The following is a 111,535-nucleotide window of genomic DNA, read 5'->3' as shown; positions in this document are numbered from 1 at the left end:
GAGCAGAGTCCCAGTCCCAAGCCGAGGCTCAGGGCGATCGCGGTTGTGCGCATAAGTGTCCTGTGGTGGGCCCGAAGGCCGGATTAACTCTCTACCAGCCAGACCCTCAGTCCCTCCCGGTGAGCCTCGCTCAAAGGGATGGACTGCCGGGTCCGGTAGTCAAAATGGATCAGGGTCGTCTCGGCGGTCACCGCCAGCTCGCCGCCCTGCCAGGCTTCCTGCCAGAGCGTGAAGGAGCTGGTACCGATACGCCGCACGCCGGTCTTGATCGACACCATCTGGCCATAGAACAGCTCCCGTTTGAATTGCACCGTGTAGCCCGCGATGATCAGATGCCAGTCATGCACATCCAGCTCGGGCGAGAAGAGGCGAAACAGGGGATCACGGGCCGATTCAAACCAGACCGCCGGCACCGTGTTGTTGATGTGGCCGAGGGCGTCCGTCTCTTGAAAACGGGGTTGGATCTGCATTTCCAGCATGGATGTCGACTCCTTGTCGTAGGACCGCGCACAGGCTAGCGCGCCAACCCGTCCGACTCAAGCGTCCCTGCCTGGGGGTGAGAGCCACCACCGGTTTCCGGCTCCTGCGCCACCTGCTCGGGCTTTAACCAGGCGCTGCGAAAATCGAACCAGCCAAGGGCCGTCATGCGCACGCCGTGCACGCCGACCCGGCTCTCCAGCTCCAGCCAGTGGTGAAACAGCGGCACGAACCAGCTCTGGCGCTGCACCTCGGCCAGCAGGGCACGGGGGCCGGGCTCTTCACCATGGGCGCGCCACTGCGTCAATCCCTGCCACAGGGCCTGCTGGCCGCCCCACACCCGGCGCAGCAAGGGGGTGCCCTGAAGCCAGGCGTAAGGGGCGAAGGCGTGCTCATGCTCCAGGTTGAGGGTGCCGAACCAGAGATCCACATCTTCATCCTCCCCGCTCACCCAGCGCCCGTAGTCCAGGGTACGCACCTCGAGCTGGATCCCCTGCTCTGCCAGCAGGCTGCTCATGGCGCTGGCGCACTCGTTGAACTCCAGATGCTGGTTGAAGCAGGCCAGTACCAGCCGCGCTGGCAGGCTGACCGGGCCGGGCTCGGGAAGAGGCAGGCTCTCGCGCCAGTGGGGCAGGAGGCCCAGAGCGCTGGTCCAGCCCCGCTGCAGTTCGGGTGCCACCCGGGCCATCAGGGCGATGGGGTTGAGCAGCCGGGTCAGCCACTGGCGCAGGGCCGGGTCCTGCAGGGGGGCCGATCTGTCGTCCTGCAGCAGGAAGTAGCAACCGGATTCCAGTTCGGACTCCCCGCGCATGGAGCCAAGCTCCGGGGTGTCGCTGCCCAGCCTGACGTGGCTCTCCAGCCGTTCCGCCAGCTCCGGCAGCATCCAGATGTCGATCTCGTCGAGCAGGGCCCGCAGCCCGAAATAGTCGTCGAATGCTTCGAGGCACAGGTGCAGGGGATCGTTGGCACTCACCCGATAGGGGCCGGTGCCCACCGGCTGCAGGGCGAAATTCGCCTCCCCCTTGAGCTCCCGCGGCAGGATGGCCGCCACCGGCTCGGCCAGCAGGTGCGGCAGCAGAGGATCCGGGCTGTCGAGATGAAGATCCAGGGTGCGCGGCCAGTGGCTCTCCAACCGTGCCAGATGGGCGAACAGCGGGCGATCCCGCAAGGCCTGCAGGCTCTCCATCACATCTTCCACCACCAGTTCGCGGCCATGGTGAAAGCGCACCACGGGGCGCAGATAGAAGCGCCAGTGACAGGGGGCCAGACACTCCCAGTAGTGGGCGAGATCCCCCTCTATTTCCCCATTTTCCTCGTTTCGCCGGGTCAGACCGTTGAAGATCTGGCGGCTCAGGTGAATTTCGGAGCGGCGCAAGGGCGCGGTGGGCAGCAGACCGGGCAGGGGCCGGTAGTAGGGCACCCGCAGGATCTGGCGCCCCTCCCGGGTGGCCTGGCCGAGCTGCTCGATAAGCAGCGGAGTGAGCAGATCCAGGCGATCTTCGGCCAGCCGTACCGCCTGCGCCAGCTGGCCCTGGCTCAGCAGATCCCGCAATCGGCGCCGGGTCAGGCTCTCCTGGTTGTCGAGCAGGGTGAGGCGGGAGCGCCGCCCCCGCCCAGCCTCCGCCGTCCAGCACAGCCAGCCCTGCCCTTCCATGCGGCGCAGCAGCAGGCGGGCATTGCGGGGGGTGCAGCAGAGCAGATCCGCCACCTCGGCGAGGCTGATCTCCCGCTCGTCGCAGCCAAGCTGCTGGGCGAGCCGTTGAAATTGCTGATAAAGGCGGCTAGTAGGCATAAAAGAGGAAATCCATTGGCTGAAAGTCATCAGTTTTTACTTCCGTATTTTAGCTCAATACTGCTGGCGAACGTGAGAACCACAGCACAGGAGCACCATCATGAGCCATGCCACCCCCCTCAAACCGAACCGGATCCAGCAAACCCTCCGTCGCTACTTCCTGAGGATCCTGCCCCGCCCTCTGACGCTGGTCGAAGATCCCATGGTGCAGCTCAACCGCCTGATGCAGTGGGATATGCACCAGATAGACGACAGGGAGTATCGCCGCCGCCTCTGAGCCGGCCTCCCTCACGCCCCGACGAGATTGCTTTGCCGGATCTGATGGTTTACATCGGCCAAGGGCCTGATAGATTGGACGTCTATCCATCTATGACTGCTATCCAGCAACATCCAACAAGGAGTGTGTGATGAAAGATGCGACCCTGGCCCTGCACCACGGCTTTGCCAACGACCCCACCACCAAGGCCGTTGCCGTGCCCATCTACCAGACGGTGGCCTACGAGTTCGAGAGCGCCCAGCACGGGGCGGACTTGTTCAATCTGGCGGTGCCGGGGAACATCTACACCCGCATCATGAACCCCACCAACGATGTGCTGGAGCAGCGGATGGCCGCCCTTGAAGGGGGGATCGCCGGCTTGGTGGTCTCGGCAGGTTCCGCCGCCATCACCTACGCCATCCAGGCGCTGACCGCCGCCGGTGACAACATCGTCTCCACCCCCCAACTCTATGGCGGCACCTACACCCTGTTCGCCCACATGCTGCCGAGCTTCGGGGTCGAGGTACGCTTCGCCAAGGATGACAGCGCCGAGGCCATCGCCGCCCTCATCGATGACAAGACCAAGGCGGTCTATTGCGAGAGCATCGGCAACCCGGCGGGCAACATCGTCGACATCGCCGCCCTAGCCAAGGCCGCCCACGCCCGCGGCGTGCCGCTCATCGTCGACAACACGGTCGCCACTCCGGTCTTGTGCAAACCCATCGAGCACGGCGCCGACATCGTGGTGCACAGCCTGACCAAATATGTCGGCGGCCACGGCAACTCCCTGGGGGGCGTCATCGTCGACTCGGGCAAGTTCCCCTGGGCGGATCACGCCGAGCGCTTCCCCCAGCTGACCCAACCCGAGCCTTCTTATCACGGGGTGGTCTACACCGAGGCCTTCGGCCCGGCGGCCTTCATCGGCCGGGTGCGCACCGTGCCGCTGCGCAATACCGGCGCGGCGCTGGCGCCGATGAACGCCTTCCTGCTGCTGCAAGGGCTGGAAACCCTGAGCCTGCGCATGGAGCGCCACGTGGACAACGCTCTGCGGGTGGCCCACCACCTCAAGCACCACCCCAAGGTGGCCTGGGTCAGCTACGCCGGTCTGCCGGGTCACCCCCACTACCCGCTGGCGGAGAAGTACATGGCCGGTCGCCCCTCGGCCATCCTCTCCTTCGGCCTGAAGGACGGCTACGAGGCGGGCGTGCGCTTCTACGATGCCCTCAAGATCTTCAAGCGGCTGGTCAACATCGGCGACGCCAAGTCCCTGGCCTGCCACCCCGCCTCCACCACCCATCGCCAGTTGAGCGAAGAGGAGCAGGCCAAGGCTGGAGTGAAACCTGAGATGATCCGGCTGTCGGTGGGGATCGAAGCCATCGAGGACATACTGGCGGATCTGGATCAGGCGCTGGAGGCCTGAGTCAATCGACGAAGGAGCGGGCACCACGCCCGCTCTTTTTCATCCATAAGTGAACCTGCTGCCGGGGCGCTGCGTATCACCGCCTTCCGTCACTGCGTCGAGGTTTTCATGATAGTCCTGCACCACCTGAACAAATCCCGCTCCCAGCGCATCATCTGGCTGCTTGAAGAGCTGGGCCTGCCCTACCAGATCAAGGCCTACCAGCGCGATGCCGCCACCTTTCTGGCGCCGCCCGAGCTCAAGGCCGTCCACCCCCTCGGCAAGTCGCCGGTCATCGAGTTTGACGGGCGGGTGCTGGCGGAATCCGGTGCCGTCACAGAGTACCTGATCGCCCGCCACGCCCCGGACCGGCTGGCACCGGCCGCCGACAGCCCGGAGTATCCCGAATACCTGCAGTGGCTCCACTTCGCCGAGAGCTCCGGCATTCTGCCGCTGCTGCTCGACATGTTCGTGCGCAAGGATGGCAGCCCGATGCGCTTCCTGCCGGACTACGCCAAAGCCGAGTGCGCCAAGGTGCTGGGTTATCTCGATGAGGTGCTGGCAAACCGCCGTTACCTGGTGGCCGATCGCCTCACCGGCGCCGACATCCTGAACTCCTTCCTGGTGGATCTGCTGGCCCAGAGCGGCCAGCTGGCCCAGTTCCCCCACCTTGAGGCCTACTGGCAGCGACTCAACACTCATCCGGCACGCCAGAAGGCGGCGGCGCTGGAGCGCGAGCTGGACCGCAGCGCCGAATAAACGGCGGTGCCCCGGTGACACCCTGCAAAACGCCCCGATGATCGGGGCGTTCTCTTTTCCAGCCGTCAGCCAGATGATCAAAGCGCGTGGGACAGGATCCTGGACGCACTTATTGTCCGGATCGCCCCTTGGCCAAGGGCCTCAGGCCTAGAGGGCGTGAGAAAGGATCCGCGCCACTATGGTTGCCAGGATGACTTACAGCGCGTGGGAAAGGATCCTGGCTACCTTGTCGGGGTCGATGTCCTGCTGCTCCCCGAGGGCGGTCAGCCCGAAACGCTTGAGGTTGGAGCAGATACCGGGGATGCAGCCCTCGCTCAGGCCGTAGTCGGCAAGCCGGGTACCCACCCCCATCTGCTGGAAGAACTGCTCGGTGCGGATGATCGCCTCCTCGATGCGCAGCGCCTTGTCCTCCCGGCTGGAGTGCCACACCCGCTCGGCAAACTGGGCCAGCTTCTCCTGCTTCTGGGCCGCTTGCTCCCGCAGCAGGGAGGGCAGCACCACCGCCAGACTCTGGGCATGATCCAGCCCGTGCAGGGCGGTGAGCTGGTGACCGATGGCGTGGGTGGACCAGTCCTGGGGCACGCCGCGACCGATGAGGCCGTTGAGGGCCAGGCTGGCCGCCCACATCAGGTTGGCACGCACCTGGTAGTTGGTGGGCTCCGCCAGCGCCCGCGGACCGTTGTCCACCAGCACCTGCAGCAGCCCTTCCGCCAGCCGGTCCTGCACCTCGCCCCCCACCGGGAAGGTGAGGTACTGCTCGAGGATGTGGACGAAGGCATCCACCACGCCATTGCCCACCTGGCGCGGCGGCAGGCTGTAGGTGGTGGCGGGATCCAGCACCGCAAACACCGGTTGCACCAGCGGATTGTAGAAGGAGAGCTTGGCCTCCCCCCGGCTCACCACGGCGGCGGGGTTGCTCTCCGAACCGGTGGCCGGCAGGGTCAGCACACAGCCGAGCGGCAGCGCTGCCTTGATGGGGGCCTTGTCCCGCAGGATCTCCCAGGGATCGTCCCCCTCGAAGCAGGCCGCGGCGGCCACGAACTTGGTGCCATCCACCACGGAGCCGCCACCCACCGCCAGCAGGAAGTCGATGCGCTCGCGCTTGACCAGAGCCACCGCCTCCATCAGCTGATCGTACTGGGGGTTGGCGCCGATGCCGGGAAACTCCAGCCACTCCCGGCCCGCCAGCGCCTGGGTCAACTGCTCATAGACCCCGTTCTGCTTGATGCTGCCACCCCCGTAGAGCACCAGCAGACGGCTGCCGGCCGGGATCAGTTCGGGCAGAATGGCTATCTGGCCTTCACCAAAGCAGATGCGGGTGGGATTGGCATATTGGAAGTTGTACACGGCAGAGCCCTCGGTTGATTGCATGCCGGGGAATTGTGCGCCTGCCGTGCCATCAGGTCAAAAAACGGGATCCTGTCGTCAAAAATACGATGCCAGCTTGCCGATGCCGGGCGCTCCTGCCCGGCTTTGCTATGGTGATAGCGGGAAGACGCGCTCGTCGCCCCCTCAAGCCCCTCCCGGGGTCCCTTTCCCACTCACTGGGTCTCTATCATGAAACTGAAGCACGCCTGGATTGCGGGTGCCCTCACCCTCTGTGCCCCTCCCCTGCTCTATGCCGCCGAGGTCACCACCCATGTGGCCGTGGCCCCCGGACAAGCCAGTCTGGCCGAAGAACTGACGGCCAGGGCAACCGTCACCGCCATCGACCTGGCCACCCGCAAGGTCAGCCTGAAAAATGCTGAAGGGCAGACCCTGGATCTGATCGCCGGGGAGGAGGTGACCAACCTTCCCCAGCTCAAGGTGGGAGATGTCGTGGCCTTGAGATATCTGCAACTGCTGGACCTGACCCTGCTCAAGGGCACCGCCGGGGTGAGAAAACGGGTGGTGGAAGTGGAAGGGGGCAAGGCGGCCGCCGGGGAGAAACCCGCAGCCGGCGCCGGCATGCAGGTAACCATCTATGCCGACGTCATCGACGTGGACAAGGCGCACCAGACCATCCGGGTCAAGGGGGTCGACCACACCCTGACCCTCAAGGTGCAGGATCCGGCCCAGTTCGCCCTCATCGCCCAGGGGGACCAGATCAAGGCCGTGCAGACCACCGCCATCGCCATCGGCATCACCCCCCAGAGTCCCTGAGCCCTGACCACGGCCTGCCAGCCCCGTGGCAAGGGGGCAACCCCTTGCCTTTAACGCCAAAAGATTGCCGTTTGAATCACATCATGCCTGGGAGGCGGATTTGCCGGTGAGGCGATCCATGGCCTCCTTGAGCATGGCATCGCGCTGCGCGGCCAGGTCCTTGCTCTGCGTTTCGCGCTCCTCGGCAGAGAGCGTCTTGTCATCCGCTATCCCCTTGAGCTGACGCTCGAGATCGTCAAATTTTTTGCGATCAAAGCCCAGGGCCTTGTCCACCATCTGCTGCACCCGCGCATCCTTGACGCCACCGGTCAGGACTGTGTTCTTGCCGTTCCTGGCCAGATGCTCGTAGGTCAACGCCTGCTGCGCCTTGCCGGTCAGCACCTGACTGGAGAGGCTGACCTGCTGAGACCAGCCGCTCTGCTTGTCGTCGCTGTCGCTGAGGGTCGCCAGGGCACGGTTCTGGGACGCGCTCTGGGCGAGTTGATGACCATAGGGTTTGATATCCATGAAGGCTCCACGCTCACTGCCGGCCTCGCCGGCTCCGGGGATGGTTTCCCCGCCATGGGCCTAAGACAGCAAAATGCAGGCCAACTTGAGTACCGTTCGCCAGACTGACGACGGCACCCGACAGACGCGGGGAGGCCGCCGCCATCAAAAGAGGCGCCGAAGGGCGCCTCTTTTGGGTCGGTTGGTCACCAGGCAGGTTTTCAGCGACGGCTGATGTGGAGCGGACCGAAGGTCTGGGCCACCGGCATGATCTCGATGCTGTTGATGTTGACGTGGGCAGGCTGCTCGCTGATCCAGAGTACGGTATTGGCGATATCTTCCGGCAGGATGGCCTGCACCCCCTGATAGACGGTGGCCGCCTTGGCGTCGTCGCCGTGGAAGCGCACGTTGGAGAACTCGGTGCCGCCACACAGGCCGGGCTCCACGTTGGTGACACGTACCGCCGTGCCCGCCAGATCGGCACGCAGGTTGAGGCTGAACTGCTTCACGAACGCCTTGGTCGCGCCGTAGACGTTGCCGCCCGGATAGGGATAGGTCCCTGCGATGGAGCCGATGTTGATGACGTGGCCGCGGTTGCGCGTAACCATGCCCGGCAGCAGCAACCGGGTGATCAGAGCCAGGCCGCTGATGTTGGTGGCGATCATCTGCTCCCAGTCTTCCAGATCCGCCTTGTGGGCAGGCTCCAGCCCCAGTGCCAGACCAGCGTTGTTGACCAACAGGTCCACCTGTTGCCATTCGGTCGGCAGCCCCTCGATGGCGGCGCGGGTGGCAGCCTTGTCCTGGACGTCGAACACCAGAGGCAGGAACTGCTCGCCCAGCTCCTCGGCCAGGGCGGCCAGCCGTTCGGCGCGGCGCCCGGTGCCGATCACCCGGTGGCCAGCGCTCACCAGCAGGCGGCTGATGGCCTCACCAAAGCCGGACGAGGCGCCCGTTACCATTGCAATCATGTGAACCTCCATTGTTATTTGTCTTCTTGAAAAATCAGCACGTTATATGTCGCGTTTGCCCAGCTTTCGCCATGCGAACACCGCCAGATGCAGCAGGAAGAGACCCGAGCCCCCCAGCGCAAACAGCAGGCCGGTCAGGGCGTTGACCGAGGTATCGGCGCCGCACCACCACCAGACCAGCCAGCCGACGACCCCGATGAGAAAGGTCTGGGCGGCGCAGACCGGGCAGCGCCCGAGCTTGGCCCTGATGGCCGTGGCCAGGCAATCCTCGCAACTCATGATGGCTCCTGCCGCTCATCCCCCAGCGCCAGCACCAGGCGGTGGGCATGCTGGCCGGGCCCGTAAAAATCGGGCAGCCGTACCCCGGGGCGAAACCCCAGCCCCTGATAGAGGGTCCTGGCTTCTGGGTTGGCGTCGGCGACCTCGAGGCGAATAGCCCCCCAGCCGGCCTCGCGCCCTTCCCGGATCACCTGCTCCAGCAGGCGGCGTGCCCACCCCTGACGGCGGACGGTCCAGCGGATGGCGAGGGTCTGGATGATGAGACGATCCCAGCCTTTGTGCTCCAGCACGCTCACATAGCCCATCACCTGCGCCTTCTCGTCTTGCAGCAGCAGGGTGCGCCCCTTGGCCTGATTGAGCAGATAGTGCCAGCGGCTGCGGCCGAAGGCGACCTCGGGGGGAAAACAGTAGCGTTCCAGCTTCACGATGGCGCCCAAATCATCGGCTCGGGCGGCGCGCACGGTCAACACGGGGAGTCCTTGTTCGGTTATTTATCCTCAGCACCAGAAATGCGACTTGTATCACAAGTTACCAAGGCAGAATATTAGGCACTGTAACCTCTTGTTTCCCCTCGCGCCATTGTCGTGCTTGTCGGTGCATCGAAGCCCACTGGGGATCCTGCCGTTTCTGGCAGTCCTTTCTGTGGAGCCTGAAAATATGAGTACCTATGTCATCGTCGAGGAGCTGGGCGACTGGCCCTGCCATGCCGACTATCTGCTGACCGCCCGCACCTACCTGCAACACGGTCTGCCTACCACAGGGGGGCGTCCGCGCATCATCAACCTCTGCCGCAGCCTGGAACACCTGGGGGCCGGTTATTACTGCTCCCTGCTGGCCCAGGCCCGCGGCCACCACTGCCTGCCGGGATTGCAGGCCATCAGCCGGCTGCAACCCCAGCAGCCTCCCGCCAAGCTGTGGCGCAAATTGCAGGGCTGGCTGGCCCAGCAAAGCGAAGACAGGATCCGGGTGCGCGCCATCTTCGGCCAGTGCGAACAGAGCGAGCTGGCGGGGCTCGCCCGCTATTACTACGGCCTGAGCCAGTTGCCGCTGCAGGAGCTGACCCTCAAGCGCGGCCGCCACGGCTGGTCGGTGCGCCAGCAGGAGAGCCTGTCACCGCTGGCGCTGAGCCCGAGCGAGAAGGCGCTGATGGTGCAGCACGCCCAGGCGCTGGTGGGCACGGGGGACGAGGAGCAGACGGCACCACGCTACCAGCTCGCCATCCTGGTCGACCCCAACGACGGCCGCGCCAGCAGCGATGCCCTGGCGCTGGAGCGTTTCATCAAGGCGGCCGCTGCCCAGGGGATCCAGGCCGAGATCCTGCCTCCCTCGGCCATCGAACGGTTGCCGGAGTTCGACACCCTCTGGCTGCGCGCCGAGACCGCGGTCGGCCACTACACCTTCGAATTTGCCCGCCGTGCCGAGCAGCTCAAGATGCCGGTCATCGACAGCTCCCGTGCCATCCTCGCCTGCAGCAACAAGCTCTATCTCTACGAGCTGATGGTGCGCAGCGGCGTGCCCATGCCCCCCACCACCGTCGTGACCCGCCGCGGCCGCCAGCATGTGGACGAACTGGTGCAGCGCCTCGGTCTGCCGCTGATGGTGAAAATCCCCGACGGCGCCCAGGGGCGCGACCTCGCCATGGCCAGCGATGACATCCAGCTCGCCCGCCTGCTGGACGAGGGGCTGGCCCGCTCCGCCCTGCTGCTGGTCCAGAGCCGGATCCCTGCCGAGTTCGACTGGCGCATCGGCTTTCTCGACGGCTCGCCGCTGTTCGCCTGCCGCCGCTACCGACCCGAACCCGGCAACCGCATCCGTCGCCGCAAACACCCCCTCGACATGAGCCGCATCGAGGCGCTGCCCCTCAGCGACGTGCCGGAGCGGGTGCTGCAAACCGCCCGCCGCGCCGTGCACCAGCTCGGCAACGGCCTGTTCGGGGTGGATCTGCGCCAGCAGGGTCAGGGCTGCGTGTTGCTGGAAATCATCGACAACCCCTGGATACGTGGCGATATTGAAGACAGGGAGGCAAAGGACCTCTACGAGCGCCTCGCCCGGGCCTTCCGCCAGCGGCTGGAGAACCGGGGGCAGAGCGCGACAGGATAACAAGCATCGCGAGCAGAGGTGGATATGATGACAATGCAGTGGTGGGACATCGCGCCCCTTGGCTGGGAGAACATCCTGGTCTGTCTGGTGTGTGGCACCCTGGTGGGGCTGGAGCGGCAGCTTCGCGGCAAGCCGGTGGGGATCCGCACCTCTTCCCTCATCGTGCTCGGCACCTACTGTTTTCTCGCCATCGGCGCCGCCGTCAGCCCTCAGGGCGCCGATCAGGCGCGGGTGCTGGGTCAGCTCATCACCGGGGTCGGCTTTCTCGGGGCCGGGGTGATGATGACCCGGGATGGTCAGGTGCTGGGGGTGACCTCCGCCGCCGCCATCTGGATGCTGGCCGCCCTCGGCGCCCTCATCGGCATGGACATGCTGCATCAGGCGCTGCTGCTCACCGTCGTCACCCTCTCCATCCTGGTGGGGGTGGACTATCTGGAAGCCAGCTTCAAGAGCCTGCGCCGCGGGGTGCACAACAGGCTGGAACACTGGCGCCACGGGGCCGAGCCCTCGGTCTCTTCCCGCCGGGACGATCTGGGCAGCGGCATCGAGAAGTAAGCCGCCACCATGAAAAAGGGCTCCATACTGGAGCCCTTTTTGTTGCCTGCCTCCCTCAGCGCACCAGCAGGAAGCGGCCAGTGAGGGGTGGCAAGTCCACCGTCACGCTGCTGCCACCGATGGCCAGGTTTTCGCCGCTCTGCAGATCCACCAGGGCGCTGCCGCTGCGCAGCTTGCCGACCGGCACGGCGTAGCTCTGGGGCGTGGTGGAGACGTTGAGCAGGTAGACTACTTGCTCACCCGCCGTCTGCTTGATGTCGCCATAGACGCTCCCCTCGGCCACCAGCTTGACCCGCTCCCCCTGATAGAGGGCCGGGTGCCCGGCGCGCAAGGCCAGCAGATCGCTCAGCCACTGCTTGAGCTCGGCCTGCTCGCTGCTCGGCACGAAGCCGGTGACACCGGGAACCTTGCCATCGCTGCGGGCCACGTGATCATCGCAGAGCCCCTGGGCCGCACAGTCGCCCCCCACCTGACTGGCAAAGCCAGGCACCTCGTCGCCAAACTCCTCGCCATAGTAGAAGGTAATGGGACCGGAGCGGGCGGCCATGAAGCTAAAGGCCGCCTTGTGGCGCTGCCAGTAGTCCGCCCCATTGAAGTTGCCCCGCTCCAGCAGATCGCCGAAGCGCACCAGATCGTGGTTGCCCAGCATCAGGTTGGGCATGGCATGGTCCGGGTAGTTCTCCACCTTGTTCCAGCTGGCGTCGAGCACGCTGGCCCCCTGCCCGCCTTTGCCGGACTCTTCCACCGCCAGCGCCTGTACCAGGCCGTAGCGCAGGGGGAAGTCGAACGCCGAAGAGAGCGCCGGGTTGTCGCTCGGGCCATAGGCCTGGGCGCGGATCTCGTCGGCGCCCTTCCACACTTCCCCCACCATGTAGCCGAGGGTGCCCCACTGCTGGCCGGCGGCCTTGCGCGCCGCGCTGGCCTGGGTCACCTCGCTGCGAATGGCGCGCCAGTCATCCAGCCCCAACTGATAAGCCTGATCGAGGCGCCAGCCGTCGATGCCGTACTGCTCGACCCAGTAACGGGCCACCTCCTTGAAGTAGGCCAGACTCTCGGGCTGGCCGTAATCCACCAGTTGGCCCGGGTAGCCTGCGCCGCCGCTCTTGAGGGCAGGCAGCCGCCCCTCTGGTGAAGGCTTGCTCACCCCCACCTTGTTGACGTGGCCGAACACCCCGTCGAGGAAGACATAGAGCCCGCGCTGGTGCGCCCCGTCCACCAGTTTTTTAAGCTGGGCGTTGCTGCCGAAGTTGGGATCCACGTTGAAGAAGTCGCAGGCGAAGTAACCGGTGGCATCCAGCCGGTCGTCCCCGGCCTGGCCGGCGCAGGAGTCAAACACCGGCGTGAGCCAGATGGCGTTGACGTTGAGGCTCTTGATGTGGTCGAGGCTGTCGATGATCCCCTGCAGATCGCCGTTGTGCCGGGAGGGGCCGTAGCCGACGCCGTAGTTGGCGCTGCCGTCGCCGTCGACGAAGGACTCCACCATCACCTGGTAGGTGCGCAGGTTGCAGGCTGGCTGATCATTGCCGTAGCAGGCGCGGCTGGCCGACGCGGGGGGCGGATTGACTACCGGAGGCTGGGGGTCACTGCTGCCACCGCCTCCCCCGCTGCCGCAAGCCGTCAGTAACAGGGCGGCCCCGATGAGGCCGCCACGACGCAACGTTCCTTGTTTCATTGTTATGTTCCCGCTGTGGTGGATGGGCGCCCAAAGCGCCGCACTGGGGTCATGATAACGACCTGACCGACGCGGGTCTGTGACTGAAAACGTTACCTGACTCAACGAGTTAGCATGTCAGAAGTGATGCATGTTGCGATCGGGGAAGGCGGCGCGCTCGTCGATGGGCAGGATCAGGTGGTAGACCTCGTGGGCCGCCAGGGTGAAGCCCGAGGGCCATGCCAGTTGATGGCGATCATCGATGAAGACACGGGCGAAGCGACGCTCGGTCTCCATGGCCGCAAACAGCGGCTGGCCGCGCCAGGGGGTGAGATCCAGCACGCCTGTGGTGCCGTCGGAGAGCACCACGAACAGAGACCAGCCCTGCATATATTCCACATCGATGAAGACCGGCATCCCTTCGGCTCCGATTGAGAAATCCGGCGCCATTATAGGCACGACCATTGTCTCGATGTGCCAGCAGGATCACAGTTTCCCCAGCGTTTTATACTCTCTTCGAACCCTGCATCCCGTCACAAAAAAATCATAAAACGTGCCAACTTTTCCATGTATACCCCATGCCCATGCAACCTTTGCCAGGCGCCACTGTCATACTCCTGCACCATAACAACAATGCGCCCGGGGACTGGGCGCAAACAGGTTTGCAGGAACAATATGACCACCATCAAACAATGGCTGGGACCGGTTTGGCCCATCGCCGTCTTTTCATTGATCGCGCTCATCTCCCTGACTGTCAGCCGCCTTGGCCTGGGGCTCTGGCAACTGGAACGGGTGGATGCCGTCTCTGGCTGGCATGAGATGCTGCTGCAAGGCATTCGGGTCGACGTCGCCACCCTCTGCTGGGTCTGGGGCGTACCCGCCGTCTTGACCCAGTTGCTGGCCGGGCCCCACGCACCGGGGCGGCTCTGGATGCAGCTTATCCGGATGTGGCTCACCCTGGGGCTCTGGCTGATGCTCTTTCTCGAGATCTCCACTCCCGCCTTCGTCACCGAATACGGGGTGCGCCCCAACCGCCTCTATGTGGAGTACCTCATCTATCCGAAGGAGGTGCTCTCCATGCTGTGGGCTGGCCGCAAGGGCGAGCTGCTGCTGGCCGTGATCTTCAGCGGCGCCGTACTCGGCGGTGGCTGGTGGCTGAGCGGCCGCCTGGTACGTGACCTAAGCTTCCCCCGCTGGTACTGGCGCCCCGCCTTCGCCCTGCTGATCCTCGCCGTCGGCTTCCTCGGCGCCCGCTCCAGTCTCGGCCATCGCGCCCTGAACCCAGCCATGGTGGCCTTTGCCGACGATCCCCTGGTCAACGCCCTCACCGTCAACTCCGCCTACTCCCTCTTCTTTGCCATCAAGCAGATGGGGGCCGAGGAGGACGCCAGCCAGTTTTACGGCAAGATGGCTGACCATCAGGTACTCGACATAGTCCGCGAGGAGAGCGGCCGCCCTCTCGGCGATTTCACCTCTGCCGATCTGCCGAGCCAGACTTTCAACACGGCCAGCTACCAGGGCAAGCCCAAAAACCTGGTGATCCTGCTGCAAGAGAGCCTGGGGGCCCAGTTCGTCGGCTCCCTCGGCGGCCTGCCGCTCACCCCGAACATCGATGCCTTGTCGAAAGAGGGTTGGGCGTTCGAGCAGCTCTACGCCACCGGTACCCGTTCGGTACGCGGCATCGAGGCGGTGCTCACCGGCTTCACGCCGACCCCGGCCCAGGCCGTGGTCAAGCTCGGCAAGAGCCAGACCAACTTCTTCACCATCGCCGACCTGCTCAAGCAGCGAGGCTATGACACCAGCTTCATCTATGGCGGCGAGAGCCACTTCGACAACATGCGCAGCTTCTTCCTCGGCAACGGCTTCACCACCATCGTCGAGCAGAAGGACTTCAAGAACCCGGTGTTCGAGGGATCCTGGGGCGCCTCGGATGAAGATCTGATGGCCAAGGCCAACGAGACCTTCGCGGCGCTGCACAAGGAGGGCAAACCCTTCTTCAGCCTGGTGTTCAGCTCCAGCAACCACGATCCCTTCGAGTTCCCCGACAACCGCATCGCCCTGTACGAGCAGCCCAAGCAGACCCGCAACAACGCCGCCAAGTACGCGGACTACGCCGTCGGCGAGTTCTTCAAGAAGGCCAGGGCATCGGACTACTGGAAGGACACCCTGTTCCTGGTCATCGCCGATCACGACAGCCGGGTCGGGGGAGCCAGCCTGGTGCCCATCCCCCGCTTCCACATCCCGGGGGTCATTCTGGGGGACGGCATTGCACCGAGAAAGGATCCCCGCATCGTCAGCCAGATCGACATGGCCCCGACCCTGCTCTCCCTCATGGGCATAAGTGCCGACTACCCCATGCTGGGCAAGGATCTCACCCGCATGCCCGCCGACTGGCCGGGACGCGCCATCATGCAGTACGACAAGAACTTCGCCCTGATGCGTGGCAAGGATGTGGTGATCCTGCAGCCCGAGCGGGCGCCGGAAGGCTTCATCTACGAGGATGCGACCGAGACGCTCACCCCGGCGCAGCAGCCGGACACCATGAAGGATGCCGCCCTGGGGCTGGTCCTGTGGGGCAGCCTGGCCTATCAGCAGGGGCTCTACCGGACGGCGCAGGACAGCCGGCTGGCTCTCAACTGAGGAACCGCCCACAAAAAAACCGCCCTCGGGCGGTTTTTTCTTGCGGCTCACCCCATCAGGGGTGGGTGAAGCAGGGGAGCGAGCGGCTGAACCTGTGCTCGAACACCAGGGAGGTCTCGAGGTGCACCACTTCTTCCCGGGAGGTGAAGTGATCGAAGACGAAATTGCGCAGGTGTTCGGTATCGGAGACGCACAGGTGCACCAGGAAATCATCCTTGCCGCCCATGTGGAACAGGCTGATCACCTCGGGCAGGGCCAGGATGGCGTCGCGAAACGCATCGATGATCTGGCGGCTGTGACGGGCCAGTTGCAAGGAGACCATGGCCTGGATGTGACCGCCCAGGGCTTGGTAATCCACCTCGCAGTGCGCCCCCTTGAGCACGCCATCCTGCTGCAGCTTGCGCACCCGCTCCAGGCAGGTGGACGGCGCCACCCCGACTAGGGCCGCCAAATCCTTGTTGGTCATGCCCGCATCGCGAAACAGATGGGCCAGGATGTCCAAGTCCAGTTGATCCAGGTTTCTCATCTTTACTCCTTGCATCGCTCGATTTTTTTAGACTCTGCCCGTAAACCGGGCCGAACACAACGCAGATTGACATCGCCTCCGGCCCCTCTATGCTGTGCCGCACCCGCGGGATGCCGATCCCGTTGATCCCGACCACCACGAGGAACCCCATGCTCAGTGCCCATCCCTTCTGGAGCCTGGACGTTCCACGGCTCGACGGCCAGCTCCTGCTCACCCCCTGCCCCGGCAGCCAGCAAGTCCCCATGGCCCACGCCCTTGCCCAGTTGCAGCTGGCCGGTGCCGGCGGGGTGCTGACCCTGATGACGGAGGAGGAGCTGGCCCTGTGCGGGTCCCTCTCTCTCGGGCAGCTGGTGCAGGCCAGAGGCATGAGCTGGTTCCATCTGCCCATTGCGGATGACGAGGCACCGGATGCCGCCTTCGAACAGGCCTGGCCCGGGGTGCAACCCCGACTGCTCGCCCTGCTGCGCGAGGGACGGCACCTTGCCATTCACTGCCACGGCGGAAGCGGGCGTACCGGGCTGGCGGCCGCCCTGCTGCTGATGACCCAGGGGCTGCCCCAGCAGGAGGCCATGACCCTCATCCGGGCCAGACGGCCACGGGCCTTCACCCTGGCCTGCCACCGTCACTGGCTCGATACCCGTGGACGGCGGCTGGCCGGGGCGGACTGATGGGCTCTATCCCTTGGGCTGCTGGTAGGTAAACACCTTGCCGATGTCTTCCACCTTGTAGCTGGTCAACTGGTAGACGTAATAGTTGAGCCAGTTGGAAAACAGCAGGTGACCGTGGCTACGCCAGGTGGCGCGCGGGGTCTGGCTTGGGTCGTTGTTCGGGTAATAGTTGACCGGAATGACGGGGGTGAGCCCGGCCGCCAGATCCCGCCGGTATTCCCCATCCAGGGTCAGGGCGTCATATTCCGGATGGCCGGTGACGAACACCTGGCGACAATCCTTGGTGGCGGCCAGATAGACGCCCGCCTCTTCCGACTCGGCGAAGATCTGCAGATCGGTGTGGGCGCGGATGAGATCCCCGTCGAAGGCCGCATAGCGGGAGTGGGGCGCCACGAATTCGTCATCGAAGCCGCGCAGCAGCGCCTCGTGCTCGTCGAGGCGGTGGTGGCGATAGACCCCGGAGAGCTTCTCGCCGTGGGTCTGTTTCTCCATGCCGTACAAGGCTTTCAGCGCCGCCTGCACCGCCCAGCAGAGGAAGAGGGTGGAGGTGACATGCTGATGGGACCACTCGATGATCTCGACGATGCGGGGCCAATAGACCACCTCCTCGAACTCCACCAGCCCGAGCGGCGCCCCCGTGATGATCATGCCGTCGTAGTTGTTGCCTCTCACCTGCTCGAAGTCGTGATAGAAGTTCTCCAGGTGCGCCTGGGGCGTGTTTTTCGACTCCCGATCGTCGATACGCAACAGATCCACGTCCACCTGCAAGGGCGAGTTGGAGAGCATCCGCATCAGCTGGATCTCGGTTTCTATCTTCTTGGGCATCAGATTGAGGATGAGCACCCGCAGCGGGCGGATGTTCTGGGTGACGGCCCGGGATTCCGTCATCACGAAGATGTTCTCCTGCCCCAGCACTTCGGCGGCGGGCAACTGGTCCGGGATCTTGATCGGCATGCTGACTCCCTGTACTGCATCGGTAAATATGTCTGGACATCTAGAAGCCTATAATAAAGCGCTCCCGCTGTCATCAGATACCTTTTGTATTCACCCCGCCCTTTGACTAGCATACGGCTCAGTGTGTCCCTCGTGCCCAACCCCATGACAGGAATCAAGATCTCCGTAGAACGGCTGCAAGTCGGCAATTATGTCTCCCTGCCTTTGGGATGGCGCGAGCACCCGTTTCTGTTCTCCAGCTTCAAGCTCAAGAGCGAGGAGGAGATCGAGCTCATTCGTCGCCTTGGCCTCAAGCTGGTGACCATCATTCCCGACAAGAGCGACACGCCGCCCAAGCCCCTCGGCCAGACCCAGTCCCAGGCAGATGAGGTTGAGGGAGAAGGTCTTGTCGCCCGCCAGGAGGAGATGCAGCAGGAGAAACTGCGGCGCATCGAGCAGTTGCAGCGCTATCGCCGCGACCTGCAGCAGTGCGAGAAACAATTCCGCCAATCCCTGGCCCAGGTGCGCAACCTCATGGGCAAGATCCAGTCCCGCCCCCTCAACGCCATCAGCGAGGCCCAGGAGCTGATCAACGCCATGACGGAGCAGCTCCTCTCGGTGGACGAGATGGTGCTGCACCTGGTCTCTGACAGCGATGATGGCAACAGCCTGCAGTTTCACTCCCTCAACGTCAGCGTGCTCAGCATGCTGCTCGCCCGGGAGTGCAAGTTGCCGGCCGAGGCGATCCGCCAGGTCGGCATGGGGGCCCTGTTCCATGACATCGGCAAGCTGAGGATCCCGAGCCAGATCCTGCGCAAGACGGAGCCGCTGACCAAGCCGGAGCAGAACCTGATGGCCCAGCATCCCCGCTACGGCCTGGAACTGCTGGGGCTGGTCAGCGATTTTCCGGAAGCGGCCAAGCAGATAGTGCAGAACCACCACGAGTACCTGGACGGCACCGGCCCCCAGGGGCTCAAGGGGGATCAGCTCGATCCCCTCACCCAGATCGTCTCCCTCATCAACGAGTACGACAACCTCTGCCACCTGGAGGCCAAGGTGCCCTACGCGGCTCTCGGCAGCCTCTACAAGCAGCGCAAGTCCCAGTTCAACGCCGATCACCTCGGCATGCTGATCCGACTGATGGGGGTCTACCCCCCGGGCAGCGTGGTGCAGCTCTCCAACGGCCAGGTGGGGCTGGTGATGTCGGTCAACGCCTCCCGCCTGCTCTACCCCGCCGTGCTGGTATACGACCCCCGCATTCCGCGCCAGGAGGCGGCCATCATCGACCTCGACGCGGCCGGGCTGACCATCGCCAAGGTGATCCAGCCCAAACGCCTGCCCCCGGCGGTGTTCGAATACCTCAACCCCCGCACCCGGATCAGCTACTACTTCGAACACGGCAAGCCCTGAGAGGGCTGGCCCCACCCAAGGAGTCCCCATGCGCATCGAGATCATCAGCACAGGCGACGAGATAGTGACCGGCCTGGTGGTGGACACCAATGCCGCCTGGCTCAGCGCCCTCTTGCTGGAGCAGGGCTGGCAGGTGCGCCGCCGCGCCACCGTGGGGGACAACCTCGCGGATCTGACAGCCGTGCTGCAGGAGAGCGCCAACCGCGCCGAGGTGGTACTGGTGTGCGGGGGGCTCGGCCCCACGGCGGACGACCTCACCGCCCAGGCCGCGGCCGAGGCGTTTGACCAGCCCCTGACCCTGTTCCCGGACTGGCTCGCCACCATGGCCGAACGCTATGCCAGCCGGGGCCGCACCATGGCCCGGAGCAACACCAAGCAGGCCTGGCTGCCCCGGGACTGCGAGATCCTCGACAACCCGGTGGGCACCGCCTGCGGCTTTGTGGTCTGCCACCCGGCCAGCCACGGCCAGAGCCGGCTCTTCTTCACCCCGGGCGTGCCGTTCGAGTTCAAGCAGATGGTGCGCGAACAGATCATGCCCCGCCTCAAGTCGCTGGCCGGGGAAGAGACCGACACCGAGCTGCGCCGTTTCTACACCTTCGGCGTCTCGGAGTCCGCCCTCAGCGACATGCTGGATGCGGCCCCCTGGCCTGCCGGCATCGAGCTGGGCTACCGCTCCTCCATGCCCCTCATCGAGCTCAAGCTCATCGGCCACGGTGCCAGCACCGCCGACATGGACGCCGCCGAGGCGAGGCTGCTTGCGGCCATCGCCCCCTGGCTGGTAGGGCGTGGCAACGAGGCGCCTGCCAGCCAGATCCTGGCCCTGCTGGGGGAGCGGTCGCTGCACCTGCAAGAAGGGGAGAGCCGGGGCGCCCTGCTGGCCATGTGTCACGGGCACCCGGCCCTGACCGCCGGCTTCAGCCACACCCTGAGCGACGATCTGACTCAACTGGCGGTGCCCGCCGCCCCCCTGAGCCTCACCATAGGCCGTGCCGGGCCGGACGGCGTGCCGCTGCTGCTCTGCGCCGACGGGCAACTGCACGGCCAGACGCTCAGGGTCAGCCACCCGGATCCCGCGAGCGGTCGCCGGATCCTCGCCTTCGCCGCCCTCGACATGCTGCGCCGCCACCTGCTGGGGCTGCCGGTGCTCGCCGATTACCTCACCCTGACCCGAACGGCCAGATGCCAGGAAGGCGCCCGGGGCTAGAAGTGAGTCAAGCCTGCGCCGCCATGGACCCAGTACCCGGCGAGCGCCAGGGTCAGCAGGCAGAAGGCCCTCTCGTAGCCCCCGCCGCTCTTGAGGGGCAGGCCGGGCAGGCGAAAGCGCCGACGCCAGGGCCAGAGCAGGGGAATGCCCATGGGGGTGAGCCAGTCCCCCAGCAGATGGCTGAGATAGCCCACGATGAGAGCATCCTTCACCGCCCCCGACAGCAACCAGGGGGCTTCCACCTGGGCCAGCCCCCAGACCCCCATCCCCACCGCCAGCAGGCTGTGGGTGAAGCCGCGATGGCCGAACAGCCGGGAGAGCGGCCCCGAGATCCAGGGCAGTTGCCGCCCGAGCAGGGAGCGGGGGTGATCGAGATCCGGCAGCAGGGCGCTCGCCAGGGCCATGGGAACGATATGCCACAGGCTGGCATCGGCCAGGGCCGGAGTCAGTTCGACCTTGTGGGCAAGCAGGACGCAGGTGACGGAAAACAGCAGGTGGCCTTGGGCGGTCATGGGGCTCGTTCGGTTGGACAGAAAAAGGGGCTGATCGATGGCGACCAGGGTCCTCGCCCTGGGGCGGCGGCAGATTAAAATCCTTCTCTTCCTGCCTGGCAAGGTGATTTGCATCGCCACCTTCAACGTGGTTGACACTCTGGATAGCGAAAGCATAAAAAGTCAGCATATTGCGCTAAAAAACTGCAATGGAGCCCATGGCATGGCCGGCTCCACCCCTCTCCCGTCAGCCGATATTTCCTCAACCCGGCTCACCCATTTGCATTCAGATCGTTGACCCGGAAGGAAAAATACCCGAATACTGCGCGTTGGATCCGCCCCGGCGGCATTGGATGCCGGCAAGGAGAGGCCCCGGCATGGGGCAAACCGGACAGGGACAACGAAGGAGGGCCCGGTGTTAAGCAAAGCGTGGTTTCAGCTGTCGGCCGACATGAGCTATGTCTGCCTGCGCATCACCCCGGGCCTCACCGAGCCCATCCAGGAAAGCGACGTCCTGGCCCTGCTGCGACTCTCCAACTGCCGGCGCTACGAACCCCTCGGCGAGGGGATCCGCGAAGCCGTCACCCTGCTCAACGCCCTCATCGCAGAGCCGGATGCCCCCGCGCATCCGCCAGTCCCCATTGCCCGGCGCCAGGATGCCAGGCTGCTCATCCAGGTGGACAAGGACCAGATGAGCGCCAGGGCGCAGATCACCGCGGACTGGGGCGGCCAGCCCCTGACCCTGGCCCGGTTGCAGGAGGCCCTGGCGGCCAGCACGGTCAAGCAGGGGGTGAGCGAGCGGCTGCTTGCCGCCGCCATCCAGGCCGCGGGTGAAGCGGCACCCGGTGCCCAGCTCAATCCCGTCATCGCCCTCGGCAAGGCCGCCAGGCACGGCCTGGATACCCGCCTGGAGCGGCTGGTGGAGACCGCTGCCGAGCGGATCCTCAAACCCCAGGAGCGGGATCACGGCAAGGTGGACATGCGCGACCTCGGCACCCTGCTCACCGTCAAGGCCGGAGCGTTGCTGATGCGCAGGCACCCCGCCACCCAGGGCATCGACGGCTTCACCGTGACGGGCCAGACCCTGACCGCCCGCCACGGCAAGGAGAGCGCCATGACGCCGGGTGACGGCACCTGCCTCTCCCCCGAGGATCCGGACCTGCTGCTGGCGACACGCCCGGGGCTCCCCTGTCAGGAGCGTGCCGGGATGCGGGTCGACGAGGTGCTCAACGTCAAGCAGGTCGACATCCGCCACGGCCACGTCGAGTTCGAGGGATCGCTGCTGGTCACCGGGGACGTCATGCCCGGCATGCGCGTCAAGACCAGCGGGGACGTGGTGATCGGCGGCTTCGTCGAGGGCGGCTACATCGAATCCGGCGGCACCATCACGGTGCGCAACGGCATCATAGGGCGCAAGCTGGCGGACGACGAATACCTCTGCCACCTCAACGCCGGGGGAGAGATCCACGCCAGCTATGCCCAGTACGCCAGGCTGGAGGCCGATGGCGACATCCATATCCTGAGCCAGCTCAGTCACTGCTATTGCCGCAGCGGCCAGGATCTCAAGGTGGGGGACAGCGCCATGCGCAAGGGGCACCTCATCGGCGGCATCAACATAGCCAACCGGCTCATCATGGCACCGGTGCTCGGAGCCTCGGCGGCCAACCGGACCCGGTTGCAGATCCTCGGCGGCTATTTCAGCCAGAAGGAGCAGGAGCTGGCGCTGCGCCAGCGCAAACAGACCTGCGCCGAGCAGATAGACAAGCTGCAGGATCTCATCCTGCGTCTGCTGCAACTGCCCCGTGACAAGCGCAATCCCGAGACCCTGCAGAAGATCAAGGCGCTGCGCACCCGCCAGTTCGACGAGAGCAAGAGCCTGGACGAGCAGCTCGTCGAGGCGCAGCGGGAGCTGCAGGCGCTCATGGCCAACATGGACATCATCGCCACCCAGCGCCTCTTCCCCGGCGTCGAGGTGGAGATGGCCCATCACCACAACAGGGTCGACATCGAGCACGGCCCCATCCACTTCGCCATCCGGGAAGATCAGCTGCAACTGACCCCCTACCAGGGCCAGCGCTGAGGGGCAACGTGCCCCCGCGTCGGCAGGCGGCGTGATCCCGGCAGCGATTTTCGCTACACTCGGCCTCCCCATGGCCCCATCGGGCGGGCCGGCCAGACTCAGGTAGTGAGAAGATGTACAAGCTGATCGCATTGGATATGGATGGCACCCTGCTGACCCCAGAGGGCCGAATCTCCCCCCGCACCCAGGCCGCCATCGCGGCAGCCCGCGCCAAGGGCGTGACCGTGGTGCTGGCCTCCGGCCGCCCGCTGGAAGGCATGACCGCCGCCCTGACCGAGCTGGGCCTCACCGGCCAGGATGACTACGTCATCTGCTACAACGGCGCCCTGGTGCAGCAGGTGTCCGAGCAACGCATCATCCGCAGCCAGTTGCTGTCCGGCAGCGACGCCCGTGCCATCGCCCACCTGGCCTGTGAGCTGGGGGTGAACATCCACGGCTTCTCCGTCCGCCAGGGGCTCATCAGCCCCAGGATCAGCCCCTACACCGAGCACGAATCCCGCCTCATCGGTCAACCCATCAACCTGGTGGACTTCGCCACCCTGCCCGACGACGAGCAGATCATGAAGGTGATGATGATTGACCCCGAGCCCCTGCTCTCCCGTGCCATCGCCCAGCTGCCCGCCGAACTCCACGAGCGCTATACCGTGGTGCGCAGCGCCCCCTACTTCCTCGAGTTCATGAACAAGCGCAGCAACAAGGGCACCGGCGTCGCCGCCCTGGCCGAGCACCTGGGGCTGGATGCCTCCCAGGTGATCGCGGTGGGGGATGCGGGCAACGATCACCACATGATCGCCTACGCCGGACTCGGGGTCGCCATGGGCAACGCCACCGACGAGATCAAGGCGCTGGCACAGCACACCACGGGGCGCAACGATGAAGACGGGGTCGCCCAGGTGATCGAACGTTTCATCCTGAACGCCTGAGTCGACAAGGGGCCCTGCGGGCCCCTTCTGCTATCCGGCCGCCCGGCCAGATGTTTAATATATCCACCATCAAATCTCTCACCGCACCAGCACCTCCCCCTCAAGTCCCTTTAAATGGGACTCATAGCCGTATCCCGGCATCAATTGTTAACATAATTGCATCATTTTGTTTGACATATTGAACGGCCTTGGCAGACTGGAGGCAGGATCCAGGCTGTCGTTGCCAAGGCTGACCGACGATTCTGGCACGCTGGCGCGACCCTGATCCCACGACCATGCCTTGAGGCATGCCCTTGCGAGCCGAGGCGGCAAGGGCCTTCCCAAGGCGCAGGATGAGACCGCCAAGGATAGCCAAGGTGACCTATGCCCAACCCCAGTGCCCATAACAAACCCGTCGTGCTGATGACCATGGGGGCCCAGGCCCGCAGTGGCCACGCCTACCAGGTCATGACCCACAAATACATCAAGCCTCTGGTGGAGATCAGCGGCTGCGTGCCGCTGCTGGTGCCCACCTGCTGTGGCACCGAGGATCTGGAGCAGTATCTGGACCTCGCCGACGGGGTCTATCTGAGCGGTGCCGGATCCAACATCGATCCAGCCCTCTATGGCCAGGAGAACCTCACCCCGGAGAAGCCCCAGGACAGGGACAGGGATCTGTTCGATATTCCCCTGGTGCGCGCCGCCCTCGACCGTGGCCTGCCGATCCTCGGGATCTGCCGCGGCATGCAGGAGATCAACGTGGCCCTGGGGGGCGACATTCACCAGAAGGTCTATTGCGAGCCGGGTTATGACGATCATCGGGAGGACGCGGATGACCCGGTGGATGAGCAGTATGGCGAGAGCCATCAGGTCGAGCTGGTGCCCGGTACCTGGCTGGCCGAGCTGATGGGGCAGCCGTCGATTCCGGTCAACTCCCTCCATGGGCAGGGGATCAAGACGCTGGCCCAGGGGCTGGCACCCCTGGCCCATGCCGAAGACGGGCTGATCGAGGCGATCCACGCTCCCGCCCTCTCCCCCTTCCTGCTGGCGGTGCAGTGGCACCCGGAGTGGAAGGCCAGCGAGAACCCCCACTCCATCAAGCTCTTCACCGCCTTTGGCGACGCCTGCCGCCGGTTCAGGCAGCAGGTCGGCTAGTCGCCGACCCCTTGCCCTTGAGCCTGGGCAGGGCCTCGTACATCGGGGGCTGCCCAGAGGCATCCGACGTGACGGGCCTGTGACCCCCCACGCCATCAAGGTGTCCACTGCCTTCGTCGACGCCTGCCGCCCGCTCAGGCAGCAGACGGGCTAGTCGCCAAATCCCTTGCCCTTGAGCTTGGGCAGGGCCCCGCGATCAGGGCGCAGGGTTCGGCAGACATCCAGCCCCTTGAGGCCCCGCTGGATATGGTCCGGGGCCTGCCCGAGCACCATGCCGTTGCCGCGATAGAGACGGGCATCCTCCAGCTCGAACAGCTCGCCCCCGATGAGCAGTTGCTCCCGACCATTCACCACCTTGCCCCGTTTCAGGGGCAGGGTCATGTCCACCTGGATCTCTCCGGTGGCACACCCCTCGCGCCAGTGCGCCTCGTCGGAAAACGGGGAGATGGCGATCTCCCGCCAGGATCCGTCCCTGAACTCCATCCGGTAACGGTCTTGCACCAGATCGCATCCCGCCAGCACCATGGGGATCGCCAGCCAGATGACACCCTTCATTCCCTTCACGCCCTTGCTCCCTTGTTGTTATTGCCAGATATAGATCACGGAATCTGTCCCTCATCCCCAGCTCAGAGCAGCAGGGTGGCCAGATCCTGCAACTGCCCCAGCTCCACATCCGGCAGCAGCGACAACGACTGCCAGGACTGACCGCTCTCGTTGAGCCAGGCGGCCCGAAAGCCGTGCAGCCTGGCCCCCAGCACGTCGGTCACCGGGTGATCCCCCACATGAAGGATGCGGCCGGGGGCCAGCCCCAGGGCCTCTTGCACCTGCACGAACATGTCGGGCGCCGGTTTCATCCTGGCTCCCGCTCCCGCCTTGCAGACCAGGGTGAAGTAGCCAGCCAGGCCCGCCTGCTCCAGATCCAGGTTGCCGTTGGTGATCACCGCCAGCGGGTAGCGCGCCGCCAGACGAGCCAGCAGGGCGTGAGTCGCCTCGCTCACCTCTATCTTCGAGCGCTCGGTCATGAAGCCGGTGAACACCGCCCGTGCCTGCTGCTCCGCCAGCCCGGGCTCCATGCCCCCCTGCACCAGGGCCTCGCGAATGCCCCGCTGGCGCGCCAGGCTGACGTCGTGGCTAAGCGCCGGGTGGTCCAGCAGCAACTGGCGCTTGAGCGCGAGCCAGCGCGGCTTGTCCAGCATGGCGGTAGCCAGGTATTCGCTGCGCAGGTGGTCCAGCATCCACTGTTCCGCCCGCGCGATGGCGGGGCCGTTGTCATAGAGGGTGTCGTCCAGATCGAACGAGATGGCGGCCACCGGCTGCCAGCGACGGTAAAACTGCATGGCTGTTCCTCTTTACTCCTCATCCTCTGGCGTTGCGAGCTCCCGCCTGACCCAGGCGACGTGGAGATTGTCATCCCCGCAGATCGCACACCACATCACTCATCCTCCGGCGTTTCCGGATCCCGCTTCGCCCGCGGGTGGGCACTGTCATATACCTTGGCCAGATGCTGGAAGTCGAGGTGGGTATAGATCTGGGTGGTGGAGAGATCCGCATGCCCCAGCAGCTCCTGCACCGCCCGCAGATCGCCGGAGGATTCCAGCATGTGGGTGGCGAAGCTGTGGCGCAGCTTGTGGGGGTGCACGTGGGCATTGAGCGCCTGCTTGTTGCCCCAGCCGTCGAGCCGCTCCTGTACCGAGCGGGCCGAGAGCCGCTGCCTGCGCTTGGAGACGAACAATGCCTCCCCCTCGTCACCGGCCAGCAGGGGGCGTACCTTGAGCCATTTGTGCAACCACTCCACCGCCATCCGCCCGATGGGCAGCACCCGCTCCCGCGAGCCCTTGCCGATCACCCTGAGCTGGCGCTCGTCGAGCTTCACGTCCGCGAGGTTGAGCCCCACCAGCTCGGCAAGGCGCAGGCCGGAGGAGTACATCAGCTCCATGATGGCGCGATCCCGTACCGCCAGCGGATCCTGCTCGTCGGTGATGTTGAGCAGCTGATACATCTCGTCCACGTCCAGGTTCTTGGGCAGGGGCCGCCCCTGCTTGGGGGTGACGATGCCTCGCGCCGGGTTGGCGGTGAGCCGCCCCTGGCGCACCTGCCAGTCGCAGAAGCTGCGCAGGGCCGACACCTTGGTGGCAAGGGAACGGGGCGCCAGCCCCCCCTTGTGCATCCGGGTCACCAGACTGCGCACCTGGCTCGCCTCGAGCCGGGCCCAGTCGTCGACCCCGAGCTTCACCAGCTCGGCGGTCATCGCTTCTAAGTGGGCCTGATAGTTGCTGCGGGTATGGGGGCTGAGCTGGCGCTCGACCCTCAGGTATTCGATAAAGGCGTCCAGCTCCCCCACCAGTGCGACCGGCAGGGGGTCGGCGGCAGGGGGCGTCCTGGCAGGGGATCGGGTCGTTGCCTTAGCCACGGGCCAGCTCGGGCAGACGCAGTTGCAGCAGACGCCCCAGCTGACCCAGCAGCAGGGTGTCGTTGTGAGGGGTGAAGTGGCTGGGATCCGAGCTCGCGAAGGCCAGCACGCCGAGCTCCCCGAGCCGCATCAGGGCCACCGAGTTGACCAGCACATCATTGCCAAACAGCGCCTGCTTCTCGCTCTGGTTGAGGCGACCAAAATAGTAGTCCGTGCCGGGCAGGCGCTGGCCCAGCAGTTGTTCGAGCTGTTTGCCCTGCGCCAGGAAACGCTGCTCGGGGCCGCTCAGCTGGAAATGCCTGGGATTGAGCCAGAGCCGCAGGCCGGTGAGTCGCAGCCGCTGGACGAAGGCCTTGCCCATCACGGCGCTCAGCTCGAACAGGGTCTGGCAGCCGTAGATCTCCCCGTAGAGATCCGCATAAACCCGGAAGATCCGCTCGTTCTCGCTGGCGACCCCCATCAGTTCGGTGATCTCCTGCTCCAGCTGCTCGATGCGCTCCCGCTGTCTGTCCAGCTGGCGCTCCACCAGGGAGATGGTGCCCTTTTGCCCATGGGGAATGCGGATCTTGTCCAGCATGGCCCCGTGACGCAGGAAAAACTCGGGATAACGGGCCAGGTACTCCAGCACTGTGGCTTCATCCACCAGTGATTCCTGCCGTTTGAGTTCGCTCATAACTTGGTTGATCCATCCGAAAAAGGGGCCAAGGGCCCCGATATGATCCGTTGATGGAGCGGGATCACCCGCTCCTTGTCTACAACTCTATCTGGCCGTCAAAGACGTGCTCGGCCGGCCCCGTCATGTAGACGGGCTGACCCGGTCCCTTCCAGGCGATGGTCAGCTTGCCACCCGGCAGGGTGACGGTGACCCGCTCCTTGAGCTTGCCCTGGCTGATGCCTATCACCACGGCCGCACAGGCCCCGGTCCCACAGGCCAGGGTCTCCCCCACCCCGCGCTCGAAGACCCTCAGCTTGATCTCGCTGGCGTTGACCATCTCCATGAAGCCGACGTTGACCCGCTCGGGGAAGCGCTCGTGGCGCTCCATGATGGGTCCCAGGGTCTCCACCGGCGCATCGGCCACCGAGGGCACCTCAATGACGCAGTGAGGGTTGCCCATGGAGACGGCACCGCACATCACGGTGTGATCCTGGGCCCGCAGCAGATACGTCTTCTCCGCCTTCTGGGCACGGAACGGGATCTTGCCCGGCTCGAACTGGGGCACCCCCATGTTGACCGTGACCTGGTTCTCCCCTTCCAGCTGCAGAGTGATGCGGCCCCGGGCGGTGCTGACCGCGATGCGATCCCGGTTGACCAGCCCCTTGAGACGCACGAAACGGGCGAAGCAACGGGCCCCGTTGCCGCACTGTTCCACCTCGCTGCCGTCGGCATTGAAGATGCGGTAGTGGAAGTCGAGCTCGGGGTCATAGGGCGGCTCCACCAGCAACAGCTGGTCGAAGCCGATACCGAAGTGACGATCCGCCAGCTTCTTGATGATGTCGTTGCTGAAGAACACCTTCTGGGTGACGCCATCCACCACCATGAAGTCGTTACCGAGGCCGTGCATTTTGGAAAACTCAATCAACATCGCGCGTTCCTATCTCACCGTTAATCACGCTCTCACATGGAGGAACGCTGAAAATCCATCCATCACGGCAGCAGGTGCTCGCCACGCCAGAGATCCGCCAACTGCTCCCGCTCACGGATGAGGTGCGCCTGGTCACCGTCCACCAGCACCTCGGCCGCACGGGGTCGGGTGTTGTAGTTGGAGGACATGGTAAAGCCGTAGGCGCCGGCGGAGCGCACCGCCAGCAGGGAGCCCTCGGCAATCGCCAGGGTACGCTCCTTGCCGAGGAAGTCGCCGGTCTCGCACACCGGGCCCACCACGTCATAGAGTGCCTTCTCGTGGGTCGCCCGGCTGTCCACCTCAATGATGTTCATCCAGGCGCCGTAGAGGGAGGGGCGCAGCAGATCGTTCATGCCGGCGTCGATCAGGGCGAAGTTGCGGGTCTCGCCGGGTTTGAGGAACTCGACCCGGGTCAGCAGCACACCGGCGTTGGCGACGATGGCGCGGCCCGGTTCGAACAAGAGGGTCAGATCCCGGCCCGCCAGCTTCTGCTTGAGCGCCTCGGCATACTCGGTGGGGTGCGGCGGCTGCTCGGCGCCGTAGTTGACCCCCAGACCGCCGCCCACGTCCAGGTGATGGATGTGGATGCCTTCCGCCGCCAGCTCGTCGATGAGCTTGAGCAGCTTGTCCGCCGCCTCCATAAAGGGATTCAATTCAGTGAGTTGCGAGCCGATGTGGCAATCCACGCCCTTGATCTCGATGTGGGCCATGGCCGCCGCCTTGCGGTAGATGGCGGGCGCCTGTTCGATGGGGATGCCGAACTTGTTCTGCTTGAGGCCGGTGGAGATATAGGGGTGCGTGCCCGCGTCGATGTCCGGGTTGACCCGCACCGAGACCCGCGCCTTTTTGCCCATGCTGCCTGCGACCCGGTTCAGGCGCTCCAGCTCGGCTTCGGACTCCAGGTTGAAGCAGAGGATCTCTTTTTCCAGCGCAAGGCGCATCTCGGCTTCGCTCTTGGCGACACCGGAGAAGACCACCTTGGCCGGATCACCGCCCGCCGCCAGCACCCGGGACAGCTCGCCGCCGGAGACGATGTCAAAGCCCGAACCAAGGCGTGCCAGCAGATTGAGCAGGGCCAGGTTGGAGTTGGCCTTGACCGCGTAGCAGATCAGGTGGGGAATGTCGCCAGCCGCCTGGTCGAAGGCATGCCAGTGGCGTTCCAGGGTGGCGCGGGAGTAGACATAGAGCGGAGTGCCGTACTGGTCGGCAAGCTGTTGCAGGGGAAGCTGTTCGGCCTGAAGCTGACCGTCTGCGTCGTAGTTAAAGTGATCCAAGGGGGCGGTTCCTTCCTAGATTATTGCGGCGCGGCCTCTGAGGCCGGTGTAGCGGTCGCAGGCGAGGCGGCTTGCGGTGTACTCTCTGTCTTGGGCGGTGTCTGCTCTGCAGGTGCGGGCTGTTCGGCCGGCGGCATGTAGAGCGGCCCCGTCAGGCCACAGGCGGCCAACCCGAGCGACAGCGACGCGGCAAACAGGCACTTGGTGAACTGGGTAATCATAATGGTTCGCTGCGAAAAAATTTTTGGCCCTCTATAATCGCACTCACATTGTTAAAAGCAACAGGATAAACCGATGAAGGATCACGAGTATCACGCCCTGACCGACGCCTTTTTCCAGTATGTGGAAGACACCATCGACGAGGGGTATCCGGATATCGACTGCGAACGCGCAGGCGGGGTGCTGACCTTGAGCTTCGAGAACAAGACCAAGGTCATCATCAACAAGCAGGAGCCCCTGCACCAGATCTGGGTCGCCACCCGGGAGAACGGCTTCCACTTCGAGCTGCGCGGTGACAGCTGGATCGACAACCGCTTCGGCGACGAGCTCAAGGCCCTGCTGACTCGGGCCTGCACCACCCAGGCCGGCGAGCCCGTGGTCTTCTCATGACGGATCTGCATCCCGAAGGTGCCCGCCATGCGGTGATCTGGCTGCACGGGCTGGGGGACTCCGGCGCCGGTCTCGCCCCCCTGGTGGAGGCGCTGGCCCTGCCCGCCGACCTGCCCGTCCGCCATCTGCTGCCGGATGCTCCCGAGCGCCCCATCACCATCAACATGGGCTACAGGATGCGCGGCTGGTACGACATCAAGAGCTTCGAGGATCCGGCGGATCGCGCCGTGGAGTCCCATGTCAGGGAGTCAGCGGCCCGTATCGCCGCGCTGATCGAACAGTTGGTGGCCGAGGGTTTCGCCCCCGAGCGCATCGTGCTGGCCGGCTTCTCCCAGGGGGGCGTCATCGCCTCCTTCACCGCCCTGCGCCATCCGGTGCCACTGGCAGGCCTGCTCTGCATGTCCACCTATCTGGCGGTACCCGATGCCCTGCCCGGCGAAATGAGCGAGGCGGCCCGCACCCTGCCCATCTGCTACATGCACGGCATCTATGACGACGTGGTGAACCTCTCCATGGGCTGGGACGCCAAGAACCGGCTGGAAGCGGCGGGACTCAGCCCCGAGTGGCACGAATACCCCATGCGCCACGAGATCTGCCGCCCCCAGCTGGGCGACATTCGCAGCTGGTTGCTGGCCCGCCTCGGCGCCTGATTGTCGGATCACGGGTAAGACAACGGCCTGCATCAGCAGGCCGTTTGCTTTCATCCCTGACGGCGATGCTCGCCGACATCCGTCACTGGCTGCGCCCCCTCCACGCCAGATTCCCGTACCACGGATAGGACAACGGCCTGCATCAGCAGGCCGTTTGCTATCTTCCCGGCGATGTTCTCAGCACATCATCCCACTTCCCGGGCCGCTCCTGGGGTGTCCCGCTGCGGGCTCTGGCTGCGGTAGGGGATCACATCGAGTTTGTCACCCACCTGCACGATTTCGTAGTACTGGGGCAGGTTGAAGTTGCTGAACTGACCCGCATTGCTGAATCGCTCGTGACCCGAGGTGTAGAATCGGTTCACCCCCTGTACCAGTTCGTCCTTGTTGCCGGCGAAGTGCTGGTAGATCTCCACCCGGTTCGCCTCGTCCAGGATATAGATGTTGGTGCCTGCATCCCGGGTATCGAAGAAGAACTGCACCAGCCCTTCGCTGGCGTAGGCGTCGACGATGCCGGGCAGGTGCTGGCTGTGAGTCTTGTCCAGGCGCAGCGGCAGGTGATCCAGCTTGTTGTGGGAGATGTGACGGTAGAAGTCGATGGCGTTTTCCAGCTTCTTGACCGACACCCCGCGCCGCTCGAAGAAGATGCCGTACTTTTCCTTGCCGAGCGCCAGCGTCTTGACCAGCTGCTGCTTGTCCCGGGCCAGGCGCAGCTCGATGCATTCAGCCACAAGCTGCTGGAAGCGGGTGCGCACCAGGGAGCGGAAGTGCTGGCTGTAGCAGAACACCTCGATCATCTCGGGGGCCGCGGCATCCTGGTGCATCTTGCCGAGGATGGTGGTGAGGGCGTCCACCACGGCTTCCTCCCCCTCGAAGTGCAGGGTGCGGATCTCGCTCCAGGAGTTGCGATAGACGAGATCCACGGATCCCACCAGACACTCCTGGTTGCGACCGAACGAGAAGACATCGGCGGCGTTGGCATCGAACTCGATCACCTGCCCCACCCAGTGGCTGGACGGGTCCGTCTCCAGGTTCAGGAAGATGGAGAGCTGGCGGATCTCGCACGGCCGGCTCAGAGCCAGGTTGGTCGCGCGGGGATACTTGACCGGGAAGGTGCCGGAGAGATCGCGACAGAACTGATGCAGGTTGTCGATGTGCAGATCCGAGCCCTGGTTGAACAGATGCACCCGGGACTGGGGCGTCAGCAGGCCGTTGAAATAGGCCCAGGCCACCAGCTTGCTGATGTAGCCGTTATATTCGAGCGGCGCCCGGCCGATGATGTCGGCGGGTTCGAGGGAATGCTTGTAGAGATACCAGCCGGCGCGATTCAGGCGGCCGTGGGGTACCTGTACCAGGCTGAGATCCGGCTCGCCGAGATCCGGCGCAATCTTGAGGTTGATGCGCTGCACCTTGCCCGGCAGGCTCTCGAATGCGGCATAGAGCTTGCGCGACAGGATGCCGATGTCTTCCGGGTTGATGGACTCGCTGATGTTGTTGCGCCGGGCGAACTGGATGAGGTTGCGGTAGCTCTGCATCAGAGCCTCCAGCAACTCGGCGTAGGCCACCTTGACGTCCTCGACCTTCCACTCCTGGCGGTGATCAAGGTGGTAAAGGCGCTCCGGACTCCAGCCCCAGTAGGCCACCAGCTGGGCCATCTGCTCCCGGCGCCAGTCCGGGGAGTGATCCTCCTTGGGATGGCTCAGCCCGTCGCACACCTTCAGATAGAAGCAGCGACGCACCAGATCGAGGCGCTGCATGTCGCCGATGGACTTCAGGTAGTTGGTCACCTTGTCCAGCATCAGGCAGTAGTTGTCGAGGCGGTAGTGCATCCCCTCGTTGTGCTGGAACCAGTCGCGACTGGTCACCGACAGCAGCCGGGTGTTGGGATACTCGTGGGAGTAGGCCTCCATCAGCACCGACTTGAGCACCGCCTTGTAGGGGGAGTCGATCCCCTTGTAGAGCTGCCACAGGGCGGAGCCGAAATACTCCTCGGCAGGAATGCGATCAAAGCCCCCCAGATCGAGCCAGTCATCCTGGCTCAACTTGCCGTGGGCAAACAGGCCGTTGACGTAGTCGTCGTAGTGATCGTCATATTCGGCCGGCACCAGATACCAGAGCAGCCGCTTGCCGGCGATGTGCATGGCGCTGCGGTAGAACTCGTCGAGCAGCAGCAGGTGCTGGGCGCTGCCGCAGCTCTCCCCCTGCATCTGGGCATCGTTGCGCTGACGGAACTTGTCTTCGGGGATCAGGAAGAAGTTGAGATCGACCCCCCGCTGCTCCGCCCACATGGAGAGGTGCTGGCACTTCTGTTCCAGCAGGGCGAGGCGCTCGCTCGACAGACCGGCCACGTGACAGACCCAGATGTCGAGATCCGAGTGGCAGCACTGACCGATGGAGGAGGTGCTCCCCATGGAGTAGAGGCCCTGGATGGACTTATCGTGGGTACTGAGACCGCCCTGGCAGTTGGCGTTCTGGCAGAGATCCTGGATGAAGGCCTGCTGGGCCTCGTTGGCGACAAAACTCCAGATACCATGAGGCACATCCCCTGCCACATAACCGGGCAACAGGGGGTGATTGAAGTGCAGCATGACAGGCAGCAAGTGGAAAACCTGCTGCCCGTAGCGACTCATGAGATCCAGCGCTCGTTGCGTCTTGAGACGATTGAGTTCGTCGTAGCGCGCCACCAGCGTGTCGAGTTTAACCAGCAATGCCCTACCTATGGGGAAGAGAAATGACGCACCAAAACGGGGAGACGTCAAAAAAGTGTGATCATGTTAACAATGCAAACAGCGGTGGTAAACAAGCCCGCACACAATCACCGGATTATTTCTGACCCCGTTCGTAACGGTATCAGCAGAAAGCAATAAAATTGCTTATTTTCAATTACTTAAAATCAATTATTGGCTGAATGAAAATAATTTTCAGCCCCCGTTTTTGAGCTTGGCCCCGCTTTTGCGGGCTGCGCCATGAAAGCCCCTGCAAAGGGTGGTAAGATCGTTTTCCTCTCAAAAGATGAAACAACTGATTGATATGGCAGCCCGAACCCTGAGAATTGCCACTCGAAAGAGCCCACTGGCCCTGTGGCAGGCCAATTTTGTGAAAGATCGGCTGGAGGCACTCCATCCGGATCTGCAGGTCGAACTGGTGCCCATGAGCACCCAGGGTGACAAGATCCTCGACACCCCCCTCGCCAAGGTCGGCGGCAAGGGGTTGTTCGTCAAGGAACTGGAGACTGCCATGCTGGAAGGGCGTGCCGACATCGCTGTCCACTCCATGAAAGACGTACCTGTGGAGTTCCCCGACGGACTCGGCCTGCACACCATCTGTGAGCGCGAAGACCCGCGTGATGCCTTTGTTTCCAACCATTTCAACCAGATAGACGAGCTGCCTCAAGGGGCCGTGGTCGGCACCTCCAGCCTGCGCCGTCAGTGCCAGCTGCGCGCTGCGCGCCCTGATCTCGTGATCCGCGACCTGCGGGGCAACGTCAACACCCGCCTCGCCAAGCTGGATGCCGGTGAATATGACGCCATCATCCTGGCCGCCGCCGGCCTGAAACGACTGGAGATGGCCCATCGCATCGCCGCCTTCATCGAGCCCGAGCAGAGCCTGCCCGCCAACGGCCAGGGGGCGGTCGGCATCGAATGCCGCCTGGATGATGTTGAGCTGCACGCCCTGCTGGCGCCGCTCGAACACCCCGAGACCCGCATCCGGGTGCTGACCGAGCGCGCCATGAACCGCGCCCTGCAAGGGGGCTGTCAGGTGCCCATCGGGGCCTATGCCCTGGTACAGGGAGAAGAAGTATGGCTGCGTGGCCTGGTGGGCAGCCCGGACGGTGCCCGCGTCATTCGCGACGAGATCCGCGGCCCCCTGGCAGAGGGCGAGGCACTGGGCCACACCCTGGCCCAGCGCCTGCTGGCCGCCGGCGCCGACGTCATCCTGGCCGAGGTCTACCGGGCATGAGTGCAGTACGGACCGGTTCGCGGTCATCTGCCCGGAGCGCCCCCTGATGGTCCCCCTGGTGGTGCGCCCGGCCGCCCAGGCCAACCAGCTGGTGCAGATGCTGCACCAGCTGGGTCATGCACCGCTCTGCTGTCCGTTGCTGGAAACCCGGCCGGGATGCGACCTCCCTCACCTGGGTGACATGCTGCGGGAGGCGGACCTCGTTATCGCCGTCAGCATGCATGCCGTTCATTTTGCACATCATTTTCTGTTGCAAACTGGTCAGACCTGGCCACATATTGATTACTTTGCAGTCGGCCAGGCGAGTGCGGATGCCTTTGCCGAGGCGGGCATCCAGGCCCTGTGCCCGGCCGATTCCCGCAGTGAAGGGCTGCTGGCCCTGCCGGCGCTGCAAGGGGTGAGTGGCCGCCGGGTGCTGATCCTGCGCGGCAACGACGGGCGGGATCTCATCGCCCGGACGCTGGCCTCACGGGGCGCACTGGTGCACTATTGTGCCACCTACGAGCGCCACTACCCCGATCTTGACGGGGACGCATTGACCCGCCACTGGCAGGCAGCCGGGCTCGACAGCCTGCTCATCACCAGTGGCGAACTGTTGCAGCGGTTGCTGGCCCTGGTGCCCGGCCCGCAGCACCCCTGGCTTTATGACCGCCTGCTGGTGGTGCCCAGTCCCCGGGTGGCCGAGATGGCAGAAGGGGCTGGTTTTACCCGTATCGTGATTGCCCAAGGTGCATCCAACCAGGCTCTGGTGGCCGCCCTGGAACTGAGGAAGATGGAATGACTGAACAGCAAGAAGTCCAGCCGAGTGCCGCGGCCACCGTGGCCGACAACAACAAGCCCGCGCCCGGAACGACAGGGAGCAAGAGGGGCAGCTCTGGCACCGTGCTTGGCGGCATCGCCATCCTGCTGGCCCTGGGGCTGGCCGGTGGTCTCTATGTGCACGGACACCAGAACGCCGTTGCCCAGCAGGCCGAACTGGTAGCCCTCAAGCAGCAACTGGCCGACGCCATGACCAGGATTGATCAGGGCAGCAGCAAGGATGCCGAACAGATCGGTGCCCTCGGCAAGAGCCAGCAGCAGTTGCAGGAGGCGCTGGACGCCTTGCAGACCAAGGTGCTGGATCTGGACGACAAGCGCCCCAATGACTGGATGCTGGCCGAATCCGAATACCTGGTGCGCATGGCGGGCCGCAAGCTGTGGCTCGAACACGACATCGTCTCCGCCATCACATTGCTCGGCAACGCCGACGAGCGCATCAAGGCGCTAAACGACCCCAGCCTGATGCCCATTCGCAAGGCGCTGGCGGAAGACATCGCCAAGCTCAAGGGGATGCCACGGGTCGATCGCGAGGGGTTGACCCTGAAGCTGGCCGCCCTCTCGGACCAGATCGAGCTGCTGCCCCTCTCCACTGTCAGCATGCCGGAAGCCAAGAGCGAGCCCGACCAGACCGTCAGCACCAACCCGGACGAGTGGCAGAGCAATCTGAAGAAGAACTGGGTCAAGTTCACCGAAAACTTCATCACCATCCGTCGCCGCGATGGCGCCGTGGAAGCCCTGCTCTCCCCGCAGCAGGAGATCTTCCTGCGGGAGAACCTCAAGACCAAGCTGCTGCAGGCCCAGCTCGCCGTCTATCGCGAACAGCAGTCCCTCTATGTCGACAGCCTGGAGAAGGCCCAGCACTGGCTGACCCAGTATTTCGATGCCGACAACAGCGCCACCCAGTACATGCAGTCCGAGCTCGACAAGCTCAAAGGCGAGCAGATCCAGTTTGACTACCCGGATCAGTTCAAGACCCAGACCATGCTGGAACAGGTGCTGACCGAACGCCTGCAACGCATCCTGGCCGGCAACTGAGGAGGAGACCATGATTCGTCTGATCGTCATAGTCGCCGTGATGGTGGCGGGCCTCATCTTCGGTCCCGAAGCCTCCGGCAACAAGGGTTATGTGCTCATCTCGCTGGGCAACTACACGGTGGAATCCTCGGTCACCAGCGCGGTGATCCTGGCGGTGCTGTTCTACGGCGCCCTGCTCATCGTGGAATGGGTGCTGGCCCGCCTGTTCGGCCTGCGCCGCAAGACCCAGGGCTGGTTCGGCTCCCGCCGCCGCCGCAAGGCCAACCTGCAAACCGTCAATGCCACCCTGGCCATGGCAGAGGGGCACTACAACCAGGCCGAGAAGCTCCTCATCAAGGGCGCCGACAACAGCGACACCCCGCTACTCAACTACCTGAGCGCCGCCCGGGTGGCCCAGGCCCGGGGCGATGACGTGCGCCGGGATCACTACCTGCAGAAAGCTCAGGAAGAGAACCCCAAGGCAGAGCTGGCACTGACCCTGATCCAGACCCAGTTGCAGATTGAGCAGGGCCAGTACGACAGCGCCCTCGGTCGCCTCGAGTCCATCTATGCCCTCAACCCGCGCCACCCCATGGTGCTGGATCAGCTGCGTCAGGTGTATCTGGCCCGTGAAGACTGGGCGGCCCTCATCGATCTCGCCCCTGCCCTGCGCAAGGTGGGCAAGCTGACCGCTCAGCAGGAAGAGACCCTGCTGCACCAAGCGTGGTGCGGTCGTCTGGAGGCCGCCAGCGGCTCCCTCGACACCCTGCGCACGGTCTGGCAGGGTCTGCCCCGCAAACAGCGCCAGGATCCCGTGCTGCTGGCCAGTTACGGGGATCGCCTGCGCCGATTGGGGGCCGATGCCGAAGCCGCCGATCTCTGGCTGGAGGCCCTGCGCAAGGATCCCTCCCCCGAGCTGTTCGCCCGCCTGCCCAAGCTCAAACTGGACGACTACCAGCCCATGCTGACCCTGCTCAGAAAGATCCAGGATCAACCGGGCGCCGAAGCGGCGCTGGCCCGGGTCTGCCTGCTGGCCGGTCAACTGGACGAAGCCCAGCGGCTGCTGGAGCAGGAAGTGGCGAAGGCGCCGGATGCCGCCCTCTACCACGCCCTCGGCCAGGTGATGGACAAGCGCCGCCTGACCAACAAGGCCAACGAGTACTACCGCCAGGCATTGCAGCTGGCCGACATCTGACGCCCGTTCGTCGCGAAATAAAAAGAGGCCGCAATTGCGGCCTCTTTTTATTGGGATTGTTTATTGCCATTGTTCCGAATGGTGGCTCTCTTCTCCCCTTGCGGGAGAAGGGGGCGGGGATGAGGAGGACAAGCAGACACCCTTTCCCCGAGGGAGAGGGTCAAGGGCTCAGGCGGTCAGCCGCTCCAGCTCGCCGATAAGCCAGATGGCCTCCTGGCGATGGGAGCCGCACACGTCCGCCATGGGGCGAAAGCCGCCGCACACCGCCGGGCGCTCCGGCTGGCCGAAGATCTTGCACCCCAGGTGCGCATCGAGCTGCACACAGGGCACACCGGCGGGCTTGCCGTCCGGCATGCCGGGAATGGCACTGCTGATACTGGGGGCGATGCAGCAGGCACCGCATCCCTGACGACATTCCATGTGATTTTTCCTCTGTGGGGCACCGCAGTGTAGCAAGGAGTCCGGTTTCTCCTAAGCCTTATCCCTGCCCGGGCACCCTGGCGCCCTGCAGAGCGCAAAAAGCCCGGCAGTGCCGGGCTTTTTGCTGCGGGAGTCAGCACATCACAGGATGATGTCGCGTACCACGCTGTCCTTGCGATCCAGGAAGTGGATCGACTTGATACGACGGATGGTGCGCGATTTACCGCGGATCAGCAGGGTCTCGGTGGTGGCCATGACGCCGTCGCTGGTGATGCCGTCCAGCAGATCACCCTTGGTGATACCGGTGGCCGAGAAGATGACGTTGTCATTCTTGGCCAGATCTTCCAGCTTGAGCACCTTGGTCACGTCGATGCCCAGCTCCTCGCAGCGCGCGATCTCCTGTTCACCCAGGGCGCGAACCTCGGGGCTGTCACCCTTGACCTGGTGACGGGGCACCAGACGCGCCTGCATGTCGCCGTCCAGGGCGCGGATCACTGCCGCCGAGATGACCCCTTCCGGGGCGCCGCCGATGCCGTAGAGCATGTCCACTTCGCTGTCCGGCAGACAGGTGAGGATGGAGGCGGCCACGTCCCCGTCGGGGATGGCGAACACCCGCACTCCCAGCCCCTGCATCTCCTTGATCGCCTTGTCATGACGCGGCTTGGCCAGGGTGATGACGGTCAGACGGGAGAGGGGCTTGCCGAGCGCCTTGGCCACGGCCTTGAGGTTCAGCTCCAGGGCCTGATCGAGATCGATGGCGCCTCTCGCCTTGGGGCCCACGATCAGCTTTTCCATGTACATGTCGGGGGCCTTGAGGAAGGATCCCTTGTCGCCCACCGCCAGCACGGCCAGAGCATTGGCCTGACCCATGGCAGTCATGCGGGTCCCCTCGATGGGGTCGACCGCGATGTCCACGGCGTCGCCCTGACCCGTGCCCACCTTCTCGCCGATGTAGAGCATGGGGGCTTCGTCGATCTCCCCTTCGCCAATCACAATCTCGCCATCGATCTGGATCTGATTGAGGATGTGACGCATGGCCGCCACGGCCGCGCCATCGGCGATATTCTTGTCACCACGTCCGAGCCACTTGTAGCCAGCCAGTGCAGCCGCTTCCGTCACTCGGGAAAATTCGATTGCCAGTTCACGTCTCATCGCATATCCAACCTTAGGAGCTCGAAAACGGGCGGCATTCTACCACAAGGGCAAACCTTTGCGCGTAAAAGTGGCGACCAGCCACATAAATCCCGGTTTTCATCCCGCTGACATGGAACCGACACGGTTTGTTCATTGCACGGTCACCCGACTGTCATCTGTCACTTCTAGCATGGCCCCGTCTTTTAAAACAAAAGCTTGCAACACAAGGGATCATGATGAAAAAGCTGACAGTAGTAGCATTGGCTCTTACCGCCGCCTTCCAGGCTCAAGCCGTTGAAGTGTACAAAAACGAGAGCACCCTGCTCGACCTCTACGGCCGCATCTACGCCGGCCAGTTCTTCGGCGAGAAGAAAGAGCTGGACGCCAACGGTGACATCAAAAACGAATACAGCGACAAGCAGGGGGCCAACCAGTTTGTCCGTCTGGGCGCCAAGGTAGAGAGCGAGATCAACCCGGGTCTCAAGGCGCTGGCCCAGTACGAACTGCAGATGTACATCAACGACAGCGAGAAGACCGTCAGCGAGAACTCCGACAACCTGCGTACCCGTCTGGCGTTCGCCGGTGTCGGCGCCAACTGGGGAACCGTCACCTTCGGTCGCCAGAAGGGGGCTCCTGGCTTCCTGGCGGACTGGACTGATGTCTCCCTCTCCGATGGTTACGGCAACGAGGCACTGGGCGCCAAGACCGACACCTTCGCCACCAACCGCGCCGGCTCCGTGCTGAAGTACTCCGGCCTGTTCAACGGTTTCCAGGTAGATACCAGCTACAAGTTCGATGGCGGTGACACCGAAGAGACCTCCAGCAAGGACAGCGATGCCGCCTACGGTGCCGCCGTGGCCTACACCTTCCCGTTCAACCTCTCCCTGGGGACCGCCTACAACGTGGGCATCCGCGACAAGAGCGGTGAAGAGGATGCCAAGCTGTGGCTGCTCTCCGCCAAGTACGACAACAAGGCCCTCTACGCCGCCCTGAGCTATGCCGACGGCAGCGACTTCCTGGCCACCGGCAAGGATCACACCGGCTGGGAAGGGGCACTGGGTTACAACTTCGAGAGCGGCTTCGGCCTGATGGCCCTGTGGAACAAGCAGAAGGTGGAGCAGGCTGGCATGTCTGACTACGACTCCATCGACTACTACACCCTGGGTGCCCAGTACAAGTTCAACAAGAACCTGCGCGTCATCGGCGAGTACCGCATCAACAACCTCGACAGCCATGACAGCGGCAAGCTCAACACCAAGGATGACTTCCAGCTGGCGGCCCGCTACGACTTCTAAGTCGGCAACCACCTGACGACACGGCGCGCAGAGCACTCTGCGCGCCGTTTTTTATTGCGTCAGGCCAGGGGTTTGTACGCCGACACCAGCAACAGCATGGGGCGCTCCGCCTCCTCCGCCAGGGCCGGGTTGGCCGCAATCTGCGCCGCCGTCGGCCCCCACTCCTCCACGCGGCGGATCTGGAACCCGGCGGCGACAAGGGCATTGAGGTAGGTGCCCAGGGTGCGGTGATACTTGACTACCCCCTCCGCCAGCCAGTTGCTGACCCGCTTGCCCTCGGCCTGGTAGCCGTTGACGGGCCAGGAGCGGCGTCCCTCTGCATCCACCAGCCAGCCTTGCGGCTGCGGGCAGGTGAAGATGGGGTGCTCCACCGAGAACACCAGGCTGCCGCCAGCCACCAGCGCACGGTGGATCTCCGCAAACAGCGGCACCACCTCGGGCAGGTAGTGCAGCGCCAAGGAACTGTAGATGAGATCGAAAGGCTCATCGGACAGCGCAAGACCGTCCAGATCCCCCTGCCGATAGCGGATGGCCTCATCCTGGGTCAGCTCGGCGGCACGGGCCAGCATCTTCGCGGAGAGATCGATACCGACCACATCGGCAGCCCCGAGATCTCTGGCTGCCCGGCAGAACCAGCCATAGCCGCAGCCCAGATCCAGCACCCGCTTGCCGGCAAGCTCCGGCAGCATGGCTTGCAGCGCCGGCCACTCCGGCGCCCCCGCCAGCCCGTGAAGGGAGCGTGGCAGTTGGGCATAGCCCTCAAAAAACCCTGGTTCGTCATAGATATTTTGTGACATTGCACTGTTTCCTCTTGAAGATGGTCAGCCTCTCTGGCCAACGACCCGGCCCTTGCCAAGCATACCCGTCGGTCATGACAGACCATAAAAAAAGCAGAGACCCGGGCGGGCCTCTGCTCTGTCTCGCACCCGCAGCCTGGCTGCGGGGCAACAAAAAAGGCCATAGACGAGGCAACGTCTATGGCCTTGGTTCAGTCGTGCGGCAAGGTCACGGCTCCCGCGAGGTAGCGAGATCCGGTCGTCACTGCACGATGAATGGATGGGAGGTCTGGGCCTCCACCGGCTCCGGACAATGCTTCATCGTGCGCATCTGTACGGAGTTCATTCGGGTCACTCGCTGATCCGAAGCATAAAGGGTCATGTCACTCACCCGGCCGGGCCGGTTCCATCAACACATTGAAAAATCTGGTGCCACTCTAGGGGACAGGAGTCTCAGAGGCAAGCCCGGCAGATCATGTTGCCGACTCTCTCACCCCAGCTTCTTCTGCCAGAACATGGCCCGGCCCACCTCGGGATCGAGCTCATAACCCGCAAAGCCGCTGGCACGATAGGCAGCCTGGGCCACCTTGTTCCCCTCCAGCACCTCCAGGGTCAGCTTGCAGCAACCGAGCTCCCGGGCGAGCCGCTCCGCCTCCGCCAACAGCTGCTTGCCGATGCCCTGGCCGCGATGGGCAGGGTGCACCGCCACGTCGTGGATATTGAGCAGCGGCTGACAGGCGAAGGTCGAAAAACCCTCGAAGCAGGTGGCAACGCCAGCGGGCTCCCCATCGACCCAAGCCAGCAGCACATGGGCACCGGGTCGCGCGGCCAGGGCTTCGGCCAGATTCGCCTTCACCTCGTCCGCCAGTGCACTGCCGCCCCCCATCTCATCCCTGGCGTATTCGTCCAGCATCGCGATCAGCGCCTCGCCGTGGCGAGGGTTGTGCAGATCCGCCCTGATGATCTCGACCATGTTTCTCTCCCTGTGTGTGCCGGATGGTGCGCCAAGGCGCGAGGCTACCATGGTAGCGTCCCCTCCGAACCGAACCAAGGTTCCCCCGGCCTTTTCCCCGAGGTTCCAGCCCCCTCAGTGCCTGCCCGCCAATGATCTCTTTTTCTTGCATCTTCTCCTTGCAAGGCAAATGAAAATCAATATCATTAGCAACTTCTCGCGATGAGAGAAATCAATAATTACAAATAAATCAACAAGTTCAGGCCGATTGGTCGACAAAGAGTCACACCCAGATGAACCATTCCAACTCCCCGCGCGCCTTGCTGGGCGTCGCCTTGCTGGCGGTTTGCACCAGCCCCCGTGCCGAAGACGAAACCCTGACCGTGGTCGGCAAACGCAGCCAACATGAAGAGGTCGCCACCGCGACCCGTACCGCCACCCCGGCCAAGCTGGTGCCCCAGAGCATCGAGAGCGTCAAGGCAAGCGAGCTGACCGCCTTCGGCCAGCCCACCCTGAGTGAAGCCCTGACCGGCATCCCTGGCGTCAACGCCAGCGGCGACACCCGTTTTGACGGCGTCACCATCCGCGGTTTCAGCGCCAGCAACGACTTCTACCTCGACGGCCTGCGCGACGACATGCAATACACCCGCGACCTTGGCAACATCGAACGGGTCGAAGTGCTCAAGGGCCCCGCCGCCGTGCTCTACGGCCGTGGCAGCACGGGCGGCATCGTCAACCGGGTCAGCAAGGTTCCCCAGAAGGGGCAGGCCTCCAGCGTCAGCGCCCAGGTCGGCAGCTTCGACAGCCGACGCTTCGCCGCCGATCTCAACGGCGAGGCAGGAGAGCGGGTACAGGTGCGCCTGAACCTGGCCCAGGAAGACAAAGACAGCTTTCGCGACGACGTGACCAGCAAGCGCACCCTGCTGGCTCCCTCCGTCAACTGGGAGATCACCGACACCCTGAACTGGCTGGTGCAATACGAGCGCAACGAGCACGATCGCACCCCGGATCGCGGCATTCCCGGCGTCGATGGTCGCCCGGCGGATGTCCCCATCGAGAGCGTCTACAGCGACACACGCCGCGACTTCATCGACGATGTGGCCCAGTCCACCCGCTCCCGCTTCACCTGGGACATCAACGATCAGTGGCAACTGCGCCAGCAGCTCGGCTACACCACCCTCGACAGCCAGTTCGACAATACCTATGTCACCAGCGTCAAGGGTGACAAGGTGACCCGCGCCCGCTGGCAGCAGGATCTCAAGGCCAGCAGCCTCACCAGCAACACCGAGGCGGAAGGCCAGCTGCAAACCGGCCCCATCGCCCATCGTCTGCTGGTGGGTCTGGAGCAGGGCTGGCAGGATCGCACCCCCAAGCTCTACCAGAACGCCAACCCGATCCCGGCAGGCAACCTCTATGATCCGGGCTCCCTGCCCACCTACGACGGCGCCATGAAACTCTCCAGCGACGCCCATCACAGGGTGCGCGGTGTCGGCCTCTATGTGCAGGATCAGCTCAGCCTGGGCGACTGGCACCTGCTGGCAGGCCTGCGCCGCGACGACTTCACCGTCACCAGCCGCCGCAACGACCTCGACAAGGAAGAGACCCTCTCGGTCACCAGCCTGAGTCCGCGCCTGGGCCTGGTGTGGAACCCCATCGAGGAGCATGCCTTCTACACCTCCTACAGCAAGACCTTCACCCCGGTGGGCGGTGAGCTTATCGGCATCACCCCGGGGGACAAGAACAACAACCTGGATCCCCAGCACACCCGGCTCTATGAAGGGGGCGTGAAGAGCGACTGGCTGAACGGCCGCCTCGCCACCACCCTCTCCCTCTACCGGCTGGAGATGTACAACAAGCGCAGCAAGGATCCGCTGGATCCCACCCGGGTGATCCTCACCGGTCTGCAGCGCACCGACGGCATCGAGCTGAGCGCCCGTGCCCAGCTGACCGACGAGATCTATCTGCGCGGCGGCGTCGCCATCCAGGATGCCGAGCAGGTCAAGGCAGACGCGGACCTGCAAGGCAAGCGACCGATGAACGTCTCCCGTCAGAACGGCCAGCTGTTCGCCGGCTACCAGAGCGGCAAGCAGGGCTGGTTCGGCGAGACCGGGATGACGGCGGTGGGGGATCGCTTCGCCGACAACGCCAACACCACCACCTTGCCCGGTTACGCCCGCTTCGACGCCCGTGCCGGCTATCGCTGGCCCCAGTGGGAAGCCCAGCTGAGCGTGGAGAACCTGACCGATCACGACTACTTCGTCAGCGCCACCAGCGCGGCCCAGATCATGCCGGGCACGCCCCGTCAGCTGCACCTGACCGCCGCCTACCGCTTCTGATCCTCCCTGTTTACCGACCCCTCTGGCCAGCTTCCGCTGGCCAGATTTTTATGAAGCACCGAGCAATGAGACGCAGAATACTCCCCCTGCACAACAACAAGTGGGTGCGCCGCATCCACGCCTGGGCCGGCTTTGCCACCCTCACCCTGATGCTGCTCTACGGCCTCACCGGCCTCTGGCTGCAACACAGGGCCGTGCTGCCCCTGCCCGGTCCCCACACCGCCAAATCGAGCGAAGAGATAGTACTGAGCACGCCGCTGGCCAGCCCGGATGAACTGAAAGCCCTGCTGCAACAGCGTTATGCAGACATGTTCGAGGAGGGGCGACCCCAGATCACCCCGCCCCAGACCCTGCCCACACCATCCGGCTCTCTCACCCTGCCGGCCCGCTGGGAGCTGCGCGGTGTCACCCTCAGCCAGAGCGTGGCCGCCAGCTATGTGGAAGGCACTCTGCTGGTGCGCACCGAGCTGCAGCAGGCCAACTTCGCTGCCAGCCTCAACCGGCTGCACCGTGGCATGGGCACCGGCCTGCCCTGGCAACTGGTGGGAGATCTGGCGGCCCTGGCCATGCTGCTGCTGGCACTCACCAGCCTGCTGATGTGGAACAAGCTGCACGGCCCCGCCGGTCGCGGCATCACCCTGCTGCTGCTGGGCGCCCTGGTCACCGTGCTGGTGGCCCTGCTCTAGCCCTTTTACCGACACCAAAACGGGATCCTGCTCCCGGCGGCGGTAACCTTGCCCGCACCTCGGGTAACAAAGGGTAACCGGCCGCCGATGGGGGTCACAGTTGGCGACCAGGCGGCTGGATAGGGAACGCCTGCGGCTGATAGGGTGCGCCCAGCTCCCGAACGCCGCGAGGAATCATGCGCATCTCCAGCATCGAATGCGGGCGAGTGGTGGCCATCCTGGCCGTGATGACCATCCATCTCTCCCCCTTCAGCAACCCCTTCGACCCCGCCCTGTGGGACGGCACGCCCTACCCTCTGGTCGGGGCCGTCATCAACCAGCTCTGCCGCTTCGCGGTGCCGCTGTTCTTCCTGTGCGCCGGCTACTTTCTGCAACCTGCTCTCGCCGCGGGCCACCCGCTGACGGTCGCACTGCGCTACTGCCGACCCCTGCTGGGGCTCTGGCTGGCGTGGAGCCTGCTCTACCTGCTGATCCCCTTCAACCCGCTCGCGGCGGTGAGCGAGGGCTACCTGCCCGCCATGGCAGGCCAGTGGCAGATGCAGCTGGGGGATCCGCTCAACGTCTGGTGGGTGGGCGGCATGATCCACCTCTGGTTCCTGCCCGCCCTGATGCTGGCGGTGCTGATCCTGGCGCTCTGCCAGCAGGCCCGTCTACCCCGGCTGGCCCTGCTGCTGGGGGCCCTGCTCTACGGGCTGGCCCTGATAGGCGGCTCCTATGGCCCGCTGCTGCCGGGGGGCGAGTGGGCCCTGCTGACCCGCAACGGCCCCTTCTTCTCCCTGCTGTTCGTGGCGCTCGGCGCCGAGCTGCGCCTGCGTGCCTGGCAGCCGGACGCCAGGCGCTGCGCCCTGATGATGGCGGCGGGGATGGGGCTCTACGCCCTGGAGGCCGCAGGGCTGCTGCGCGCTGCCGCCGTCCCCCTCGCTCGTCACGATTTCCTGCTGGGTTCACTCCCCTGGGCGCTGGGGCTGTTCGGCCTGCTGCTGGCCAACCCCGCATGGGGCAAAGGCAGCTGGCTGGAGCGCCAGGCCCCCAAGGAGCTCGGCCTCTACTGTCTGCACATGATGCTGGTGGTGTGGCTGATGATCTTCGGCCCCCAGGGCAAACAGGTGTGGTGGGAACTCCTCAAGGTACCCGCGCTGCTGGCGCTCACTCTGCTCGGCTACCGACTGCTGGCGGCCACCGCCCTCAGCCGCTGGTTGCTGCGGGCTCGCTAGAAACAGGACCCTGACCAGCCAGCAGATCAACGTGGTTCAGCGCAAAATCGTGCATCTGCTGAAGCAGGGGGATCAGGGCGACGCCAAGCGGGCTCAGGCTGTACTCCACCCTGGGCGGTACGTCGGGGTAGAGGGTGCGAATGATGACACCGTCGCTCTCCAGCTCCTTGAGCTGGGCGGTGAGCACCTTCTGGCTCACCTCGGGCAGGCAGCGGCGCAGGTCGCCAAAGCGCCGGGTCTGTTCGCGCAGATGAAACAGAATGGCCGGCTTCCATTTGCCGGTCAGCAGGCTTAATACCTGATAGGCGGGACAGGGCAGTGAGGGCACGGTATGGCTCGTGAGTGGTTACTTTGCGGTAACTATGCCACGAAAATGTGCCTTCTTGCAGCCAAGATACCGGCTTCCTATGATGCGGATTCCGTCAATCAACGCCCACGAGAGGTTTATCATGCCCAGCCTGCTGCAGATCCATTTCAACTTCCCCGCCGAGATGATGGGACCGGCCCTCACTGCTGCGGCCATGCCGCTGGCCGACTCCATCACCCGGGAGCCGGGCTTCATCTCCAAGATCTGGACCGAGAACCCGCGCACCGGCGAGGCGGGCGGCATCTATCTGTTCGAGGATGAGGGGAGCGCCCTCGCCTACGCCACCATGCACGAGCAGCGGGTGCTCGCCATGGGCGCCAGCGCGGTGCAGTACAAGGTGTTCGACGTCAACGAGCCCCTCAGCCGCGTCACGCGCGGTCTGGTGTGATCTCCTCGCCCAGCAGTAACCGGTAGCTGGTATCCTGCTGCCAGATGAAGCCCAGCCGCTCAAATAGCCGCTGGCTGGGCAGATTGTCCGGTTCGATATCCGCAAGCAGGGTGATGATGCCAAGCTGGCGGGCATAGGCGATCAGGGCGCTCAGCGCCTCCCCCATCAGACCTTGTCCCCAGTGGCTGCGGGCCAGCATGCAGCCCACCTCCGCCTGGCGCAGGCTGGCGCCGGCCGCAAAGCTGTGCAAGCCGCAGGTGCCCACCAAGCGGCCGCTGCCGCGTAACACCAGCCCCCACTCCAGCGACTCGCCGCCAGCCAGCAACTGCTCGACGCTAGCCAGCATCTGCGACACGGTGGCAAGGGAGGGAAACGGCGGCTCCCCGACGAAGCGCATCACCAGGGGATCCCCGTAGATGGCGAAGAGATCGGCAGCATCCCGCCCATCGAAGGGGCGCAGTCGCCCCCTTGGGGTCAGCAGTACGGGCAGTTCACGGGGCAGGGATGGCACGGAGTCGTATCGCCTTGTCTGGTCAAAGGAGTCCCATCATGAGGCTCAGAACCTCAGGGTCAAGCCGATATTGGCCTGCCACTGGGTGATCAGCTCCCCTCGCACCCGAAAGGCGCAGATCTCGGGGTTGCAGAGAAACTGGCTGTCGTCGTTGACCAGGGCACCATAACCGCGCACCTCGGCCCGCACGGCCAGATGTTCGGTCAGGCGCGGCTGCACCCCGAGGGCCAGGGACATGGAAGGGGCCGTCTCGCTGTCGTAGGCATCGAAGCGGGTGACCCCGATCCCGGCGCCGATATAGGGGGCCAACAGGTTGTCCGAGAGAGTCAGGGCCCCGGCAAACTGCAGGGTGTCCACCGTCAGCCTGTCGGGTAGTTCGGGGGACACCCGGGTCGACTGGTGGCTGTAGAGCAGCTCCACCATGCCGGGGTCATCCACCTCCCTGCTGATGAAGAGCCCCCAGCTGCCGGAGCGCTCCCCTTGCAGGGTGTCGATGCCGCTCCCGTGCGGCGTGGGGGCCGGCTCGTCCATGGCCCGAAAGTCGATGGCCGAGCTGTATCCCGCAAAGGGAGTCAGCTGCCAGCCCGTCGCCGGGGGCTCGGCTGCCCAGCCCGCCAGGGGCAGCAGCAGCCCCGGCACCATCCCCATCGCTCCTCTCATGTGCTCATCCTTTGGTGAAAGACCTGCGCAAAGCATATCAGAGCGCCCGTCTCCCACACTGGACGGGGGCTGTACCAGCCCCATTGCCCCGCTCCCGATGGAAATATCTGTGCTCCCCGGGGTTATTCATCCGGGATTAACCTCGTCCCCGTAAGCTGGCGGCGCCACAGCGGTGGCATCAACAGACGAGGATCTCAGGAATGGTTGCCGCGCAACTCAACGACCCCCAAAGCACGCTCTCCGATACCCTGAGGGCCACCGCCCACGCCATCGAGGAGAGCCACATCAGCTTGCGCCAGATGCTGGCCCTGGTGGGCGAGCAGGGCATGCTGCTGTTTTGCGTGCTGCTCACGGTTCCCTTCCTGCTGCCGGTTTCCATTCCCGGCGTCAGCACCCCCTTTGGCCTGCTGATCCTCTTCATCGGCATCGGCATCACCCTCAACCGGGTGCCCTGGCTGCCCGCCTTCCTGATGGAGCGCCGCTTCGCCGCCGAGCACCTCAAGCCGACCCTGCACAAGGGGGCGGATCTGCTGGCCCGCATCGACCGCTTCATCCGCCCGCGCCTGCTCATCCTGACCGGCAGCGTGACCATCAACCGCTGCAACGGCCTGCTCATCATGCTGGCCGCCCTGCTGCTGATGCTGCCGCTGGGCGCCATTCCCTTCACCAACGCCATGCCCGCCTGGGCCATCCTGCTGCTGGCCATCGGCATGTTGCAGCGGGACGGGCTCTTCGTCGCCCTTGGCTATGCCCTGGTCGCTGCTACCCTGGTCTGGTTCAGCGCCCTGGCCATCGGCCTGCTGATGGCGGGGCAGAATATCTCGACCCTGTTCGGCTGATCTGGCCTGGCCAAATGAAAGAGGGCGACCCCGGGTCGCCCTCTTGCCTGTTCACTGCGCCCCTCAGGGTGCCCCATCGTGGGCAACCCGGTTGCGCCCGCCCCGCTTGGCCCGATAGAGCCACTCGTCCGCCCGGGCCAGCACGGTGCCAAGATCCTCTCCCGGCCGGATCAGGGTGGTGCCCAGGCTCACGGTCACGGGGGCGGGATCCGGCGCCATGGCCGCCACTGCGGCGCGGATCCGCTCCGCCACCTTCAGCAATATCCCCTCGTCTATCTGCGGCAGCAGGATCAGAAACTCCTCGCCACCGCTGCGCACGAAGAGATCCTCCCCCCGCAACTGGGCGGAGACGCACTCGCAGACCCGGCACAAGACCTTGTCTCCGGTCTGGTGGCCGAAGCGATCGTTGATCTGCTTGAAGTGATCGAGATCCAGCATGATGAGGCCGGTGAGATGCTGCCCCTGCACCCTGTGGTGATACTGGTCGAAGAAGAAGTGGCGGTTGTAGAGGCCGGTGAGCTGATCCGTCTCCCCGAGCCGCTTGAGCCGCTGTTGCAGCTCGTGCTGGCGGGTGATGCTGCGGGTCATCCAGGCCACCGCCCGCTTCCCCTCATATAAAGAGGGCAAGGGCGCTATCTTGCCCTCGAAACGCTGCATTCCCTGGGGCCCGGCGTCGGCGTCGATGCCGTCCACCTCGGCGGGAGAGAGGTCATACTCCACCACCTGCACCTGGCCGCTGGCGAGGGCCTGAGCCACCTGCACCATCACCCACTGCGCCTTGTCCTCGGGCAGCACGTCCAGCAGTTGTCTGCCGATCAGCGGGTTGCCGTTCTGGTAGGACTGCTGCTCCATCCCGCCGATGTACTCGATGTAGTAGCCATCTTCGCTGAGGATGAAAACGGGATCCGGCAACTGGGCCATCACTTCGTAGAGTTGTGCCACTGAGAGCGCCATCCGAACTCCTTACTATCCGTGGGAGTGGGTCCCTGTATCCCTGTTATACAAGACTCATGGAGTATCGCACAGGGGCAGAAAGCTGCCTGCCGGGCGGGAAGGATGCGGTCGGTGACGTGCCCACCGGACAAGCCTCCGGCAAAGGGGGTGGTAGCAATCGGGGATGCTGTCAGAGCCAGAATTGTCAGACAGTCAGGAAGGTTTTGTTGCCCTCAGGCAGTGCGACATGCCAACCCCTGTGGCGACAGAGGCGCCACAGGGGCATTCCCGCCTCCGGACAAGGGGGGCAAGGCCGGATCCCGGTCAAGAGGGATCCGGCAAACCGGCATCAGCGGGCAGCGGATCGGCTGGCATTCCAGAGCAGTTCGCCGCTCTTGAGATCCATCAGGCTCATGGCGAGCCGGTAGCGACCCCCCTCGGAGAGGAGATCCCCGTAGAGCATGTAACCCGCCCCGGTCTGGCGACCCAGACGCACCAGGGAGGCGGGGTTCATGCCCCCCTGCTGGTATTCGAGCTGACCCGTGATGGCCGCCACCTGGCCCGGATCTGCGAAACGAAAACCGCTATTGGCCTGAATGCGCTGGATCATGGCCACCGCCAGGGGCTGGGTGCTGAAGGGCTCACCTGTACCGTTCTGGGGCGCCATCAGCAGCAGTACCGGGCTGCTGCCCGCCAGCGCCTGCACATCGGCGGCCTTCAGGAAGTCATCGGCCAGGGCGACCGCCAGCCCCGTCGGTGCCACGGGTTTGGGAGCAGGCACCGGCTCGGCCTTGTCAGGCTCGGCCACGGGTTTCTCTGGTTTGGTCACCGGCTTGTCCGGCTCGCCGACCGGCGCAGGCGTCCCCCCATAGGGATTGACCGCACATCCGCCCAGCAGCAGGGCACCCACCATCAACAAGGAACGCAGCTTCATCTTTTCTCTCCGCCAGAAGTGTGCAAGGCGCACTTCGTCCATCATCCATTTTGACGGAGCCAGACTCCGCCGCCCCTCCATGCTAGAGACAAACCCGCCCCGGGTCGATGCGCACATGGGCAGGGGGCGACAGAGACTGGCGAAGCGGAGGGCACAAAAGGGTGGCAAGGCTCCACCCGATTCCGTTAGGGTAGCCAGAGCCCAGACCCCAGAGGAGCCCCCATGCACGGACCCGATCCCGCCAACCCCCACCCCATGAACGGCTTCCCCCAGGTGTGCTTTATCAAGAACACCATCAAGGGACCCAATATCGAGGTGGGTGACTACACCTATTACGACGACCCGGAGGATGCGGCGGGCTTCGAGCGCAACGTCCTCTACCACTTCCCCTTCATCGGCGACAAGCTCATCATCGGCAAGTTCTGCGCCATCGCCCGCGGGGTGAAGTTCATCATGAACGGTGCCAACCACCAGACCTCCGGCTTCTCCACCTACCCCTTCTTTATCTTCGGCAACGGCTGGGAGAGCGCCGCCCCAGCCCCTGGCAGCCTCCCCTACAAGGGAGATACCGTCATCGGCAACGATGTCTGGATAGGCTATGAGGCCCTGCTTATGCCGGGAGTCAAAGTCGGCAATGGCGCCATCATCGCCGCCCGCTCCGTGGTCACCGGCGATGTGCCCGACTACGCCGTGGTCGGCGGCAACCCCGCCAAGGTGATCCGCTATCGCTTTGACGACGACACCATCGCCCGTTTGGGCGCCCTCGCCTGGTGGGACTGGCCGGTGGAGCGGATCAGCCGGAATTTGAACTTGATCGGCGGCGGGGAAATGGACGAGTTGGAGAGGGCGGGGTGATGGCTGCCCACCTGAAGGCATCGGGAGAACCTCCCCAAACAGCCCTAGAGAGCACGGAGCCATCACCAGATCAGTGCGTTACAAGGAATTTAAAACAATCAGGTCCCACTGGAGTTATCAACATGACCATACCCGCTTTCACTGTCGTCCACTCAACACCGCCCGTCGAAACCTATCGCTATCTTCGAACCGCAGCCGGGCTCAGCCCAAAGACGCTTGAAGCAGCAGAGCGTGGTCTGCCCAATACGCTGTTTGCCGTCCAGGTGTTTTGCGGCCAGACCGCCATCGGCATGGGCCGCATCATCGGAGATGGCGGGACATTTTATCAAGTGGTTGATATTGCTGTGCTGCCTGAATATCAGGGTCAAGGGGTAGGCAAAAAGATCATGGCGGAGATCGCCGACTATATCGACCGCGAGGTACCGGAGTCAGGCTATGTCAGCTTGCTGGCAGATGGGGAGGCTTACCGACTCTATCAACAATTCGGGTTCTCGCTCACGGCGCCAGCCAGTCTTGGTATGGGGCTTAAGCGGATTGCCGCCGAAAAGTCCTGAAAAATCACTCACCTCCATACCCGGGACTGTCATGTTGGGATATCCACCTTCTTGTCTGCCCGGTGGAACAGGTCAGCCCGCAGGTGACACTGAACAGCCGCGGACAGATAGCCGTGCAGGAAGCCATCCCCCAGCCATCATCAAACAGGAAGCACCATGCAACTCACCCCACCCCAACCGCCTCAGGACGATGAGATCGAAGCGCTGCGCATTGGTCTCTCGGGCTACAACAAGGATCACGCCGGCACCCATCTGCGCGAGCGGATCGCCAGCTTTATCAAGGATGAAGAGGGCAAGGTTCACGGCGGCATCATCGCCGACATCAAGTGGGGATGGCTGCACGTCGACTGGCTCTGGATCGACGAAAGCATCCGCCGCGACGGCTGGGGCGGCCGCCTGCTCGGTGCCATGGAGCAGTACGCCCAAAGCAAGGGCATCACCAACTACCATCTGGAAACCACCAGCTTTCAGGCCCTCCCCTTCTATCAGAAGCAGGGTTACGAAGTCTTTGGCCAGCTGCCCGATATGCCGCCGGGGCATATCAGTTACTTTCTGAAAAAGCAGGATAAGTGATGCTATTCCAGCGCCTTGCCAACGCTCAACTCGTGATCCGCCCGCTCGAATCTGGCGATGCCGACGAGTTTGTCCGCGCGGCCCACGAATCGCTCGAGACGGTCGGCTGCTGGATGAGCTGGTGCTCCCGTTCATTTACTCGGGAGAGCGCGCTGGAGTGGTTTGCCAGCTGCGAGCAGGATCGCGCGGCGGGACGCGCCTTTGATATGGGCATTTTCTGCGCCACCACCGGCCAGCTCTTGGGTGGCGCAGGTATCAACCAGCAGTCGCCCCATCATCGCTACGGCAATATCGGCTATTGGGTACGGCAATCCCGCCAAGGCTGTGGCATCGCCCGACAGGCGGTCGCCCTGCTCCGTGACTTTGGCTTTCGGCAGTTGGGACAATTTCGGCTGGAGATCGTGATGGGAATTGGCAACACCGGCAGCGAAGCGGTTGCCATTGCTGCTGGTGCCACGGCCAGAAATCGCATCTTTCTTCATAGGCAGCCGATGGATGCACATATCTACGCCCTTGTCCCCGCGGACTGGTGCCTGTAGCAGGAGCATTCTGTCGGCTTATTTGAAGAACTGAGTAACTTCACTTCTGAACAAACCGGTCCGCCAAAAAGTGAATGTCTTAGACATCCATCACTAATTCTCGAGCACCCATTCTCCCTAATAGCTTGCACAGATCACAAGAGCCAAGAAAAAATGGTATCGAACTAAAGATATCCAACTCTAAGAGAAGAATTTTCTGCTTGAAACGACCTGACAAACCATCACACATTAACAACCAGGCACTCCCCCCTTCCTTTTGTATGTGGTTTAATAGACGAAGCTGAGTCCATGGAGAGGCGGAAATGAGCGTTGGCGTAGTCACTTTCTTCAAATACACGCACTTAGGTTTTTATCGCCACGGAAATGATAACTATCATGAACCGCTCGCGATGGAGGTTATGCTCTCATCTCTCCACGAGTGGTTTCAAGACAGGATATCTCTTGAAGATACTCTATTGTGGGATGATGAAACCCCTGGCTATTCTCATTGTAAAAAAGTGTACCTGAAGTCGATTGAGAAAGATGAAGCGACGGGAGAGTACATCATCATCTTGTGGCGTGCGGTGGGGAGTGGTGATGGAGTCTACGGAATCAGAGCTGATGCTCGGCTTGATGATGACACACTTTACGATGCCAATGATGCAGCTGATGGTGCGCGTGTGATTTGGGGTGAAGCTTCCTACTATTGGTTTATCCCCTCAAAAAATCTATTCGCATCAATTAGATTCCCAAACTCTATCGCTGACACAAATATGATGAACAAGTTCTTTAAAGACTTCATCTGTTTGCACGCAAATATCAGAGAAAAAAACCGCGAGGTGAAAGAAGGGAAGCAAGGGACATACACCTGCGTTTCATTTCCTGCCACAAGCGAAGATGAATCAGGCAATCTGTGGTTTAGAATATACTCGAAACAATATACGAAGTTAACAACACGGGCAGACTTAAATGCGATAGCTAGAGATATTACCCACTTTGTTAAACGTGAAGTTATCGCTGCCCGAGTGGAAAATCAACCTGACTGGACTAGGTTATTTGGTGGCCTTCCATTTATCTCTAGTGAAGTAACAAAAGACACTCGCAAGGTTGAGGTTAATATTGAAGCCAAACCGACGGCAGATGAGCTTAGGCGTATTTTAGACCAATATGGCGAAGAGTATGCTGGCGGGATGGAAGGTTGGCGAAATATCGGATTTAGAAAAGAAGGTGTTGGCGGTATCTGCTGGCTAAATAGTTTTGTTGTTAAGAGTGTTCTTACAGTTAATGACACTATTGCTAGTGGCATAGACTCGACTGGTCATTATACCGCAAGCCGAATATTCACAGCTCTTGAGTTAACTCGTGATGGATTGCTTGCTCCGTTTGCTAGAGATGAGCAAGAAGAAATTGCGGTAAGCTAGAGTGACAATAGGCACCTCCAACATGAAAAAAATGATTGCTTGGCACGTATTGGTTCTTGCTTTAATGACTTATGTAAGCCACCACTTTATGTCTGATATTACTTTCAAGGATGTAGAGGCCCTGATAGCAATCCTACAGAATACATCAGCAATGATTTTCACCATTATGGGGATCTGGATAGCATATATCTATCCAAATGCAGTATTGAGAATTGTTCAACCATCTAAGGTTACAGCTCTCTATTCAGAGGCAGATATCGAAAGGGTAAAATTATTAGTTGGTGTCGTCATATTATCGGCGACAACATTATCATTTCTTGTTATTGGTGTTGCAGCAAAACCTTTCATTGTAAAAACTGCGGCATTCACATCTAACCAAGAGGCTTTTACTGGCGTAGGCATATGGAGCCTTCTTGCTCTTACATATGCTCAACTTTTTTGCATATATATTGTCATAGCATCAAGCGTCAATTTCATATTGGACCTGAGAAACCTAAAGGCAAAGAAGAATCTATCCAGAAAACTTGATGGGGAGCAAAATGAATGAATAATCCTCAAGATACGAGTTTTTTGTTCATCGAAATGCGAAAGACAAACACTGCTTATTTAGCGTACCAAACTTAGTAGGCAGCAAGGAACGAAGTGAATTGCACCTCTATATTCAAAAAAAACGGTGTAATGCGCTCTGATTATTGCACCCTACGATTCCCCTTAGGTTATGGTGGGCACGGTTTTGGTTCCCCCTCCAATCCGCCGAGGGGAAGGGGCAAGGTCAGGAGCGCCATCAGGGATGATGGCGCAGACGCAGTCGGCACAGGGATGTGCCGTCTGCGGCGGTCCGTCCGACCTTGCACCTGACCCGAGGGAAACCGCGTAGCGGTCGGGTTGGCGGGGGTGGCCTTTCTTTTGGTGACTTTTCTTTGGCCACGCAAAGAAAAGTTACTCGCCCAAGCCCGAAGGGCGGGCGAAACCCCTTCGAGGCCAGCGGCCTCGCGTCCTGCACGGCGAAGCCGTGCCACCAAACAACGGCTCCTGCCGCCAACACCATGCCTCGGAACGGACGATTACGCCTGACGGCTAATCGACCCTACGACGGTGCGGCATAGAGCCGCATCAAGACCCCTCCCCAGCCCTCCCCTTCGCAGGGGAGGGAGCCAAAGAGTCGCCACCAGCAGGTGTGTGACCGAACGGTGCCCAATCGTTATACCGGGCGCCGCCGGCAAAGGGGGCCTGGCCGCCCCTATCGGCCCAAAAACGGCTCCCAATCCTTGAACACCGGCTGCAACCCTGCCTGCCGCACGGCGGCGGCCACTTCCCCCACCGGGCGGTCGTCGTGGATGGCGAACTGCTCCAGCTCCTCTTTATCCCCCTCGGCATAGCCACCCGGCTGGGTGCGCGACTCGGCCGACATCTGGGTGATGCCAAGGCGCACCGCGCCGTTGCGAAACGTGGCTGACTCTCGGGTGGAGAGGGACAACTCCAGCGTGGGCGAGAAGAGACGCCAGGCGCAGATAAGCTGGGCCAGCTGGCGATCCGACATGACCACGGCAGGCTCCAGCCCACCGGTGCAGGGGCGCAGGCGCGGGAAGGAGAGCGAGTAGCGGCTCTGCCAGTGGTGGCGCTCAAGCCAGGCGAGGTGCTCGGCGACGAAGTAGCTGTCGGCACGCCAGTCCGAGGAGAGGCCGATGAGCGCCCCCAGCCCTATCTTGTCGATACCGGCGCGGCCGAGCCGATCCGGCGTGGCGAGCCGCCATGCGATGTCCTGCTTGTTGCCGCGCAGGTGATGGCGGGCATAGGTGGGGGCGTGGTAGGTCTCCTGATAGACCATGACCGAATCGAGGCCGAGGGTTTTCAGCTCGGCGTACTCGGCTTGCGAGAGGGGCTGCACCTCCATCCCCACCGTGCTGAAGTGACGGCGGATGATGGGCAACACCTGCCGAAAATAGGCGAGCCCCACCTTGTGCTCGTGCTCGCCGGTCACCAGCAGCACGCTGTCAAAACCGCGCGCCTTGATGGCCAGACACTCGCGCTCAATCTCCTCGCTATTCAAAGTCTTTCGCTTGAGGCGGTTGCTCATGGAGAAGCCGCAGTAGGTGCAGTCGTTGGCACAGAGGTTCGACAGATAGAGGGGCACATAGAAGCCGATGGTGTTGCCAAAGCGCTGGCGAGTCAGCCGCTCGGCCTCGGCCGCCATCTGCGGCAGGTACGCTTCGGCGGCTGGGGAGATCAGCGCCATAAAGTCGGCCAGGGTGCGGCGGGAGGTAGTCAGCGCCCGCTCTACATCGGAGGCGGTCTTGGCGCGGATCTGCATGCCGATATCGTCCCACTCCAGCTCCTGCCATCTATCGAGAAAACTCTCCGACTTTCTCTCAACCCCCTCCCGGCCTCCCCCTTCACAAGGGGGAGGTGTTAATCCGCCCCCCCGATCTCCTACTTCACAAGAGGGCGAAGTCGACACTCCCTCCCCTGGCAAGGGGAGGGTCGGGGTGGGGTCATTGGCATGCTGACTCATAACGCCCCCAGAAAATCGGTGAGCGGGCTGGAGGCTTGCGCCTGCAGGGCGCGCGCGCCGAGACCTGCCTCATAGGCGCTGCGACCGGCGGTGCAGGCCAGTGCAAAGGCGCGGCCCATGGCAATCGGGTCGCCGCTCACCGCGATGGCGGTGTTGACCAGCACGGCATCGGCGCCGAGCTCAAAGGCGGCGGCGGCGTGGCTCGGTGCACCGATGCCCGCATCCACCACCACGGGCACATTGGCCTGCTCGACGATGATGGAGAGAAACTCCCGGGTCACCAGCCCCTGATTGGAACCGATGGGAGCGCCCAGCGGCATCACGGCGGCGCAGCCCACCTCTTCCAGCCGCTTGCAGAGCACGGGGTCGGCGCCGCAGTAAGGCAGCACCACAAAGCCCTCTTTAACCAGCTGCTCGGCGGCTTTCAGCGTCTCGATGGGATCTGGCAGCAGGTAGCGGGGATCGGGGTGGATCTCGAGCTTGAGCCAGTTCGTGCCCAGCGCCTCGCGGGCGAGGTGGGCGGCAAATACCGCCTCGGCGGCGGTCTTGGCCCCCGAGGTGTTGGGCAGCAGCTTGACCCCGAGTTGCCGAAGGGGCGTGAGGATATCGTCGTGGGCCTTGCCCGGTTCGAGCCGCTTGATGGCCATGGTCACCAGCTGGGAGCCGCTTGCCTCGATGGCGGCGGCCATCAGTTCCGGGCGGGCAAACTTGCCGGTGCCGGTGAAGAGGCGCGATGAGAAGGTGTGATCGGCAATTGTCAGCATGTCAGCCTCCGGCCACTGCGATAAGAAGAGATGAGGCCCCGCCGCAAGGCAGGGCGCTCGAAGATGGGACTGCGAGCATCATGGATCAGCCTCCCGCGATGGCGGTGAAGAGGTGGAGTTCATCCCCGTCATTGAGACGGGTCTCGGCCCAGCGGCCACGGGGCAGCACGGCGCCGTTAAGGGCCACCGCTACCCCCTGAGGGGGAATCTCCTGCACCGCCAGCAGCTCAGTCAGGCGCTGGCCGGTGGGCAGCGTCAGCTCGATATCGTTCAATCGGATCTTCATGGTTAATTCTCCTGAGCCGGGTGGGTGCTGCCGCAAACCGGGCAATCGGGGTCGGGAGCCAGCGTGAGGGTCTGCCACTGATGGGTCAACGCATCGAAGCGGCGCAATGTGCCCGCCACCGGGCTCGGCATCCCGAGCAGCAGTTTCAGTGCCTCCAGCGCCTGCAAAGAGCCCATCACCCCGACCAGCGGGCCGGTGACACCGCTGGTCTCGCAGCTCTGACTCACCTTGGTATCCAACGGATAGAGGCAGGCGTAGCAGGCGTGATCGCTGCTGGTGCGCACCATCAGCTGCCCCTGCCAGCCCACTGCGGCGGCACAGACCCAGGGCTTGCCCTGGGCCACGCAGGCGGCGTTGATGGCCTGGCGGGTGGCGAGGTTGTCGCAGCAGTCGATCACCAGATCCACCTCGGTCACAAACTCCGGCAGGCTGGCGGCATCGAGTCGCTGATTGATGGCAATCAGCTCCACCAGCGGGTTGTGGGCGGCCAAGCGCTCGCGGGCCAGCTCCGCCTTGGAGTGGTTGACCGCCTCGCTATCGAACAGGATCTGGCGCGGCAGATTGCTGGAGTCCACCGTATCGCCATCGGCCAGCCACAAAGTGCCCACCCCGGCCCCGGCCAGATAGAGGGCGAGCGGCGAGCCGAGCCCGCCGAGACCGACGATCAGCACGGACTTATCCTTGAGCCGCGCCTGACCGGCTTCCCCAATTTCCGCCAGCATCAGCTGGCGGCCGTATCGCAGATACTCTTTGTCACTAAGAGAAGCGGCATCAGAGCGCATGTTCTGCCTCCCGTATCACGCAGGCCGAGCGCGGTTCATCCCCCGCCCCCACGGCAGCGAGCAGCCGCTCGGTCGCGCCCTGCCAGTCATCGCTCGCCGTGATGGCCGAGACCAGCGCAATGCTGCCGACCCCGCTTGCCTTGACCGCCGCCACCCGCTCCTCGCTGATGCCACCGATGGCCACCGTGGGCCACTGCGCCATCAGGGCGCGGTAGTGGTGCAGCCGCGCCAGCCCCTGGGGGCGCGAAGGCATCGCCTTGGTGTTGGTCGGGAAGATATGGCCCAGCGCGATATAGGAGGGGGCCAGCTCGCGGGCCCGCATCAGCTCGAAGTAGCCGTGGGTGGAGATGCCAAGGCGCAGCCCCGCCGCCTGAATGGCGGCGAGATCGGCGGTCTCCATATCCTCCTGCCCCAGATGCACGCCCCAGGCGCCCGCCTCGATGGCCTGCTGCCAGTAGTCGTTGATAAAGAGCCGCGCCCCATGACGGCGACCAAGCTCAACCGCATCACGAATGGCCGGCGCCACCTCTGTGGCGGGCAGATTCTTGATCCGCAGCTGGATGGTCTTGACCCCGGCCCCCAGCAGACGCTTGAGCCACTTGACCGAGTCCACCACCGGATAGAGGCCGAGGTTGTGTTCGGTCGGCGCAAAGGGGCCCTGCGGCAGACGGGCGCTGCTCGCTTCATACAATCCAAAGCGGCGATCGAGCGGTGAGCCCGCCAGCACGGCACGGGGGAAGTGGGCAAGATCGGCAGGCCAGCCGAGATGGGCGATGGGCCCCGGGCCTGCCCCCACCCCTTGCGCCGCCGCCAAGCCCTGTTGCAGGTAGGCCCGCGCCAGGGTGATGGCGTCCTCCACCGGATAGTCCTGCGCCACCACGGCGGCGATGGCGCTGGCGTAAGCGCAACCGGTGCCGTGACCGTGGCGGGTATCGAGGCGCGGCGCCGCCAACCAGAATTCGCGGGTCTCATCCTGGTAGTAGTCGAGGCAGAAATCCCCGCCCCATTCAAGGTGGCCCCCCTTGACCAGCACGGCGCGAGCGCCGAGTTCGCGCAGCCGCCGGGCGGCGAGGCGCACCAGCTCGGGACTGGTGGCGGGCAGGCCGGTCAGGGCTTCCAGCTCGGGACCGTTGGGGGTGATGAGCGACAGACGTGGCAGCAGGTGCTCGCGCACCGCCACCAGCATGCCGGGCTCCGCCATGGGGGTGCCGGTGCTGGCGATGGCCACCGGGTCGTAGACCACGAAGGGAGCCTCGACGGTCGACAGGCGACGGGCCAGCACCTCTACGTGCAGCCGGGTCGGCAGCAGGCCTATCTTGATGGCGGCGGGTGGCAGATCCAGCCCCAGGGCATCGATCTGGGCGGCGAAGGTCTGCATCAGCACGGGGTCGACCATCTTCACCGCCACCGAGTTCTGGGCCGTGATGGCGGAGATGACGGAGCAGCCGTGTACGCCGAGGTCATGCATCGTGTGCAAGTCGGCCTGAATGCCGGCCCCGCCGCCGGAGTCGGACCCGGCGATGGTCCAGACCACGGGGCGGGCCTGCGTCACAGGCGACAGGTCGGCGGGGCTGACAGCCCCGCGCTCGCTGCTCACGCCTCCTCCCCTGCGGCCTGCTTCAGGGTCGCCGCCTGATGGTAGATCTCGCCGCCGGTCTCCTTGAAGGTTTCAGCCATGCGGGCCATGCCGCTCTCCACCTCGGCCACCACCCGCTCCTGCTGACCGTCCATGCCGACCAGCTTTATCTCTACGGCTTCCAGTTTGGCGGCATAGTCGCGCACGTCCTGGGTGATCTTCATGGAGCAGAACTTGGGCCCGCACATGGAGCAGAAGTGGGCCACCTTGCCGGACTCCTGAGGCAGGGTCTCGTCGTGGTAGGCGCGGGCGGTGTCGGGATCCAGGGCCAGGTTGAATTGATCCTCCCAGCGGAACTCGAAGCGCGCCTTGGACATGGCGTTGTCGCGGATCTGGGCGCCCGGGTGACCCTTGGCCAGATCGGCGGCGTGGGCGGCGATCTTGTAGGTAATCAGCCCCTGCTTCACATCCTCCTTGTTGGGCAGGCCCAGGTGTTCCTTGGGGGTCACGTAGCAGAGCATGGCGCAGCCGTACCAGCCGATGAGCGCGGCGCCGATGCCGGAGGTGAAGTGATCGTACCCCGGGGCAATGTCGGTGGTGAGCGGGCCCAGGGTATAGAAGGGCGCCTCGTGGCAGTGCTCCAGCTGCTCGGTCATGTTGCGCTCGATCATGTGCATGGGCACGTGGCCGGGGCCCTCGATCATCACCTGCACGTCGTATTCCCAGGCAATTTTGGTGAGCTCGCCCAGGGTGCGCAGCTCGGCGAACTGGGCCTCGTCGTTGGCGTCATAGACGGAGCCCGGACGCAGACCGTCCCCCAGCGACAGACTGACGTCGTAGGCGGCGCAGATCTCGCAGATCTCGCGGAAGTGTTCGTAGAGGAAGTTCTCCTTGTGGTGCGACAGGCACCACTTGGCCATGATGCTGCCACCGCGCGAAACGATGCCGGTGAGGCGCTTGGCGGTCATCGGCACGAAGCGCAGCAAGACGCCTGCGTGGATGGTGAAGTAGTCCACCCCCTGCTCGGCCTGCTCCAGCAGGGTGTCGCGGAACAGCTCCCAGGTGAGGTCTTCGGCGATGCCGTTGGTCTTCTCCAGCGCCTGATAGATGGGCACGGTACCGATGGGCACCGGGCTGTTGCGCAGGATCCACTCGCGGGTCTCGTGGATGTAGCGGCCGGTGGAGAGATCCATCACGGTGTCGGCGCCCCAGCGGGTGGACCATACCAGCTTCTCCACTTCCTCTTCGATGCTGGAAGTGACCGCCGAGTTGCCGATGTTGGCGTTGATCTTCACCAGGAAGTTGCGGCCGATAATCATGGGCTCGGCTTCCGGGTGGTTGATGTTGCTGGGGATGATGGCGCGGCCGGCGGCCACTTCATCGCGCACGAACTCGGGGGTGATGTTCTGGGGCAGTCTGGCGCCAAAGCCCTGACCCGGGTGCTGGGTGCGCAAGAGTTCTGAGCGCACCCGCTCGCGGCCCATGTTCTCGCGCAGGGCGATAAATTCCATCTCGGGGGTGACGATGCCTTGGCGGGCATAGTGCAGCTGGGTGACCCGGCGGCCCGGCTTGGCACGACGGGCGCTCGGCAGATGTTCGAAGCGCAGGTGATCCAGCCCCTCGTCCGCCAGGCGCTCCTGAGTGAAGGTGGAGCTGAGCCCGTCCAGCGCGTCGGTGTCATCGCGCTCCAGCACCCAGGCTTCCCGCAGGCGCGGCAGACCGCGGCGCACGTCGATGGGGGCGGCCTCTTCCCCATAGGGGCCCGAGGTATCGTAAACCGGCACCGGCTCGTTGGGCTCGAACTGGGGAGCGTCCTTGGTGCCGCCGACGAAGGTGTCGGCCAACTGGATCTCCCGCAGGGGCACCCGGATGTCAGGGCGAGAACCCTGGATAAAGATGCGGCGGGAGTTAGGGTGCGCCATCCCCTTGAGGTTGTCGATAAAGGTCTGGGCGCTGGAGCGCTGCTCGCGGCGACTGGATTTGGTGGTATCAGAAACATTGGTAGACATAGCAAAACTCACATTAACTGGTTGAAGTTATGGGTGTTTGCTTGTCTGGAGTTCGAGGAGAAGATGAACTTGCGGCGGGGTGTGCTCGGGGGAGTGAGTCGGGCATGGATCTTCCCTGCTCTGCCGTCCCTCTGCCCTGTGTGGCAGATCCGCAGGCCTGACGGCCCGGCGGGACAACCTCCCCCTGTGCGCCTGTGCCAGCCAGAGGCGGTCTGCCTCCAGCTGGCGGGAAGGTGTGCCTTCCCCGGCGCGGTAACCCGCAAGTTACCCTTGTTTCCCTTCGCAGGTCTTAACCTGATCAGGTTCCACGGATCCCGAATTAACGGTCTCAGCTTAGCGTCGTTCGACGGTCAGCACTCCGACAAGATGTGCGCCAGTATAAGTGGGGAAATTTAAAGTACAAGCCATTAACAAGGGGAAAGGGAGAGAGGTCTCACTCTTCGGCGTCGAGGGGATCCTCGGGGTCGGGAATGAGGATGTCGGTGAGGCGGCCCTCTTCATCCCGGCTCAGCACCAGGCGGCGACCCGGTTGCAGATCGGCGGCGCTGCCGTTGATCCAGCGAGTGTCAGCATCAAACACCAGCATGCCGAGATCCTGTAGCAGCAATGCCTGCTGATTGTGGGTGAGCAGTCGATCCTCCGCCCGCCGCCAGCTGGCCCCGAGCGCCGGATCCGGCGCCCCGTCGAGCACCCGGATCGTCTCGGCGACGCCGTAGCGGCTCTGGATCGCGAGGTGCATGCCGGGCACGAGCCCGTCCGGCTGCGCCACGCCGTGCAGTTCGGCACTGCCGAGCTCCAGCTCAGCCCCCTGGAATTGCAGGCGCACCCCGTCGTTGTGCTCCAGCTCCACCAGCCAGAGCTCGGCGTCGTCGGCAAGGGTGCAGAAGGGCAACAGCAGCAGGCAGAGTGCGGTTCGGGTCATGGCAGACGGTCCGGGGTCACGGGGTGAGGTTTAACTATGGCCCCGGACGGGCAATTTTTCCCGGTCCGCCCTGACCAGTCAGTCATCCTCCCGGCACTGGCTCAGGCGCATGCCGTCAAACTTGCACTCCAGCTCCAGCCAGCGTCCCTCAAACGGGGAGAGGCTCCCATCCGAGGTGACATAACCCCAGATCCGTCCCCCTTCCACCGGCCCTTCCAGCTCCATCTCGTCCTCCTCCTCCAGCGCCTCCACCTCGCGAATGAGCCGCCGCTCCCCTGCCGCCGTCTCCTGCACGACCCCTTCCAGATCGACCCAGGTCCCACCGAGATCGTCCTCATCCAAACCATCCTTGAAGCGGGTGCGCTCATCGATCACGAAGGGAATGCCGTTGACCATCAACTGGCCAAGCTGCCAGGTGGTGCGGCCCGTGAGCTTGAACTCGGCCGCCTGCACCAGACCAAAAGGCAATAGAATCAATAACCAGAAGGCGCGGAGAGACTTCTTCATCGGGGATCCTCGGGGTTACACTGGCACACAGGATGACCCATCCGGTGTGAAATGGCCGTGAAATAGCGGCACAGACCAGGAGATCAGAGCATGAAAATACTGGTGGTGGAAGACAGTCCCCAGGTGGCGGAGACCATCATGGACTATCTGGCGCTGGCCGGGCACAGGGTGGATTGCGCCTATCATGGCCAGGCCGCGCTGCAACTGCTGGCCCAGGAGCGCTTCGACGTCATCATCATGGACGTCATGATGCCGCGCCTCGACGGCCTGCGTACCGTGGAGCGGCTGCGTGCGGACGGCATCGCGACCCCGGTGCTCTTTCTCACCGCCCGTGACAGCCTGGAGGACAAGCTGGCAGGCTTTCGGGCGGGGGGCGACGACTATCTGGTCAAGCCGTTCGCCATGGAGGAGCTGGAGGTGCGCCTGGAGGCCCTCAGCCTGCGTGGCCCCAGAGGGGACATGGGCGTGCTCTGCTTTGGCGATCTGACGGTGGATCCCGCCAGCGGCCGCGCCACCCGCGCCGGCGTCGAGCTCAAACTCGGCAAGATCCCGTTCCAGATCCTCACCCTGCTGGTGAAGCGCGCGCCACAGCTGGTGACGCGCCAGGAGGTGCTCGACACCGTCTGGGGCGACGAGGAGCCCGACTCCGACGCCCTGCGCAGCCACATCTATGCCCTGCGCAATGTCCTCGACAAGCCCTTCCCCACCCCCATGCTGGAGACCCTGCACGGCCAGGGCTACCGGCTGGTGACCCCATGACGAACCCGACGCCGCCCCTTGCCTCCGGCCTGCCGAGCCTGCGCCGGCGCCTGGTGCTGGCGCTGGGAGGGGCCGGTCTGCTGCTGCTGGTGATCCTGAGCCTGCTGATGGTGGTGGCCGAGAACAAGATGGAGGAGCTGAGCCTGCGCCACTGGCTGGAGGCGGAGGCAACCCGCTATGACGACGACTGGTTGCGCCTCGGCATGGCGGCCCCCGCCCCCAGCCCGCGCCAGTTCTCCAGCTACTGGACAGAGGCGGGCCGCCTGCCCGCTTGGCTCAAGGCCTACCAGAGCCCCGGCTTCTTCGAGCATCAGCTGGGCCGGGAGGACAAGCATTTCCTGGTACGCGCCCACCCCTCGGGTCAGGGGCTGCTCTATCTGGTGTTCAACGACGATGCGGACGACTACCTGGACCCTTACGAAGCCAAGCTGCATCTGGTGACCCGCCTCATCGGCCTGGCCCTGCTGCTGGGGAGCCTCGCCTTCGGCATCTGGCTGGTGCGTCACATCACCAGGCCGCTGGAGCGGCTGCGCCAGCGGGTCGCCCACCTCACCCCGGATCAGGGGGACTTCGTGCCCGATGCCCCCTGGCAGGAGCTGCGAGAGATAGAGCAGGCGCTGCTGGCGGGCAAGCACGAGGTAGCCGCCGTGTTTGCCCGTGAACAGGAGTTCAGCCGCTTTGCCAGCCACGAGCTGCGCACCCCCAACATGGTGATCCAGGGATCCGCGGCCCTGCTCGGCAAGGTGAATGACCTGCCCGCCCCGGCAGCCCGCGCCGTCAGCCGCATCCGCGCCGCCGCCGACGAGATGGCCCTGCTCACCGAAACCTTCCTGCTGCTGGGACGCAAGGAGGCCGTGGAGCGCCCGCCCCAGCAGGTGGCGCCGCTCATTCGCCGGGAGCTGACCCGCCTCGCCCCCCTGCTGCAACGGGAGACGCTGGACATTCGCCTGCAACTGGACGAGGAGAGCGAGGTGCAGGCCCCCCTCTCCCTGCTCGCCATCGCCCTCGGCAACCTCTTGAAAAACGCCCTGAGCTACGCCGAGGGGCACATCGAGATCACCCTGCACGAGCAGGTGCTCACCATCAGCAACCCCACCGCCGCCGCGCCGGATCAGATCCTCGGCTACGGCTGCGGCCTCACCATCATCCAGCGCATCTGCGAGAAGCTGGGCTGGCAGATTGAGACCCATCTGGTGGAGGGGGTCTTCAGCGCCCGGCTGGTGATGATCCCCGGCGCCCCCGGGGCGGCATAACCCCCTCATTCCCGGCCCTTCTTCCCGGCTGTTCAACACAGTGGGAGAAGGGAGACACTTCCCGGCAAGCCCGCTGCCTTCCAGCCCCCCCAGATAGCAACAAGGCGCCCGAGGGCGCCCTGTGTTTACCTGTCTGACACTCGTTTGGGACTCATTCCGCCGGCTTGTGCTTGCGGCTCGCCTTGAGCTCGAGGAACTCGATGATCTTGCCCGCCACGTCCTTGCCGGAGGCGGCTTCCACCCCTTGCAGGCCGGGGGAGGAGTTCACCTCCAGCACCAGCGGGCCGCGGGCGCTACGCAGAATATCCACCCCGGCCACGTCCAGCCCCATGATCTTGGCGGCCTGCACGGCGGTGGCACGCTCTTCCGGCGTGATCTTGATGGCTTCGGCGGTGCCGCCCCGGTGCAAGTTGGAGCGAAACTCCCCCGGCTGGGCCTGGCGGCGCATGGCGGCCACCACCTTGCCGTTGACCACCAGGCAGCGGATATCGGCGCCGTTGGCCTCGCGGATGTACTCCTGCACCAGGATGTTGTTGTTGGTCTGGATAAAGGCCTCGATGACGCTCTCCGCGGCCTTCTGGGTTTCGCACAGCACCACGCCAATCCCCTGGGTGCCCTCCAGCAGCTTCACCACCAGGGGGGCGCCCCCCACCATGGTGATGAGATCCGGTACGTCGTGGGTGCTGTGGGCATAGCCGGTCACCGGCAGGCCGATGCCGTGACGGGAGAGCAGCTGCATGGCGCGCAGCTTGTCCCGGGAGCGGGAGATGGCCACCGAGCTGTTGAGAGCCATGGTGCTCATCATCTCGAACTGGCGCAGCACGGCGGTGCCATAGAAGGTGATGCTGGCACCGATGCGCGGGATCACTGCGTCATAGCTCTCCAGCTCCCGTCCTTCGTAATGGATGGAGGGGCTGTGGGAGGCGATGTTCATGTAGCAGCGCAGGGTGTCGAGCACCTCGACCTGGTGCCCACGGGCCCGGGCCACCTCGACCAGACGGCGGGTGGAGTAGTTGTTGGGCTCACGGGATAAAATGGCAATATTCATGGAAATGGCAGACCTGATAATCGGACTGGAGAGTATAAGGTGCCATGAACGACTGGCAACGCCAATCCTTTCCCCTCACCATGCGCGGTTCTGCAAGAACGGGCAAAAACCGAGAGTGCCGCACTCAAGAACGGACCAAAGCCAGGGACCGTTCTGCAAGACAGCGCCAGCCACCAGCCCTCATGCCGGATGGCGCCAGCGACGTCAATGGGGGCCGCGCAGCCCTTGCTGCAACTCAAGCAGCAGGGCGACCTCCTGCAAACGGCGCGCCGTGGTGCCGGCCCAGCCTCCCAAAGGCACGGGGGCCAGCAGGGTCTGGGCGATGCAGTGGCGATAGAGGGGCCCCTCATGTTGTCAGCCCCGCATCCCGTCGACGTCGTGATGGTGCAGCCACTCCAGGTTGCCGCAGCGAAGCAGCTCGATGCGCCGCCCGTCCTTGAGGTGCAGGCAAAGCCCCTTCTTCTACACCCCGGGACCGGCATACTTGTCGAGCCAGAGGGTCAGGGGCACCCCTGCCGCCTCGCCGCGCAGGCAGGCCCGCCCCTCGGCGGTCTCCAGATCCCCGCGCCGGATGGGCTGCCCCAGCCGGTCGCAGACGCCCTCCGCGATCAGGTGCAGGCGGTCGTCCCCACCCAGGGCCACCAGCAGTTCCCGGATCATCGCCAGCAGATGGGTGCCGATGTCGAGGATCACCCCGTCTGGATGGCGCAGGACCCGCCGATCCGGCTCCCCGGTGGCGAAGTTGAGGGCATAGGGATGCCCCGCCTCGTCCAGGCCACAGGGTTCCAGCAAAAAGCCCTCCACCGCGCTGATATCGGCGAGGGTGGCCAGCCCGACCCCGGCGCCCTCTGGTTCCCGAGGCTGCCAACCTTCATCCAGTTTGCCGCTCAGCAGCAACTGCTGGACGGCATTGCGGGCCATCCAGTGATCCAGCGCCAGCACCCTGGCTGCCACCTCGGGGGCCGCCAGCAGGGTGTGCAGGCGATCGTGCTGGGCCAGGGTGGCCACCACGGGTTTCTCCACCAGGATGAGGGGAATGGCGCTGGCCAGTGCCTGCTCCAGCACGGGCAGATGCAGCAGGGAAGGGGTGGCGATCACCAGCCGATCCAGGGGTTCGGCCAGCAGGGCTTCCAGGGTCGGGGCAGACATGACGCCGGGCAGGGTGATGGCGGGATCAAAACCCCATATCTCGGTATTTTCCGCCAGGGCGGCGAGTGCAGGCAGATAGGCTGTCTGCACCACGGCCCCCAGACCGACAAATCCAATCTTTATGGCAACCTCGATATGGTGTGCGTACCCGGCGCCTGCCCCGCACCGCGTGAAGCGGGGCAGACGGGGCTCAATGCAGGTTGGGCCCCAGCCAGCGTTCGGCCTCTGCCAGGGTCATCCCTTTGCGCTGGGCGTAGTCTTCCACCTGATCGTGCTGGATCTGGGCCACGGCGAAATACTTGCTCTCGGGGTGGGAGAAGTACCAGCCGGATACCGCCGCCCCCGGCCACATGGCGTAGGACTCGGTGAGCTGCATGCCGATGGCCTGCTCCACGTCCAGCAGCTCCCAGATGCTCCCCTTCTCGGTGTGCTCCGGGCAGGCCGGGTAGCCCGGCGCCGGACGTATCCCCTGGTAATTTTCGCGAATCAGTTCCTCGTTGCTGAGCGCCTCGTCCGGGGCATAGCCCCAGTGCACCTTGCGCACCTGCTCGTGGAGGTATTCGGCAAAGGCCTCGGCGAGGCGATCGCACACCGCCTGAATGAGAATGGCGTTGTAGTCGTCGTGGTCCGCCTTGTAGGCCTTGGCGATGGCCTCCTCGCCGATGCCGCCGGTCACCGCGAAGGCGCCGATCCAGTCGGGCTTGCCGCTCTCTTTCGGCGCCACATAGTCTGCCAGACAGTAGTTGGGGAAGCCCTGCTTCTCGCTCTGCTGGCGCAGGTGGTGCAGCACCTTGCGCACCTGGGTGCGGGTCTCGTCGGTATAGACCTCGATGCTGTCCCCCACGGCGTTGGCGGGGAACAGGCCGACGATGCCGGCACAGCGCACGCTCTGATCCTTCTCCAGCTGGTCCAGCATGGCGTTGGCGTCGGCGTAGAGGCGCGTCGCCTCCTCCCCCACGACTTCATCCTCCAGAATGCGGGGGAACTTGCCCGCCAGCTCCCAGCTCAGGAAAAACGGCGTCCAGTCGATGTAGGGGCGCAGCACTGAAATGGGCACGTTTTCGAAGGTCTGCACGCCGGGCTCCCGGGGCGCGGGGGGCTCATAACCGACCCAGTCCAGCTGATGGCGGTTGGCCCGGGCATGGGCCAGGGAAACCGGCTTGGAGCGCGGCTGCTTGCGGGCATGCTGATCCCGGGCAATCTCGTACTCCTTGTCGATGCGGGCGACGAAGGCGGGCTTGAGCTCCGGGCTCAGCAGGCTCTGGGCCACCCCCACGGCGCGGGAGGCGTTGGAGACATAGACCACGGGCTCGGAGTAGTTCTGCTCTATCTTCACCGCGGTGTGGGCCTTGGAAGTGGTGGCTCCGCCGATGAGCAGCGGCAGCTTGAACCCCTGACGCTCCATCTCTTTGGCCACGTGCACCATCTCGTCCAGGGACGGAGTGATGAGGCCCGACAGGCCGATGATGTCGGCGTTCACTTCCCGGGCCGTCTTGAGGATGGTCTCGCAGGAGACCATGACCCCGAGATCCACGATCTCGAAGTTGTTGCACTGGAGCACCACCCCGACGATGTTCTTGCCGATGTCGTGCACGTCACCCTTGACGGTGGCCAGCACGATTTTGCCGTTGCTGGAACCGCCGGACTTCTCCGCCTCGATGTAGGGTTGCAGGTAGGCCACCGCCCGCTTCATCACCCGGGCCGACTTCACCACCTGGGGCAGGAACATCTTGCCGGCGCCGAACAGATCGCCCACCACATTCATGCCATCCATCAGCGGCCCCTCGATGACGTGCAGCGGCTTCTCGGCCTGGGCGCGCGCCTCCTCGGTGTCCTCCTCGATAAAGTCGGTGATCCCCTTGACCAGGGCGTGTTCGAGCCGCTTGCCCACCGGCCAGCTGCGCCACTCCTGATCCCGCGGATCCTCCGCCTGGGCACCCGCGCCGCGATACTTCTCGGCGATGGCCAGCAGCGCCTCGGTGGCGTTGTCGTTGAGGTTCAGCACCACCGCCTCGACCTTCTCTTTGAGCTCGGCCGGGATGTCTTCGTAGATGGCAAGCTGGCCCGCGTTGACGATCCCCATGTCCATGCCGTTCCTGATGGCGTGGTAGAGGAAGACAGCGTGGATGGCTTCGCGCACCGGCTCGTTGCCACGGAAGGAGAAGGAGACGTTGGAGACGCCGCCGGAGATCATGGCGTGGGGCAGGTGCGTTTTGATGTCCTTCACCGCTTCGATGAAGTCCACCGCGTAGTTGTTGTGCTCGTCGATGCCGGTCGCCACCGCGAAGATGTTGGGGTCGAAGATGATGTCTTCCGGCGGGAAGCCGACGCGGTCCACCAGAATGCGGTAGGCGCGCTGGCAGATCTCGAACTTGCGGGCCCGGGTATCGGCCTGGCCCACCTCGTCGAACGCCATGACGATGACGGCTGCGCCGTAGCGGCGCAGCAGTTTCGCCTGCTCGATGAATTTGTCCTCCCCCTCCTTCATGGAGATGGAGTTGACCACCGGCTTGCCCTGCACGCACTTGAGGCCCGCCTCCAGCACCTCCCACTTGGAGGAGTCGATCATCACCGGCACCCGGGCGATATCCGGTTCCCCGGCGATGAGGTTCAGGAAGCGCACCATGGCCGCCTCGGCGTCCAGCATCCCCTCATCCATGTTGATGTCGATGATCTGGGCGCCGTTTTCCACCTGCTGCTTGGCGACATCGAGGGCCTCGTCGTAGAGCCCCTCTTTTATCAAGCGCTTGAACTTGGCCGAGCCGGTGACGTTGGTCCGCTCACCCACGTTCACGAACATGGAGTCCGCCGTGATGATGAGAGGCTCCAGGCCCGACAACCGGCAGGCTACCGGCAGATCCGGCAGGGCGCGGGGCTTGATGCCCGCCACGGCGTCCGCCATGGCGCGGATGTGGGTCGGGGTGGTGCCGCAGCAGCCGCCCACCAGGTTGAGGAAGCCGCTTTGGGCCCACTCGCGGATATGCTCCGCCATCTCGACCGCGTCCAGATCGTACTCGCCAAACGCATTGGGCAGACCGGCATTGGGGTGGGCGCTGACATGGGTCTCGCTGATGCGGGACAGCTCCTCCACGTACTGGCGCAGCTCGTCCGGCCCCAGCGCACAGTTGAGGCCGAAGGAGACCGGTTTGACGTGGCGAAGGGAGTGGTAGAAGGCCTCGGTGGTCTGGCCCGAGAGGGTACGACCGGAGGCGTCCGTGATGGTGCCGGAGATCATCACCGGCAGGCTGTAACCCAGCTCCTCGAACACCAGGTCCACCGCGAAGGCGGCCGCCTTGGCGTTGAGGGTGTCGAAGATGGTCTCGATCAGGATGATGTCGGCACCGCCCTCGATGAGGGCGTGGGTCGATTCGGTGTAGGCGGCCACCAGCTCGTCATAGGTGACGTTGCGCTTGCCCGGGTCGTTCACGTCCGGCGAGATGGAGGCGGTACGGTTGGTGGGGCCCAGAACCCCTGCCACAAAGCGCGGTTTCGTCGGGTCCTTGGCGGTCCACTCGTCCGCCACGGCGCGGGCCAGGCGGGCTGCCTCCCGGTTTATCTCGGCCGAGAGCGCTTCCATCTCGTAGTCCGCCATGGCGATGCGGGTGGCGTTGAAGGTGTTGGTCTCGAGGATGTCGGCCCCGGCGGCACAATACTGGTCGTGGATCTCGCGAATGACGGCGGGACGGCTCAACACCAGCAGGTCGTTGTTGCCCTTGATGTCGGTATGCCAGTCGGCAAACCGCTCCCCCCGATAGTCCGCCTCACCGAGTTTGTAACCCTGGATCATGGTGCCCATGGCCCCGTCGATGATCAGGATCCGCTCCTTGAGACAGGCTTCCAGCCTGGTTGTGACATCCGCTTTCTTGTTCGACTCTCTGCTCGACACCGCTCGTACCCCTTACATCCATGCAACTGCGTGATGTCCATCCTAGCAGCAATCAAATTAAATGGAAATCTAGCCGTCTATCTGTCCATGACAGCGATTAAATATAACCATAAATAGGTAATGAGCATGATCTAACCCGGGAGTACCCTATGCCCGTCCTCAAGAGGGATACGTGCTTGCTGTTTACCAAAGAGAAAAATAACTATGAGCGTCTACTACACACTCTGCTTCCTGGCAGCGTTGGCGATCTTCATCGCCTTTGCCAACCAGTATGTTGTGAAGATCCAGACCACCATCGCCATCACTGCGGGCTCCATGCTGATCTCCGCGCTGCTGGTGCTGTTTGGCAAACTGGGTTGGTTCAATCTGGAGCCTCTCGCCATCAAGACCATGGAGAGCATCGACTTCCAGAACTTCCTGTTGAAGGGGATCCTGGGCTTCCTGCTGTTCGCCGGCGGCCTTGGCATCAACCTCAAGGCGTTGCGTAGCCAGAAGTGGGAAATCACCATTCTGGCCATAGCCGCGACCCTGCTCTCCACCTTCCTCATCGGCTACGGCTTCTGGTTCATCGCCAAGCTGCTGGGCTGGGATGTGCCGCTGGTCTACTGCATGTTGTTCGGTGCCCTGATCTCCCCCACCGACCCCATCGCCGTACTGGCCATCGTCAAGAAGATGAAGGCGCCACCCCAGATCGCCATCCAGATCGAGGGGGAATCCCTGTTCAACGACGGTGTCGGTCTGGTCATCTTCGCCACCGTGTTTGCCGTGGCCTTTGGCGGCGTGGAGCCCACCTTCGGCAGCGTGGCCGGTCTGTTCCTGCATGAGGCTCTCGGCGGCATCCTGTTCGGGGCCGTGCTGGGTCTCATCGCCCACGTGATGATCAGCGCCACCGACGACGGCTCCCTGGAGCTGCTGCTGACCCTCTGCATCCCGACCGCGGGCTTCGCCTTCGCCAACATGATCGGCGTCTCCGGCGCCCTTGCCATGGTGGTGACCGGCATCATGATCGGCAACTGGACCCGTCATTCCGGCTTCTCCGAGCAGAGCCAGCACCACCTGGATCACTTCTGGGAGTTGATGGATCAGTTCCTCAACGCCCTGCTGTTCCTGCTGATCGGTCTGGCACTGGTGCTGCTGGACCTCGACTGGCGCGACTGGATCCTGCTGGTCATCGCGGTGCCGCTCTGCCTGGCTGCCCGCTTCATCAGCGTCTCCCTGCCCTATGTGACGTTCCGCAAGTTCCGCAGCTACAACACCTTCTCGGTGCGCATCCTCACCTGGGGCGGCCTGCGTGGCGGTCTGGCCATGGCCATGGCCCTGGCACTGCCATCCGGTGTCATGATGATCCCGGAGCACAACGTCGATCTGCGCCAGGTGATCCTGGTGATGACCTACTCGGTGGTGATGTTCTCCATCGTGGTACAGGGCATGACCATTACCCCCATGATCACCGCCGCCAAGAAGGCCTGCGGCGACGCCTGAGCCCGTCCCTGACCGGCAATGAAAAGGGCTCCCTCGGGAGCCCTTTTGTCACCCCCGTGGCAGTGAAAAACAGGGAATGACTGGGTGAACGCACAATTAGTGTTTGCTTTTTACACATTTCGAGGAGAGAATGCGCGCCGGCTAGTTAATCAGCCCTGATTATGTTCGCAATGCTTCACCTCACGATGAATCCTGCCAGTACCCGCATAACCTTCTTCTGATTTACTCGCCTTGAGAACCGTTCAGGCTGTCTGCCTGCGTTGCCCGGCTCTCACGGTGCAGACCCGATCTGCCCACTCCCAAGTAGCATCATGCATCCGCATGGTCCTTGGCGCCTTCCTTGAAAGTGCAGACGCCCCTGAACCGGGCTGGGTATTCCTGCGCGCTCGTCCGCCATCGTGCTGACCGCGCCCATTGACCTGACATTTGCCAATACAAGGAGCAAACACTTAATTTATATAGAGAAATACCATGATGAAACACGTACAGATCCGCAAACCCCTGCGTCGCAGCAAACCCATCAACCTGCCCGTGCAAGAGCACGACGACGATGCGTTCCTGATCCAGTTCAGCACCCGCTTCAGCGGCGGCTTCGCCATCTCCTGTGATGGTATCGCCGGCGAGTTCTCCATCGAAGAGCTCAACTGACTTTGCCTGCCCACTGGCAGCGCCCGATGCAGACAGGCCGCAACTCACGGCGGCCTCCTTGCCTGACGTCATAGTCTGCATGGCCCCGCTCCCAGAGCGGTGGCTAGACCCCGCAAGTCTCCTTGTCCGGCGCCTCCAGCAGCAGGCACTCCTCCTCACCGGCTCCCAGCCTGACCCGTTTGCCCTGACTCAGCCCCAGCTTGGCGAGTAGCCGGACCGAACGCTCATTGCCCGGAGTGACGATGGCGACCACCCGCTCGATCCCGAGCCGTTCGCGGCCATCTGCCATGGCCGCCCGCGCGGCTTCGATGGCATAGCCCTGGCCGCGCCAGGCGGGCAGGAAAGCATAGCCGATGTCTTCACAGGGCAGGGTATCGCGCTTGATGAGCCCGCAGATGCCGAGCCTGGCCCCGTCTTCCCGCCGCACCACCAGATAGAGTCCGTGACCGTGGCGGGCATAACTGACCGCAGGCCCCTGCTGGATGTAGTTTTCGGCATCCGCCAGGGTACGCACCCCGCGATCGCCGATGTAGCGGTGAAAATCGCCATCGTTGAGCAGTTCGAGAATGAAAGGGGCATCGACAACGGTCAGTTCGCGCAGTTCCAGGCGCTCGGAGAGGATCATGACATGGGCTCGTTCGGCAGAGAGAGTGTCCAAGACTGCTCCCGCCCCGCTTCCTTGGCAAGTCCCGGACGATATTTTCGCCCCGGGAGCCGCGTCCCCGCTATACTGCCCACCCCATGGAACAGGCAGGAGAACGGCCATGACCGATACCCCCGAATTTTTTGATGAAGAGACACTGCTGGAGATGGTGGAGAACCAGCTCGCCGACGGCCATCCCCTCCAGGTGAAAGCCACCCTGATGCGCCTGGTGATGAAGGGCACTCCGCGGGAAGAGGCGCTGCAATACATCGCCTGCGCCCTGGGCGCAGAACTCATGGCCATGGAAGCCGAACAGGGCCCCTTCAACCTCGTCCGTTACGGCGAGTTTCTCGACAGCCTGCCCGAGATGCCCTGGGCCGAATGACCCGTGCCGATTAGGCAAGCCCCGGCGCCAGCCATTATCATTACTGCCACCACCAATGACGGGAGTATGGGGATATGCGCTGGCAAGATCGCCGTGAGAGCAACAATGTGGAAGACCGGCGCCAGCAAGGCGGCGGCAACGGGGGCGGCGGCCTGCCCATCGGTGGCAAGGGGCGCCTGATCCTGCTGGTGGTGGTCATGGTGGCGGGGTACTACGGCGTGGACCTCGGCCCCCTGCTGCAGGATCCGGCCCCGCAGAGCCAACCCCAGCGTCAGAACTCGTCCCAGGCTGCCAACGATCCCCTCGCCCGCTTCACCTCGGTGATGCTCGCCTCCACGGAGGACGCCTGGGGCGAGATGTTCCAGCAAAGCGGCAACCACTATCAGGCCCCCAGACTGGTGCTCTATCGCGGCGCGACCCGCACCGGCTGCGGCCAGGGGCAGTCGGTGATGGGGCCCTTCTACTGTCCGGCCGACAGCACCGTCTACATCGATCTCTCCTTCTATCAGGACATGCGCGACAAGCTGGGGGCCGACGGCGACTTCGCCCAGGGCTATGTGATCGCCCACGAGGTGGGCCACCACGTGCAGAACCTGCTCGGTATCTCCACCAAGGTGCGCCAGCAGCAACAGGGGCTGAGCCAGGTCGCCCAGAACCGGTTGTCGGTCAAGCTCGAACTCCAGGCGGACTGCTTCGCCGGGGTCTGGGGCCACTACATGGAAAAAGAGCAGGTGCTGGAGCGCGGCGATCTGGAAGAGGCGCTCAACGCCGCCCAGGCCATCGGCGACGACAGGTTGCAGCAGCAAGGTCAGGGCCGGGTCGTTCCCGACAGCTTCACCCACGGCACCTCGGCCCAGCGCCTCACCTGGTTCAAACGCGGTTTTGACAGCGGCAAGCCCGCTACTTGCGACACCTTCGCCGCCCGCTAGACGCCCAAAAGAAGGGCCGGATCCTGACAGGATCCGGCCCTTTTTCCATTCATGGGAATCTCAGTACAGGGAGTTGACGCTCACCTCCTCCTCCCATGCGGCAGCGGCAAGTAGGTGGAGTTGGCCGAACGGCCGGTGACGAAGTAGATGTGATCGCCGCGCGGGAAGTGCATGGCGATGAGCGCCTTGCCCACCTCTTTCGGCACGCTGAACGCGTCCCAGCCGTTGCTCATCTTCTCCCAGAAGGCCGGATTCTTCAGGCAGCTCTCACCATTGGGGGAGAACGCCAGCTTGCCGCGGTAGCACCCCGGGCTGGAGAAGAACAGGGTGTCATCGATGTCAAAACCCATCGCCATCGGCGGCAGCCCATCCAGGCTCCTGGCAATCTGCATCACCGACACCTAGTGAAGGGGGGCCTGCTGGGCCAGACTCACCGCAATGACACCGGCGGGGCTGGTCGGGATTTCAACTGCCACGGCGGGCAGGGTCAGGCTGGCGGCAACCAGGGCAAAGCGGGGCGATAAGGACATTAGTCCCGATATAAGGTGTTCATGACGAACTCCCCAGGCCCAAGACCCATCCGCCAGCAGGCTCTTTCGGCACTTCTTGTCCCCCGCTCTCGCCCCGGTGGGCTATAACTGCTGTACGCCTTCTAATGGCATTCAAATCAATTGCACCATTTACCGGAGATGCCATGGACGTGCACACCGCAGCTGCCCATTCGAATACTGTCACTCCCGCTTCATCCCAGGCCAGACTGGAGGCCGTCGACCAGCTGATGGCCCGGCTCGAGATCGCGCCAGACGGATTGATTCTGGATGCCAACCCCCGCTTTCTCGCCATCATGGGATACCAGCTGGCCGAGCTCAAGGGTCAGCACTACAGCATGCTGTTCCCCGCGGAGGCAGCAGAATCCGCCGACGAGGCCGCCCGTTGGCAGGCGCTGCGAACGGGGCAGGCACAGGAGGGAGAGTTTCGCCGCCGGGATCGGCAGGGGCGGGACATATGGCTGCGAGGCAGTTGCAGCCCCCTGCTGGACGAACAGGGCGCGCTGGTTCAGGTCATCGAATACACCATGGACCTGACCGAACAGAAGCAGCTGAACGCCAACTTCGAGGGGCAGCTCAACGCCCTGAGCCGGGTCATGGGCAAGGTGGAGTTTTCACTGGATGGCATCATCCTCGATGCCAATGCCCGCTTCCTGGAGACAGTGGGCTATCAGCTGGAAGAGCTGAAGGGCCAGCACCACAGGCTGCTGGTCGATCCCGACTACGCCCAGTCGACCGACTATCGCACCTTCTGGGAAACCCTGCGCCGCGGTGAATTCCTGGCGGGAGAGTTCTGCCGAATCGGCAAACAGGGTGAAGAGATCTGGATCCAGGGCTCCTACAACCCGGTGCTGGATCTCACCGGCAAACCCAGCAAGATCGTCAAGTTTGCCACCGACATCACAGCCCAAGTAGAACAGCATCACCAGCTCAAGCGCGCCATGGAGGAGGCGGAAGAGGCCGCCAGGGTGCGCGAGGAGCTGCACAAGTCGCTGCAGGAGATGTCGACCCCGGTCACCCCCATCTGGGACGGGATCCTGCTGCTGCCGCTGGTGGGGATCATCGACTCCATGCGTACCGCCGACGTGATGAACAAATCGCTCACCAAGATTGCCGAGACCCGGGCCCGGGTCTTCGTGCTGGACATCGCCGGAGTCGCCACCGTGGATACCGGCGTCGCCAACCAGCTGATCAAGATCACCAAGGCGACCCAGTTCATGGGGTGCGAGGCCATCATCTCCGGCGTCTCGCCGGCCATCGCCCGCACCATGGTGGAGCTGGGGGTCTCTGTCGGCGACATCCGCACCACGGCGACCCTGCGGGATGCCTTCGAGATCGCCCTCAAGCGGGTCGGATCCACCCTCTAGGCCTCTAGGAGAGATGCATGCAGCTCAACAATGATCTGGGCATCGCCGACGTGGCCGACTGCATCGTGGTCAGCATGCGCCCCGACCTCGGTGACGAGGGCATGCAGCAACTGATGCAGGCCCTCTCCCAGCGGCTGATGCTGGGCCGCCAGCACGCGGTACTGCTCGACTTCTCCGGGGTCATGCTGCTCGATCACCACGAATTCAGGCAGGTACGCAAACTGGCCGAGGTGTGCCGCCTGCTCGGTGCCGTCTGCCTGCTGGTTGGGCTCAATGCAGGGATCGCCGCCTTCCTGGCGCTGGCCGATGCCGAGCCCGGGCCGCTGCGCTGCTTTCTCGACATGGACGATGCCTTCGCCCATGTTCGCAGGACGCTCAAGGATGAGGAGTAGCGCATCATGCAGTTGGAACAGTGCCTTCAAGAAGCCAGCTACCCGCTGCGCCACGACATCGACCTGCACCTGACGGTGATGGCGGTACGCCGCCTCCCCTTCATCGCCAACCTGTCCGAGGTGGACCGTGCCATGCTCTCCACCGTGGTCTCCGAGCTTGGCAGCAACATTCTGAAATACGCCGAGCGGGGGGAGATCACCCTCACCCTCCACCATCCCAGCGGGCGTCCCTGCATCGACATCGTCGCCCGCGATCAGGGCCCCGGCATTGGGGACGTGCATCAGGCCATGCAGGATCACTACAGCACCTCGGGCACCCTGGGGCTAGGCCTGCCCGGCGTGCGCCGCATGATGTCGGAACTCACCATCAGCACCCCGCCGGAAGGGGGAACTCTGGTGCAGGCCCGCAAGTGGCTGGGCGCGGCCCCTCTGGTATCCAGGCCAATCCCCCCCCTCGCCTGTGCCGGCCAGCTGCACGCCGGCCTGCAACTGGCATGGGCCAGCGAGAACCGCCCCTGCTATCCGGAACGGGTCTCCGGTGATCTGGCCTTCATCCGGCCGGGGCCGGAGGGGGTATCGCTGATCCTGATCGACGTGAGCGGCCACGGCGCCTCGGCCAACAAGCTGGTACAGGTGCTGGAGGCGGCACTGCAGCAAACTCACGAGCAGGAACCGGCCCGCCTGTTGCAACTGCTGCACCAGCACTGCATCGGTACCCGGGGTGCCGCCGCCGGCGTGGCCCTGGTCAACGGCGAACGGGGTGAGCTGAGCTATGCCGGCATCGGCAATACCCGCATCTGCCTGCGCGGTCATGATCCCTGGCGCGGCATCTCCCGCGATGGGGTGCTGGGAGAGCGCTTCCCCACCCCCTTGCTGCAGCGCCAGCCACTCGTCGCGGGGGACGTGGTGATGCTCTATTCGGACGGTATCAGCGAATCCCTCAACCTGCGCGACGGTACACTGGATCTGGCCGCCGAGCCCGCCCAGCTGGCACGCCAGGTGATCGCCCACAGTGGCCGCAGCACCGACGATGCCAGCTGCATCGTGCTGCGCGTGCTGGCAGGAAAGGAGGACTAGATGCGGCAACTGATAGGCGAAACCCTGCTGTCAGGCCCGGCGGCGGCACTCACCGCCCGGCGCAAGGTGATCCAGGTACTCACCTGCCTCGACGGAACTCCCACCTTCGTGGCACCGCTGGCGGGCGCCACCTCCGAGCTGGTACGCCAGCTGGTGGCGAACACGGAGCCGCTGCAACTGCAGTTGTGGCTGGAGCCTAGCACACAGGAGTTGTGGCTCTCGCTCTCGGCTGACGCCCCCATCCCCCCCGAGCAGGACGGCCGCCAATCATGTGGCATCCGATTGGTCGCGCACGCGGACAACGCCATCGCCCTGGTCTACCGCCTGCCCCGCGGGCCCGATGAACTGCTGCTGCAACAGATGCAGCAGCAGTTCGCAGAACCGACCCGGGACGAGCTGTTTGCGGTGATGCAGGCCAAGAACCAGGAGCTGGAAGTGGCCTATGAGCTGGCGGAGGGCGCAACCCGGGCCAAGAGCGATTTTCTCGCCAACATGAGCCACGAGATCCGCACCCCCATGAACGCCATCCTCGGCATGTCCCATCTCGCCCTGCAGACCCGGCTCGATCCGCAGCAGTTCGACTATGTCAGCAAGATCCAGCGTTCGGCCCAGCATCTGCTCGGCATCATCAACGACATCCTCGACTTCTCCAAGATCGAGGCCGGCAAGCTGGATCTGGAGCGGATCGAATTCGATCTCGACCATGTACTGGAGAATCTGGCCACCCTGGTGGGCGAAAAGGCGGAAGCCAAGGGCATAGAGTTGCTGTTCGAGGTCGATCACCAGCTCGACACCCTGCTCTATGGCGATCCCCTTCGCCTCGGCCAGATCCTGATCAACTACGCCAACAACGCGGTCAAGTTCACCGAGCAGGGGGAGATCCTGGTCAAGGTCAGCTGCCTGGAGAAACAACCCCAGGAGGTGTTGCTGCACGGCTCGGTACAGGACACCGGGATCGGCATGAGCCAGGAGCAGCAGCAGCGGCTGTTCCAGTCCTTCCAGCAGGCGGACAGCTCCACCACCCGCAAGTACGGCGGCACCGGCCTCGGCCTCGCCATCTCCCGCAAACTGGCCGAGCTGATGGGTGGCGAGGTGGGGGTACAGAGCGAACCAGGCCAGGGCAGCACCTTCTGGTTTACCGCCCGACTCGGTAGGGGCAGGCGCAGATCCCGCTATCTGCCGAGCCTGGATCTGCGCGGGCGCCGCATGCTGGTGGCCGACGACAGTGCCAGCGCCCGCACCATCATGGCCGCCCTGCTGCGCAGCATGAGCTTTGTGGTGGACACCGCCGAGTCGGGCCAGCAGGCACTACAGATGATCGCCGGCGCCGAGCAGGAGGGACAGCCTTACGAAGTGGTATTGCTGGACTGGCACATGCCGGGGCTGGATGGCATCGAGACCGGTCGCCGCCTCATCGCCCGCGGCATGGGCCCGCGTCCCTATCGGGTCATGGTGACCGGCTACGGACGGGAAGAGGTCTTTCGCCAGGCCGATGCCGCCGGCTTTGATCGAGTGCTGGTCAAGCCCGTATGCGCCTCCGTGCTGTTCGATACCGTCATCGGCCTGTTTGGCCAGCAAACCAGTTCACTCACCTTCAAACCACCGCAGGTGACCCATCGCTACCGCTTCGACGGACTCAGGATCCTGCTGGCGGAAGACAACGAGCTCAATCAGCAAGTCGCGCTGGAGCTGCTGCGGGCGGTCGGTGCCGATGTCAGCATCGCCGGCAATGGTGCCATCGCGCTGGAGATGGTGGCCCAGACCCACTACGACCTGATCCTGATGGACATGCAGATGCCGGTGATGGATGGCCTGGCCGCCACCCGGCTGTTGCGCGAGCGGGAAGGCATCGGGCAACACACCCCGATCCTGGCGATGACGGCCAACGTCATGGCCGGTGACCGCGAACGCTGCCTCGCTGCCGGGATGGACGATCACATTGCCAAGCCCATCGACCCCGACAGGCTGTATGCGGCCCTGCAGCGCTGGGCAACCTCCTTCAGCCGCGAGGTCAACAGCACGCTCACTGCCTCACACGCATCACCCGCCACCGCCTTGCTGCCACAGCTGCAGGCGATCGGGCTCAACGCCGAGCCAGCCCTGCAACGATTGATGCATAACTGGGAGTGGTATCGGGATCTGCTGCAACGTTTCGCCCGCCAGGGGAGTCAGCCGATGGAAACCCTGCTGGCCGCCCTGCAGGCGAATGACCGGGAAGAAGCGCATCGACAGGCCCATACCCTCAAGGGCATAGCCGCAACGCTGGGGGCCGGGTCGCTGCAGGATGTCTCGGCCCGGCTGGAGAGCGCCCTCGCCCGGGGAGACGATGCCACCAGCCTGCTGCCGCTGGCCGAGCTGGGGCTGCAACAGCAGCAGCAACTGGCCGCCAGCCTGCTGACACTGCTGCCGGCCCCTGCCACCCCCGGCTTGCCGGAGGCTACCCCCGCCGAGCTGGCCCCCCTGCTGCACCAGCTGACCGGGCTGCTGCTGGAAGACGATGCGGAAGCCTTCATCCTGTTCCAGCGCAATCAGGCCAGGCTCGCTCCCCTGCTGGGCGAGGCAGCACCGGCCATGCACGATGCCATGACCCGTTTTCGCTTCGCCGATGCCCTGGCATATCTGCAACAAGTCCGGGCCCTCAGACCCGATCTGTTCAACCAAGAGTGAGGCGCCATCATGCTCAACTTGCTGGATCCCGATACCAAACCCACCCTGCTGGTGGTCGATGACACACCGGAGAACCTCTCCCTGCTCAGCGCCCTTCTCAGCCCCCACTACCGGGTCAAGGTCGCCATCAGCGGCCAGCGGGCACTGGAGATCCTCTCGGCCGGCACCCGGGTGGATCTGATCCTGCTCGACGTGGTGATGCCCCAGATGGACGGCTATCAGGTGATGCAGGCGCTGCAGGAGATGCCGCAGGTGCGGGAGATCCCGGTGATCTTCCTGACCGCCAAGGTGGAGGAGAGTGCGGAGGCGCACGGCCTGGCGCTGGGGGCCGTCGACTACATCCACAAGCCGATCACCCCCGCCATCGTGCTGGCCCGGGTCAGAAACCACCTGGAGCTGAAAGCGGCGCGGGATCTGCTGCACGACCAGAACGCCTTTCTGGAGCAGGAGGTGGAGCGGCGCACCCGGGAGAACGAACTGATCCAGAACATCACCATCCACTCCCTCGCCTCTCTTGCCGAAACCCGCGACAACGAGACCGGCAACCATATCCTGCGCACCCAGCACTATGTGCGGCTGCTGGCGGAGACCCTCTGCGAGCATGCCCGCTTTCGTGCAGAGCTGACCCCCAAGACCATCGATCTGCTGTTCAAATCGGCCCCGCTGCACGACATCGGCAAGGTCGGCGTGCCAGACCGGATCCTGCTCAAGCCTGGCAAGCTGGATGCGGACGAGTTTGCCCAGATGAAGCACCACTCCATTCTCGGCAAGGAAGCCATCGTCCATGCCGAGGAAGCGCTGGGGGTAGAGGTGGAATTTCTGCGACTGGCCAAGGAGATCGCCTGCTACCACCACGAGAAGTGGGACGGCACCGGCTATCCCTATGGCCTGCACGGTGACGAGATCCCGCTCTCGGCCCGCTTGATGGCGCTGGCCGACGTGTACGACGCCCTCATCAGCAAGCGCTGCTACAAGGCTGCCATGTCCCACCAGGAGGTGGTGCCGATCATACTGGCGGGACGAGGCAATCACTTCGACCCCGACATCACGGACGCCTTTGCCCGCATCCACCAGCAATTCCACGAGATCGCCCTGCGTTACAACGACGACAAGGGCGAGCGGGAGTCCAATCGCGACTAGGCGGTGGCGGGCAGCAGATCGGTGAAGACGAAGCCGTCTCGCAGCACCGTTTCCCCCACCCGGATGAGCAGGGGATGCAGGAACATGGGGCCGTCCCAGGCCAGGGTGTGAAACTCCCCGTTCTCGCCGCAGGGATCCACCCCGGCGGGCAGGGCAGCCAGGAAGGCCGGGCCGAATTCATGACCACCTAACCCGGCGTCCAGCTTGCCCGGATCCAGGGTGCAGACCCTGGCCTTGAGCCCGGCGTCGATCATCGCCTGCGCCAGCTCGGTCGTGTCGCTGCCCCAGAGCGGGAAGAGCGGCGTGATGCCGGTCCCCGCCAGTTGCCGCTCCCGATAGGCGCGCACATCCTCAAGAAAGAGATCCCCGAACGCCATGTGGTGAATGTCCTTGGCCTGCACATCGGCGATGAAGCCCGTCATGATGCGCCCATACTCCTCGTTGCTGCAGGGCCAGGGCAGGTCGATGGTGGTCAGCGGCAAGCCCACGCACTCAGCCTGTGCCAACAACAACTGCTTGCGCACCCCGTGCATGGCCACCCGCTCGAACGCCTGGTTGAGGGTGGTGAACAGCCCCACCACCTCGATGGCCGGATCCTGGCGCAGGCGATGCAAGGCCCAGGCGCTGTCTTTTCCGCTGCTCCAGGAGAGCAGTACCTTTTTCTTCGTCATGATCTCTCCAGCTCCTTGCCGCACCGTGCTGCAAGACAGTGTTGCGAATTGTGCGATTTACATTGCGGGACACAAAAGCATACCCTCGTGGGTGAGCGTATCCCCGCAGCACACCGGGGAGAATAACTAAAAAAACGATGGGAAACATAAGGATATGAGTAAAGTCAGCACATCGCACGACCACGGTCGCCCCCTCAATCGACAGGATTACAAGACCCTGAGCCTGGCGGCGCTGGGCGGCGCCCTCGAATTCTACGACTTCATCATCTTCGTCTTCTTCGCCGTGGTCATCGGCGAGCTCTTCTTCCCGGCCGACATTCCCGAGTGGCTGCGCCAGTTCCAGACCTTCGGCATCTTCGCCGCCGGCTACCTGGCCCGCCCCCTGGGGGGCATCATCATGGCCCACTTTGGCGATCTCATCGGCCGCAAGCGGATGTTCACCCTCAGCATCATCCTGATGGCCTTGCCGACCCTGCTGATCGGCCTGTTGCCCACCTACGCCGTGCTCGGCATCGCCGCCCCCCTGCTGTTGCTGCTGCTGCGGATCCTGCAAGGGGCCGCCATCGGCGGGGAGGTCCCCGGAGCCTGGGTCTTCGTGGCCGAACACGTGCCCGCCCGCCGGGTCGGTGTCGCCTGCGGCACCCTCACCGCGGGACTGACCGCCGGCATCCTGCTCGGCTCCCTGGTGGCGACCGCCATCAACCGTGGCATGAGCCCGGGCGATGTGAGTGACTGGGGCTGGCGTCTGGCCTTCGTGCTCGGCGGCGTGTTCGGCATCGTCGCCATGTACCTGCGTCGCTGGCTGCACGAAACCCCGGTCTTCGCCGAGATGCAGGCCAACAAGTCCCTGGCCGAGGAGCTGCCCCTCAAGACGGTGCTGCGTGAACACAAGGGCAGCGTCGTCGTCTCCATGCTGCTGACCTGGCTGCTCTCCGCCGGCATAGTGGTGGTGATCCTGATGACCCCGACCTATCTGCAGAAGGTCCACGGCATCAGCCCGGCCGATGCCCTGACCGCCAACTCCCTGACCATCGTCGCCCTCACCCTGGGCTGCATCGTCTATGGTCGCCTGATCGATGCCATCGGCAGCGGTCCTACCTTCATCCTGGGCTCCCTGCTGCTGGCCGGCGCCACTTATACCTTCTACCACAGCCTGGCAGTCGGCACGGATCAGCTGGTGCCCCTCTACATGCTGGCGGGCTTTGCGGTGGGGATCGTCGGCGCCGTGCCCTACGTCATGGTCAATGCCTTCCCGCCGGTGGTGCGCTTCTCCGGGCTGTCGTTCTCCTACAACGTGGCCTACGCCATCTTCGGCGGCCTCACCCCCATGCTGGTCACCCTCTGGATGAAGGAGGACGTGCTGGCCCCCTCCCACTATGTGGTCAGCCTGGCCGCCCTCGGTTTCGTGCTCGGCATCTGGCTCTGGCTGCGCCAGCGCGGCCAACGCCAGGCCACCCCGCAGGCCGCCTGATCCTTCCCAAGCAAGCCCCGCACTGTCGGGGCTTGTTCTTTGCGGATATCATCGACCGGGTGGCGGTCCGCTGCGGACCTGCCAGCTCACCCCAATCCGTCCATCTGCCCGAGGTCCACTATGTTCTTCCAGGTCGTCTTTCTCGCCTTGCTGGCCCTGCTGCCCATGGTCAACCCGCCCACCACGGCCACCCTGCTGCTGGGACTGAGCAAGGGCATGTCCCGCGAGCACATTCGCCGCCAGATCAACATGGCCGCCCTCTATCTGTTCGCCACCCTGTGCGTCAGCTTCTTCATCGGATCCTCCATCCTGGATCTGTTCGGGATCTCCATTCCCGGCCTGCGCCTGGCCGGTGGCCTCATCATCGCCTTCATCGGCTTTCGCATGCTGTTCCCCTCGCCAAACCAGTCTGCGGGGGTCGAGGCCAACCAGAATATCGCCTTCGTGCCCCTGACCATGCCCAGCATGTGCGGACCCGGCACCATGGCGCTGGTGATCAGCGGCGCGGCCCAGATCGCCGAGCTGCCGGCCGAGGCCAATCGCGTCGTCATCTATGCCGCCATGGTCACCGCCTTCGCCCTGATGAGCCTGATCAGCTGGGGTGTGCTCAAGCTGGCAGATCCCGTGTGCAAGATCCTGGGAGCCACCGGCATCGACGCCATGACCCGCATCATGGGTTTCCTGCTGGTGTGCATGGGTATGCAGTTCTGCATCAACGGCGTCAAGGAGGTGGCGCAGGATCCCGTCTTCCATGGTCAGGTGATGGAACAACCCGCTGCCGCCTTGCCGTCCCATGCCGGATCCACCACCCTCGATCATCTCGCCGTGCCGCGCCAGCCCTGATTGAAAACGGTGTCATTTTTCGTGCAAATCCCTCCTGATCTTGCGCCTGATCATATTGCCTTCATCTTGATGGGGTAGTCTGGTTTTTGTACAGGCAGGGTTCAGAAGGTTGCCGCTAGCGTGGCATGTGCTGACCCCATCACTTGAGGAGATATGCAAATGGAAAAGATGCTGACCGAGATTGGAAGCTACAGCCTGTTTCATGAGTATCTGAACGTGGTCGGTGCCGCCAGCCCCGCGCTGACCCGGATCAAGACAGGATGGGAGTTCAAGCGAAAGGATCGCCTGCTCGCCCAGATAAGGGTGGATGACCACGGCCACGCCCGCTTCTTCATCGACGCCCGCGCCATTTCGGTCAACTGACCCGACCCCTTTCCCAGCCCCGGCGCCTGCCGGGGCTTTTTATTGCTTGCGCGTTCCAATAAAAACCCCGGCGCCGGGCCGGGGTTTACAAAGGTGTGTGACCTTACTGGGTGCCGCCCACGGTGAGCTGATCCAGCTTGAGGGTGGGCTGGCCGACGCCGACCGGCACGCTCTGCCCCTCCTTGCCACAGACCCCGACCCCGCGATCCAGCGCGAGATCACGGCCCACCATGGAAACCTGGCTCATCGCCTCGGGGCCGTTGCCGATCAGGGTCGCCCCCTTGATGGGCGCGGTGATCCTGCCATCCTCGATCAGGTAGGCCTCGGAGGCGGAGAAGACGAACTTGCCGGAGGTGATGTCCACCTGGCCGCCACCGAAGTTGGGGGCATAGATCCCCTTCTTCACCGAGGCGATGATCTCGGCCGGATCGTACTGACCCGCCAGCATGTAGGTGTTGGTCATGCGCGGCATCGGCAGGGCGGCGTAGGATTCGCGGCGGCCATTGCCGGTGAGCGGCACCCCCATCAGGCGGGCATTCTGCTTGTCCTGCAGGTAACCCTTGAGGATGCCGTTCTCGATCAGCACGTTGTAACCGCCCGGCGTCCCCTCGTCGTCGATGGAGACGGAGCCGCGCCGACCCGGCAGGGTGCCGTCATCGACGATGGTGCAGTGTTTGGAAGCCACCTGCTCGCCGATGCGCCCGGCAAAGGCGGAGGAGCCCTTGCGGTTGAAGTCCCCCTCCAGACCGTGACCCACCGCCTCGTGCAGCAGCACACCGGGCCAGCCGGCACCGAGCACCACCGGCATGGTGCCGGCCGGGGCGTCGATGGCCTCCAGGTTGACCAGCGCCTGGCGTACCGCTTCGCGCACATAGCCAAACGCCCGGCTCTCGAGCCCGTCCAGCTCGAGGAAATGGTCGTAACCGAAGCGGCCACCGCCCCCCGCGCTGCCGCGCTCACGGCGATCCCCCTTCTCGGCGATGACGGTCACCGAGAGGCGCACCAGGGGGCGCACGTCGGCGGCCAGGGTGCCATCGGTAGCGGCCACCAGGATCTCTTCATAGACCCCGCTGATGGAGGCCATCACCTGATTGATGGCGGGATCCAGACTTCTGGCGAACTTGTCCATCTGCTCCAGCAGGGCAATTTTCTGCTGCTTGTCGAGGGTCTGCAGGGGATCCAGCGCCGGGTAGAGCAGGTTTGCTTCGGTGCGAGCCCATGTTTTTACCTTGCCGTGCGCACCGGCGGCGGCGATGCCGCGAGCGGCAGTCACCGACTGTTGCAGCGCCAGCAGGCTCAGCTCGTCCGAGTAGGCGAAACCGGTCTTCTCGCCGCTGACGGCGCGCACCCCCACCCCCTGATCGATGTTGTAGCTGCCATCCTTGACGATGCCGTCCTCCAGCATCCAGGACTCGTGCCAGCTGCGCTGGAAATAGAGGTCGCCGAACTCCACCTGATGGCTCATCAGGCTGCCGAGCAGCTGTTGCAGCCGCCCTTCGTCGAGATCGTTCGGGGCCAACAGGGAGGCACTAACCTGGCTCAATAGACTCAAATCTTTCTCTCCACTCTCATGCGAGATGTCGTAACGGTTAAATCCACGGCCGCGGGCTCACAGCAGGCGGGCGTGTTGCAGCACCGGCATGGTGCGTTTCAATTCATCGATCAGGGCCCCATCCAGCGGCGCCAGCACGGTGCCCTGCCCCGACGCCCGACAGGCCAGCACCCGGCCCCAGGGGTCGATCACCATGCTGTGGCCCCAGGTCTGGCGCCCCGTCTCGTGGGTGCCCCCCTGGTTGGCGGCCACCACGTAGCACTGGTTCTCGATGGCACGGGCCCGCAGCAGGGGCTCCCAGTGCGCCTCGCCGGTGACGGCGGTAAAGGCGGCAGGCACCAGCAGCACCCGGGCACCGGCCCGGGCCAACTGGCGGTACAGCTCGGGAAAGCGCAGATCATAACAGATAGAGAGGCCGAGGGGACCAAAGGGGGAGTCCACCAGCACAGGCTGATCACCCGGGCTGAAGGTCTCCGACTCCCGGTAGCGGCCGTGATTGTCCGCCACGTCCACGTCGAACAGGTGGATCTTGTGGTAGTGCCCCTTGAGCTCGCCGTCGGGATTGAACACCAGGGTGCTGGTGTGGATGTGGTCGGCACCGGCGATGGCGGTGGGCATGGCCCCGGCCACCAGCCAGATGCCGTGGGATTTGGCCCAATCAGAGAGTTGCTGCTGGATTGGGCCATTTCCCAATGGCTCTGCCCCGTCCAGATACCCCTGCCGCTCGCCAAAGAGGGCGAAGTTTTCCGGCAGCAGCACCAGCAAGGGGCGCTCCCCGGGCAGACTCGCCAGCTCGGCGGCGATCCGCTCCCGGTTATCCTGCCAGGTACGACCCGAAATCAACTGCATGGCGGCTAGCCACATGACGCGCTCCTTCTGTTGGGCGAGCCGGTGGCACAAGGCCTTCTCAGCTCGCGGGGCAATATCCGCACTCTTCTGTTGGGCGAGCCGGTGACCGGTGACAGAAGGCCTTCTCGGCTCGCAGGGCAATATCCGCACTCTTCTGTTGGGCGAGCCGGTGACCGGTGACAGGAGGCCTCCTCGGCTCGCGGGGCAATATCTGCACTATGAGGGGTTTGGCGGCCGGGGGAAAGTCCCCCAGCCCGGCGCTGACCCTCAGCGCTGACCCGAGCCCTGATGCTTGGGATTGAGCAGGAAGGGGGTGACCTCCTTGGCGGGCAGGCCGGGCGCCACCGCATCCACCGCCTCCTTCTGCTGCTGGTTGAGCTTGATGCGGGCGCGATCCCGCCCCGCCTCCACCAGCCTGGGGGCGTCCAGCGGGCCGGAGACCCGAAAATCGATACGGGTCACCACGTCCACCACGGGCTCCAGCAGCTTGGAGAGGGCCAGCACATAGAGCCCGGTGATGGGGGTCAGAGAGAAGGCCGCCACCACGGGCAGGGTGCCCCCCAGGTTCGGGGAGAAGCTCAGATCAAAGTCGAGCCGCCAGCGCACCAGATCCGCGATGCCCTTGCCTCGCAGGTTGCCCGCCGCCCCCTTCATGTAGAAGTCGTTGTTCTCCACCACCCCCTGATGGACCTTGGCGGAGGCGGACATGGACTCGAAATAGAAGCCCTTGTCGAAGACGTCGCGAAAATCGAGGCGCAGCTTGCGCATCAGGGAGTCGAGGCTCAGCAGGGAGAGCAGTCGGGCCCCCTTGTCGTTGACCTCCCGCAGGGTGCCTCCCTCCAGTTGGTAGTCGGCGCTGCCCGCCAGAGTCGGCAGGCTCAGGCGGTAGGGCACGTCACGCCAGTTCAGATCCAGAGCCAGCTTGCCCGGGGCATCCCCGATGGGCGAGGTGTAGCCAAGCCGCTTGAGCAGCAGCTCGCTGTTGCGGGTCTCGAGGTTCACCCTGGCACGGGTCTGCATCTGGCTGCCACGGGCCAGCCACTCGGCGCTGCCGCGCAGGGTGCTGCCCGCCAGGCGCATCTCCAGCCCCTTGAGATCCAGCCGGTTGGCCCCGGGCAGCAGTTCCCCCTTCACCTCACCCAGGGGCAGCTCGCCGAAGCGGCAATCCACGCAACTGAAGGTGAGCCAGGGAATGGCATTCATGATGGCCCTGTCCTGGCGCTCATCGGGATCCGGGCTGAGATCGGTCCCCTTGCCGGACCAGTAGATGCGGGCAAACTTGGCATCGATGGGGCGTCCGTCGGCCACCGGCACCCGCACCACCCCCATCACGTCGGGGCTGTCGATCATCACCTCGGTGGCCTGGTTCACCGGCCCCAGGGTGAAGTGCACCGCCTTGAGGCTGGCGCTGCCGATGTCGGCACGGGCCAGTTGGCCATCTACCCACCACTCCTGGGGCAAGAAAGCGGGACCCACCACCGCATTGTCACTCGGCGCCGTGCCAGCAGGCAGCCACTGCTTGAGACGTGCCAGCCAGCCGGCTACGTCCGCCTGCTGCTGGTTGATGGCGAGCAGCATGGGCTTGTCCTGCATCACCCGCGCCCCGGGCTGGCCGATATTGACCCGCACCCGGCTGAGATAGGGCACGCCGTCGCCGTACACCAGGCGGCTCTGCATGTCGATGTCCGCCCCCAGCACGGCGCGGATGTCGGCGCTGCCATCCCGCCCACGGGCCGTCACCTTGAGGGGCAGCCGGGTACCCGCCGCCTTGGTCAGGGGCACGGGCAGATCCAGCCCCATGCCCTGCAGGTTGGAGTCCAGCGCCAGCTGGAAGCTGAACGCCTTGTTCTCGGGCAGGGTCAGCCCCAGGGTACCGGACCAGTTGCTGCGCCCCTGGAGCATCTCGAGGGCCGGTATGTCCCGGCGCTGGCGGCGGCTGTCCCACTGCCCCTGGAACTTGAGGTCGGCCTGATAGCCGTGGGGCAGTTGCCGCCCCTGATAATCCAGGGTCAGCGGCTGGTTCCACAGGCTGGCCTTGAGGTTGTGAATGCGAGTCTGCTCGTTGTCATACTCGAGCGTCCCTGCGACCCCGTCGAGGGGCAGATCCAGGGAGGCGATCCTCACCTTGTTGTCCTTGAAGCTGGCTTCCCCGCTGGCCTTGACCTCCCCCTCGCCATCCAGCGGTATGTCGAGCTTCACCGTGCCCTTCATGGGGCCGCGGATCTCCACCTCCCGCAGCGCCTGACCGACGGTTCCCCCCAGCGGCGAGTCCTGCAAATAGTCGCTGATGGCCTTGCCCTCGCCCTCAACCCTGGCATCCACGTAGAGGTGAGCACCCGGATAGAGGTCCGGGATCCAGGCATGCACCGAGTCGGAGCTGGCCTTGCCGAGCTGGGTGGCGCGGCTGTTCATGTCGAGGCTGGCGTTCTGGAACAGCAGATCGATCTGCAGGTCGGTCAGCGGCTGCCAGCCCGGGAAAAACTCGTAGGTGGCCTGTTGCAGCGGCACCGCCACCTGGAAGACGCCCTTGCCGTTGTCGTAGGGGAAGTCACGGAATTCGCCGTACCAGAGCAAGTCTGCACCCTTGGCCTTGCCCCCCTTGATGGCGCCGCTCAGGTAGCTCACCAGCCCCTCATCCATCACCGCCAGGGGGTAGTAGCGATCCGCATGGGCCGCGTTCTTGACGTCGATGCGCCCGGTCAGAGCAAGGAAGGGGTGCTCGTACAGCTCGAGGCGAAACCGGCTGGCGAGGCGCAGATCCGGGTTGTCCAGGGCAATGTCCTGGCCATAGAGCACCCAGCCTTGGGGCGCCCGCCACCAGTCGAGGGCCGCACTCAGGCTGTCCACCGGGATGGGTTCCTTGAAGTGGCGGGCCGGATCCACCTTGCCCTTGCCCAGGGTCAGGCGGGCACGCCCCCCGTTCGGGGTCAGCCAGAAGTCACCGTCCAGCTTTTGCAGACCGGGCACATCGTGCCAGGCCCGGGTCCCGAAGCCGCGCAGTTGCCCCTGCAAAGAGAGCCCCTGCCAGTCCTCGTCGGCTTGCAGGACCAGCTCCTGCAACTGGCCTCTTGGCCGGGTGCGTTTGAGGGTCTCGGTCAGCTCGGGATAGAGGCCGGAGACCAGCTGGCTCAGGTTGGCAATCTGGTCGAGATCGATGGCGGGTACATAGCCCTGAATGCGCGAGCCGATGCGCTCGAGCTGAAGGCGGCTGTGCAGCCAGGTGGCGCCATCGAGCTTGAAGGTGACGTCGTGGCTGGCGAGCTGCCACGCCTCGCCGTCCCGGCGCAGCTGGATCTTACCTCCCTGCAGGTCGAGGCGATGCGGCTCCCCCTTGATCTCGTCCTTCCAGATCAGGTGGTTGTTGCCAAAGGCCAGCAGGGAGTTGCCGAGCCTGCCCTTCTCGAACTCGCTCCAGAGCTGGAAGTCGAGCTGGCCGCTCACCGGCGGCGCGCCGGCGTGGATCCTGGCCAGCATGGGGCTGATGTCCAGCTCCCGGGCCCCCAGATAGAGCTGGCCCTTGAGGCGGTCGAGCCGCACCTCGGGGGCATCCACATCGATGATGAGGTCCAGGGTGCTCTCCCCCACCCCGTTGATGAGATAGGCCTTGCCGACCCCCTGATGCCGCTTGCCGCGGTTCTGCCAGCGCAACTGGGCGATGTCGAGGGCGCGCACCTCCCCCAGTGCCGTGGTGAGGCTCAGGCGAGTGTCGTGAATGTCGAAGGTGGAGAGCTGGGTCAGCAGGAAGCGCAGCAGGGCCTCCTGCTGGTTCGCGCTCTTCCCGCTGACGGGGGTGGCGGGCTGGGTCATGTCCAGCGCGATGTTGCCGTCGCTCAGGATCAGCTGGCCAAACACCGGTCTGAGTTCGTTGAGGGAGCGCCAGAAGTCGAGGTGGGCCCACACCTTGCCAAGGCGCAGGGAGAAACGCCCCGAATCGGGGGCGATGGCCAGTCCTTCCAGCCCGATGGCCGGGCCGCGGGGAGTCCACTCCAGCCCGACGTGATCCACGCTCACCTCGAGCTGACTCTCTCCGAGCAGGGTCCCTATCACGGCCGCCCGGTGCTGGTTGAGCAAGGGGCCGCCCAGTCGTACCACGCTGACCAGAATGGCCAGCAGCACGAAGAAGACTCCGAGGGCCAACCAGCCCCGACTCAGCCAGCGATAGACCAATTACATCATCACCACATCGAACTGTTCCTGCCCACAGAGCGGCTCGGAGACCACCCTGACCTGCTTGCCGATGAAGACTTCCAGCTCCGCCAGACTGTGGGACTCCTCCCCCCGCAGGTAATCGGCCACCGAAGGAGCCGCATAGACGGTGAACTGATCCGCGTCGTAGGCGCGGTTGACCCGGATGATCTCCCGCAGGATCTCGAAGCAGACCGACTCCACCGTCTTGACCCGGCCGCGCCCCTTGCACTCGGGGCACTCGGCGCAGAGCACGTGCTCCAGGCTCTCCCGGGTGCGCTTGCGGGTCATCTCCACCAGCCCGAGCTGGGAGAAACCGTTGACGTTGGTCTTGGCCCTGTCCTTGGCCAGCGCCAGCTCCAGGCTGTGCAGCACCCGGCGACGGTGATCCTCGGACTGCATGTCGATGAAGTCGATGATGATGATGCCGCCGAGGTTGCGCAGGCGCAGGTGACGGGCGATGGCGGCGGTGGCCTCGACGTTGGTGTTGAAGATGGTCTCTTCCAGATTGCGATGGCCGACGAAGGCCCCGGTGTTGATGTCCACCGTGGTCATGGCTTCGGTCTGATCGATGATGAGGTAGCCGCCGGATTTCAGCTCCACCTTGCGCTCCAGGGCCCGCTGGATCTCGTTCTCCACGTCGTAGAGATCGAAGATCGGCGACTCGCCGGTGTAGTACTCCAGCTTGTTGGCCAGCTCGGGCACGTACTCCTCGGTGAAGCGCTTGAGCTGATCGAAGCTCTGGCGCGAGTCGACCCGGATCTTGTCGAGCTCGGCACCGACGAAGTCACGCACCACCCTGAATGCCAGGCTGGGATCCTCGTAGAGGATCTTGCAGGGGGGATACTTCTGCTTGCGCTCGAGGATCTTGCGCCACAGGCGCTTCAAGAAGGCGGCGTCCTGTTCCAGCTCCTGCTCCCCCACCCCTTCGGCGGCGGTGCGGATGATGTAGCCACCCAGTTCGTCCACATAGCCGGCCACGGTGCGCTTGAGGCGCTCGCGCTCCGCCTCGGATTCGATGCGCTGGGAGACCCCCACGTGGGCACTGCCCGGCATGAACACCAGATAACGGGATGGCAAGGTGATGTCGGTGGTGAGGCGGGCCCCCTTGGTACCGAGCGGGTCTTTGACCACCTGTACCATGATGTCCTGCCCCTGGCGCACCAGTTCGGCGATGTTGCCGGCCTGGAACTGCTCCTTCTCCTTGATCGCCACGCACTCGGTATGGGGCACTATGTCGGAGGCGTGCAGGAAGGCGGCCTTGTCCATGCCGATGTCGACGAAGGCGGCCTGCATGCCGGGCAGCACGCGGCTGATCTTGCCCTTGTAGATGTTGCCCACGATGCCGCGCTTGGCCTGACGCTCCACATGCACTTCCTGCAGCAGACCGTTCTCGACCAGGGCGACCCGGGTTTCGGAGGGGGTGACGTTTACCAGCAGTTCTACCGACATAAGTTACCTTGCCTTTCTAGTTTTGAATTCTGGCACGACGAACAACGGGTAACTCAGCAGCGCACTGCTGACGAGAGGATTACCGGGTCTGCTCGAGGTGCTGCTTGATCAACAGGTCCGTCTCCAGCAGGGGCAGGCCGACCACGGCACTGTAGCTCCCCTCGAGGCGACTGACGAATTTGCCGGCAATGCCCTGGATAGCATAGGCGCCCGCCTTGTCGCACGGCTCGCCGGTGCGCCAGTAGGCTTCGATCTCTGCCTCGTCCAGCTTGCGAAACGCCACGTTGGTGGTGACCAGTCGCACATCGCACCGCTCCGGGGTGGCCAGGGCCACCGCCGTCATCACCTGGTGTACCCGCCCGGAGAGGGCTTCCAGCATGTCCTTGGCGTCCAGCAGGTCGGAGGGTTTCTCCAGCACCCGCTCCCCCAGCACCACTATGGTGTCGGCCCCCAGCACAGGCAGCGCCGTGGGCGCCGCGGCCACACCGGCCATCGCCTTGTCGCGGGCCAGCCGGCAGACGTAATCCTGGGGCTTCTCACCGTCGTTGCGCAGCTCCGGCACATCCAGCTTGAGGACCTCGAAACGGTAGCCCAGGCGGGTCAGAAGCTCGTGCCGGCGGGGGGAGCCCGAGGCGAGATAGAGTTGCAGTTCGTTGTGCTTGTTCATACTTCACTCAATGAGACGATGCGCAGTTACAATGCGTTGTTTTTATTCACATTCACTTGATATTGAAGCGACGCCGCACCTTGCGCAAGACCATAAAAATCCAGGGCCATATTAACATCGTCGTCAACGTCGACCAAAAGTAGGCGAAGTTGAGGCTGGCCCGGCTGAACAGATGCTCCGCCCAGAACACGGTGATCTTCCCCACCAGGGAGAGCAGACCGATGATCAGCGCCTGCTGCCAGAGGGAGAAGTTGCGGATCTTCTGGAACTGGAAGGCCGCCAGGTAGGTGGTGATGGCCATGGCCATGGCCCGCACGCCGAGGGTGCTGCCGAGCAGCACGTCCAGCAGCAGGCCCGCCACCCAGGCGGTGCCGACGTTGGTCCGGTGCGGCAGCGCCAGCGCCCAGTAGATGAGCACCATGGCGAGCCAGTCCGGACGGAAGGGTTCGAATTGAAAGGGAAGCGGCAGGATGGAGAGGCACAGGGCCAGCAGGATCGAACACCAGATCCAGATCCTGCCGCTGGCGGGTTGCAGCATCAGCGCGTCGCCCCCGCCGCCGAGGTTGCCGTGGCCGCTGAGGCGCTCGCCGCAGGCTCAAGGGCATCCTTGTCGTGTACTTCCGGTTTCTTGTCGGTCCACAGCAGCAGCAGGTAGCGCAGACGATCCAGCGCCACCAGCGGCTTGGCCTCGATCTGGGCGAAGGGCTTGCCCTCCACGTAGTCGGAGCGGGTCACGGTCGCCACCGGATAACCTTCCGGGAAGCGGCCGCCCAGGCCCGAGGTGACCAGCAGATCGCCGACCTGGACGTCGGTGTTGCGGGGCAGGTTGCGCAGCTCCAGCTTGTCCAGCTCGCCGCTGCCGGAGGCGATGGCACGCAAGTCGTTGCGCAGCACCCGCACCGGGATGCCGTGGCTGGAGTCGGTGATGAGCAGGACGCGACTGGTGGTAGAGCCCACGTGGAGCACCTGACCGACCACCCCCTGATCGTTGATCACCGGCTGGCCGTTGTAGACGCCATCCAGCGCCCCCTTGTTGATCAGCACCTGATGGCTGAAGGGGTCGGAATCCACCGACAGCAGCTCGGCCACCATCTTGCGGGACTCCTTGTGTACCGGCGACCCCAGCAGCTCGCGCAGACGCTGGTTCTCGTGCTCCAGCTGATCCATCTTGAGCAGGCGCGAGCGCAGGGTGAACAGTTGCTGCTCCTGCTGCTTGGTCTGCTCGATGAGATCGGCGCGGGTCTGCACCTGGGTCGACATGGTGTCGAGCAGGGTGCCGGGGGCGTTGGCGATGTATTGCAGCGGGCTCACCAGGGAGCTCAGATAAACGCGGACATGGCTGAACACACCGAAGCGGGAATCCGCGACGATGGCAGCGACGGAGATGATGACGGCGAGAAACAACCGTAACTGAAGCGAAGGGCCTCTACCGAAGATGGGTTTCATGAGTCGTCAAAAAAGAGCCGGCGCTCGGCCGGCTTTGGGTCTTATTCGTAGTGGAACAGATCGCCACCGTGCATATCGATCAGCTCCAGCGCCTTGCCACCGCCACGGGCGACACAGGTGAGGGGATCTTCAGCCACGACGACCGGGATGCCGGTCTCTTCCATCAGCAGACGGTCGATGTCCTTGAGCAGGGCACCACCACCGGTCAGCACCATGCCGCGCTCGGAGATGTCGGACGCCAGCTCGGGCGGGGATTGCTCCAGGGCCACCATGACGGCGGAGACGATGCCGGAGAGCGGCTCTTGCAGCGCTTCCAGGATCTCGTTGGAGTTCAGGGTGAAGCTGCGGGGCACACCCTCGGCCAGGTTGCGACCGCGCACTTCGATCTCGCGCACCTCTTCGCCCGGATAGGCGGAGCCGATCTCGTGCTTGATGCGCTCGGCGGTGGCTTCCCCGATCAGGCTGCCGTAGTTGCGACGGACGTAGCTGATGATGGCTTCGTCGAACTTGTCGCCACCGATACGGACGGACTGGGAGTAGACCACGCCGTTCAGGGAGATGATGGCCACTTCGGTGGTACCGCCACCGATGTCCACCACCATGGAACCGGTCGCTTCGGAGACCGGCAGGCCGGCACCGATGGCGGCAGCCATGGGTTCATCGATCAGGTAAACCTCGCGGGCGCCGGCGCCCAGAGCGGATTCCTTGATGGCGCGACGTTCCACCTGGGTGGAGCCGCAGGGTACGCACACCAGCACGCGCGGGCTGGGGCGGAAATAGTTGTTGTCGTGAACCTGTTTGATGAAGTGCTGCAGCATCTTCTCGGTCACGTAGAAATCGGCGATCACGCCGTCTTTCATCGGGCGAATGGCGGAGATGTTACCAGGGGTACGACCCAGCATCTGCTTGGCGGCATGACCGACAGCAGCGACCGATTTGGCGTTCCCGCGCTCTTGGCGAATGGCGACAACTGAGGGTTCGTTAAGGACGATCCCTTGATCTTTTACATAGATCAGGGTGTTGGCAGTTCCCAAGTCGATCGACAGATCGTTGGAAAAGACGCCTCTGAGCTTTTTGAACATGGCTACGGGAAATCCTAAGAATTTGGAGGTGCAGAAAACCGGCTAACTTTACCAATGCCCACCCCAATGGGCAAGCGCTCAAACTGTCGCCAATCAATCAGGCGCGACAAAAATGCGAGTCATCACTCACCCGCTCAGGCCGACAAACACTACGAAACAAGGAGATAAGACGCCACTGTACAGCAATGCGTCTATCTCCCCGTGTCAGCCCGGGTGTCAGGGCATCACTTCGCGGCGATAAATAATCCGATCATTGCCCCGATCCCGACCAAAAATTGCCTCCCCCTGCAGATGACCCGTCGTGGCGGGATCCGCCAACCAGACGGGTTGGGATGGCTGTTGCTCCAGCACGATCCGATAGGGAATGCGCACCGCCTGATTGGGCGGCGCGAAGTGGAACCGGGTCTCGCCTGCGTCGAAACCGACCTGAGTACCGCCCGGAGCCACATTGCCGAGACCAAGGCGAATGCGGGTACCGTCTTTGAGGATCAGATCCCCCGTCGCGGCGTCATAGCGTTGCTCCGCATCGGTAAAGACGATACCACCTCCCGCCAGGGAGATCTGGGTACAGATATCTTGCGAATTGTCTCGCCTATCTTGCGAATTGGCTCGCCACAGGCCCCCTTCGAAATATTGCACCTGCAGGGGCAGCGCCAGCGGGGCGCTATCTACCCCCTGACGGGTGCTGGCGAGCAGCCGGCCGTAGTAGGCGATCATGGTATCGTCCGATCCCTTCGGAATGGAGAGCTGTTTGGCGGTGCAGTTCACCCCGCTCTGGCAAGTGCCACTGACGGCTGGATTCATGTTCCGACCGCTGAGGAAGCTGGTCTCAGGAGTCTCACCGTCCGTCACTCTGAGCCCTAGTCGCAGGAGCGGCAAGGGCTCTTCCGGTGCGGTCAGGCTAGGGGTCAGTTCGCGCAGCCGCATAAAGCGGGTTTGACCTGACTGCTTGCCTGTTCCTTCGGTCCAGCTGGCGGCCAGCGGCGCCAGCCGATTGGATCTGTCCACCCCGTCCTGATTGTTGGCGGCCACCAGGGTGAGGGCCCCCCTGGCAAAGGCATCACGGTAGTTCCTCGTGACACTCCCTTCCTTGTTGCGCGCCTCCACCACCGTCTGTATCCCGAATGGCTGGCTCATATAGCTGAAACCACCGCAGGCCGGGGTGACGGTGCCGCTCGTCATGTTGAAGTCCCAGGGTACGAAGCGCCCCAACGGTACGCTGGTGGCGGGAGGGATGGTGTAACCGAAATAGCCCGTTGATACTGTGCTTCCCTCTGGCGACGTTGCCACCGGTGGCGTCGCCTTGATCCTGAAGACCCCGACCTCGTTGAGACTGAGGGCGGGGGTATTGAGGCCGGCACTGGCTGCAACGTGGCTGTACTTGGTCGGAGTGACCTGGGCGGCCACGCCCCCCTGAGGGGCCACCAGCTCGCTGGTCAGGGCGATGTCGGACAACACGAAGTTGGGGGTGGTGCCATTGCCGGTGCAGATATCCCTATCGCTGTCGCTCTGCCACGCCATGGCCTGGATATTGAGCGAGAAGCTGTCTCCCGTCCTCTTGAACACAGGGCAGGTGATATCACCTGCCGCGCAGGCCCCCTGGGTGGGCGTGATGCAGAGCCCCACCGGGCGGCTGACGAACAGATCCGACCCTGTCATCACCAGCCCTGCGGTATCACCGCTGCCATCGTGGCGGGCATTAAGCCGCATCTGGCCTGCATCCGGATAGCGAACACTCTTCAACGTCGCCTTGCCTTGACCATCGAAGGTCAAATTGAGGGTTGTCGCCGCTGGCGAGACTACATTGGCGGCATAAGTCGAAATCGTCTTGCCATCTATCGCCATCTGACTCCCGGCAGAATTGTCATTCGGGGTGACATACGTTCCCCAGAAGCCGACCGAACGCTCACCGGTAAAACCGGGGACACACTGCTGGGTCGCATTGTCCTTTTTGACGGCACTGATCACTACATCTTGGGGCCTGTTGGCCAGGGTATCCGGCACATTGAACAGGAAGCCGCTGTCGGCGAAGCTCAAGGTACAGGCGGCGGCGCTCAGGGCACCACTGCCGGCGCGGCACAGGGTGGTGCTCAGGGGTTTGGTGGACGGCGTCGAGCCGCTCACCCCCACTGTGATGGCCGTCGCCAGATTGTTGCGTAGCTGCAAGGTGGTCGTGCCGCCGCTGAAATTGACGGTGGCCGTGTTGCCGTTGTAGCTCACCTGGCTGTCGGCTATCCAGCCGTTGCTGCCATTCTTGAGGGGGGTCAGGATGGCACTCACCGGGTCCGTGAACAGTTGGCTGCAACTGGCGTTGGCGCAGGCCCGTATGACGAGGGTCTCCGGGTTGCAGGTCAGGGCCTGACCGGAGTGATCGAACTCGAAGTGATCGATCTGGGTGCCCACCGGATTGGATTTGAGGGCGCAGATCCGGACGTTGTCGAGCTCATGGTAGTTCGTCACAGAACCGGTGGAGCCGGTGAGCGACAGCAGGAAGTTGGCGGGCACCGCCGCCTGCCCCGTCTGGTTCACCATATTGATGGGCCCCACCAGCATGGTGTAGCCCGAGCCCGTGTTCCGCTCAACCGACGCAAGTGAACTGCCGGCAGTGCGCGAGTCAATGGTGATGCGGTAACGATGGGGGCGGTTGCCATTGGTTCCGCTGTCCACTGCCGGGCTCAGGTTGCTCGCCGTTCCCGCCAGATAGCGATAGCCCGAGGTCCCCGAACTGGCACCGGAGCCACGAATGGAAACGGCCTGAGGACGAGACCCGGGATTATAGGAGCCCCCCTCGTTGGCATAGTTGCCGTATTCGTCGATACCGACCCCCATCCAGCCACCGGCAAAACCGCTGATCCCGGTCTTGAAGCCATAACCCAGCGGGCCACCGAAGGCGCCGGGCTGGGGCGTGATCGTCGCATCGGAGAGCACCACCGCCATCCCGTCCGCCCCGCTCGAGCCGGAGGTCTTGTAGGCATACTGATCGAACTCGATAGTCACCAGATTGCTGGCCCCCGGGAAGAGGCGCTGGAAGGTCGCAGAGGTGGCCTGGTTGGTCGTATTCTGGGTCAGCCGCAGGCGACCGTTTTGCAAAGAGGGCAAGGTGCTGCCATTGCGTTGAGCCACCACCCAGTCGCTGCCAAGGGTGCTGGCGGAGAAGTCGTCGCTGAAACAGGTCAGTGGGTCTTCACACATGCCCGGCCAGTCGCCGTTGAAGGGCTCGTGGATCACCTTGCTGTTGTTGGTCATGGAGACGTTCACCGCCGACACGGCACCGGTCAGCACGGCCTGGCCACTCATGGCCAGATCCCCGGCGTTCACATAGAGAATGGCGTTGAGTTTGGTGTTGCCGCTCATGGTGACCTTGCCGAAGTGATACATCATCAGGTCGTTGGCCTTGCCCCCCGCATTGACCTCCATCTGGTCGCTCAGGGCCAGATCGCTCTTGATGTACAACCTCGCGGCACTGCCGCTGTCAAAGATCAGCTTGTCGTTCTGGCCGAGCTCCATCTTGTCTATCCAGTGGTTGCCGCCACGAAAGTAGAAATTGATGTTGGAGGTGCTCTGGTGTTTGAACGTCTTGAGGTAGCGGGCCTGCAGATACCCGTTGATGGTGCCGTTGCCGCTCACCTCCAGGGTCTGGTGAAGCAGAAGCGTCAGATCGCTGCGACTCCCTGCAGCGGAGATCCGGCTCTCGTTTTCCATCTTTAGCCCATAGACGGCGAGGGAGCTCTGTCCCTGGAAGGTCATGGCACTGTTGCTCTTCATCCCCAGGCTTTTGATGAACCAGTCCCCTGCCCCCATGAGCACGCTCTGGCCACTGGTAGAGACCTCCATGGTGACCTTGTCCAGGTAGTGCGGCTGGAAGACGGCGGTCCCGGTATTGCCATTGCCCGAGACCTCAAGGGTGCTGTAGACGGTGACCCTGGCGTCATTGAGCTTGCCCTGACCAGTCACCGTCAGATCGTTCACATGAAGGTCTCCCGACCCGGTGACGCCACTGTTGTAACCATTCTTGATGGTCATCTTCTGGGCATAGACGGTCGCACCGTTGAGGTTGATCATCGCCCCTTCGCTGATAGACAAGGTATCGAAGCGATAGGTCTGGCCCGATTTCAGGGTCGCCACGCAGCTGTTGCCCCCCCACGAGGCGTTCTTGTAGTCACCGGCAGCAGGAGAGGTGGTCCCGTCGCAAGCGAGATCATTTTTCCCGCTGTAGGAGGGGAAGCCCCCCGGGTTGGCCGGAAACGCGTCGGGATCGCTGATGAAGGTCACATCCTTGAGCACACTGGCAAGGGTGCCGCTGACGTTGCAATTGGAGACCCAGGTGCCGTTGTTCCAGAAACCACCGCTGTTGCAGTTGGCGTTGGGCTGGATGTTTTTGGTCAGGAAGGGGTAACTGGCCCCCACAGTGGTGCTGATGATCTTGCTTTCATTGTTCATGCTCAGCACGCCGGGGGAGGCGTGGCTCTGCACCGGGAAAAGGAAGGCTTCGGTACACTGGCTGGCGGCCTGCACCGAGGTGGATCCCAGCAAGATCCACAACAGGGCGCCGCGAAGAGGCTGGCTGGACTTCATGGGGTCTGGCTCCTTGGCAGGGGGCTCATGGCGTCACTCCATCAAAAGCTTCCGCCACCAGGGTGCGGCTGACGGCAAAATCGGGGTTCGGGCCGCTGCCGGCATCGGGCTGGCCACAGCGCCCTTCGCTGCTGAATCGGTATCCGGTTTGGGTCCCGCCGGCCGCACTCACCGTCACCCTGTTGCAGGTGATGCTGGCCTGACACCCGGCAAGCCCGGGCTCGGTGAAGTCGAGCGCCACGGGGACGCACCGGCTGGCCTGCCCCTGCCACTCCCCATTGGGATAGAGCCGGTACAGTGCAACTTCGAGCCCGCTCTGGGCCGCCATCAGGGCACGCACGCCGCGCACCTCCACCGTATGCTTCTCGCTGCTGTCCACCAGGAAACGCCCCATGGCCGCCGCCAGCAGGGCCATGATGACGATGACAAAGAGCGCGATCAGGATGGCGCTGCCCCGCTGGGACCTCACCATGGTGGGAGTGTCAGGGCACATTGAGGGTCTCCAGCTTGTGGTGGAAGACGACGCGCTCGTCGCGCTGCTCGAACTCCAGCCGCAGCCCCACCTCGCTCTGGTTGAAGGCGGCGGGTTCCCGATAGAAGTAATAGGCGGCGGGACGAATATGCTCCCCCATCAACCGGGTGGTCTCGCTGCTGCTCAGGGTGTCGTCGAGGGACTTGGCCATGCGCCAGAGGTTGCCCCCTCTCACGCAATAGAGCACCTGCTGGTTCGCAAAATAGATGCGCTGGCCCGGGGAGTCCTTGGCGAGCGCACCAGCCAGGGTCAGCGGCACGGCCCCGGAGACGGGAGTTCCTACCTCGGTCACTCTGGCAGTGCAACGCCCCTGCACACACCCCTTGTCCAGCGTGATGGTACTGCCAGAGGTCGTGTCAGGCAGCGGATAGATGATGGCCGTATCTTCCTTTGCCGGCATGGTGACAGGCTCGACGATGCGAAGCACTGTGCTGCTCGCCGTCTCCAGGTAGCGGCCAGCGGTAGCGATGGGCCAGAACCGCAGACAGGCCCCCTGCTCCTGGGCACCGCCCCCTTCGTCCTCGACCCGCACCGAACCGGGGACCGCGTCGCGCACCTCGCGATTGAGCCGCTCCAGGGCGAAACGGGCATCGCTCATCAGTTGCTCGCGGCGGCTGGCATCTCCGTAGATCTGGGTACCGATGCCGATAAACTGGCTGGAAAATGTCGCCATCACCCCGAGCAGCAGGATCACCATCACCAGCTCCACCAAGGTGAAGCCCCCCTCACGCCCGGGTCGGACGCGGTCACGGGCGAGTCTGGCACATGGGTGTTCCCACGCGACATCACGGGAATGTGGCTTGCCCATCAGTAGTTCCCCCGATAGAGGCCGAAGACCAGCTCGCTCCCGTCCGGCAGGCGCACGGTCAGGGTGATGCGCTTGCCGATGGACTCAGCCCCCTCCCCCGCGCTGCCAAAGAGGGTATCCGGCACCACCGCGATCTTCACCTGGTAGCGTCGATACTCCTCCTCGCTGCTCGCGGCCGAGGCCTGAGTAAAGTAGTTGGCGTCCACCCAGCGGCCTGCCGTGTCGAAATCGTCCACGTCGTTGAACCCGTAGGGGCGGGTCTCGCCACCATCGGGGCCATAGTCGGCGCTCGCCGTGCAGGGGGGATAGGTAAAGGCGGGCACACCGGCCGTCTCGCCACAGCGAAAACGGCCGCCGTTGTGATCGGAATGCTCGTCGAAAGACTTCTCCAGCATCTCGCCGAGAATGCGCTGGGCGAGCTGGGCGGCGCGTACCTGCTGCACCGGATCCACCGCCTGGGGAGCCTGATTGATAAGCAGCCCCAGGATGCCGGTCAGGGCGACGGCCAGCAGCACAATACCGACCACGAACTCGATCAGGGTGAAGCCGCACCGGGCCTTAAGGGAGGGCATGGATATAACCTTCCGGCTCGATGCGCAGCCGGGCGCTCTCCTGCCCGCTGCTCACCGCCAGATTGCAGCCATTGACGCAGGTTGAGGGTGAAAGCGGACGGCCGCTGCGCTTGTCGAAAGAAAAGCTCCCTTGAGGCAGGGAGAGGCCGCCGGAGGCGGTGATGACTCGCCCCCGGCTCTGCTCGTCCGCACTCCAGCCGGAGATGGGCTTGGGGGTACAGCTGCCAAGCAGGGTCAGATGACCGAAGCGGCTCGGCTCCACCACCAGCTGGGTGCAGCGCGCCTCCCCTTCCTGCATGTTCATGGTCTGCACCAGCCGCAGCCGGGCCACCAGCTCGTCACGCAGGGTATGGGTTTCAAAGCCGCCTTTGCCCAGCCACTTGGGCACGGCAAAGGCGGCCAGAATCCCGAGTAACAGGATCACTATCACCAGTTCTATCAGGGTGAAACCACGACTTATTGTCATCGCAACCTCAGTAGAAAAAAGAAGCGAGGCTCAGAGCCTCGCGTTCTCTAACAATGAATACGTTATTTTCCGCACTCATCATTTACAGTAATGCTAGGCACATCGCCAGAATTCACGATCGCACCTTCATTGTCATACTTCACTTCGCACTTGCTGTTTGGTTCGTTACTCGGTTTGAAGGTCCCCGGAGTACCAGACACTTCACTCCAACCATCCAGTGCGACTGTTTTAGCAGCATCAGCATTCACAGGGTAACCAAAACGTGTGTCGATAGTTTGGCCAGCTACAGAGACAGCACCTGAGGAGCTTTCAATACCCTGAATAGCAGCCTTGCTGTAGACCAGCTGTGAAGAGCTTTGCAGGGAGGCCTTCACGCCATTGGCGGCGGCCAGACGCGCATCATCCTGCAGGTTCAGGAACTTGGGCGCGGCGGTGACCGCCAGAATGCCCAGGATGATGATGACAATCACCAGTTCGATCAGGGTAAAGCCCGATTGCTTTTTCATTACGTCTTTCCTCGGTTTATCAATTGATATTGGTGGTCACCTGGCCGGAGGCCGGGCGATAACTGAAACTCATGAACGCATCCGTGCTCCCTTGCGGGTCCTGATAACGTCCATCACTTCCCTTGCTCAGGCTGTTGACCAGATAGTAACGGCAGACCGAATCCAGTCCATTGTTGCTCACCGTGGCATAGAACTTCAGGTCATTGCCGCTACCGCGCACCTCGTCAAAACGGGCAGTAGCCTTGGGAGGATTCTGCAACAACCCCTCCCAAATATTGAGGCAGCGGGCCGCCGTCAGGCTGGCCGGATCCACATCGGGCGTGCCGCTTGCTGCCGTGTCCATGGGATACCCGGGAGAGAGCTCGCCATTGCTGACCTGGCTGTCGGTCGGCGTGGTCAGATAGAAACGCGAGCCGTCATAGAGCACGGTGTTGAGTCCATCCTGCCTGGCACGCCCCTCGGCCTCCCACTGGGCCCGCACCAGGGACACTCCGGTGGCGAAACCGCCGGACACCCCTTCCACGCTCGCCTTCTTCGCCTCGTCGGTCACATCGAGAAAACGGGGCAAGGCGGTGACGGCCAGGATCCCCAGGATCACGATGACGATCACCAGCTCAATCAGGGAAAAACCGGCCATCTGACCGGGCCCCTGGCCGGGTATCACTCTCTTTGTTGCCATGCTGCCTCCGTAATGTTCCGCATTATTTCATGCAGATAGAAAAAAATCATGTCGCCGAGACGCTAGAACGATACTGTTCAAGATTTGTTCAGCAAACTGCCGTCGGCGAAGCGATAGATCAACCAGTTAGCCTCCCAACCAAATTCGCATCCCTCCCCATCCGGGCTAGCCAGCACCTGCAGGGTGGGCATCGACAGCGCCTCCTGGCCGAGCAAGGCCGACCAGAGCCCGCGGCAGTTCTCGGACGGTGACTGTAGCGGCAACACCGCCAGCGGCCAGCCCCGTCCATCAAACTGCCAGGCCCGCCCCTCTGCATACAGCACGGCGGGGCGCCGCTCATCGAGCCAGCGCCCGTGCAGCCCCTGGACTCGCTCGGCAAACTGCTCCCCCAGCAGGGTCAGGCTGACCGCCAGCGCCGCTTCCCTGTGGCTGCGATAGCTCAGGGCCAGGGTGGCAAGGATGACCAGCAGCAGGATGCAGGCGATCAACCGCCTGTAGCCTCCCAGCCAGCGCTCATCCTGCTCGGACTGTCTGCTCATCGCATCACTTGCCCCGCACGGCCCGCATCATCTCCCCGCCATTGGGAGAGTGAAGATGCTGGTTGCACAGATAACTCACGGCTGACCCCTCACTGCCCGCATCATGTCCCACATGGGAGTGAAGATACCCAGCGCCAGCACCAGTACCATGACCGCCACTATGCCGATGAGGATGGGTTCGATGCGGGCGGTGAGGCTCTTGAGGTCATAATCCACCTCACGCTCGTAATACTCGGCCGCTTCGTGCAGCAGCTCGTCCACCTGGCCGGTCTCCTCCCCCACCGCGATCATCTGCATCACCAGAGGGGTGAAGAGGCCGCTGGCCCCGGCGGTGCGCAGCAGGCTTTCCCCTCGCTCGATGCCGCCCCGCATGTCGCGGATCTGCCCCGCCATCCAGGCGTTGTCCACCGCATCGGCCACCAGGGTCAGCGCCGTGTTGAGCGGCACGCCGGCCTTGAGCATCATGGAGAAGCTGCGGGCAAAACGGGCAAGCAGGGAGCGCTCTATGATGGAGCCGACGATGGGCAGCCGCAGCTGCCATCTGTGCCAGGCCAGCCTGCCTTTGGTGGTGGCGACCCAGCGTCGCCAGCCGACGACGGCGCCCACCAGGATGGCGAGCAGCAGCCACCAGTAGTGAACGAAGAAGTGGGAGGTGGCCAGCAGGATACGGGTCGCCAGCGGCAGCTCCACCCCGAACTTGGCAAACATCCCGGCAAAGACGGGGATCACCATGATGTTGAGGATCACCATGGCGACGGCGATGGCAATCAGCACGAAGGTGGGGTAGCGCATGGCGGTCTTGATCCGCTTGCGGGTCTCCAGCTCCAGATCGAAATAGTTGGCGAGCTGCAGGAAGGCCTCCTCCAGCTGACCCGTGTTCTCCCCCACGTGGATGATGGCCACGAAAAGGCTGCTGAACACCTTCGGGTGCGACTGCATCGCGCTCGACAGCGGCCGGCCGTTGGCCAGATCCTCCCCCAGGGCGTGAAGCGCCCGCTTGAGGGGCTTGCTGTGGGCGCTCTCCTCCAGCCCCGCGATGGCGCGCAGGATAGGGATGCCTGCCCGGGTCAGGGCATACATCTGGCGGCTGAAGACCACCAGCTCCTCCAGCTTGACGCTCCCTTCCAGCAGCAGCGACCAGTCGATGCTGGCAGACCTGGCCTTGCCGGCCTTCAGCTCGGTGGGCATCACTCCGCGGCGCATCAGCTGCTCGGCGGCGGCCAGCTCGCTCACCGCTTCCACCACGCCGCTGACGGCCTGGCCCTGGCTGTCACGCCCCTTGTAGGCAAAACGATTCATGGGCGACCCCGGCAGAGTGATTCAGTACGATCCAGATGCCTCATGCGTTACCCCAGGTCCTCGGCCAGCCGAAGCACCTCGTCCACCGAGGTGATCCCCTCGCGGGCATAGTCGAGCGCCGTCAGGGCCAGGGGACGGTAGTGCTCGTGCGCCCGTGCCGCCCGGGCAAACCCCTCGGCATCGTTGCGGCGCAGGGCATCCATCATGGGTTGATCCAGCTCCAGCAGCTCGTACACCCCGATCCGGCCCGCGTAGCCGGTGAAGTTGCAGCTCTGGCAACCCCGCCCCTTGCGATAGCGATGCTGCCCCGGCGCTTCACCGGAAAGCACGGATAGCCAGGTGGCCTGCCCCTCGTCCGGCGCCGTCTCGCAGGCGCAGTGTTCACACACCCGCCGCACCAGGCGCTGGGCCACCACGGCCCGCAGGGCGCTCGCCACCAGATAGCCGGGCGCCCCCATGTCGATGAGACGCAGGGCGCTGGTCACGGCGTCGTTGGTGTGCAAGGTGGTCAGCACCAGGTGGCCCGTGATGGCGCCGCGCAGGCCGATCTCCACCGTCTCGTTGTCCCGCATCTCCCCCACCAGCAGGATGTCCGGATCCTGGCGCAGGGTGGAGCGCAGCACCTGGGAGAAGGTGAGCCCTATCTTGGGGTTGACCTGCACCTGGCTGATGCGGGGCAGACGGTACTCCACCGGGTCTTCCACCGTGATGATCTTGTGGCTGGCCTGGTTGAGCTCGGAGAGGGCACCGTAGAGCGTCGTGGTCTTGCCGCTACCGGTCGGGCCTGTCACCAGGATCATGCCGTGAGGGCGTTTGAGCTGACGGCGGAAGCGGGTCAGGATGGCGGGGGGCATCCCGGTCTCGGCGAGCGACAAGATGCCGGAGGATTGATCCAGCAGCCGCATCACCACGGACTCGCCATACTGCACCGGCATGGTGGACATCCGCACATCCACGTCGCGGCCGCGCACCTTCATGTTGAAGCGGCCATCCTGGGGCAGACGCTTCTCCGAGATGTCGAGCCCGGCCACCAGCTTGAGGCGCAGCACCAGCGCCTGGGCGATGCGCACCTCGTTGAGGATGTTCTCGTGCAGCACGCCGTCGATACGCTGACGAATGCGCAGCACCTTCTCGTCCGGTTCGATATGGATGTCGGAGGCACCCACCTGTACCGCGTCCTCGAACAGGGAGCGCAGCAGCTTGGCCACCGTCGCCTCCCCCTCGTCGGTTGCGGCATTGAGGCTGCCGGCCCCCAGCTCGAAGCCGGTCTCCTGGTGCTCTTCGTGCAGTTGCACCGCGAAGTTCTCTATCTCACGGGTGCGGCGATAGAGGCGATCGAAATACTCCAGCAGCTGGCCTTCACGGGCCACGGCCAGCACCAGCTCCCGCGGGCTGAGCAGGGCAGCGATGGCGTCGAGGGCGCTCAGATCCGCCGGATCCGACATCACCACGGTGACCTTGTCGTCGCTCAGGTTGACGGCCAGCGCCCGGTAGCGACGCGCCTGCACCTCGGGCAACAGCGCCACGGCCGAGACGTCGATGGTGAGGTTGTTGAGATCGAAGAAAGGCACATCCAGCTGACGGGCGAGGAAGGTCAGCAGTTGCACCTCGCTGATGAAGCCGAGATCGATGAGGGTGGTCCCCAGCTTGCGGCCGGTCTGGCGCTGCTGCTGCAAGGCGAGCTGCAGCTGATCATCCGAGATGATCTGTTCCTGTACCAGCAAGTCGCCTAGGCGCATTTTCAGTCTGGGTTGTGCCATTGTTGCTCCGATCTCTGTTGCTTCACGCCCGCTGCCTGGTCCGATGGCATGGGCTCATCGAACTGCCGTTCTATCAATTGGTCAGCTGGCCAATTCGTTGTTCGAGCCATTGGGTGGAGGCCTCCCCCAGATTGCCGTGCAACTGGGCATTGCGATAGGCATCCAGTGCCCGCTGACGGTGTCCCTGACCATCCTCCGCCACCCCCAGTCCCAGCCACCAGCGCCCCTGATCCGGCTGCTGGCGCAGCAGCCTGACGTACATCTCGGACGCCTGGACAGGCTGCCCCAGCTCCTGGGCAAGACCGGCCCAGGTGGCGTAATAATCCAGATTGCTGGCGATATCGGGCTGATAGCCGGTGAGCCAATCCAGCGCCTTCTGCCGATCCCCGCCGCTGATGGCCACACGGGCCAGCAGCAGACGCAGGTCCGCCTGCGCGGGATCCAGCCTCAGCCCCTCTTCCAGCACCTGGGCGGCCTCGGTCAGCCGTCCGGCGCCATAGAGCAGGCCCGCCAGCTGTTCCCGCGCCCCCTGGTTGTGGGGATCGTGGGCCAGCACTTCGTAGTAGCCATCCTGCGCCTCCTGCATCCGTCCCTTGGCCATGGCCGTGGTCGCCTTGCGCTCGGCCAGGGTGGCCAGCTCGGCGTCGGAGAGTTCCACCGTTTCGATCTTCAGGATCCCGGGTTTGCGCGGCGCGGCG

General features: G+C 64.0%; 110 protein-coding genes and 1 riboswitch (2 of these 111 cut by a window edge). Of the genes, 46 read left to right on the top strand and 64 right to left on the bottom strand.

Going from position 1 to position 111,535, the window contains the following annotated elements; translation table 11 throughout:
• The 3 genes in view from AB5Y80_RS07000 to sgrR are tightly spaced (at most 35 nt apart) and all read right to left on the bottom strand, a layout consistent with a single transcriptional unit that may run on beyond the window.
• On the bottom strand, positions 1–53 hold the beginning of the coding sequence (locus AB5Y80_RS07000; RefSeq protein WP_010672732.1) for a hypothetical protein. It extends 661 nt beyond the left edge of the window; only the first 53 of its 714 coding nucleotides appear in the window; it begins with the start codon at positions 51–53; its stop codon lies off the left edge, out of view.
• Positions 54–83: 30 nt separating this feature from the next.
• On the bottom strand, positions 84–479 hold the full coding sequence (locus tag AB5Y80_RS06995) for a thioesterase family protein (protein ID WP_010672731.1): 396 nt from the start codon (positions 477–479) through the stop codon (positions 84–86).
• Positions 480–514: 35 nt separating this feature from the next.
• Positions 515–2,269 (bottom strand): HTH-type transcriptional regulator SgrR, encoded by a 1,755-nt coding sequence (sgrR, locus tag AB5Y80_RS06990; protein ID WP_219143402.1) that lies wholly within the window; start codon positions 2,267–2,269, stop codon positions 515–517.
• A gap of 100 nt (positions 2,270–2,369) precedes the next feature.
• Here sgrR and AB5Y80_RS06985 point away from each other — a divergent pair, with 100 nt between their 5' ends.
• The 3 genes from AB5Y80_RS06985 (at position 2,370) to AB5Y80_RS06975 (ending at position 4,683) form a co-directional block, all read left to right on the top strand.
• Positions 2,370–2,546 (top strand): hypothetical protein, encoded by a 177-nt coding sequence (locus tag AB5Y80_RS06985; protein ID WP_080767934.1) that lies wholly within the window; start codon positions 2,370–2,372, stop codon positions 2,544–2,546.
• 130 nt (positions 2,547–2,676) lie between these two features.
• On the top strand, positions 2,677–3,945 hold the full coding sequence (locus AB5Y80_RS06980) for an O-acetylhomoserine aminocarboxypropyltransferase/cysteine synthase family protein (protein WP_052815620.1): 1,269 nt from the start codon (positions 2,677–2,679) through the stop codon (positions 3,943–3,945).
• A 108-nt stretch (positions 3,946–4,053) separates the two neighbouring features.
• A complete protein-coding gene (locus tag AB5Y80_RS06975) occupies positions 4,054–4,683 on the top strand; it encodes a glutathione S-transferase family protein (protein ID WP_368172718.1) in 630 nt (209 codons plus the stop codon).
• Between the two features lie 195 nt (positions 4,684–4,878).
• On the opposite strand, the gene AB5Y80_RS06970 is transcribed toward AB5Y80_RS06975, so the two are convergent.
• Positions 4,879–6,054, bottom strand: coding sequence for an iron-containing alcohol dehydrogenase (locus AB5Y80_RS06970; protein WP_182956510.1), 1,176 nt, complete (start codon positions 6,052–6,054; stop codon positions 4,879–4,881).
• A 186-nt stretch (positions 6,055–6,240) separates the two neighbouring features.
• Between AB5Y80_RS06970 and AB5Y80_RS06965 the strand changes: the two genes are divergently transcribed.
• Positions 6,241–6,825 carry a hypothetical protein gene (locus tag AB5Y80_RS06965; RefSeq protein ID WP_119197228.1) on the top strand — a complete coding sequence of 195 codons (585 nt, stop codon included), beginning with the start codon at positions 6,241–6,243 and terminating at the stop codon, positions 6,823–6,825.
• A gap of 81 nt (positions 6,826–6,906) precedes the next feature.
• Here AB5Y80_RS06965 and AB5Y80_RS06960 read toward each other — a convergent pair whose 3' ends face one another.
• The 4 genes from AB5Y80_RS06960 to AB5Y80_RS06945 form a co-directional block, all read right to left on the bottom strand.
• Positions 6,907–7,332 (bottom strand): hypothetical protein, encoded by a 426-nt coding sequence (locus AB5Y80_RS06960; protein ID WP_029313593.1) that lies wholly within the window; start codon positions 7,330–7,332, stop codon positions 6,907–6,909.
• A 200-nt stretch (positions 7,333–7,532) separates the two neighbouring features.
• A complete protein-coding gene (locus AB5Y80_RS06955) occupies positions 7,533–8,279 on the bottom strand; it encodes an SDR family oxidoreductase (protein WP_368172717.1) in 747 nt (248 codons plus the stop codon).
• Between the two features lie 42 nt (positions 8,280–8,321).
• Positions 8,322–8,558: a DUF3624 domain-containing protein gene (locus AB5Y80_RS06950; protein ID WP_041212265.1), complete on the bottom strand. Its 237-nt coding sequence runs from the start codon at positions 8,556–8,558 to the stop codon at positions 8,322–8,324.
• A complete protein-coding gene (locus AB5Y80_RS06945) occupies positions 8,555–9,028 on the bottom strand; it encodes an N-acetyltransferase family protein (RefSeq protein WP_368172716.1) in 474 nt (157 codons plus the stop codon). The genes AB5Y80_RS06950 and AB5Y80_RS06945 overlap by 4 nt, the downstream gene beginning before the upstream one ends.
• 187 nt (positions 9,029–9,215) lie before the next feature.
• Here AB5Y80_RS06945 and AB5Y80_RS06940 point away from each other — a divergent pair, with 187 nt between their 5' ends.
• Both AB5Y80_RS06940 and AB5Y80_RS06935 read left to right on the top strand, forming a co-directional pair.
• Positions 9,216–10,658, top strand: coding sequence for a RimK family protein (locus AB5Y80_RS06940; RefSeq protein WP_042015392.1), 1,443 nt, complete (start codon positions 9,216–9,218; stop codon positions 10,656–10,658).
• A 24-nt stretch (positions 10,659–10,682) separates the two neighbouring features.
• Entirely contained in the window at positions 10,683–11,213 is a 531-nt protein-coding gene (locus AB5Y80_RS06935) for an MgtC/SapB family protein (RefSeq protein ID WP_039039793.1), read from the top strand.
• Between the two features lie 55 nt (positions 11,214–11,268).
• Here AB5Y80_RS06935 and AB5Y80_RS06930 read toward each other — a convergent pair whose 3' ends face one another.
• Together AB5Y80_RS06930 and AB5Y80_RS06925 are read right to left on the bottom strand one after the other, a co-directional pair.
• Positions 11,269–12,885, bottom strand: a complete 1,617-nt coding sequence (locus tag AB5Y80_RS06930; RefSeq protein ID WP_368172715.1) for an alpha-amylase family glycosyl hydrolase — start codon at positions 12,883–12,885, stop codon at positions 11,269–11,271.
• 117 nt (positions 12,886–13,002) lie between these two features.
• Positions 13,003–13,281 (bottom strand): DUF2442 domain-containing protein, encoded by a 279-nt coding sequence (locus AB5Y80_RS06925; protein WP_113069079.1) that lies wholly within the window; start codon positions 13,279–13,281, stop codon positions 13,003–13,005.
• A 258-nt stretch (positions 13,282–13,539) separates the two neighbouring features.
• Between AB5Y80_RS06925 and AB5Y80_RS06920 the strand changes: the two genes are divergently transcribed.
• A complete protein-coding gene (locus AB5Y80_RS06920; protein WP_368172714.1) occupies positions 13,540–15,504 on the top strand; it encodes an LTA synthase family protein in 1,965 nt (654 codons plus the stop codon).
• A gap of 55 nt (positions 15,505–15,559) precedes the next feature.
• Here AB5Y80_RS06920 and AB5Y80_RS06915 read toward each other — a convergent pair whose 3' ends face one another.
• Entirely contained in the window at positions 15,560–16,030 is a 471-nt protein-coding gene (locus AB5Y80_RS06915) for an Lrp/AsnC family transcriptional regulator (protein WP_368172713.1), read from the bottom strand.
• A gap of 149 nt (positions 16,031–16,179) precedes the next feature.
• Here AB5Y80_RS06915 and AB5Y80_RS06910 point away from each other — a divergent pair, with 149 nt between their 5' ends.
• A complete protein-coding gene (locus AB5Y80_RS06910; RefSeq protein WP_128313151.1) occupies positions 16,180–16,698 on the top strand; it encodes a tyrosine-protein phosphatase in 519 nt (172 codons plus the stop codon).
• A gap of 6 nt (positions 16,699–16,704) precedes the next feature.
• Here the strand turns inward: AB5Y80_RS06910 and metA are convergent, their stop codons facing one another.
• Positions 16,705–17,652 (bottom strand): homoserine O-succinyltransferase, encoded by a 948-nt coding sequence (metA, locus tag AB5Y80_RS06905; RefSeq protein ID WP_010672713.1) that lies wholly within the window; start codon positions 17,650–17,652, stop codon positions 16,705–16,707.
• A gap of 144 nt (positions 17,653–17,796) precedes the next feature.
• On the opposite strand from metA, the gene AB5Y80_RS06900 reads away from it, so the two are divergent.
• Together AB5Y80_RS06900 and AB5Y80_RS06895 are read left to right on the top strand one after the other, a co-directional pair.
• The gene (locus tag AB5Y80_RS06900; RefSeq protein ID WP_041212363.1) at positions 17,797–19,041 is read left to right on the top strand and encodes an HD-GYP domain-containing protein; all 1,245 of its coding nucleotides are present in this window, start codon (positions 17,797–17,799) and stop codon (positions 19,039–19,041) included.
• A 28-nt stretch (positions 19,042–19,069) separates the two neighbouring features.
• Positions 19,070–20,245: a CinA family nicotinamide mononucleotide deamidase-related protein gene (locus AB5Y80_RS06895; RefSeq protein ID WP_266136248.1), complete on the top strand. Its 1,176-nt coding sequence runs from the start codon at positions 19,070–19,072 to the stop codon at positions 20,243–20,245.
• Here the strand turns inward: AB5Y80_RS06895 and AB5Y80_RS06890 are convergent.
• The gene (locus tag AB5Y80_RS06890) at positions 20,242–20,757 is read right to left on the bottom strand and encodes a metal-dependent hydrolase (RefSeq protein WP_042015381.1); all 516 of its coding nucleotides are present in this window, start codon (positions 20,755–20,757) and stop codon (positions 20,242–20,244) included. The two genes, AB5Y80_RS06895 and AB5Y80_RS06890, sit on opposite strands and share 4 nt — an antisense overlap.
• 37 nt (positions 20,758–20,794) lie before the next feature.
• Here AB5Y80_RS06890 and AB5Y80_RS06885 point away from each other — a divergent pair, with 37 nt between their 5' ends.
• The 4 genes from AB5Y80_RS06885 to AB5Y80_RS06870 all read left to right on the top strand — a co-directional run bounded on the left by AB5Y80_RS06885 (position 20,795) and on the right by AB5Y80_RS06870 (position 24,873).
• The gene (locus AB5Y80_RS06885) at positions 20,795–21,034 is read left to right on the top strand and encodes a hypothetical protein (RefSeq protein ID WP_266136249.1); all 240 of its coding nucleotides are present in this window, start codon (positions 20,795–20,797) and stop codon (positions 21,032–21,034) included.
• 117 nt (positions 21,035–21,151) lie between these two features.
• On the top strand, positions 21,152–22,816 hold the full coding sequence (locus AB5Y80_RS06880; RefSeq protein ID WP_042880970.1) for a DUF342 domain-containing protein: 1,665 nt from the start codon (positions 21,152–21,154) through the stop codon (positions 22,814–22,816).
• A 113-nt stretch (positions 22,817–22,929) separates the two neighbouring features.
• The gene (yidA, locus tag AB5Y80_RS06875; RefSeq protein ID WP_266142098.1) at positions 22,930–23,739 is read left to right on the top strand and encodes a sugar-phosphatase; all 810 of its coding nucleotides are present in this window, start codon (positions 22,930–22,932) and stop codon (positions 23,737–23,739) included.
• Between the two features lie 363 nt (positions 23,740–24,102).
• Entirely contained in the window at positions 24,103–24,873 is a 771-nt protein-coding gene (locus tag AB5Y80_RS06870; RefSeq protein ID WP_113978141.1) for a gamma-glutamyl-gamma-aminobutyrate hydrolase family protein, read from the top strand.
• A gap of 150 nt (positions 24,874–25,023) precedes the next feature.
• Here AB5Y80_RS06870 and AB5Y80_RS06865 read toward each other — a convergent pair whose 3' ends face one another.
• From AB5Y80_RS06865 to AB5Y80_RS06835, 7 genes are all read right to left on the bottom strand, one after another.
• Positions 25,024–25,428, bottom strand: coding sequence for a hypothetical protein (locus AB5Y80_RS06865; RefSeq protein WP_368172774.1), 405 nt, complete (start codon positions 25,426–25,428; stop codon positions 25,024–25,026).
• Positions 25,429–25,499: 71 nt separating this feature from the next.
• Complete coding sequence (locus AB5Y80_RS06860; RefSeq protein WP_182935149.1) at positions 25,500–26,210, bottom strand: HAD-IA family hydrolase; 711 nt, start codon at positions 26,208–26,210, stop codon at positions 25,500–25,502.
• Positions 26,211–26,305: 95 nt separating this feature from the next.
• Entirely contained in the window at positions 26,306–27,283 is a 978-nt protein-coding gene (gene xerC / locus AB5Y80_RS06855) for a tyrosine recombinase XerC (protein WP_167825739.1), read from the bottom strand.
• Positions 27,276–27,956, bottom strand: a complete 681-nt coding sequence (locus tag AB5Y80_RS06850) for a DUF484 family protein (RefSeq protein ID WP_041212252.1) — start codon at positions 27,954–27,956, stop codon at positions 27,276–27,278. Before AB5Y80_RS06850 ends, xerC begins: the two co-directional genes overlap by 8 nt.
• 79 nt (positions 27,957–28,035) lie before the next feature.
• Positions 28,036–28,866, bottom strand: a complete 831-nt coding sequence (dapF, locus tag AB5Y80_RS06845; protein ID WP_029313578.1) for a diaminopimelate epimerase — start codon at positions 28,864–28,866, stop codon at positions 28,036–28,038.
• A gap of 62 nt (positions 28,867–28,928) precedes the next feature.
• The gene (gene lysA, locus AB5Y80_RS06840) at positions 28,929–30,179 is read right to left on the bottom strand and encodes a diaminopimelate decarboxylase (RefSeq protein ID WP_039039806.1); all 1,251 of its coding nucleotides are present in this window, start codon (positions 30,177–30,179) and stop codon (positions 28,929–28,931) included.
• Between the two features lie 20 nt (positions 30,180–30,199).
• Positions 30,200–30,400 (bottom strand): lipoprotein, encoded by a 201-nt coding sequence (locus AB5Y80_RS06835; protein WP_082180910.1) that lies wholly within the window; start codon positions 30,398–30,400, stop codon positions 30,200–30,202.
• Between the two features lie 73 nt (positions 30,401–30,473).
• Here AB5Y80_RS06835 and cyaY point away from each other — a divergent pair, with 73 nt between their 5' ends.
• Both cyaY and AB5Y80_RS06825 read left to right on the top strand, forming a co-directional pair.
• Positions 30,474–30,788 carry an iron donor protein CyaY gene (gene cyaY / locus AB5Y80_RS06830; RefSeq protein ID WP_010672698.1) on the top strand — a complete coding sequence of 105 codons (315 nt, stop codon included), beginning with the start codon at positions 30,474–30,476 and terminating at the stop codon, positions 30,786–30,788.
• Positions 30,785–31,438, top strand: coding sequence for an alpha/beta hydrolase (locus AB5Y80_RS06825; RefSeq protein WP_201894565.1), 654 nt, complete (start codon positions 30,785–30,787; stop codon positions 31,436–31,438). The genes cyaY and AB5Y80_RS06825 overlap by 4 nt, the downstream gene beginning before the upstream one ends.
• A 185-nt stretch (positions 31,439–31,623) precedes the next feature.
• Here the strand turns inward: AB5Y80_RS06825 and AB5Y80_RS06820 are convergent, their stop codons facing one another.
• Positions 31,624–34,143 carry a class I adenylate cyclase gene (locus AB5Y80_RS06820; RefSeq protein ID WP_042879398.1) on the bottom strand — a complete coding sequence of 840 codons (2,520 nt, stop codon included), beginning with the start codon at positions 34,141–34,143 and terminating at the stop codon, positions 31,624–31,626.
• Between the two features lie 322 nt (positions 34,144–34,465).
• Between AB5Y80_RS06820 and hemC the strand changes: the two genes are divergently transcribed.
• Genes hemC through AB5Y80_RS06800 form a run of 4 tightly spaced genes read left to right on the top strand, consistent with a single transcriptional unit; the run spans position 34,466 to position 38,423 of the window.
• Positions 34,466–35,395, top strand: coding sequence for a hydroxymethylbilane synthase (gene hemC / locus AB5Y80_RS06815; RefSeq protein ID WP_162726577.1), 930 nt, complete (start codon positions 34,466–34,468; stop codon positions 35,393–35,395).
• A gap of 46 nt (positions 35,396–35,441) precedes the next feature.
• Positions 35,442–36,176: a uroporphyrinogen-III synthase gene (locus tag AB5Y80_RS06810; RefSeq protein WP_368172712.1), complete on the top strand. Its 735-nt coding sequence runs from the start codon at positions 35,442–35,444 to the stop codon at positions 36,174–36,176.
• Entirely contained in the window at positions 36,173–37,249 is a 1,077-nt protein-coding gene (locus tag AB5Y80_RS06805) for a uroporphyrinogen-III C-methyltransferase (RefSeq protein WP_323941262.1), read from the top strand. The genes AB5Y80_RS06810 and AB5Y80_RS06805 overlap by 4 nt, the downstream gene beginning before the upstream one ends.
• Before the next feature lie 10 nt (positions 37,250–37,259).
• Entirely contained in the window at positions 37,260–38,423 is a 1,164-nt protein-coding gene (locus AB5Y80_RS06800; protein ID WP_042015365.1) for a heme biosynthesis HemY N-terminal domain-containing protein, read from the top strand.
• 168 nt (positions 38,424–38,591) lie between these two features.
• On the opposite strand, the gene AB5Y80_RS06795 is transcribed toward AB5Y80_RS06800, so the two are convergent.
• Both AB5Y80_RS06795 and glpX read right to left on the bottom strand, forming a co-directional pair.
• Complete coding sequence (locus AB5Y80_RS06795) at positions 38,592–38,843, bottom strand: YkgJ family cysteine cluster protein (RefSeq protein ID WP_010675884.1); 252 nt, start codon at positions 38,841–38,843, stop codon at positions 38,592–38,594.
• Positions 38,844–38,984: 141 nt separating this feature from the next.
• Entirely contained in the window at positions 38,985–39,995 is a 1,011-nt protein-coding gene (gene glpX / locus AB5Y80_RS06790) for a class II fructose-bisphosphatase (protein ID WP_182976121.1), read from the bottom strand.
• A 218-nt stretch (positions 39,996–40,213) separates the two neighbouring features.
• Here glpX and AB5Y80_RS06785 point away from each other — a divergent pair, with 218 nt between their 5' ends.
• The gene (locus AB5Y80_RS06785; RefSeq protein WP_368172711.1) at positions 40,214–41,272 is read left to right on the top strand and encodes a porin; all 1,059 of its coding nucleotides are present in this window, start codon (positions 40,214–40,216) and stop codon (positions 41,270–41,272) included.
• Between the two features lie 59 nt (positions 41,273–41,331).
• On the opposite strand, the gene AB5Y80_RS06780 is transcribed toward AB5Y80_RS06785, so the two are convergent.
• Both AB5Y80_RS06780 and AB5Y80_RS06775 read right to left on the bottom strand, forming a co-directional pair.
• Entirely contained in the window at positions 41,332–42,069 is a 738-nt protein-coding gene (locus AB5Y80_RS06780; RefSeq protein ID WP_368172710.1) for a class I SAM-dependent methyltransferase, read from the bottom strand.
• 469 nt (positions 42,070–42,538) lie between these two features.
• Complete coding sequence (locus AB5Y80_RS06775) at positions 42,539–43,021, bottom strand: GNAT family N-acetyltransferase (protein ID WP_041212247.1); 483 nt, start codon at positions 43,019–43,021, stop codon at positions 42,539–42,541.
• 272 nt (positions 43,022–43,293) lie between these two features.
• Here AB5Y80_RS06775 and AB5Y80_RS06770 point away from each other — a divergent pair, with 272 nt between their 5' ends.
• The 3 genes from AB5Y80_RS06770 to AB5Y80_RS06760 all read left to right on the top strand — a co-directional run bounded on the left by AB5Y80_RS06770 (position 43,294) and on the right by AB5Y80_RS06760 (position 47,236).
• Positions 43,294–45,336: a TonB-dependent siderophore receptor gene (locus AB5Y80_RS06770; protein ID WP_323904941.1), complete on the top strand. Its 2,043-nt coding sequence runs from the start codon at positions 43,294–43,296 to the stop codon at positions 45,334–45,336.
• Positions 45,337–45,401: 65 nt separating this feature from the next.
• Positions 45,402–46,022 carry a PepSY-associated TM helix domain-containing protein gene (locus AB5Y80_RS06765; RefSeq protein WP_368172709.1) on the top strand — a complete coding sequence of 207 codons (621 nt, stop codon included), beginning with the start codon at positions 45,402–45,404 and terminating at the stop codon, positions 46,020–46,022.
• A gap of 176 nt (positions 46,023–46,198) precedes the next feature.
• Positions 46,199–47,236, top strand: a complete 1,038-nt coding sequence (locus tag AB5Y80_RS06760; protein WP_368172708.1) for an acyltransferase — start codon at positions 46,199–46,201, stop codon at positions 47,234–47,236.
• Here AB5Y80_RS06760 and AB5Y80_RS06755 read toward each other — a convergent pair.
• The gene (locus AB5Y80_RS06755; RefSeq protein WP_052814440.1) at positions 47,208–47,564 is read right to left on the bottom strand and encodes a helix-turn-helix domain-containing protein; all 357 of its coding nucleotides are present in this window, start codon (positions 47,562–47,564) and stop codon (positions 47,208–47,210) included. The genes AB5Y80_RS06760 and AB5Y80_RS06755 overlap by 29 nt on opposite strands.
• A 121-nt stretch (positions 47,565–47,685) precedes the next feature.
• On the opposite strand from AB5Y80_RS06755, the gene AB5Y80_RS06750 reads away from it, so the two are divergent.
• Positions 47,686–47,991 (top strand): monooxygenase, encoded by a 306-nt coding sequence (locus AB5Y80_RS06750; protein WP_039040460.1) that lies wholly within the window; start codon positions 47,686–47,688, stop codon positions 47,989–47,991.
• Here the strand turns inward: AB5Y80_RS06750 and AB5Y80_RS06745 are convergent.
• Both AB5Y80_RS06745 and AB5Y80_RS06740 read right to left on the bottom strand, forming a co-directional pair.
• A complete protein-coding gene (locus tag AB5Y80_RS06745) occupies positions 47,972–48,502 on the bottom strand; it encodes a GNAT family N-acetyltransferase (protein ID WP_368172707.1) in 531 nt (176 codons plus the stop codon). The genes AB5Y80_RS06750 and AB5Y80_RS06745 overlap by 20 nt on opposite strands.
• Positions 48,503–48,547: 45 nt before the next feature.
• Positions 48,548–49,162 carry an outer membrane beta-barrel protein gene (locus AB5Y80_RS06740; RefSeq protein ID WP_368172706.1) on the bottom strand — a complete coding sequence of 205 codons (615 nt, stop codon included), beginning with the start codon at positions 49,160–49,162 and terminating at the stop codon, positions 48,548–48,550.
• A gap of 200 nt (positions 49,163–49,362) precedes the next feature.
• On the opposite strand from AB5Y80_RS06740, the gene AB5Y80_RS06735 reads away from it, so the two are divergent.
• Positions 49,363–50,001, top strand: coding sequence for an exopolysaccharide biosynthesis protein (locus AB5Y80_RS06735; protein ID WP_010672675.1), 639 nt, complete (start codon positions 49,363–49,365; stop codon positions 49,999–50,001).
• 63 nt (positions 50,002–50,064) lie between these two features.
• On the opposite strand, the gene AB5Y80_RS06730 is transcribed toward AB5Y80_RS06735, so the two are convergent.
• Both AB5Y80_RS06730 and AB5Y80_RS06725 read right to left on the bottom strand, forming a co-directional pair.
• Complete coding sequence (locus AB5Y80_RS06730; protein WP_182955665.1) at positions 50,065–50,955, bottom strand: sensor domain-containing diguanylate cyclase; 891 nt, start codon at positions 50,953–50,955, stop codon at positions 50,065–50,067.
• A gap of 328 nt (positions 50,956–51,283) precedes the next feature.
• Positions 51,284–51,868, bottom strand: a complete 585-nt coding sequence (locus tag AB5Y80_RS06725; RefSeq protein ID WP_010672673.1) for a hypothetical protein — start codon at positions 51,866–51,868, stop codon at positions 51,284–51,286.
• Positions 51,869–52,090: 222 nt separating this feature from the next.
• Here AB5Y80_RS06725 and AB5Y80_RS06720 point away from each other — a divergent pair, with 222 nt between their 5' ends.
• From AB5Y80_RS06720 to AB5Y80_RS06695, 6 genes are all read left to right on the top strand, one after another.
• Positions 52,091–52,723 carry a Vat family streptogramin A O-acetyltransferase gene (locus tag AB5Y80_RS06720; RefSeq protein ID WP_368172705.1) on the top strand — a complete coding sequence of 211 codons (633 nt, stop codon included), beginning with the start codon at positions 52,091–52,093 and terminating at the stop codon, positions 52,721–52,723.
• Positions 52,724–52,845: 122 nt separating this feature from the next.
• Entirely contained in the window at positions 52,846–53,277 is a 432-nt protein-coding gene (locus tag AB5Y80_RS06715; protein ID WP_368172704.1) for a GNAT family N-acetyltransferase, read from the top strand.
• A 156-nt stretch (positions 53,278–53,433) separates the two neighbouring features.
• Complete coding sequence (locus tag AB5Y80_RS06710) at positions 53,434–53,850, top strand: GNAT family N-acetyltransferase (RefSeq protein ID WP_282414477.1); 417 nt, start codon at positions 53,434–53,436, stop codon at positions 53,848–53,850.
• Positions 53,850–54,389, top strand: a complete 540-nt coding sequence (locus AB5Y80_RS06705) for a GNAT family N-acetyltransferase (protein ID WP_368172703.1) — start codon at positions 53,850–53,852, stop codon at positions 54,387–54,389. The genes AB5Y80_RS06710 and AB5Y80_RS06705 overlap by 1 nt, the downstream gene beginning before the upstream one ends.
• Positions 54,390–54,691: 302 nt before the next feature.
• Positions 54,692–55,789 (top strand): hypothetical protein, encoded by a 1,098-nt coding sequence (locus AB5Y80_RS06700; protein ID WP_201933797.1) that lies wholly within the window; start codon positions 54,692–54,694, stop codon positions 55,787–55,789.
• A gap of 22 nt (positions 55,790–55,811) precedes the next feature.
• Positions 55,812–56,336: a hypothetical protein gene (locus AB5Y80_RS06695; RefSeq protein ID WP_201933800.1), complete on the top strand. Its 525-nt coding sequence runs from the start codon at positions 55,812–55,814 to the stop codon at positions 56,334–56,336.
• Between the two features lie 693 nt (positions 56,337–57,029).
• Here the strand turns inward: AB5Y80_RS06695 and thiH are convergent.
• The 8 genes from thiH to AB5Y80_RS06655 all read right to left on the bottom strand — a co-directional run bounded on the left by thiH (position 57,030) and on the right by AB5Y80_RS06655 (position 65,147).
• Positions 57,030–58,301, bottom strand: a complete 1,272-nt coding sequence (gene thiH / locus AB5Y80_RS06690; protein ID WP_368172702.1) for a 2-iminoacetate synthase ThiH — start codon at positions 58,299–58,301, stop codon at positions 57,030–57,032.
• Entirely contained in the window at positions 58,298–59,065 is a 768-nt protein-coding gene (locus AB5Y80_RS06685; RefSeq protein ID WP_368172701.1) for a thiazole synthase, read from the bottom strand. The genes thiH and AB5Y80_RS06685 overlap by 4 nt, the downstream gene beginning before the upstream one ends.
• An 85-nt stretch (positions 59,066–59,150) precedes the next feature.
• A complete protein-coding gene (gene thiS / locus AB5Y80_RS06680; protein WP_039040452.1) occupies positions 59,151–59,351 on the bottom strand; it encodes a sulfur carrier protein ThiS in 201 nt (66 codons plus the stop codon).
• A 2-nt stretch (positions 59,352–59,353) separates the two neighbouring features.
• Positions 59,354–60,133 (bottom strand): HesA/MoeB/ThiF family protein, encoded by a 780-nt coding sequence (locus AB5Y80_RS06675; protein ID WP_160838142.1) that lies wholly within the window; start codon positions 60,131–60,133, stop codon positions 59,354–59,356.
• Positions 60,123–61,730: a thiamine phosphate synthase gene (gene thiE / locus AB5Y80_RS06670; protein WP_368172700.1), complete on the bottom strand. Its 1,608-nt coding sequence runs from the start codon at positions 61,728–61,730 to the stop codon at positions 60,123–60,125. The genes AB5Y80_RS06675 and thiE overlap by 11 nt, the downstream gene beginning before the upstream one ends.
• On the bottom strand, positions 61,727–63,718 hold the full coding sequence (gene thiC, locus AB5Y80_RS06665) for a phosphomethylpyrimidine synthase ThiC (protein ID WP_368172699.1): 1,992 nt from the start codon (positions 63,716–63,718) through the stop codon (positions 61,727–61,729). The genes thiE and thiC overlap by 4 nt, the downstream gene beginning before the upstream one ends.
• A gap of 257 nt (positions 63,719–63,975) precedes the next feature.
• A riboswitch (TPP riboswitch) is annotated at positions 63,976–64,089 on the bottom strand.
• Positions 64,090–64,151: 62 nt separating this feature from the next.
• On the bottom strand, positions 64,152–64,640 hold the full coding sequence (locus tag AB5Y80_RS06660; protein WP_368172698.1) for a hypothetical protein: 489 nt from the start codon (positions 64,638–64,640) through the stop codon (positions 64,152–64,154).
• A 78-nt stretch (positions 64,641–64,718) separates the two neighbouring features.
• Entirely contained in the window at positions 64,719–65,147 is a 429-nt protein-coding gene (locus tag AB5Y80_RS06655) for a hypothetical protein (RefSeq protein WP_368172697.1), read from the bottom strand.
• 90 nt (positions 65,148–65,237) lie between these two features.
• Here AB5Y80_RS06655 and AB5Y80_RS06650 point away from each other — a divergent pair, with 90 nt between their 5' ends.
• Both AB5Y80_RS06650 and AB5Y80_RS06645 read left to right on the top strand, forming a co-directional pair.
• On the top strand, positions 65,238–65,906 hold the full coding sequence (locus tag AB5Y80_RS06650) for a response regulator transcription factor (RefSeq protein WP_039040446.1): 669 nt from the start codon (positions 65,238–65,240) through the stop codon (positions 65,904–65,906).
• Positions 65,903–67,159, top strand: a complete 1,257-nt coding sequence (locus AB5Y80_RS06645; protein WP_048208915.1) for a HAMP domain-containing sensor histidine kinase — start codon at positions 65,903–65,905, stop codon at positions 67,157–67,159. Before AB5Y80_RS06650 ends, AB5Y80_RS06645 begins: the two co-directional genes overlap by 4 nt.
• 151 nt (positions 67,160–67,310) lie before the next feature.
• Here AB5Y80_RS06645 and rimK read toward each other — a convergent pair whose 3' ends face one another.
• The 3 genes from rimK to metH all read right to left on the bottom strand — a co-directional run bounded on the left by rimK (position 67,311) and on the right by metH (position 73,242).
• A complete protein-coding gene (gene rimK / locus AB5Y80_RS06640) occupies positions 67,311–68,207 on the bottom strand; it encodes a 30S ribosomal protein S6--L-glutamate ligase (RefSeq protein ID WP_010672657.1) in 897 nt (298 codons plus the stop codon).
• 462 nt (positions 68,208–68,669) lie between these two features.
• Entirely contained in the window at positions 68,670–69,473 is an 804-nt protein-coding gene (locus AB5Y80_RS06635) for a Gfo/Idh/MocA family oxidoreductase (RefSeq protein WP_368172773.1), read from the bottom strand.
• Positions 69,474–69,546: 73 nt separating this feature from the next.
• Complete coding sequence (metH, locus tag AB5Y80_RS06630; RefSeq protein WP_368172696.1) at positions 69,547–73,242, bottom strand: methionine synthase; 3,696 nt, start codon at positions 73,240–73,242, stop codon at positions 69,547–69,549.
• Between the two features lie 204 nt (positions 73,243–73,446).
• Between metH and AB5Y80_RS06625 the strand changes: the two genes are divergently transcribed.
• Both AB5Y80_RS06625 and AB5Y80_RS06620 read left to right on the top strand, forming a co-directional pair.
• Positions 73,447–74,724, top strand: a complete 1,278-nt coding sequence (locus AB5Y80_RS06625) for a sodium:proton antiporter (protein WP_041214319.1) — start codon at positions 73,447–73,449, stop codon at positions 74,722–74,724.
• Positions 74,725–75,195: 471 nt separating this feature from the next.
• On the top strand, positions 75,196–75,372 hold the full coding sequence (locus AB5Y80_RS06620) for a hypothetical protein (protein ID WP_010672653.1): 177 nt from the start codon (positions 75,196–75,198) through the stop codon (positions 75,370–75,372).
• A gap of 103 nt (positions 75,373–75,475) precedes the next feature.
• Here the strand turns inward: AB5Y80_RS06620 and AB5Y80_RS06615 are convergent, their stop codons facing one another.
• Positions 75,476–75,997, bottom strand: a complete 522-nt coding sequence (locus AB5Y80_RS06615) for a GNAT family N-acetyltransferase (protein ID WP_049637292.1) — start codon at positions 75,995–75,997, stop codon at positions 75,476–75,478.
• Between the two features lie 139 nt (positions 75,998–76,136).
• Between AB5Y80_RS06615 and AB5Y80_RS06610 the strand changes: the two genes are divergently transcribed.
• Together AB5Y80_RS06610 and AB5Y80_RS06605 are read left to right on the top strand one after the other, a co-directional pair.
• The gene (locus AB5Y80_RS06610; protein WP_039040440.1) at positions 76,137–76,400 is read left to right on the top strand and encodes a hypothetical protein; all 264 of its coding nucleotides are present in this window, start codon (positions 76,137–76,139) and stop codon (positions 76,398–76,400) included.
• A 74-nt stretch (positions 76,401–76,474) separates the two neighbouring features.
• Complete coding sequence (locus AB5Y80_RS06605; RefSeq protein ID WP_368172695.1) at positions 76,475–77,329, top strand: neutral zinc metallopeptidase; 855 nt, start codon at positions 76,475–76,477, stop codon at positions 77,327–77,329.
• 80 nt (positions 77,330–77,409) lie between these two features.
• Here the strand turns inward: AB5Y80_RS06605 and AB5Y80_RS06600 are convergent, their stop codons facing one another.
• Together AB5Y80_RS06600 and AB5Y80_RS06595 are read right to left on the bottom strand one after the other, a co-directional pair.
• The gene (locus tag AB5Y80_RS06600) at positions 77,410–77,721 is read right to left on the bottom strand and encodes an HAD family acid phosphatase (RefSeq protein WP_368172694.1); all 312 of its coding nucleotides are present in this window, start codon (positions 77,719–77,721) and stop codon (positions 77,410–77,412) included.
• Positions 77,722–77,730: 9 nt separating this feature from the next.
• A complete protein-coding gene (locus AB5Y80_RS06595; protein ID WP_368172693.1) occupies positions 77,731–77,859 on the bottom strand; it encodes a hypothetical protein in 129 nt (42 codons plus the stop codon).
• Between the two features lie 164 nt (positions 77,860–78,023).
• Here AB5Y80_RS06595 and AB5Y80_RS06590 point away from each other — a divergent pair, with 164 nt between their 5' ends.
• The 5 genes from AB5Y80_RS06590 to AB5Y80_RS06570 are packed head-to-tail and all read left to right on the top strand — an operon-like array spanning position 78,024 to position 84,520.
• Entirely contained in the window at positions 78,024–79,244 is a 1,221-nt protein-coding gene (locus AB5Y80_RS06590; RefSeq protein WP_139736957.1) for a PAS domain S-box protein, read from the top strand.
• Positions 79,245–79,261: 17 nt separating this feature from the next.
• Positions 79,262–79,636, top strand: coding sequence for an anti-anti-sigma factor (locus AB5Y80_RS06585; protein ID WP_368172692.1), 375 nt, complete (start codon positions 79,262–79,264; stop codon positions 79,634–79,636).
• A 6-nt stretch (positions 79,637–79,642) separates the two neighbouring features.
• Positions 79,643–80,713 (top strand): ATP-binding SpoIIE family protein phosphatase, encoded by a 1,071-nt coding sequence (locus AB5Y80_RS06580; protein WP_226043658.1) that lies wholly within the window; start codon positions 79,643–79,645, stop codon positions 80,711–80,713.
• Positions 80,714–83,380, top strand: a complete 2,667-nt coding sequence (locus AB5Y80_RS06575; RefSeq protein ID WP_368172691.1) for a response regulator — start codon at positions 80,714–80,716, stop codon at positions 83,378–83,380.
• Between the two features lie 9 nt (positions 83,381–83,389).
• A complete protein-coding gene (locus AB5Y80_RS06570) occupies positions 83,390–84,520 on the top strand; it encodes an HD-GYP domain-containing protein (protein WP_043154351.1) in 1,131 nt (376 codons plus the stop codon).
• On the opposite strand, the gene AB5Y80_RS06565 is transcribed toward AB5Y80_RS06570, so the two are convergent.
• Positions 84,517–85,191 (bottom strand): ATP-binding protein, encoded by a 675-nt coding sequence (locus AB5Y80_RS06565; protein ID WP_368172690.1) that lies wholly within the window; start codon positions 85,189–85,191, stop codon positions 84,517–84,519. The genes AB5Y80_RS06570 and AB5Y80_RS06565 overlap by 4 nt on opposite strands.
• Positions 85,192–85,345: 154 nt before the next feature.
• On the opposite strand from AB5Y80_RS06565, the gene AB5Y80_RS06560 reads away from it, so the two are divergent.
• The 3 genes from AB5Y80_RS06560 to AB5Y80_RS06550 all read left to right on the top strand — a co-directional run bounded on the left by AB5Y80_RS06560 (position 85,346) and on the right by AB5Y80_RS06550 (position 87,868).
• On the top strand, positions 85,346–86,662 hold the full coding sequence (locus tag AB5Y80_RS06560; RefSeq protein WP_368172689.1) for an MFS transporter: 1,317 nt from the start codon (positions 85,346–85,348) through the stop codon (positions 86,660–86,662).
• A gap of 120 nt (positions 86,663–86,782) precedes the next feature.
• Complete coding sequence (locus AB5Y80_RS06555; protein ID WP_368172688.1) at positions 86,783–87,505, top strand: MarC family NAAT transporter; 723 nt, start codon at positions 86,783–86,785, stop codon at positions 87,503–87,505.
• Between the two features lie 159 nt (positions 87,506–87,664).
• Positions 87,665–87,868, top strand: a complete 204-nt coding sequence (locus tag AB5Y80_RS06550) for a hypothetical protein (protein ID WP_041212219.1) — start codon at positions 87,665–87,667, stop codon at positions 87,866–87,868.
• A 103-nt stretch (positions 87,869–87,971) separates the two neighbouring features.
• On the opposite strand, the gene tldD is transcribed toward AB5Y80_RS06550, so the two are convergent.
• From tldD to AB5Y80_RS06455, 19 genes are all read right to left on the bottom strand, one after another.
• Positions 87,972–89,420 carry a metalloprotease TldD gene (gene tldD, locus AB5Y80_RS06545; protein WP_183149210.1) on the bottom strand — a complete coding sequence of 483 codons (1,449 nt, stop codon included), beginning with the start codon at positions 89,418–89,420 and terminating at the stop codon, positions 87,972–87,974.
• A 57-nt stretch (positions 89,421–89,477) separates the two neighbouring features.
• Positions 89,478–90,284: a carbon-nitrogen hydrolase family protein gene (locus tag AB5Y80_RS06540; RefSeq protein ID WP_201922236.1), complete on the bottom strand. Its 807-nt coding sequence runs from the start codon at positions 90,282–90,284 to the stop codon at positions 89,478–89,480.
• A 252-nt stretch (positions 90,285–90,536) separates the two neighbouring features.
• On the bottom strand, positions 90,537–94,436 hold the full coding sequence (locus AB5Y80_RS06535) for a YhdP family protein (RefSeq protein ID WP_368172687.1): 3,900 nt from the start codon (positions 94,434–94,436) through the stop codon (positions 90,537–90,539).
• Positions 94,437–95,906, bottom strand: coding sequence for a ribonuclease G (gene rng / locus AB5Y80_RS06530; RefSeq protein WP_010672637.1), 1,470 nt, complete (start codon positions 95,904–95,906; stop codon positions 94,437–94,439).
• A gap of 79 nt (positions 95,907–95,985) precedes the next feature.
• Entirely contained in the window at positions 95,986–96,573 is a 588-nt protein-coding gene (locus tag AB5Y80_RS06525; RefSeq protein ID WP_010672636.1) for a nucleoside triphosphate pyrophosphatase, read from the bottom strand.
• A 52-nt stretch (positions 96,574–96,625) separates the two neighbouring features.
• The gene (mreD, locus tag AB5Y80_RS06520; RefSeq protein WP_010672635.1) at positions 96,626–97,111 is read right to left on the bottom strand and encodes a rod shape-determining protein MreD; all 486 of its coding nucleotides are present in this window, start codon (positions 97,109–97,111) and stop codon (positions 96,626–96,628) included.
• A complete protein-coding gene (gene mreC, locus AB5Y80_RS06515; RefSeq protein WP_029313545.1) occupies positions 97,111–98,019 on the bottom strand; it encodes a rod shape-determining protein MreC in 909 nt (302 codons plus the stop codon). The genes mreD and mreC overlap by 1 nt, the downstream gene beginning before the upstream one ends.
• Before the next feature lie 41 nt (positions 98,020–98,060).
• Positions 98,061–99,101, bottom strand: a complete 1,041-nt coding sequence (locus AB5Y80_RS06510) for a rod shape-determining protein (RefSeq protein ID WP_005308111.1) — start codon at positions 99,099–99,101, stop codon at positions 98,061–98,063.
• Between the two features lie 216 nt (positions 99,102–99,317).
• The gene (locus tag AB5Y80_RS06505; RefSeq protein WP_368172686.1) at positions 99,318–103,676 is read right to left on the bottom strand and encodes a DUF6701 domain-containing protein; all 4,359 of its coding nucleotides are present in this window, start codon (positions 103,674–103,676) and stop codon (positions 99,318–99,320) included.
• Positions 103,677–103,701: 25 nt separating this feature from the next.
• On the bottom strand, positions 103,702–104,169 hold the full coding sequence (locus tag AB5Y80_RS06500) for an MSHA biogenesis protein MshP (protein WP_236275883.1): 468 nt from the start codon (positions 104,167–104,169) through the stop codon (positions 103,702–103,704).
• On the bottom strand, positions 104,159–105,016 hold the full coding sequence (locus AB5Y80_RS06495) for a PilW family protein (RefSeq protein ID WP_080770036.1): 858 nt from the start codon (positions 105,014–105,016) through the stop codon (positions 104,159–104,161). Before AB5Y80_RS06495 ends, AB5Y80_RS06500 begins: the two co-directional genes overlap by 11 nt.
• Positions 105,016–105,588 carry a prepilin-type N-terminal cleavage/methylation domain-containing protein gene (locus tag AB5Y80_RS06490; RefSeq protein WP_368172685.1) on the bottom strand — a complete coding sequence of 191 codons (573 nt, stop codon included), beginning with the start codon at positions 105,586–105,588 and terminating at the stop codon, positions 105,016–105,018. The genes AB5Y80_RS06495 and AB5Y80_RS06490 overlap by 1 nt, the downstream gene beginning before the upstream one ends.
• On the bottom strand, positions 105,575–106,054 hold the full coding sequence (locus AB5Y80_RS06485; RefSeq protein ID WP_368172684.1) for a Tfp pilus assembly protein FimT/FimU: 480 nt from the start codon (positions 106,052–106,054) through the stop codon (positions 105,575–105,577). Before AB5Y80_RS06485 ends, AB5Y80_RS06490 begins: the two co-directional genes overlap by 14 nt.
• A 62-nt stretch (positions 106,055–106,116) precedes the next feature.
• Positions 106,117–106,560, bottom strand: coding sequence for a prepilin-type N-terminal cleavage/methylation domain-containing protein (locus AB5Y80_RS06480; RefSeq protein ID WP_069652315.1), 444 nt, complete (start codon positions 106,558–106,560; stop codon positions 106,117–106,119).
• A gap of 19 nt (positions 106,561–106,579) precedes the next feature.
• Positions 106,580–107,239 carry a type II secretion system protein gene (locus AB5Y80_RS06475; protein WP_041201421.1) on the bottom strand — a complete coding sequence of 220 codons (660 nt, stop codon included), beginning with the start codon at positions 107,237–107,239 and terminating at the stop codon, positions 106,580–106,582.
• 77 nt (positions 107,240–107,316) lie between these two features.
• On the bottom strand, positions 107,317–107,778 hold the full coding sequence (locus AB5Y80_RS06470; RefSeq protein ID WP_301480514.1) for a hypothetical protein: 462 nt from the start codon (positions 107,776–107,778) through the stop codon (positions 107,317–107,319).
• Positions 107,779–107,853: 75 nt separating this feature from the next.
• A complete protein-coding gene (locus AB5Y80_RS06465; protein ID WP_368172683.1) occupies positions 107,854–109,077 on the bottom strand; it encodes a type II secretion system F family protein in 1,224 nt (407 codons plus the stop codon).
• Positions 109,078–109,124: 47 nt separating this feature from the next.
• Positions 109,125–110,837: an MSHA fimbrial ATPase MshE gene (gene mshE, locus AB5Y80_RS06460; RefSeq protein ID WP_069652318.1), complete on the bottom strand. Its 1,713-nt coding sequence runs from the start codon at positions 110,835–110,837 to the stop codon at positions 109,125–109,127.
• Between the two features lie 73 nt (positions 110,838–110,910).
• Positions 110,911–111,535 carry the 3' portion of a tetratricopeptide repeat protein gene (locus AB5Y80_RS06455; RefSeq protein ID WP_368172682.1) on the bottom strand. The gene runs 512 nt beyond the window's last position, so 625 of the gene's 1,137 nt are visible here — the last part of the coding sequence; its start codon lies beyond the right edge, outside the window; the stop codon is at positions 110,911–110,913.

It is taken from the genome of Aeromonas sp. R2-1, assembly GCF_040908425.1.
GTDB classification, from domain to species: domain Bacteria; phylum Pseudomonadota; class Gammaproteobacteria; order Enterobacterales; family Aeromonadaceae; genus Aeromonas; species Aeromonas caviae.
This window is presented reverse-complemented; position numbering and strand designations above follow the sequence as displayed.

Bases quoted from the DNA above. Each gene is read 5' to 3' on its own strand.
- AB5Y80_RS06910 (WP_128313151.1), top strand. From the start codon at position 16,180: ATGCTCAGTGCCCATCCCTTCTGGAGCCTGGACGTTCCACGGCTCGAC.
- AB5Y80_RS06785 (WP_368172711.1), top strand. From the start codon at position 40,214: ATGAAAAAGCTGACAGTAGTAGCATTGGCTCTTACCGCCGCCTTCCAG.
- cyaY (WP_010672698.1), top strand. From the start codon at position 30,474: ATGAAGGATCACGAGTATCACGCCCTGACCGACGCCTTTTTCCAGTAT.
- AB5Y80_RS06650 (WP_039040446.1), top strand. From the start codon at position 65,238: ATGAAAATACTGGTGGTGGAAGACAGTCCCCAGGTGGCGGAGACCATC.
- AB5Y80_RS06465 (WP_368172683.1), bottom strand. From the start codon at position 109,077: ATGAATCGTTTTGCCTACAAGGGGCGTGACAGCCAGGGCCAGGCCGTC.
- thiH (WP_368172702.1), bottom strand. From the start codon at position 58,301: ATGAGTCAGCATGCCAATGACCCCACCCCGACCCTCCCCTTGCCAGGG.
- AB5Y80_RS06800 (WP_042015365.1), top strand. From the start codon at position 37,260: ATGATTCGTCTGATCGTCATAGTCGCCGTGATGGTGGCGGGCCTCATC.
- AB5Y80_RS06605 (WP_368172695.1), top strand. From the start codon at position 76,475: ATGCGCTGGCAAGATCGCCGTGAGAGCAACAATGTGGAAGACCGGCGC.
- AB5Y80_RS06615 (WP_049637292.1), bottom strand. From the start codon at position 75,997: ATGATCCTCTCCGAGCGCCTGGAACTGCGCGAACTGACCGTTGTCGAT.
- AB5Y80_RS06750 (WP_039040460.1), top strand. From the start codon at position 47,686: ATGCCCAGCCTGCTGCAGATCCATTTCAACTTCCCCGCCGAGATGATG.
- AB5Y80_RS06510 (WP_005308111.1), bottom strand. From the start codon at position 99,101: ATGTTCAAAAAGCTCAGAGGCGTCTTTTCCAACGATCTGTCGATCGAC.
- AB5Y80_RS06540 (WP_201922236.1), bottom strand. From the start codon at position 90,284: ATGTGGCTAGCCGCCATGCAGTTGATTTCGGGTCGTACCTGGCAGGAT.
- AB5Y80_RS06555 (WP_368172688.1), top strand. From the start codon at position 86,783: ATGTTCTTCCAGGTCGTCTTTCTCGCCTTGCTGGCCCTGCTGCCCATG.
- AB5Y80_RS06885 (WP_266136249.1), top strand. From the start codon at position 20,795: ATGGCGACCAGGGTCCTCGCCCTGGGGCGGCGGCAGATTAAAATCCTT.
- AB5Y80_RS06575 (WP_368172691.1), top strand. From the start codon at position 80,714: ATGCGGCAACTGATAGGCGAAACCCTGCTGTCAGGCCCGGCGGCGGCA.
- dapF (WP_029313578.1), bottom strand. From the start codon at position 28,866: ATGTTGATTGAGTTTTCCAAAATGCACGGCCTCGGTAACGACTTCATG.
- AB5Y80_RS06685 (WP_368172701.1), bottom strand. From the start codon at position 59,065: ATGCTGACAATTGCCGATCACACCTTCTCATCGCGCCTCTTCACCGGC.
- AB5Y80_RS06470 (WP_301480514.1), bottom strand. From the start codon at position 107,778: ATGAGCAGACAGTCCGAGCAGGATGAGCGCTGGCTGGGAGGCTACAGG.
- AB5Y80_RS06720 (WP_368172705.1), top strand. From the start codon at position 52,091: ATGCACGGACCCGATCCCGCCAACCCCCACCCCATGAACGGCTTCCCC.
- AB5Y80_RS06485 (WP_368172684.1), bottom strand. From the start codon at position 106,054: ATGACAATAAGTCGTGGTTTCACCCTGATAGAACTGGTGATAGTGATC.
- glpX (WP_182976121.1), bottom strand. From the start codon at position 39,995: ATGAGACGTGAACTGGCAATCGAATTTTCCCGAGTGACGGAAGCGGCT.
- mreC (WP_029313545.1), bottom strand. From the start codon at position 98,019: ATGAAACCCATCTTCGGTAGAGGCCCTTCGCTTCAGTTACGGTTGTTT.
- AB5Y80_RS06795 (WP_010675884.1), bottom strand. From the start codon at position 38,843: ATGGAATGTCGTCAGGGATGCGGTGCCTGCTGCATCGCCCCCAGTATC.
- AB5Y80_RS06995 (WP_010672731.1), bottom strand. From the start codon at position 479: ATGCTGGAAATGCAGATCCAACCCCGTTTTCAAGAGACGGACGCCCTC.
- AB5Y80_RS06805 (WP_323941262.1), top strand. From the start codon at position 36,173: ATGACTGAACAGCAAGAAGTCCAGCCGAGTGCCGCGGCCACCGTGGCC.
- AB5Y80_RS06900 (WP_041212363.1), top strand. From the start codon at position 17,797: ATGACAGGAATCAAGATCTCCGTAGAACGGCTGCAAGTCGGCAATTAT.
- AB5Y80_RS06655 (WP_368172697.1), bottom strand. From the start codon at position 65,147: ATGAAGAAGTCTCTCCGCGCCTTCTGGTTATTGATTCTATTGCCTTTT.
- AB5Y80_RS06595 (WP_368172693.1), bottom strand. From the start codon at position 77,859: ATGTCCTTATCGCCCCGCTTTGCCCTGGTTGCCGCCAGCCTGACCCTG.
- AB5Y80_RS06600 (WP_368172694.1), bottom strand. From the start codon at position 77,721: ATGCAGATTGCCAGGAGCCTGGATGGGCTGCCGCCGATGGCGATGGGT.
- AB5Y80_RS06715 (WP_368172704.1), top strand. From the start codon at position 52,846: ATGACCATACCCGCTTTCACTGTCGTCCACTCAACACCGCCCGTCGAA.
- yidA (WP_266142098.1), top strand. From the start codon at position 22,930: ATGTACAAGCTGATCGCATTGGATATGGATGGCACCCTGCTGACCCCA.
- sgrR (WP_219143402.1), bottom strand. From the start codon at position 2,269: ATGCCTACTAGCCGCCTTTATCAGCAATTTCAACGGCTCGCCCAGCAG.
- AB5Y80_RS06505 (WP_368172686.1), bottom strand. From the start codon at position 103,676: ATGAAGTCCAGCCAGCCTCTTCGCGGCGCCCTGTTGTGGATCTTGCTG.
- AB5Y80_RS06930 (WP_368172715.1), bottom strand. From the start codon at position 12,885: ATGAAACAAGGAACGTTGCGTCGTGGCGGCCTCATCGGGGCCGCCCTG.
- AB5Y80_RS06770 (WP_323904941.1), top strand. From the start codon at position 43,294: ATGAACCATTCCAACTCCCCGCGCGCCTTGCTGGGCGTCGCCTTGCTG.
- AB5Y80_RS06935 (WP_039039793.1), top strand. From the start codon at position 10,683: ATGATGACAATGCAGTGGTGGGACATCGCGCCCCTTGGCTGGGAGAAC.
- AB5Y80_RS06525 (WP_010672636.1), bottom strand. From the start codon at position 96,573: ATGAACAAGCACAACGAACTGCAACTCTATCTCGCCTCGGGCTCCCCC.
- AB5Y80_RS06940 (WP_042015392.1), top strand. From the start codon at position 9,216: ATGAGTACCTATGTCATCGTCGAGGAGCTGGGCGACTGGCCCTGCCAT.
- thiS (WP_039040452.1), bottom strand. From the start codon at position 59,351: ATGAAGATCCGATTGAACGATATCGAGCTGACGCTGCCCACCGGCCAG.
- AB5Y80_RS06610 (WP_039040440.1), top strand. From the start codon at position 76,137: ATGACCGATACCCCCGAATTTTTTGATGAAGAGACACTGCTGGAGATG.
- AB5Y80_RS06915 (WP_368172713.1), bottom strand. From the start codon at position 16,030: ATGAGAAACCTGGATCAACTGGACTTGGACATCCTGGCCCATCTGTTT.
- AB5Y80_RS06585 (WP_368172692.1), top strand. From the start codon at position 79,262: ATGCAGCTCAACAATGATCTGGGCATCGCCGACGTGGCCGACTGCATC.
- AB5Y80_RS06700 (WP_201933797.1), top strand. From the start codon at position 54,692: ATGAGCGTTGGCGTAGTCACTTTCTTCAAATACACGCACTTAGGTTTT.
- AB5Y80_RS06660 (WP_368172698.1), bottom strand. From the start codon at position 64,640: ATGACCCGAACCGCACTCTGCCTGCTGCTGTTGCCCTTCTGCACCCTT.
- thiC (WP_368172699.1), bottom strand. From the start codon at position 63,718: ATGTCTACCAATGTTTCTGATACCACCAAATCCAGTCGCCGCGAGCAG.
- AB5Y80_RS06590 (WP_139736957.1), top strand. From the start codon at position 78,024: ATGGACGTGCACACCGCAGCTGCCCATTCGAATACTGTCACTCCCGCT.
- AB5Y80_RS06710 (WP_282414477.1), top strand. From the start codon at position 53,434: ATGCAACTCACCCCACCCCAACCGCCTCAGGACGATGAGATCGAAGCG.
- AB5Y80_RS06675 (WP_160838142.1), bottom strand. From the start codon at position 60,133: ATGCGCTCTGATGCCGCTTCTCTTAGTGACAAAGAGTATCTGCGATAC.
- AB5Y80_RS06490 (WP_368172685.1), bottom strand. From the start codon at position 105,588: ATGCCCTCCCTTAAGGCCCGGTGCGGCTTCACCCTGATCGAGTTCGTG.
- rng (WP_010672637.1), bottom strand. From the start codon at position 95,906: ATGTCGGTAGAACTGCTGGTAAACGTCACCCCCTCCGAAACCCGGGTC.
- AB5Y80_RS06955 (WP_368172717.1), bottom strand. From the start codon at position 8,279: ATGATTGCAATGGTAACGGGCGCCTCGTCCGGCTTTGGTGAGGCCATC.
- AB5Y80_RS06560 (WP_368172689.1), top strand. From the start codon at position 85,346: ATGAGTAAAGTCAGCACATCGCACGACCACGGTCGCCCCCTCAATCGA.
- AB5Y80_RS06985 (WP_080767934.1), top strand. From the start codon at position 2,370: ATGAGCCATGCCACCCCCCTCAAACCGAACCGGATCCAGCAAACCCTC.
- AB5Y80_RS06810 (WP_368172712.1), top strand. From the start codon at position 35,442: ATGGTCCCCCTGGTGGTGCGCCCGGCCGCCCAGGCCAACCAGCTGGTG.
- AB5Y80_RS06860 (WP_182935149.1), bottom strand. From the start codon at position 26,210: ATGCAGTTTTACCGTCGCTGGCAGCCGGTGGCCGCCATCTCGTTCGAT.
- hemC (WP_162726577.1), top strand. From the start codon at position 34,466: ATGGCAGCCCGAACCCTGAGAATTGCCACTCGAAAGAGCCCACTGGCC.
- AB5Y80_RS06500 (WP_236275883.1), bottom strand. From the start codon at position 104,169: ATGTGCCCTGACACTCCCACCATGGTGAGGTCCCAGCGGGGCAGCGCC.
- AB5Y80_RS06550 (WP_041212219.1), top strand. From the start codon at position 87,665: ATGGAAAAGATGCTGACCGAGATTGGAAGCTACAGCCTGTTTCATGAG.
- AB5Y80_RS06740 (WP_368172706.1), bottom strand. From the start codon at position 49,162: ATGAGAGGAGCGATGGGGATGGTGCCGGGGCTGCTGCTGCCCCTGGCG.
- AB5Y80_RS06580 (WP_226043658.1), top strand. From the start codon at position 79,643: ATGCAGTTGGAACAGTGCCTTCAAGAAGCCAGCTACCCGCTGCGCCAC.
- AB5Y80_RS06950 (WP_041212265.1), bottom strand. From the start codon at position 8,558: ATGAGTTGCGAGGATTGCCTGGCCACGGCCATCAGGGCCAAGCTCGGG.
- mreD (WP_010672635.1), bottom strand. From the start codon at position 97,111: ATGCTGCAACCCGCCAGCGGCAGGATCTGGATCTGGTGTTCGATCCTG.
- mshE (WP_069652318.1), bottom strand. From the start codon at position 110,837: ATGGCACAACCCAGACTGAAAATGCGCCTAGGCGACTTGCTGGTACAG.
- AB5Y80_RS06725 (WP_010672673.1), bottom strand. From the start codon at position 51,868: ATGAAGCTGCGTTCCTTGTTGATGGTGGGTGCCCTGCTGCTGGGCGGA.
- metA (WP_010672713.1), bottom strand. From the start codon at position 17,652: ATGCCGATCAAGATCCCGGACCAGTTGCCCGCCGCCGAAGTGCTGGGG.
- AB5Y80_RS06965 (WP_119197228.1), top strand. From the start codon at position 6,241: ATGAAACTGAAGCACGCCTGGATTGCGGGTGCCCTCACCCTCTGTGCC.
- AB5Y80_RS06925 (WP_113069079.1), bottom strand. From the start codon at position 13,281: ATGCCGGTCTTCATCGATGTGGAATATATGCAGGGCTGGTCTCTGTTC.
- AB5Y80_RS06920 (WP_368172714.1), top strand. From the start codon at position 13,540: ATGACCACCATCAAACAATGGCTGGGACCGGTTTGGCCCATCGCCGTC.
- rimK (WP_010672657.1), bottom strand. From the start codon at position 68,207: ATGAATATTGCCATTTTATCCCGTGAGCCCAACAACTACTCCACCCGC.
- AB5Y80_RS06565 (WP_368172690.1), bottom strand. From the start codon at position 85,191: ATGACGAAGAAAAAGGTACTGCTCTCCTGGAGCAGCGGAAAAGACAGC.
- AB5Y80_RS06735 (WP_010672675.1), top strand. From the start codon at position 49,363: ATGGTTGCCGCGCAACTCAACGACCCCCAAAGCACGCTCTCCGATACC.
- AB5Y80_RS06475 (WP_041201421.1), bottom strand. From the start codon at position 107,239: ATGGCAACAAAGAGAGTGATACCCGGCCAGGGGCCCGGTCAGATGGCC.
- AB5Y80_RS06975 (WP_368172718.1), top strand. From the start codon at position 4,054: ATGATAGTCCTGCACCACCTGAACAAATCCCGCTCCCAGCGCATCATC.
- AB5Y80_RS06850 (WP_041212252.1), bottom strand. From the start codon at position 27,956: ATGAGCGAACTCAAACGGCAGGAATCACTGGTGGATGAAGCCACAGTG.
- AB5Y80_RS06775 (WP_041212247.1), bottom strand. From the start codon at position 43,021: ATGGTCGAGATCATCAGGGCGGATCTGCACAACCCTCGCCACGGCGAG.
- AB5Y80_RS06645 (WP_048208915.1), top strand. From the start codon at position 65,903: ATGACGAACCCGACGCCGCCCCTTGCCTCCGGCCTGCCGAGCCTGCGC.
- AB5Y80_RS06495 (WP_080770036.1), bottom strand. From the start codon at position 105,016: ATGGGCAAGCCACATTCCCGTGATGTCGCGTGGGAACACCCATGTGCC.
- AB5Y80_RS06960 (WP_029313593.1), bottom strand. From the start codon at position 7,332: ATGGATATCAAACCCTATGGTCATCAACTCGCCCAGAGCGCGTCCCAG.
- AB5Y80_RS06730 (WP_182955665.1), bottom strand. From the start codon at position 50,955: ATGGCGCTCTCAGTGGCACAACTCTACGAAGTGATGGCCCAGTTGCCG.
- AB5Y80_RS06705 (WP_368172703.1), top strand. From the start codon at position 53,850: ATGCTATTCCAGCGCCTTGCCAACGCTCAACTCGTGATCCGCCCGCTC.
- AB5Y80_RS06620 (WP_010672653.1), top strand. From the start codon at position 75,196: ATGATGAAACACGTACAGATCCGCAAACCCCTGCGTCGCAGCAAACCC.
- AB5Y80_RS06570 (WP_043154351.1), top strand. From the start codon at position 83,390: ATGCTCAACTTGCTGGATCCCGATACCAAACCCACCCTGCTGGTGGTC.
- AB5Y80_RS06695 (WP_201933800.1), top strand. From the start codon at position 55,812: ATGAAAAAAATGATTGCTTGGCACGTATTGGTTCTTGCTTTAATGACT.
- AB5Y80_RS06625 (WP_041214319.1), top strand. From the start codon at position 73,447: ATGAGCGTCTACTACACACTCTGCTTCCTGGCAGCGTTGGCGATCTTC.
- AB5Y80_RS06765 (WP_368172709.1), top strand. From the start codon at position 45,402: ATGAGACGCAGAATACTCCCCCTGCACAACAACAAGTGGGTGCGCCGC.
- AB5Y80_RS06835 (WP_082180910.1), bottom strand. From the start codon at position 30,400: ATGATTACCCAGTTCACCAAGTGCCTGTTTGCCGCGTCGCTGTCGCTC.
- AB5Y80_RS06895 (WP_266136248.1), top strand. From the start codon at position 19,070: ATGCGCATCGAGATCATCAGCACAGGCGACGAGATAGTGACCGGCCTG.
- AB5Y80_RS06970 (WP_182956510.1), bottom strand. From the start codon at position 6,054: ATGCAATCAACCGAGGGCTCTGCCGTGTACAACTTCCAATATGCCAAT.
- AB5Y80_RS06825 (WP_201894565.1), top strand. From the start codon at position 30,785: ATGACGGATCTGCATCCCGAAGGTGCCCGCCATGCGGTGATCTGGCTG.
- AB5Y80_RS06865 (WP_368172774.1), bottom strand. From the start codon at position 25,428: ATGAAGGGTGTCATCTGGCTGGCGATCCCCATGGTGCTGGCGGGATGC.
- AB5Y80_RS06780 (WP_368172710.1), bottom strand. From the start codon at position 42,069: ATGTCACAAAATATCTATGACGAACCAGGGTTTTTTGAGGGCTATGCC.
- AB5Y80_RS06980 (WP_052815620.1), top strand. From the start codon at position 2,677: ATGAAAGATGCGACCCTGGCCCTGCACCACGGCTTTGCCAACGACCCC.
- AB5Y80_RS06870 (WP_113978141.1), top strand. From the start codon at position 24,103: ATGCCCAACCCCAGTGCCCATAACAAACCCGTCGTGCTGATGACCATG.
- AB5Y80_RS06480 (WP_069652315.1), bottom strand. From the start codon at position 106,560: ATGAAAAAGCAATCGGGCTTTACCCTGATCGAACTGGTGATTGTCATC.
- AB5Y80_RS06760 (WP_368172708.1), top strand. From the start codon at position 46,199: ATGCGCATCTCCAGCATCGAATGCGGGCGAGTGGTGGCCATCCTGGCC.
- AB5Y80_RS06890 (WP_042015381.1), bottom strand. From the start codon at position 20,757: ATGACCGCCCAAGGCCACCTGCTGTTTTCCGTCACCTGCGTCCTGCTT.